The organism is Pantoea allii (assembly GCF_046529425.1).
In the GTDB taxonomy this organism is placed as follows: Bacteria; Pseudomonadota; Gammaproteobacteria; order Enterobacterales; family Enterobacteriaceae; genus Pantoea; species Pantoea allii.
The window spans coordinates 2,987,461-3,101,654 of the sequence record NZ_CP125958.1 but is presented as its reverse complement, the minus strand read 5'-3'; the positions used below and the strand labels follow the sequence as shown (position 1 = coordinate 3,101,654).

The 114,194-nt window shown below is 52.4% G+C and carries 113 protein-coding genes, 5 tRNA genes and 1 pseudogene (2 of these 119 only partly in view); 69 read left to right on the top strand and 50 right to left on the bottom strand.

What is annotated here, in order from left to right; all coding sequences use genetic code 11:
• From mukB to QNH99_RS14690, 4 genes are all read left to right on the top strand, one after another.
• Positions 1-142, top strand: the 3' end of a protein-coding gene (gene mukB / locus QNH99_RS14705; protein WP_410516854.1) for a chromosome partition protein MukB. Its footprint begins 4,325 nt before the window's first position; 142 of the gene's 4,467 nt are visible here — the last part of the coding sequence; the start codon falls outside the window, past its left edge; the stop codon is at positions 140-142.
• Between the two features lie 169 nt (positions 143-311).
• On the top strand, positions 312-2,129 hold the full coding sequence (ldtD, locus tag QNH99_RS14700; protein ID WP_241536813.1) for a L,D-transpeptidase: 1,818 nt from the start codon (positions 312-314) through the stop codon (positions 2,127-2,129).
• Positions 2,130-2,315: 186 nt separating this feature from the next.
• Positions 2,316-2,864: a YcbK family protein gene (locus tag QNH99_RS14695; protein WP_013025254.1), complete on the top strand. Its 549-nt coding sequence runs from the start codon at positions 2,316-2,318 to the stop codon at positions 2,862-2,864.
• 39 nt (positions 2,865-2,903) lie between these two features.
• The gene (locus QNH99_RS14690; protein ID WP_241536812.1) at positions 2,904-3,533 is read left to right on the top strand and encodes an MBL fold metallo-hydrolase; all 630 of its coding nucleotides are present in this window, start codon (positions 2,904-2,906) and stop codon (positions 3,531-3,533) included.
• 40 nt (positions 3,534-3,573) lie between these two features.
• On the opposite strand, the gene QNH99_RS14685 is transcribed toward QNH99_RS14690, so the two are convergent.
• The 4 genes from QNH99_RS14685 to pncB all read right to left on the bottom strand — a co-directional run bounded on the left by QNH99_RS14685 (position 3,574) and on the right by pncB (position 9,172).
• Positions 3,574-4,764, bottom strand: a complete 1,191-nt coding sequence (locus QNH99_RS14685; RefSeq protein WP_241536811.1) for an amino acid aminotransferase — start codon at positions 4,762-4,764, stop codon at positions 3,574-3,576.
• 210 nt (positions 4,765-4,974) lie between these two features.
• Positions 4,975-6,108, bottom strand: coding sequence for a porin OmpF (gene ompF, locus QNH99_RS14680; RefSeq protein WP_063878961.1), 1,134 nt, complete (start codon positions 6,106-6,108; stop codon positions 4,975-4,977).
• 300 nt (positions 6,109-6,408) lie between these two features.
• The gene (gene asnS / locus QNH99_RS14675) at positions 6,409-7,809 is read right to left on the bottom strand and encodes an asparagine--tRNA ligase (RefSeq protein ID WP_241536810.1); all 1,401 of its coding nucleotides are present in this window, start codon (positions 7,807-7,809) and stop codon (positions 6,409-6,411) included.
• Positions 7,810-7,966: 157 nt separating this feature from the next.
• Positions 7,967-9,172 (bottom strand): nicotinate phosphoribosyltransferase, encoded by a 1,206-nt coding sequence (gene pncB, locus QNH99_RS14670; protein WP_218995196.1) that lies wholly within the window; start codon positions 9,170-9,172, stop codon positions 7,967-7,969.
• A gap of 290 nt (positions 9,173-9,462) precedes the next feature.
• Between pncB and pepN the strand changes: the two genes are divergently transcribed.
• Positions 9,463-12,078 carry an aminopeptidase N gene (gene pepN / locus QNH99_RS14665; protein WP_063878963.1) on the top strand — a complete coding sequence of 872 codons (2,616 nt, stop codon included), beginning with the start codon at positions 9,463-9,465 and terminating at the stop codon, positions 12,076-12,078.
• Positions 12,079-12,111: 33 nt separating this feature from the next.
• Here pepN and ssuB read toward each other — a convergent pair whose 3' ends face one another.
• The 5 genes from ssuB to ssuE are packed head-to-tail and all read right to left on the bottom strand — an operon-like array spanning position 12,112 to position 16,373.
• On the bottom strand, positions 12,112-12,900 hold the full coding sequence (ssuB, locus tag QNH99_RS14660) for an aliphatic sulfonates ABC transporter ATP-binding protein (RefSeq protein WP_063878964.1): 789 nt from the start codon (positions 12,898-12,900) through the stop codon (positions 12,112-12,114).
• Positions 12,897-13,688: an aliphatic sulfonate ABC transporter permease SsuC gene (gene ssuC / locus QNH99_RS14655; protein WP_063878965.1), complete on the bottom strand. Its 792-nt coding sequence runs from the start codon at positions 13,686-13,688 to the stop codon at positions 12,897-12,899. The genes ssuB and ssuC overlap by 4 nt, the downstream gene beginning before the upstream one ends.
• Before the next feature lie 10 nt (positions 13,689-13,698).
• The gene (gene ssuD, locus QNH99_RS14650; protein ID WP_063878966.1) at positions 13,699-14,847 is read right to left on the bottom strand and encodes an FMNH2-dependent alkanesulfonate monooxygenase; all 1,149 of its coding nucleotides are present in this window, start codon (positions 14,845-14,847) and stop codon (positions 13,699-13,701) included.
• Between the two features lie 10 nt (positions 14,848-14,857).
• Positions 14,858-15,811, bottom strand: coding sequence for a sulfonate ABC transporter substrate-binding protein (locus tag QNH99_RS14645; protein ID WP_241536808.1), 954 nt, complete (start codon positions 15,809-15,811; stop codon positions 14,858-14,860).
• Between the two features lie 10 nt (positions 15,812-15,821).
• Positions 15,822-16,373, bottom strand: coding sequence for an NADPH-dependent FMN reductase (gene ssuE / locus QNH99_RS14640; protein WP_063878968.1), 552 nt, complete (start codon positions 16,371-16,373; stop codon positions 15,822-15,824).
• Between the two features lie 754 nt (positions 16,374-17,127).
• Here ssuE and QNH99_RS14635 point away from each other — a divergent pair.
• The 4 genes from QNH99_RS14635 (at position 17,128) to QNH99_RS14620 (ending at position 21,323) form a co-directional block, all read left to right on the top strand.
• Positions 17,128-18,108 (top strand): glycosyltransferase, encoded by a 981-nt coding sequence (locus tag QNH99_RS14635; RefSeq protein WP_063881146.1) that lies wholly within the window; start codon positions 17,128-17,130, stop codon positions 18,106-18,108.
• An 83-nt stretch (positions 18,109-18,191) separates the two neighbouring features.
• Positions 18,192-19,493, top strand: coding sequence for a flippase (locus QNH99_RS14630; protein WP_063878969.1), 1,302 nt, complete (start codon positions 18,192-18,194; stop codon positions 19,491-19,493).
• A 134-nt stretch (positions 19,494-19,627) separates the two neighbouring features.
• Positions 19,628-20,638 (top strand): quinone-dependent dihydroorotate dehydrogenase, encoded by a 1,011-nt coding sequence (pyrD, locus tag QNH99_RS14625; RefSeq protein WP_063878970.1) that lies wholly within the window; start codon positions 19,628-19,630, stop codon positions 20,636-20,638.
• A 142-nt stretch (positions 20,639-20,780) separates the two neighbouring features.
• Entirely contained in the window at positions 20,781-21,323 is a 543-nt protein-coding gene (locus tag QNH99_RS14620) for a cell division protein ZapC (protein ID WP_063878971.1), read from the top strand.
• Position 21,324: 1 nt separating this feature from the next.
• On the opposite strand, the gene QNH99_RS14615 is transcribed toward QNH99_RS14620, so the two are convergent.
• Positions 21,325-22,434 (bottom strand): YcbX family protein, encoded by a 1,110-nt coding sequence (locus QNH99_RS14615; protein ID WP_410516853.1) that lies wholly within the window; start codon positions 22,432-22,434, stop codon positions 21,325-21,327.
• Between the two features lie 109 nt (positions 22,435-22,543).
• Between QNH99_RS14615 and rlmKL the strand changes: the two genes are divergently transcribed.
• The 6 genes from rlmKL (at position 22,544) to rmf (ending at position 30,504) form a co-directional block, all read left to right on the top strand.
• Positions 22,544-24,658 carry a bifunctional 23S rRNA (guanine(2069)-N(7))-methyltransferase RlmK/23S rRNA (guanine(2445)-N(2))-methyltransferase RlmL gene (gene rlmKL, locus QNH99_RS14610; protein WP_410516852.1) on the top strand — a complete coding sequence of 705 codons (2,115 nt, stop codon included), beginning with the start codon at positions 22,544-22,546 and terminating at the stop codon, positions 24,656-24,658.
• Between the two features lie 5 nt (positions 24,659-24,663).
• Positions 24,664-26,583, top strand: a complete 1,920-nt coding sequence (locus tag QNH99_RS14605) for an ABC transporter ATP-binding protein (RefSeq protein ID WP_096012243.1) — start codon at positions 24,664-24,666, stop codon at positions 26,581-26,583.
• A gap of 15 nt (positions 26,584-26,598) precedes the next feature.
• Entirely contained in the window at positions 26,599-27,867 is a 1,269-nt protein-coding gene (pqiA, locus tag QNH99_RS14600) for a membrane integrity-associated transporter subunit PqiA (protein WP_410516851.1), read from the top strand.
• Complete coding sequence (gene pqiB / locus QNH99_RS14595; protein WP_063878977.1) at positions 27,854-29,497, top strand: intermembrane transport protein PqiB; 1,644 nt, start codon at positions 27,854-27,856, stop codon at positions 29,495-29,497. Before pqiA ends, pqiB begins: the two co-directional genes overlap by 14 nt.
• Positions 29,494-30,078: a membrane integrity-associated transporter subunit PqiC gene (pqiC, locus tag QNH99_RS14590; protein ID WP_096012245.1), complete on the top strand. Its 585-nt coding sequence runs from the start codon at positions 29,494-29,496 to the stop codon at positions 30,076-30,078. The genes pqiB and pqiC overlap by 4 nt, the downstream gene beginning before the upstream one ends.
• Before the next feature lie 258 nt (positions 30,079-30,336).
• Complete coding sequence (rmf, locus tag QNH99_RS14585) at positions 30,337-30,504, top strand: ribosome modulation factor (RefSeq protein ID WP_006118662.1); 168 nt, start codon at positions 30,337-30,339, stop codon at positions 30,502-30,504.
• Between the two features lie 68 nt (positions 30,505-30,572).
• Here rmf and fabA read toward each other — a convergent pair whose 3' ends face one another.
• Complete coding sequence (fabA, locus tag QNH99_RS14580; RefSeq protein ID WP_008925876.1) at positions 30,573-31,091, bottom strand: bifunctional 3-hydroxydecanoyl-ACP dehydratase/trans-2-decenoyl-ACP isomerase; 519 nt, start codon at positions 31,089-31,091, stop codon at positions 30,573-30,575.
• Positions 31,092-31,159: 68 nt separating this feature from the next.
• On the bottom strand, positions 31,160-32,986 hold the full coding sequence (locus QNH99_RS14575; protein WP_109717253.1) for an AAA family ATPase: 1,827 nt from the start codon (positions 32,984-32,986) through the stop codon (positions 31,160-31,162).
• A gap of 95 nt (positions 32,987-33,081) precedes the next feature.
• On the opposite strand from QNH99_RS14575, the gene matP reads away from it, so the two are divergent.
• Positions 33,082-33,549: a macrodomain Ter protein MatP gene (matP, locus tag QNH99_RS14570; RefSeq protein ID WP_141248571.1), complete on the top strand. Its 468-nt coding sequence runs from the start codon at positions 33,082-33,084 to the stop codon at positions 33,547-33,549.
• Between the two features lie 106 nt (positions 33,550-33,655).
• Here matP and ompA read toward each other — a convergent pair whose 3' ends face one another.
• Positions 33,656-34,729, bottom strand: a complete 1,074-nt coding sequence (ompA, locus tag QNH99_RS14565) for a porin OmpA (protein WP_063878983.1) — start codon at positions 34,727-34,729, stop codon at positions 33,656-33,658.
• Between the two features lie 351 nt (positions 34,730-35,080).
• Positions 35,081-35,572 carry an SOS-induced cell division inhibitor SulA gene (gene sulA, locus QNH99_RS14560; RefSeq protein WP_063878984.1) on the bottom strand — a complete coding sequence of 164 codons (492 nt, stop codon included), beginning with the start codon at positions 35,570-35,572 and terminating at the stop codon, positions 35,081-35,083.
• Between the two features lie 210 nt (positions 35,573-35,782).
• Between sulA and QNH99_RS14555 the strand changes: the two genes are divergently transcribed.
• Complete coding sequence (locus QNH99_RS14555) at positions 35,783-36,409, top strand: TfoX/Sxy family DNA transformation protein (RefSeq protein WP_063878985.1); 627 nt, start codon at positions 35,783-35,785, stop codon at positions 36,407-36,409.
• Here the strand turns inward: QNH99_RS14555 and yccS are convergent.
• The gene (gene yccS / locus QNH99_RS14550) at positions 36,406-38,553 is read right to left on the bottom strand and encodes a YccS family putative transporter (protein WP_063878986.1); all 2,148 of its coding nucleotides are present in this window, start codon (positions 38,551-38,553) and stop codon (positions 36,406-36,408) included. The two genes, QNH99_RS14555 and yccS, sit on opposite strands and share 4 nt — an antisense overlap.
• Entirely contained in the window at positions 38,534-38,977 is a 444-nt protein-coding gene (locus tag QNH99_RS14545; RefSeq protein ID WP_063878987.1) for a YccF domain-containing protein, read from the bottom strand. Before QNH99_RS14545 ends, yccS begins: the two co-directional genes overlap by 20 nt.
• Positions 38,978-39,098: 121 nt before the next feature.
• On the opposite strand from QNH99_RS14545, the gene helD reads away from it, so the two are divergent.
• Entirely contained in the window at positions 39,099-41,153 is a 2,055-nt protein-coding gene (gene helD, locus QNH99_RS14540) for a DNA helicase IV (RefSeq protein ID WP_410516850.1), read from the top strand.
• Between the two features lies 1 nt (position 41,154).
• Here helD and mgsA read toward each other — a convergent pair whose 3' ends face one another.
• On the bottom strand, positions 41,155-41,613 hold the full coding sequence (mgsA, locus tag QNH99_RS14535) for a methylglyoxal synthase (RefSeq protein WP_063878989.1): 459 nt from the start codon (positions 41,611-41,613) through the stop codon (positions 41,155-41,157).
• A gap of 67 nt (positions 41,614-41,680) precedes the next feature.
• Positions 41,681-42,319: a DUF2057 family protein gene (locus QNH99_RS14530; protein WP_063878990.1), complete on the bottom strand. Its 639-nt coding sequence runs from the start codon at positions 42,317-42,319 to the stop codon at positions 41,681-41,683.
• Between the two features lie 167 nt (positions 42,320-42,486).
• On the opposite strand from QNH99_RS14530, the gene QNH99_RS14525 reads away from it, so the two are divergent.
• Positions 42,487-42,900 carry a CoA-binding protein gene (locus tag QNH99_RS14525; protein WP_063878991.1) on the top strand — a complete coding sequence of 138 codons (414 nt, stop codon included), beginning with the start codon at positions 42,487-42,489 and terminating at the stop codon, positions 42,898-42,900.
• A 33-nt stretch (positions 42,901-42,933) separates the two neighbouring features.
• On the opposite strand, the gene hspQ is transcribed toward QNH99_RS14525, so the two are convergent.
• Both hspQ and rlmI read right to left on the bottom strand, forming a co-directional pair.
• Positions 42,934-43,251, bottom strand: coding sequence for a heat shock protein HspQ (gene hspQ, locus QNH99_RS14520; protein WP_410516849.1), 318 nt, complete (start codon positions 43,249-43,251; stop codon positions 42,934-42,936).
• Positions 43,252-43,311: 60 nt separating this feature from the next.
• Positions 43,312-44,502, bottom strand: coding sequence for a 23S rRNA (cytosine(1962)-C(5))-methyltransferase RlmI (gene rlmI, locus QNH99_RS14515; RefSeq protein ID WP_063878993.1), 1,191 nt, complete (start codon positions 44,500-44,502; stop codon positions 43,312-43,314).
• An 82-nt stretch (positions 44,503-44,584) separates the two neighbouring features.
• On the opposite strand from rlmI, the gene yccX reads away from it, so the two are divergent.
• Positions 44,585-44,863, top strand: coding sequence for an acylphosphatase (gene yccX, locus QNH99_RS14510; protein ID WP_241536804.1), 279 nt, complete (start codon positions 44,585-44,587; stop codon positions 44,861-44,863).
• Here yccX and QNH99_RS14505 read toward each other — a convergent pair whose 3' ends face one another.
• Together QNH99_RS14505 and yccA are read right to left on the bottom strand one after the other, a co-directional pair.
• Positions 44,864-45,190, bottom strand: a complete 327-nt coding sequence (locus QNH99_RS14505; protein ID WP_063878995.1) for a TusE/DsrC/DsvC family sulfur relay protein — start codon at positions 45,188-45,190, stop codon at positions 44,864-44,866.
• Positions 45,191-45,293: 103 nt separating this feature from the next.
• A complete protein-coding gene (gene yccA / locus QNH99_RS14500; protein WP_109717257.1) occupies positions 45,294-45,950 on the bottom strand; it encodes an FtsH protease modulator YccA in 657 nt (218 codons plus the stop codon).
• A 221-nt stretch (positions 45,951-46,171) separates the two neighbouring features.
• On the opposite strand from yccA, the gene QNH99_RS14495 reads away from it, so the two are divergent.
• From QNH99_RS14495 to agp, 3 genes are all read left to right on the top strand, one after another.
• Positions 46,172-46,259 (top strand) — tRNA-Ser (locus QNH99_RS14495).
• A gap of 74 nt (positions 46,260-46,333) precedes the next feature.
• Positions 46,334-46,421 (top strand) — tRNA-Ser (locus QNH99_RS14490).
• Between the two features lie 263 nt (positions 46,422-46,684).
• The gene (agp, locus tag QNH99_RS14485) at positions 46,685-48,343 is read left to right on the top strand and encodes a bifunctional glucose-1-phosphatase/inositol phosphatase (RefSeq protein WP_186440846.1); all 1,659 of its coding nucleotides are present in this window, start codon (positions 46,685-46,687) and stop codon (positions 48,341-48,343) included.
• 65 nt (positions 48,344-48,408) lie between these two features.
• Here agp and QNH99_RS14480 read toward each other — a convergent pair whose 3' ends face one another.
• From QNH99_RS14480 to QNH99_RS14465, 4 genes are all read right to left on the bottom strand, one after another.
• Positions 48,409-49,782 carry an NAD-dependent succinate-semialdehyde dehydrogenase gene (locus QNH99_RS14480; RefSeq protein ID WP_109717259.1) on the bottom strand — a complete coding sequence of 458 codons (1,374 nt, stop codon included), beginning with the start codon at positions 49,780-49,782 and terminating at the stop codon, positions 48,409-48,411.
• A 56-nt stretch (positions 49,783-49,838) separates the two neighbouring features.
• Positions 49,839-50,069 (bottom strand): YccJ family protein, encoded by a 231-nt coding sequence (locus tag QNH99_RS14475; RefSeq protein ID WP_063878999.1) that lies wholly within the window; start codon positions 50,067-50,069, stop codon positions 49,839-49,841.
• An 11-nt stretch (positions 50,070-50,080) separates the two neighbouring features.
• Complete coding sequence (gene wrbA / locus QNH99_RS14470; RefSeq protein ID WP_063879000.1) at positions 50,081-50,689, bottom strand: NAD(P)H:quinone oxidoreductase; 609 nt, start codon at positions 50,687-50,689, stop codon at positions 50,081-50,083.
• 263 nt (positions 50,690-50,952) lie between these two features.
• The gene (locus QNH99_RS14465) at positions 50,953-51,138 is read right to left on the bottom strand and encodes a hypothetical protein (RefSeq protein WP_109717260.1); all 186 of its coding nucleotides are present in this window, start codon (positions 51,136-51,138) and stop codon (positions 50,953-50,955) included.
• 77 nt (positions 51,139-51,215) lie between these two features.
• On the opposite strand from QNH99_RS14465, the gene QNH99_RS14460 reads away from it, so the two are divergent.
• From QNH99_RS14460 to QNH99_RS14450, 3 genes are all read left to right on the top strand, one after another.
• On the top strand, positions 51,216-52,130 hold the full coding sequence (locus tag QNH99_RS14460) for a DMT family transporter (protein ID WP_410515523.1): 915 nt from the start codon (positions 51,216-51,218) through the stop codon (positions 52,128-52,130).
• 199 nt (positions 52,131-52,329) lie between these two features.
• Positions 52,330-52,965, top strand: coding sequence for an HTH-type transcriptional regulator RutR (gene rutR, locus QNH99_RS14455; RefSeq protein ID WP_096012254.1), 636 nt, complete (start codon positions 52,330-52,332; stop codon positions 52,963-52,965).
• Positions 52,966-53,012: 47 nt separating this feature from the next.
• On the top strand, positions 53,013-53,987 hold the full coding sequence (locus QNH99_RS14450) for a metal-dependent hydrolase (RefSeq protein ID WP_410516848.1): 975 nt from the start codon (positions 53,013-53,015) through the stop codon (positions 53,985-53,987).
• Positions 53,988-54,030: 43 nt separating this feature from the next.
• On the opposite strand, the gene cycA is transcribed toward QNH99_RS14450, so the two are convergent.
• A complete protein-coding gene (cycA, locus tag QNH99_RS14445; RefSeq protein ID WP_096012256.1) occupies positions 54,031-55,422 on the bottom strand; it encodes a D-serine/D-alanine/glycine transporter in 1,392 nt (463 codons plus the stop codon).
• A 281-nt stretch (positions 55,423-55,703) separates the two neighbouring features.
• Between cycA and QNH99_RS14440 the strand changes: the two genes are divergently transcribed.
• The 3 genes from QNH99_RS14440 (at position 55,704) to QNH99_RS14430 (ending at position 58,778) form a co-directional block, all read left to right on the top strand.
• A complete protein-coding gene (locus QNH99_RS14440; RefSeq protein ID WP_410516847.1) occupies positions 55,704-56,399 on the top strand; it encodes an extensin family protein in 696 nt (231 codons plus the stop codon).
• Between the two features lie 922 nt (positions 56,400-57,321).
• Positions 57,322-58,044, top strand: coding sequence for a transcriptional regulator SdiA (gene sdiA, locus QNH99_RS14435; protein ID WP_109717264.1), 723 nt, complete (start codon positions 57,322-57,324; stop codon positions 58,042-58,044).
• A gap of 122 nt (positions 58,045-58,166) precedes the next feature.
• The gene (locus QNH99_RS14430; RefSeq protein WP_063879007.1) at positions 58,167-58,778 is read left to right on the top strand and encodes an acyl-homoserine-lactone synthase; all 612 of its coding nucleotides are present in this window, start codon (positions 58,167-58,169) and stop codon (positions 58,776-58,778) included.
• 33 nt (positions 58,779-58,811) lie between these two features.
• Here QNH99_RS14430 and QNH99_RS14425 read toward each other — a convergent pair whose 3' ends face one another.
• Positions 58,812-59,036 (bottom strand): DUF2594 family protein, encoded by a 225-nt coding sequence (locus QNH99_RS14425; RefSeq protein ID WP_013025302.1) that lies wholly within the window; start codon positions 59,034-59,036, stop codon positions 58,812-58,814.
• A gap of 429 nt (positions 59,037-59,465) precedes the next feature.
• On the opposite strand from QNH99_RS14425, the gene uvrY reads away from it, so the two are divergent.
• From uvrY to QNH99_RS14385, 8 genes are all read left to right on the top strand, one after another.
• The gene (uvrY, locus tag QNH99_RS14420; protein ID WP_063879008.1) at positions 59,466-60,125 is read left to right on the top strand and encodes a UvrY/SirA/GacA family response regulator transcription factor; all 660 of its coding nucleotides are present in this window, start codon (positions 59,466-59,468) and stop codon (positions 60,123-60,125) included.
• Complete coding sequence (uvrC, locus tag QNH99_RS14415) at positions 60,118-61,950, top strand: excinuclease ABC subunit UvrC (protein WP_410516846.1); 1,833 nt, start codon at positions 60,118-60,120, stop codon at positions 61,948-61,950. Before uvrY ends, uvrC begins: the two co-directional genes overlap by 8 nt.
• Before the next feature lie 68 nt (positions 61,951-62,018).
• On the top strand, positions 62,019-62,567 hold the full coding sequence (pgsA, locus tag QNH99_RS14410) for a CDP-diacylglycerol--glycerol-3-phosphate 3-phosphatidyltransferase (protein WP_063879010.1): 549 nt from the start codon (positions 62,019-62,021) through the stop codon (positions 62,565-62,567).
• 191 nt (positions 62,568-62,758) lie between these two features.
• Positions 62,759-62,834 (top strand) — tRNA-Gly (locus QNH99_RS14405).
• A gap of 40 nt (positions 62,835-62,874) precedes the next feature.
• Positions 62,875-62,948: transfer RNA gene (locus tag QNH99_RS14400), tRNA-Cys, on the top strand.
• A gap of 10 nt (positions 62,949-62,958) precedes the next feature.
• Positions 62,959-63,045, top strand: a tRNA-Leu gene (locus QNH99_RS14395).
• A 640-nt stretch (positions 63,046-63,685) separates the two neighbouring features.
• Positions 63,686-64,300 carry a hypothetical protein gene (locus QNH99_RS14390; RefSeq protein ID WP_410516845.1) on the top strand — a complete coding sequence of 205 codons (615 nt, stop codon included), beginning with the start codon at positions 63,686-63,688 and terminating at the stop codon, positions 64,298-64,300.
• Positions 64,297-64,518, top strand: a complete 222-nt coding sequence (locus QNH99_RS14385; protein WP_145394807.1) for a hypothetical protein — start codon at positions 64,297-64,299, stop codon at positions 64,516-64,518. The genes QNH99_RS14390 and QNH99_RS14385 overlap by 4 nt, the downstream gene beginning before the upstream one ends.
• Positions 64,519-64,614: 96 nt before the next feature.
• Here QNH99_RS14385 and QNH99_RS14380 read toward each other — a convergent pair.
• A protein-coding gene (locus tag QNH99_RS14380) for an IS3 family transposase (RefSeq protein WP_410516844.1) occupies positions 64,615-65,735 on the bottom strand; the annotation gives its coding sequence in 2 pieces (ribosomal slippage) (positions 64,615-65,477 and positions 65,477-65,735; 1,122 coding nt in all).
• Positions 65,736-66,314: 579 nt separating this feature from the next.
• Between QNH99_RS14380 and QNH99_RS14375 the strand changes: the two genes are divergently transcribed.
• From QNH99_RS14375 to QNH99_RS14350, 6 genes and pseudogenes are all read left to right on the top strand, one after another.
• On the top strand, positions 66,315-66,623 hold the full coding sequence (locus QNH99_RS14375; RefSeq protein WP_096012310.1) for a hypothetical protein: 309 nt from the start codon (positions 66,315-66,317) through the stop codon (positions 66,621-66,623).
• Positions 66,624-66,687: 64 nt separating this feature from the next.
• A pseudogene (locus QNH99_RS14370) lies at positions 66,688-66,831 on the top strand (IS3 family transposase); the annotation flags it as partial.
• 201 nt (positions 66,832-67,032) lie between these two features.
• Positions 67,033-67,239, top strand: a complete 207-nt coding sequence (locus QNH99_RS14365) for a hypothetical protein (protein ID WP_410516843.1) — start codon at positions 67,033-67,035, stop codon at positions 67,237-67,239.
• 863 nt (positions 67,240-68,102) lie between these two features.
• Positions 68,103-68,372 carry a YrhK family protein gene (locus QNH99_RS14360; protein ID WP_145394806.1) on the top strand — a complete coding sequence of 90 codons (270 nt, stop codon included), beginning with the start codon at positions 68,103-68,105 and terminating at the stop codon, positions 68,370-68,372.
• A 183-nt stretch (positions 68,373-68,555) separates the two neighbouring features.
• Positions 68,556-68,699 (top strand): hypothetical protein, encoded by a 144-nt coding sequence (locus QNH99_RS14355; protein WP_410515522.1) that lies wholly within the window; start codon positions 68,556-68,558, stop codon positions 68,697-68,699.
• Between the two features lie 241 nt (positions 68,700-68,940).
• Positions 68,941-69,138 (top strand): DUF6404 family protein, encoded by a 198-nt coding sequence (locus QNH99_RS14350; protein ID WP_063879018.1) that lies wholly within the window; start codon positions 68,941-68,943, stop codon positions 69,136-69,138.
• Positions 69,139-69,175: 37 nt separating this feature from the next.
• Here the strand turns inward: QNH99_RS14350 and QNH99_RS14345 are convergent, their stop codons facing one another.
• The 4 genes from QNH99_RS14345 to QNH99_RS14330 form a co-directional block, all read right to left on the bottom strand.
• Positions 69,176-70,681: a SulP family inorganic anion transporter gene (locus QNH99_RS14345; RefSeq protein WP_241536799.1), complete on the bottom strand. Its 1,506-nt coding sequence runs from the start codon at positions 70,679-70,681 to the stop codon at positions 69,176-69,178.
• A 134-nt stretch (positions 70,682-70,815) separates the two neighbouring features.
• The gene (locus QNH99_RS14340) at positions 70,816-71,076 is read right to left on the bottom strand and encodes a biofilm/acid-resistance regulator YmgB/AriR (RefSeq protein ID WP_063879020.1); all 261 of its coding nucleotides are present in this window, start codon (positions 71,074-71,076) and stop codon (positions 70,816-70,818) included.
• Positions 71,077-71,446: 370 nt separating this feature from the next.
• Positions 71,447-71,854 (bottom strand): DUF2000 family protein, encoded by a 408-nt coding sequence (locus tag QNH99_RS14335; RefSeq protein WP_410516842.1) that lies wholly within the window; start codon positions 71,852-71,854, stop codon positions 71,447-71,449.
• Positions 71,855-71,896: 42 nt separating this feature from the next.
• The gene (locus tag QNH99_RS14330) at positions 71,897-72,742 is read right to left on the bottom strand and encodes an AraC family transcriptional regulator (RefSeq protein WP_410516841.1); all 846 of its coding nucleotides are present in this window, start codon (positions 72,740-72,742) and stop codon (positions 71,897-71,899) included.
• A gap of 154 nt (positions 72,743-72,896) precedes the next feature.
• Here QNH99_RS14330 and QNH99_RS14325 point away from each other — a divergent pair, with 154 nt between their 5' ends.
• The 6 genes from QNH99_RS14325 to QNH99_RS14300 all read left to right on the top strand — a co-directional run bounded on the left by QNH99_RS14325 (position 72,897) and on the right by QNH99_RS14300 (position 77,988).
• Positions 72,897-73,325 (top strand): MarR family winged helix-turn-helix transcriptional regulator, encoded by a 429-nt coding sequence (locus QNH99_RS14325; protein ID WP_410516840.1) that lies wholly within the window; start codon positions 72,897-72,899, stop codon positions 73,323-73,325.
• A gap of 2 nt (positions 73,326-73,327) precedes the next feature.
• The gene (locus tag QNH99_RS14320) at positions 73,328-75,010 is read left to right on the top strand and encodes an MFS transporter (protein WP_410516839.1); all 1,683 of its coding nucleotides are present in this window, start codon (positions 73,328-73,330) and stop codon (positions 75,008-75,010) included.
• Positions 75,010-76,104 (top strand): HlyD family secretion protein, encoded by a 1,095-nt coding sequence (locus QNH99_RS14315; protein WP_109716062.1) that lies wholly within the window; start codon positions 75,010-75,012, stop codon positions 76,102-76,104. The genes QNH99_RS14320 and QNH99_RS14315 overlap by 1 nt, the downstream gene beginning before the upstream one ends.
• Positions 76,101-77,507, top strand: coding sequence for an efflux transporter outer membrane subunit (locus tag QNH99_RS14310; protein WP_241536797.1), 1,407 nt, complete (start codon positions 76,101-76,103; stop codon positions 77,505-77,507). Before QNH99_RS14315 ends, QNH99_RS14310 begins: the two co-directional genes overlap by 4 nt.
• A gap of 131 nt (positions 77,508-77,638) precedes the next feature.
• Entirely contained in the window at positions 77,639-77,782 is a 144-nt protein-coding gene (locus QNH99_RS14305; RefSeq protein ID WP_014606152.1) for a hypothetical protein, read from the top strand.
• Positions 77,783-77,814: 32 nt separating this feature from the next.
• Positions 77,815-77,988 (top strand): hypothetical protein, encoded by a 174-nt coding sequence (locus QNH99_RS14300; RefSeq protein ID WP_164484302.1) that lies wholly within the window; start codon positions 77,815-77,817, stop codon positions 77,986-77,988.
• On the opposite strand, the gene QNH99_RS14295 is transcribed toward QNH99_RS14300, so the two are convergent.
• The gene (locus QNH99_RS14295; RefSeq protein ID WP_410516838.1) at positions 77,979-79,139 is read right to left on the bottom strand and encodes a beta-glucosidase; all 1,161 of its coding nucleotides are present in this window, start codon (positions 79,137-79,139) and stop codon (positions 77,979-77,981) included. The genes QNH99_RS14300 and QNH99_RS14295 overlap by 10 nt on opposite strands.
• A gap of 156 nt (positions 79,140-79,295) precedes the next feature.
• Here QNH99_RS14295 and QNH99_RS14290 point away from each other — a divergent pair, with 156 nt between their 5' ends.
• Positions 79,296-80,756, top strand: a complete 1,461-nt coding sequence (locus QNH99_RS14290; RefSeq protein WP_410515518.1) for a phospholipase D family protein — start codon at positions 79,296-79,298, stop codon at positions 80,754-80,756.
• A gap of 33 nt (positions 80,757-80,789) precedes the next feature.
• Here the strand turns inward: QNH99_RS14290 and mdoC are convergent, their stop codons facing one another.
• Complete coding sequence (mdoC, locus tag QNH99_RS14285; RefSeq protein ID WP_410515517.1) at positions 80,790-81,914, bottom strand: glucans biosynthesis protein MdoC; 1,125 nt, start codon at positions 81,912-81,914, stop codon at positions 80,790-80,792.
• 280 nt (positions 81,915-82,194) lie between these two features.
• Between mdoC and QNH99_RS14280 the strand changes: the two genes are divergently transcribed.
• The 3 genes from QNH99_RS14280 (at position 82,195) to QNH99_RS14270 (ending at position 86,665) form a co-directional block, all read left to right on the top strand.
• Positions 82,195-83,733: a glucan biosynthesis protein G gene (locus tag QNH99_RS14280; protein ID WP_172823920.1), complete on the top strand. Its 1,539-nt coding sequence runs from the start codon at positions 82,195-82,197 to the stop codon at positions 83,731-83,733.
• A complete protein-coding gene (mdoH, locus tag QNH99_RS14275) occupies positions 83,726-86,278 on the top strand; it encodes a glucans biosynthesis glucosyltransferase MdoH (RefSeq protein ID WP_063879030.1) in 2,553 nt (850 codons plus the stop codon). Before QNH99_RS14280 ends, mdoH begins: the two co-directional genes overlap by 8 nt.
• A gap of 147 nt (positions 86,279-86,425) precedes the next feature.
• Positions 86,426-86,665: a YceK/YidQ family lipoprotein gene (locus tag QNH99_RS14270; protein ID WP_063879031.1), complete on the top strand. Its 240-nt coding sequence runs from the start codon at positions 86,426-86,428 to the stop codon at positions 86,663-86,665.
• On the opposite strand, the gene QNH99_RS14265 is transcribed toward QNH99_RS14270, so the two are convergent.
• The 3 genes from QNH99_RS14265 to QNH99_RS14255 all read right to left on the bottom strand — a co-directional run bounded on the left by QNH99_RS14265 (position 86,656) and on the right by QNH99_RS14255 (position 88,748).
• Complete coding sequence (locus tag QNH99_RS14265; RefSeq protein ID WP_063879032.1) at positions 86,656-87,057, bottom strand: MysB family protein; 402 nt, start codon at positions 87,055-87,057, stop codon at positions 86,656-86,658. The genes QNH99_RS14270 and QNH99_RS14265 overlap by 10 nt on opposite strands.
• Positions 87,058-87,242: 185 nt before the next feature.
• The gene (locus QNH99_RS14260; RefSeq protein WP_109716064.1) at positions 87,243-87,593 is read right to left on the bottom strand and encodes a DUF3147 family protein; all 351 of its coding nucleotides are present in this window, start codon (positions 87,591-87,593) and stop codon (positions 87,243-87,245) included.
• 231 nt (positions 87,594-87,824) lie between these two features.
• Positions 87,825-88,748, bottom strand: a complete 924-nt coding sequence (locus QNH99_RS14255; protein ID WP_283379086.1) for a Kdo(2)-lipid IV(A) acyltransferase — start codon at positions 88,746-88,748, stop codon at positions 87,825-87,827.
• A 263-nt stretch (positions 88,749-89,011) separates the two neighbouring features.
• On the opposite strand from QNH99_RS14255, the gene QNH99_RS14250 reads away from it, so the two are divergent.
• A complete protein-coding gene (locus tag QNH99_RS14250) occupies positions 89,012-90,061 on the top strand; it encodes a rhodanese-related sulfurtransferase (RefSeq protein WP_063879035.1) in 1,050 nt (349 codons plus the stop codon).
• 38 nt (positions 90,062-90,099) lie between these two features.
• Here QNH99_RS14250 and QNH99_RS14245 read toward each other — a convergent pair whose 3' ends face one another.
• The 8 genes from QNH99_RS14245 to QNH99_RS14210 all read right to left on the bottom strand — a co-directional run bounded on the left by QNH99_RS14245 (position 90,100) and on the right by QNH99_RS14210 (position 95,751).
• The gene (locus QNH99_RS14245; RefSeq protein ID WP_063879036.1) at positions 90,100-90,675 is read right to left on the bottom strand and encodes a YceI family protein; all 576 of its coding nucleotides are present in this window, start codon (positions 90,673-90,675) and stop codon (positions 90,100-90,102) included.
• 1 nt (position 90,676) lies between these two features.
• The gene (locus tag QNH99_RS14240; protein WP_410516837.1) at positions 90,677-91,252 is read right to left on the bottom strand and encodes a cytochrome b; all 576 of its coding nucleotides are present in this window, start codon (positions 91,250-91,252) and stop codon (positions 90,677-90,679) included.
• Positions 91,253-91,546: 294 nt separating this feature from the next.
• Positions 91,547-92,662 carry an N-methyl-L-tryptophan oxidase gene (gene solA, locus QNH99_RS14235; RefSeq protein WP_096012323.1) on the bottom strand — a complete coding sequence of 372 codons (1,116 nt, stop codon included), beginning with the start codon at positions 92,660-92,662 and terminating at the stop codon, positions 91,547-91,549.
• Between the two features lie 96 nt (positions 92,663-92,758).
• Positions 92,759-93,013, bottom strand: a complete 255-nt coding sequence (gene bssS, locus QNH99_RS14230) for a biofilm formation regulator BssS (RefSeq protein WP_063879039.1) — start codon at positions 93,011-93,013, stop codon at positions 92,759-92,761.
• A gap of 247 nt (positions 93,014-93,260) precedes the next feature.
• Positions 93,261-93,533, bottom strand: a complete 273-nt coding sequence (locus QNH99_RS14225; protein WP_063879040.1) for a hypothetical protein — start codon at positions 93,531-93,533, stop codon at positions 93,261-93,263.
• A gap of 145 nt (positions 93,534-93,678) precedes the next feature.
• Positions 93,679-93,924: a DNA damage-inducible protein I gene (dinI, locus tag QNH99_RS14220; RefSeq protein ID WP_096012324.1), complete on the bottom strand. Its 246-nt coding sequence runs from the start codon at positions 93,922-93,924 to the stop codon at positions 93,679-93,681.
• A 62-nt stretch (positions 93,925-93,986) separates the two neighbouring features.
• Positions 93,987-95,030: a dihydroorotase gene (gene pyrC, locus QNH99_RS14215; RefSeq protein ID WP_410516836.1), complete on the bottom strand. Its 1,044-nt coding sequence runs from the start codon at positions 95,028-95,030 to the stop codon at positions 93,987-93,989.
• A 157-nt stretch (positions 95,031-95,187) separates the two neighbouring features.
• Positions 95,188-95,751, bottom strand: a complete 564-nt coding sequence (locus tag QNH99_RS14210) for a lipoprotein (protein WP_096012325.1) — start codon at positions 95,749-95,751, stop codon at positions 95,188-95,190.
• Positions 95,752-96,192: 441 nt separating this feature from the next.
• Between QNH99_RS14210 and rimJ the strand changes: the two genes are divergently transcribed.
• From rimJ to murJ, 4 genes are all read left to right on the top strand, one after another.
• Complete coding sequence (gene rimJ / locus QNH99_RS14205) at positions 96,193-96,783, top strand: ribosomal protein S5-alanine N-acetyltransferase (RefSeq protein ID WP_063879045.1); 591 nt, start codon at positions 96,193-96,195, stop codon at positions 96,781-96,783.
• Between the two features lie 15 nt (positions 96,784-96,798).
• Entirely contained in the window at positions 96,799-97,440 is a 642-nt protein-coding gene (locus QNH99_RS14200; RefSeq protein ID WP_410516835.1) for a DUF480 domain-containing protein, read from the top strand.
• Positions 97,441-98,361, top strand: coding sequence for a Gfo/Idh/MocA family protein (locus QNH99_RS14195; protein WP_410516834.1), 921 nt, complete (start codon positions 97,441-97,443; stop codon positions 98,359-98,361).
• Between the two features lie 121 nt (positions 98,362-98,482).
• Positions 98,483-100,021 (top strand): murein biosynthesis integral membrane protein MurJ, encoded by a 1,539-nt coding sequence (gene murJ / locus QNH99_RS14190; protein ID WP_145394797.1) that lies wholly within the window; start codon positions 98,483-98,485, stop codon positions 100,019-100,021.
• 500 nt (positions 100,022-100,521) lie between these two features.
• Here murJ and flgN read toward each other — a convergent pair whose 3' ends face one another.
• The 3 genes from flgN to flgA all read right to left on the bottom strand — a co-directional run bounded on the left by flgN (position 100,522) and on the right by flgA (position 102,024).
• A complete protein-coding gene (gene flgN / locus QNH99_RS14185) occupies positions 100,522-100,953 on the bottom strand; it encodes a flagellar export chaperone FlgN (protein ID WP_063879051.1) in 432 nt (143 codons plus the stop codon).
• 5 nt (positions 100,954-100,958) lie between these two features.
• Positions 100,959-101,261, bottom strand: a complete 303-nt coding sequence (gene flgM / locus QNH99_RS14180; protein WP_063879053.1) for a flagellar biosynthesis anti-sigma factor FlgM — start codon at positions 101,259-101,261, stop codon at positions 100,959-100,961.
• Between the two features lie 103 nt (positions 101,262-101,364).
• Positions 101,365-102,024: a flagellar basal body P-ring formation chaperone FlgA gene (flgA, locus tag QNH99_RS14175; RefSeq protein ID WP_063879055.1), complete on the bottom strand. Its 660-nt coding sequence runs from the start codon at positions 102,022-102,024 to the stop codon at positions 101,365-101,367.
• A gap of 153 nt (positions 102,025-102,177) precedes the next feature.
• Here flgA and flgB point away from each other — a divergent pair, with 153 nt between their 5' ends.
• The 11 genes from flgB (at position 102,178) to flgL (ending at position 112,110) form a co-directional block, all read left to right on the top strand.
• Positions 102,178-102,591 carry a flagellar basal body rod protein FlgB gene (gene flgB / locus QNH99_RS14170; protein ID WP_063879057.1) on the top strand — a complete coding sequence of 138 codons (414 nt, stop codon included), beginning with the start codon at positions 102,178-102,180 and terminating at the stop codon, positions 102,589-102,591.
• A 2-nt stretch (positions 102,592-102,593) separates the two neighbouring features.
• The gene (flgC, locus tag QNH99_RS14165; protein WP_063879059.1) at positions 102,594-102,998 is read left to right on the top strand and encodes a flagellar basal body rod protein FlgC; all 405 of its coding nucleotides are present in this window, start codon (positions 102,594-102,596) and stop codon (positions 102,996-102,998) included.
• A 12-nt stretch (positions 102,999-103,010) separates the two neighbouring features.
• Positions 103,011-103,682, top strand: a complete 672-nt coding sequence (gene flgD, locus QNH99_RS14160; protein ID WP_145394796.1) for a flagellar hook assembly protein FlgD — start codon at positions 103,011-103,013, stop codon at positions 103,680-103,682.
• A gap of 26 nt (positions 103,683-103,708) precedes the next feature.
• Complete coding sequence (flgE, locus tag QNH99_RS14155) at positions 103,709-104,956, top strand: flagellar hook protein FlgE (RefSeq protein ID WP_063879063.1); 1,248 nt, start codon at positions 103,709-103,711, stop codon at positions 104,954-104,956.
• A 20-nt stretch (positions 104,957-104,976) separates the two neighbouring features.
• Positions 104,977-105,735: a flagellar basal body rod protein FlgF gene (locus QNH99_RS14150; RefSeq protein ID WP_063879065.1), complete on the top strand. Its 759-nt coding sequence runs from the start codon at positions 104,977-104,979 to the stop codon at positions 105,733-105,735.
• Between the two features lie 17 nt (positions 105,736-105,752).
• On the top strand, positions 105,753-106,535 hold the full coding sequence (flgG, locus tag QNH99_RS14145) for a flagellar basal-body rod protein FlgG (protein WP_063879066.1): 783 nt from the start codon (positions 105,753-105,755) through the stop codon (positions 106,533-106,535).
• A 65-nt stretch (positions 106,536-106,600) separates the two neighbouring features.
• Positions 106,601-107,305, top strand: coding sequence for a flagellar basal body L-ring protein FlgH (locus tag QNH99_RS14140; RefSeq protein WP_172823921.1), 705 nt, complete (start codon positions 106,601-106,603; stop codon positions 107,303-107,305).
• Between the two features lie 9 nt (positions 107,306-107,314).
• Complete coding sequence (locus tag QNH99_RS14135; RefSeq protein ID WP_096012331.1) at positions 107,315-108,424, top strand: flagellar basal body P-ring protein FlgI; 1,110 nt, start codon at positions 107,315-107,317, stop codon at positions 108,422-108,424.
• Positions 108,424-109,368 carry a flagellar assembly peptidoglycan hydrolase FlgJ gene (gene flgJ / locus QNH99_RS14130; protein WP_063879070.1) on the top strand — a complete coding sequence of 315 codons (945 nt, stop codon included), beginning with the start codon at positions 108,424-108,426 and terminating at the stop codon, positions 109,366-109,368. The genes QNH99_RS14135 and flgJ overlap by 1 nt, the downstream gene beginning before the upstream one ends.
• A 124-nt stretch (positions 109,369-109,492) precedes the next feature.
• On the top strand, positions 109,493-111,133 hold the full coding sequence (gene flgK, locus QNH99_RS14125) for a flagellar hook-associated protein FlgK (RefSeq protein ID WP_410516833.1): 1,641 nt from the start codon (positions 109,493-109,495) through the stop codon (positions 111,131-111,133).
• 14 nt (positions 111,134-111,147) lie between these two features.
• Complete coding sequence (flgL, locus tag QNH99_RS14120; RefSeq protein ID WP_063879072.1) at positions 111,148-112,110, top strand: flagellar hook-associated protein FlgL; 963 nt, start codon at positions 111,148-111,150, stop codon at positions 112,108-112,110.
• A gap of 418 nt (positions 112,111-112,528) precedes the next feature.
• Here flgL and rne read toward each other — a convergent pair whose 3' ends face one another.
• Positions 112,529-114,194 carry the 3' portion of a ribonuclease E gene (gene rne / locus QNH99_RS14115; RefSeq protein ID WP_410516832.1) on the bottom strand. It continues 1,640 nt past the right edge of the window, so 1,666 of the gene's 3,306 nt are visible here — the last part of the coding sequence; the start codon falls outside the window, past its right edge; its stop codon occupies positions 112,529-112,531.

Genomic DNA, 114,194 nt, shown 5'->3' with positions numbered 1-114,194 from the left:
GGGCACCACTTATAAACTGATGCGTAAAGTATTTAATAATACCGAGCACGTTCACGTGGTGGGATTACGCGGATTCGCCGCCGATCCGCTGCCTGCGAAACGCAGTAGCGAAGCCGATCCAGCAAGCGAAACCACGACATAATATTCATGATGCAGAGATAGTCAAAAACAGCGCCATTGGTTAATCTGGTAACGGCATTTGTCACAGGAGGCAAATGCCGTTTTTATTCGTATACTCAATAATATGGGTAACAGCCCGATCGCAGCCGTTTCCTGACATGCTGCGCGGTAGATTAATGAAGGGGGCAGGGATGTTACTGAATAAAAGCTTAAAAATTCATCAGGTTAGTTCGTGGCTTGCGCTGGCACTAACGCTGATTCCTTGTGCCATGGCTCAGGCCGCTATCATCGCTGCCATGCCGGGCACGCAAATGACGCATGCAGCCCTGTCCGTCAGCGAGAGCCAGCAGAAGATCCGACAGGCTTTTTCAGGCGATAACCAACCTTTTTATGGCGCTTCACTGGCTGCCCTTTATGCCGCGCGAAATATGCAGCCAATCTGGCAAGATCCTGACGCCGTGCAAAAGTTTCAGCAGCAGCTGGCGGAGGTTGCGCTTTCCGGTGTCCAGCCGCAGTTTACCCGCTGGGTCGATCGCCTGACCGATCCGACTATTAAAGATTTCGCCCGCGACGTAACGCTGTCCGATGCAATGCTGGGCTATTTGCAGTTTGTGTCAACGGTGCCTGTTCAGGGGGAAACCTGGCTGTACAGCACCGTCCCTTACAAGCTGGCGGTACCGTCGGTGTCCGTGATCAATGCATGGCAGAATGCGGTGAATGCGGGCAGTTCGCTGGCCTTTGTCAATTCACTGGTGCCGCAGCATCCGCAGTATCCCTTGATGCACAAGGCGCTAAAGAGTCTGCTTGAAGATAAACAGCCCTGGCCGCAAATTAAAAATCGTGACACCTTACGACCTGGACAGGTCAGTGACGATGTGCCGGCCTTACGCGAAATATTACGCCGCAGCGGTATGTTAAGCGCTCAGGTTGCCGTACCTGCGCCCAACGAGGACGTCGTTCCCACCGCGCCCGTTCCTGCCAGCCACAGCGAGCAGCCTGTCGCCGTGAGTCCTTCGGCAGTGACGGTTAATGATATACCCGCCACCACGCCCGATGTTTCGGGCAATGTGCAAAATGCCCCCGCGGCACCGGGCGGTGTGAACGTCTATGATGACAACCTGGTGGCGGCGGTAAAACGCTTTCAGCAGTGGCAGGGACTTGACGCCGATGGGGCGATTGGCCTGCGCACACGTGAATGGCTGAATGTCTCACCCCAGCAGCGTGCTGCCTTACTGGCGTTGAACATTCAGCGCCTGCGCCTGCTGCCGGATGATATGCACAACGGCATTATGGTTAACATCCCCAACTACTCGCTGAACTATTACAACAACGGCACAAAAGTTCTGTCCTCCCGGGTTATCGTGGGCCGGCCAGATCGTAAAACGCCGTTGATGCGAAGCGCACTGAATAATGTGGTGTTGAATCCGCCGTGGAATGTGCCGACCAATCTGGTGCGTCAGGACATTATTCCTAAGGTGAAACAGGACCCCACCTATCTGTATAAGCACGGTTATACCCTGCTGTCTGGCTGGAGTGCCGATTCTGAAGTCATCGATCCCAGCATGATTGACTGGAGCATGGTATCCGCGTCTTCTTTCCCTTACCGCATACGTCAGGCACCTGGTCAAACCAACTCGCTGGGTCGCTATAAGTTTAATATGCCAAGCTCGGATGCGATTTATCTGCATGACACGCCGAACCACAACCTGTTCCAGCGCGATATTCGTGCACTAAGCTCGGGCTGCGTGCGCGTCAATAAAGCCTCAGAACTGGCGGGTATTCTGTTGCAGGATGTCGGCTGGAACGATGCCCGTATCTCTGACACGCTTAAGCAGGGTGACACGCGCTATGTGCCTATTCGCCATCGCATCCCGGTTAACCTGTATTATTTAACGGCCTGGGTCGCGGATGACGGTAAAACGCAGTTCCGTACAGATATTTACAATTATGATAATACGGCGCGTTCAGCCAGCCAGGTCTTAAGCCGTGCGCAACAGTTGCTGCTCTAATGGTTGATTTTTAATCGTTAGTCGCACGGCCTCTGCGTGATTCAGTCCTGTCATTAAGGCGGCTTTATCTGGAGCCGCCTTCCAAACTTGCCCATAATGGGTTGACGTGCTAGCGCCAGGAAGTTATGGTTCCGCCAGTACGTTTTTTGCACATATCTTTGACTCTGTTTTCAGGTAAACCGCTCCATGTCTACAATCGATTCTTTACGTCGCAAACTGCTGCTTTGCGGAAGTGCCGCTGCCGGTCTGGCCTTACTGCCAGAGACCGCGATGGCTTCACTCTCCACTTCACGTCCACGGATTTTAACGCTCAATAATCTTCACACTGGTGAAACCCTTAAAACTGAATTTTTTAACGGTAAAAGTTACGACAAAAGTGAATTGTCACGCCTGAACCACTTTTTCCGCGACTACCGTGCCAATAAAACAAAAAGTATCGATCCCCATCTGTTTGACCAGCTCTATCGTCTTCAGGCGCTGTTGGAAACGCGCAAACCCGTTCAGCTCGTCTCCGGTTATCGCTCACTGGCGACGAACAATATGCTGCGGGAATCGGGACCTGGTGTGGCAAAACACAGTTACCACACCAAAGGCCAGGCGATGGATTTTCATATTGAAGGGGTGACGTTGGCGAATGTTCGCAAAGCCGCATTAAAAATGCGAGCCGGTGGTGTAGGATATTACCCCAGCAGCAACTTTGTACATATTGATACCGGTCCCGTCAGGCACTGGTAGTAACGTCGGCAACGCTGCGGGTGCCGACCATGGAGCGTTATGAACTATCACATTATCCCCGTCACCGCCTTTGCGCAGAATTGTTCGGTTATCTGGTGTGAAACCACGCGTGAATCCGCCCTTGTGGACCCCGGTGGCGATGCTGAGACCATCAAGCAAACGCTGGCACAGCTTGCTGTAAAGCCCGCACAGATCCTGCTCACGCATGGTCATCTCGATCACGTTGGGGCGGCGGCGGAACTGGCTGCATTCTGGAAGGTGCCGCTGGTCGGTCCGCAAAAGCAGGATGCATTCTGGCTGGAATCATTACCCACGCAAAGCCAAATGTTTGGTCTTGAGTACTGCGCGCCACTGACGCCGGATCGCTGGCTGGAGGAAGGTGATACTGTTCAGGTCGGCCAGGTCACGCTCGACGTACTGCACTGCCCGGGACATACGCCAGGCCACATTGTATTTTTTGATGCCAAAGGTCGCTTACTGATTTCGGGTGATGTGATTTTTAGCGGTGGTGTAGGGCGCACTGATTTCCCGCAGGGCAATCATCAGCATCTCATCGATGCGATAAATAATAAGCTGCTGCCGCTAGGCGACGATGTCACGTTTTTACCCGGTCACGGTCCTGTGTCAACGCTGGGACGTGAACGTCTGACCAATCCTTTCCTGCAATAAAAAATGGGCCAGAGCGGCCCATTTTTTATGCGGTATCAGCCTAAAGTACGGCGACAATTGCCTCACACAGTGCAGACATATTATCTGGCGTCATACCGGCAACGTTCACGCGGCCCGAATTAACGGCATAAACCCCAAACTCCTCGCGCAGGCGGATGACCTGATCTTTGGTCAGTCCGCTGAATGAGAACATCCCATTCTGCTTGATGATAAAGCTGAAGTCCTGCTGTGCGCCTTTATCCGCCAGCGTGTTAACAAACAGCTGACGCATGCGCTGGATACGCTGACGCATATCAGACAGCTCTTGCTGCCAGATAGTACGCAGCGCGTCATTACCCAGGATGGTGGCAACGACGGCGGCACCGTGTGACGGAGGATTAGAGTAGTTAGCGCGAATGGTGTATTTCACCTGGCTAAACGCGGTCTCGACCGTCGCAGCGTCGCCGGCAACCAATGTAATCGCACCAACACGTTCGTTATACAGGCCAAAGTTCTTGGAATAAGAACTGGCGACAATCAGTTCCTGATGGCTGGCAGCAAAAATGCGCAGCCCTTCCGCATCCTCTTCGAGACCACGGGCAAAGCCCTGGTAGGCGAAGTCGAACAGGGGCAACCAGCCGTTGGCCTGGGAGAGCTGTGCCAGCTGTTGCCACTGCTCTTCTGTTGGATCAATACCGGTCGGGTTATGGCAGCAGCCGTGGAACAGCACCACATCACCAGCTTTCACCTCTTTCAGGGAGGCCAGCATGCCATCAAAGTCCAGCGTATGGTTAGCCGCGTCGTAATACTGGTATTCGCACACCTCAAGCCCGGCAGCATTGAACACATTTTTGTGGTTAGGCCAGCTCGGGTTGCTCACCCACACGCGCTTAACGGCGGTCTGGGTGGACAGGAAATCTGCGGCGACGCGCAGTGCACCCGTACCGCCCGGCGTTTGCGCCGTACGGGCTCTGCCCGACGCGATCAGGGCGTTGCCTTTGCCAAATAACAATTCCTGCGTGCAACGCGCGAAATCCGGCAGACCGTCAATGCTCAGGTAGTTTTTACTGGTTTCGTTTTCAAGCAGGTACTGTTCTGCTTTTTTAACGCTGGTGAGCACCGGCGTTTTCCCGGTTTCATCTTTATAAACACCAATACCAAGATTGATTTTATTTGGGCGGTCGTCGGCACGGTAGAGATCGGCCAGGCCAAGGATAGGATCAGCGGGTGCAGCAGAGATCGATTCAAACATGAGTCGGGTCCAGTAGCGTGAACTTTAGCAAATGAACCATCAGGTTAACGTCAGCACGGCGAAATGCCAACCGTTTGCGATAAAATTCATCGTCTGTGCGCCAGAATTACCCGTTCTTATGTTGTTGGGGGGATATAACCGGGGAGAGGGCAAGAAAACGGCATTAAAAAACGGAGCCGAAGCTCCGTTTTTTGTACTGCATCAACAAACTTAGAACTGGTAAACCACACCAACACCAACTACGTCATCGTTAGGAATGCCGAGTGGGTTGTTTTTGTCCAGCTGGTTGATTTTGTAATCAACGTAGGTGGCCATGTTTTTGTTGAAGTAGTAAGTTGCGCCCACATCGAAGTATTTGTAGATATCAGCATCGCCGATACCTTCGATGTCTTTGCCTTTAGACTGAACGTAGGCCAGTGAAGGACGCAGACCGAAGTCGAACTGATACTGAGCTACCAGCTCAATTTCTTGAGTTTTGTTAGCGAATGCATTACCGCTAAATGTCGTACCGTTAACATTAAACACACCTTTAATTGGTGTTGAGTTACGGGTTTCACCGTACATTGCTGCCAGGTATACGTTGTTAGCGTCATATTTCAGTGCTGTTGCCCAGTTTTCTGCACGCTTACCAGCACCAACGCCAGCACCTTGAGAGGTTACAACGTTGTTATTACTGACTGAACCGTCAGCCTGGCTATTAGTACGATCGCTGCTGCTGTAAGCACCTACGATACCGACTCCGATCGGAGAGGTGTACGAGGTTGAAATACCGTAGCCATCACCATTCGCACGGCGAGGATCGGTACGATCATTTTTACCCTGGTACTGAAGCGCAAAGTTCCAGCCATCTACCAGACCAAAGAAGTTGGTGTTGCGGTAGGTCAGCAGACCACCACTACGGCCGTTCATATAGTTGTCTGAGTAACCTGAGTCACCACCAAATACTGGCAGCATATCGGTCCAGCCGATTGCGTCATAAACCACACCGTAGTTACGGCCGTAGTCGATTGAACCTGCATCACCAAATTTCAGACCCGCAAAGCCCAGACGGGTTTTGTTGTCAGTCTGCGCGTCAGAACCTTCAGAGTTATTACCCTGAATGTTGTATTCCCACTGACCGTAACCGGTCATCTGGTCATTAATCTTGGTTTCGCCTTTGAAGCCGAAGCGAATATAAGTCTGATCGCCGTCATCACCTGCGTTATCAGAGAACTGGTGACGCGCATCCACTTTACCGTACAGGTCCAGCTTGTTGCCGTCTTTGTTATAAACTTCTGCTGCGTTAGCTGCGCCGGCGGCGAGCAGAGCAGGGATAACCACTGCCAGAATGTTGCGCTTCATCATTATTTATTACCCTCATTGGAGTTATTTGGACACCTGCCACTGCCGTCAAGAAAACTTTACGTGAACCTTGAAAGAAGTTTGGTGTCTCCTGTGTCTGCACGCATCTTTCCATCCCCCACCGGGTAATTCTACTGCGAAAATGCTACAAAAGTCGTAATCTTGTTTCAAATATAAAATATGTATTACAAAATGTAAAAATAACGGAACTTTGTGAGACATATCAAAATTTACAAAAATAAAAAAAGGCCGGCGATGCCGACCTCTTTATATATATGAATTTCTTATATTTAATGCTGAAAATCAGAAGCTCGCGTTGCGAGGCGTGCGTGGGAAGGGGATAACATCTCTTACATTTTGTACGCCGGTGATATAGGCGATTAAACGTTCGAAACCTAATCCAAAACCTGAATGTGGCACGGTGCCATAGCGACGCAGATCACGATACCACCAGTAATCTTCTTTTTTCAGACCCATCTCTTCCAGACGCGCATCCAGCACATCCAGACGCTCTTCACGCTGAGAACCCCCGATGATTTCACCGATGCCCGGCGCTAACACATCCATCGCGGCCACGGTTTTACCGTCGTCGTTCAGGCGCATATAGAACGCCTTGATATCTTTCGGATAGTTTTTAACCACCACCGGCGCTTTGAAATGCTTCTCGGCAAGATAACGTTCATGTTCAGAGGACAGATCGATGCCCCATGACACAGGGTTCTCAAAGGTCTGACCGCAGTTCATCAGGATATCGACGGCATCGGTATAATCGACCTGGGCGAAATCGGTAGTAACAAAACGCTCCAGGCGATTAATCGCATCCTTGTCTACGCGTTCGGCAAAAAACGCCATATCGTCCGCACGCTCATTCAGAACGGCCTGGAAGACATACTTCAGCATGGCTTCCGCCAGGGCTGCCGCATCGTCTAATGAGGCGAAAGCGATTTCCGGTTCCAGCATCCAGAATTCTGCCAGATGGCGGCTGGTGTTGGAGTTTTCCGCGCGGAAAGTCGGGCCGAAGGTGTAGATTTTCGACAGGGCACTGGCGTAGGTTTCACCGTTTAACTGACCGGACACCGTCAGGAAGGCTTCTTTACCGAAGAAATCCTCGGAGTAGTCGACTTTACCCTGATCGTTGCGCGGTAAGTTTTCCATGTCCAGGGTTGAGACGCGGAACATCTCACCGGCTCCTTCGGTATCGGAGGCGGTAATAAGCGGCGTGGAGACCCAGAAGTAACCGTTCTCATGGAAGAAGCGATGCAGCGCCTGTGCCAGCGTGTGACGCACCCGGGCTACAGCGCCAATCAGGTTGGTACGCGGACGCAGGTGCGCGACTTCACGCAGGTATTCAATACTGTGGCGTTTTGCCGCCATCGGGTAGCTGTCGGGATCTTCTACCCAGCCCACCACTTCCAGTTTTGTCGCCTGGATTTCGAATGCCTGACCCTGACCCGGCGACGCAACCACCTTACCGGTGACAATGACGGAACAGCCAGTGGTCAGGTGCAGCACTTCGTCCTGATAATTATTCAGAGAATTATTGACGACAGCCTGAACGGGATTAAAGCAGGAGCCGTCATAGACAGCGATAAAGGAAAGACCGGCTTTGGAATCTCTTCGGGTACGCACCCAACCACGTACGGTGACGTCACTGTCAACCGCGACGCGACCGTGCAGTACATCCGCTACAGGCACTACGCTCATAAATATCTCTCTATATAGAAGAAGTGTGTGAATGAATTCCCCAGACTGGGGTGTAGCTATGTTACTTGTGAGTCAACAGGAAACAAGCAAAATTCAGGGGAATATCAGATTTAATGCCAGGAAGGCGGGGCGCGTTAACGCCCCGATAACAAAGAGGCTAGCTGGCTTTTTTAACCAGCGGCAGGTCAAAGGCTTTTCGCAGGGCTTTAACGAACGCTTTGTCCTGACAGATCGTTTTACCTGGGCTGTCAGAGAGCTTAGCGACCGGCTTGCCATTACATTGCACCAGCTTGATCACGATATTGAGTGGCGTAACACCGGGAATGTCGCAGGTCAGGCGCGTGCCGATGCCGAATACAACGTTGGTACGCTGGCCAAAGTGACGATAGAGCGCCAGCGATTTCTCCAGGTTGAGATTATCCGAAAACACGAGCGTTTTCGTGAGCGGATCGATACCCAACTGCTGATAGTGCGCCAGGGCTTTCTCGCCCCACTCAACCGGGTCACCTGAGTCGTGGCGCAGTCCCTGATAACGCCGGGCGAAGACCGGACCGAAATCGCGCAGGAAGGCATCCATGGCAATACAGTCGGTCAGGGCAATGCCCAGCTTGTCATCATATTCATCCAGCCAGGCCTGTAAGGCCGCGCGCTGGCTGTTCGCCAGCACCGGGCTGATTTGCTGAAAAGCCTGAAACCACTCGTGAGCCTGAGTACCTACTGGCGTAAGTTCAAGGCGGCGCGCCAGATCATAGTTACTGGTGCCCATCAGCCACGGAAAATCCTGTTTCAGGGTGCTGACAATCGATTCCTGCACGTCCTGTGAATAACGGCGTCGGGTGCCAAAATCCATCAATCGGAAACGTGACATATCGGTGTCAGCCACCTGGGTTTGAAACCTGTCCAGTTTCTGATGTAGAAATTCCACGGCCTGCTGGCTGCTGATGGCGGGTGTGCGGTGACGGTGAACCACTTCGCTGATCAGCGCCAGCAGTGGGACTTCCCACAGGATGACTTCCCGCCAGGGGCCCTGGATGCGGATAGCCAGCTTGCCATGGTGATTCTGGACTTCGACCTGTCGTGGGTCGTAGCGAAAGTTTCGCAGCCAGCTAAGGTAGTCATCAGCAAAAAAGGGCAGGTCAGATAACCAGGCATATTCAGCCTCGGTAAGTGCCAGCGCCTGCATGGCATCTATTGCCGCACGGATCTCGTCAGCATAAAAACCCAGCAGCTCGTCGCTACGGCAGCGGAACTCCGCGGCCACCGTGACATCATGGTAACGGTGGAATACGGCTTGCTGCATATGAAGCTTATAAGCATCCGTATCCAGCAGCGAAGTCAGTATCGGGGAAGCATGTCCTGTCATGGCGCGTTTCAGCATCCTGTTCGGTGGCGCAGAGCCCGGTGTGTTTAACGTCGTAAAAGACGCAAAAGTATAAATCACTAACAGAGAGCGATCACAGCATATTTGAGGATAGCGAGTCGAGGACGAAATGTGTCATTGTTAACAAATTGTAGCCATTTTATCTGATACATGCATTGTGCATGCTAAGCTCGGCGCATCATGCTTAGACGTTTGACGAGTAATGCTTATACTTTTACTTTAGCGACGAATGCGAAGACTTTGACGAATAACTACTACATGCGAGACGGAATATGACGCAGCAGCCACAAATAAAATATCGACACGATTATCGTGCGCCGGACTACACCATCACCGATATCGATTTAACCTTTGAACTGGATGAAACGACGACGCGGGTGACGGCGGTGAGTCAGGTTAAACGTCAGGGAGACCACCAGGCTGAACTGCGTCTGGATGGCGAAGATCTGACGCTGGTGTCGCTGGAAGTCAATGGCCAGGCCTGGACAGCCTGGCATGAAGACGCGGGTTCGCTGGTATTAAGTCAGTTACCGGACAGCTTCACGCTTAAAATCGTCAATGATATCCATCCTGACCGTAACAGCGCCCTTGAAGGGCTCTACAAATCCGGTGAGGCGCTCTGCACACAATGTGAAGCCGAAGGTTTCCGGCATATTACCTGGTATCTGGATCGCCCCGACGTGCTGGCGCGCTTTACCACTACCATTATCGCTGACGGCAGCCGTTATCCCTACCTGCTGTCAAACGGCAACCGCATTGACAGTGGTAAAGATGACCAGGGCCGTAACTGGGTAAAGTGGCAGGATCCTTTCCCTAAACCTTGCTATCTGTTTGCGCTGGTGGCAGGTGACTTTGATGTGCTGCGTGACAGCTTTACCACGCGTTCTGGTCGCAATGTTGCGCTGGAGATCTTTGTCGATCGCGGCAATCTGGATCGTGCCGACTGGGCGATGACCTCCCTGAAGAACAGCATGAAGTGGGATGAGGAGCGCTTTGGCCTGGAGTATGACCTCGACATCTTTATGATTGTTGCCGTGGACTTCTTCAATATGGGCGCGATGGAGAATAAAGGCCTGAACGTTTTCAACTCCAAATACGTGCTGGCAAAAGCCGAAACCGCCACCGATAAAGATTATCTGGGGATTGAAGCGGTCATTGGTCATGAGTATTTCCATAACTGGACCGGCAACCGCGTAACCTGTCGCGACTGGTTCCAACTGAGCCTGAAAGAGGGACTGACCGTCTTTCGCGATCAGGAGTTCAGCTCCGACCTCGGATCGCGCGCGGTTAACCGCATAGATAACGTGCGCATCATGCGCGGCGCGCAGTTTGCCGAGGACGCCAGCCCAATGGCGCATCCGATCCGCCCGGATCAGGTGATCGAAATGAACAATTTCTACACCTTAACGGTGTATGAAAAAGGCTCTGAAGTGATCCGCATGCTGCACACCTTGCTGGGTGAAGAGAATTTCCAGAAAGGGATGCAGCTGTATTTCGAACGCCACGATGGCAGCGCAGCCACCTGCGATGATTTTGTTCAGGCTATGGAAGACGCTTCTAATATCGATCTCTCTCAGTTCCGTCGCTGGTACAGTCAGTCGGGCACGCCAACGCTGTCGGTGCGCGATGACTACAACCCGGAACTGGAACAGTACACGCTTCATGTTACCCAGCACACGCCGCCGACGGCCGAGCAGAAAGAGAAGTTGCCACTGCATATCCCGCTGGATATCGAACTCTATGACGGGCAGGGTAAGGTGATTCCGCTTCAGCGTGACGGCCATCCGGTGCATAACGTGTTGAACGTAACGGAAGAGTTCCAGACCTTTGTTTTCGATAATGTCTATTTCCAGCCAGTGCCGTCACTGCTGCGTGAGTTTTCCGCGCCGGTGAAGCTCGATTATAAGTGGAGCGATGCGCAACTGACTTTCCTGATGCGCCATGCACGCAACGACTTTTCACGCTGGGATGCCGCACAAAGCCTGTTAGCCACTTACCTGCGCCTCAACGTGGCGCGTCATCAGCAAGGCCAGCATCTGTCATTGCCACTGCATGTCGCAGATGCCTTCCGCACGGTGTTGCTGGATGCCGACAGCGATCCGGCGCTCACCGCCCTGATTTTATCGCTGCCAAGTGAAAACGAAATCGCCGAGCTGTTTGAAATTATCGATCCGCAGGCCATTGCGCTGGTGCGTGAGGCGCTGGTGCGTACGCTGGCCCGTGAGCTGGCCGATGAGTTCTTTGCCGTCTACCATGCGAATCAGCAGGCTGAATACCATGTTGATCATGCAGACATTGGTAAACGTTCGCTGAAGAATATCTGTCTTTACTATCTGGCCTTCGGGGACATGGATCTGGCGAATAAACTGGTGCAGGCGCAATACCAGCATGCCAATAACATGACGGACTCCCTGGCCGCACTCACTGCTGCGGTGGCGGCACAGTTACCGTGCCGTGATGCGTTGTTAGCGGACTATGATGAGCGCTGGCACAAGGATGGCCTGGTGATGGACAAATGGTTTGTCTTACAGGCTACCAGCCCGGCGCAAAATGCGTTACTCAACGTGCGTCGTTTACTGTCGCACCGTTCCTTCAGTATGGGTAACCCCAACCGTATTCGCTCGTTGATTGGTGCGTTTGCTTCAGGTAATCCCTCGGCGTTCCATGCCGAAGATGGCAGTGGTTATCGCTTCCTGGTGGAGATGTTGACGGATCTTAATACCCGCAATCCGCAGGTGGCCTCGCGTATGATTGAGCCATTGATTCGTCTGAAACGTTATGACGCTAACCGCCAGGCGCTGATGCGTCAGGCGCTGGAGCAGTTGCAAGGTCTGGATAAACTGTCTGGCGATCTGTACGAGAAAATTACCAAGGCACTGAACGCCTGATAAAAAACGGCGGGTTAACAGCCCGCCGTTTGATTAACGCTGTTGCGCATAGCGTGGCGGTTTGTCTGTTGCGCCGCGGCGCATAACCCGATCCAGCACTTCCGCTTCCAGCTCTGCCAGACGCGCTGAACCCCGTCGTCGGGGGCGGGGCAGATCGACCAGCAAATCCAGTCCTATCTGACCTTCCTCTATCAGTAACACCCGATCAGCCATCGCGACCGCTTCACTGACATCATGGGTAACCAACAGAACCGTAAAGTGGTACTGCTGCCAGAGCGATTCGATCAGCTCCTGCATCTCGATTCGCGTTAAGGCATCCAGCGCCCCCAGCGGCTCATCCAGTAGCAGCAGGCCGGGACGGTGAATCAGCGCCCGAGCCAGCGCCACACGCTGTTTCTGACCACCGGAGAGCGCGGCAGGCCACTCGTGTGCTCTGTCAGCCAGTCCGACAGCCTCCAGCGCGTCACGTGCGGCCTCACGCCATGCGTTGCCACGCAGACCCAGCGAGACATTATCAATGACTTTTTTCCACGGCAGCAGTCGGGCATCCTGAAACATCAACCGGGTTTCGTCGCGCGCAGTCTGCAGCGGCGCATTACCTGCCAGCAGTTGGCCCTGGGTGCTGTTTTCCAGCCCGGCCAACAGGCGCAGCAGGGTGCTTTTACCACAGCCGCTGCGGCCCACCACGGCAACAAACTGGCCGGAAGGAATATGCAGGTCGATGTGATTCAGAATGGTGCGCTCGCCGTACTTTTTACTGACGCCCTTTACACCGACGGGCGTACCCGCGTTGAGACGCGCCGGGATAGCGGAGTTAATCATGCGGTTTGCTCCTTACGTTGATAAGCCGGATGCCAGCGTAACCAGACACGCTCCAGCAGTAATGCGCTGACATCAGCCAGTTTTCCCAGCAGGGCATAAAGAATGATGGCAACCATCACCACATCCGTTTGCAGAAATTCACGGGCGTTCATTGCCAGATAGCCAATACCGGCGTTAGCCGAAATCGTCTCGGCCACAATCAGCGTTAGCCACATTAATCCCAGTCCAAAGCGCACGCCTACCATAATGCTCGGTAACGCGCCGGGTAAGATCACCTGAACAAACAGGCTCCAGCCGGATAAACCGTAACTGCGCGCCATTTCAACCAGGCCTGGGTCCACGTTGCGAATACCGTGGTAGGTATTCAGGTAAATAGGGAACAGCGTGCCCAGCGCCACCAGAAAAATTTTGGCGGATTCATCGATGCCAAACCACAAGATAACCAGTGGGATTAGCGCCAGATGGGGCACGTTGCGTAACATTTGTAGTGAGGTATCCAGCAGGCGCTCACCCAGCCGCGAGGTGCCGGTGATCAATCCCAGCAGCAGACCGAGGGAACCGCCAATGCTGAAGCCGAGCAATGCCCGCCAACTGCTGATGGCGAGATGCTGCCAGAGCTCGCCACTGGCGGCCAACTGCCAGAAGGTGGTCACAATCTTTTCCGGTGCTGGCAGAATACGCGTAGACAGCCAGCCGGTCTGTGATGCAATTTGCCAGACCACCACCAGTAACACCGGCAGCAGCCAGGGCACCAGCGCCGCTGAGAATGATTTACGTAGTCTGGTCATCGTTATCTCCTCAGGCCCGGGCGGCTTTTTTCTCAGGCGTAAAATCATTCGCAACGGCTTCACCGTGGGCCTGAATCACCCGCGGTTGCGGGACCTGAGGAATATTCAGATCCAGATGAGGAAACAGCAGCTCACCGACGCGATAAGCTTCCTCCAGATGCGGATATCCCGACAGGATAAAGGTTTCAATGCCCAGGGCTTCATACTCTTTCATCCGTGCCGCCACGGTAGGCGCATCGCCAACGAGCGCCGTGCCTGCGCCACTGCGCACCAGCCCGACGCCGGCCCAGAGGTTAGGGCTGATCTCCAGCTTATCGCGGCGTCCGCCGTGCAGAGCAGCCATGCGCTGTTGACCCACCGAGTCGGTGCGTTGGAAGGCGCTTTGTGCTTTGGCGATGGTGGCATCATCCACGTTGGCGATCAGCTTGTCGGCTGCCTGCCAGGCTTCCTCATTGGTTTCACGCACGATCACGTGAAGGCGAATACCAAACCGAACCTGCCGACCCTGTGCTGCGGCTTTCGTCCGCACTTGCTCAATTTTCTCTTTAACCAGGGCAGGTGGTTCACCCCAGGTGAGATAAACATCAACCTGTTCGGCGGCAAGATCCTGAGCGGGCTCTGAAGAACCCCCGAACCACAGCGGCGGACGAGGCTGCTGTACCGGCTTAAACATCAGACGAGCGCCTCGCACATGAACGTGCTTGCCTTCGTAATCCACCGTTTCGCCTTCCAGCACGCGCCGCCAGACGCGGGTAAACTCGGCCGATTCTGCATAGCGCTCGCGGTGATCGAGAAATACGCCATCACCAGCCAGCTCCTCGGGATCGCCCCCGGTCACCAGGTTGAACAGCGCACGTCCGTTGGAAAGGCGATCGAGCGTTGCGGCCTGACGCGCAGCCTGGGTGGGCGAAATGACACCGGGACGCAGGGCCACCAGAAAACGCAGACGCTGAGTCACAGGGATTAACGATGCCGCCACCAGCCAGGCATCTTCACAGGAGCGTCCCGTCGGGATCAGAACGCCACCAAAGCCCAGCCGGTCGGCAGCCTGTGCCACCTGTTGTAAATAAGCATGGTCAACCGGGCGAGCGCCTTCAGCTGTGCCAAGGTAATGTCCGTCACCATGGGTTGGCAGGAACCAAAATACGGAAACACTCATTTTTCTCTCCTTATTGCGTCACGGCATGGGGATGCCAGATGCGCTCGGCAATCGATACTTTCACGGGAATCAGATGATTGGCATAAAACAGATCGGCGGTTTTCTGCTGCAAAGCGACCGTTTGCGCACTCACCGGGCTGACCGGGCTGGGCGGGCGATGGTCCAGGTTGCTGGCAATGACCGCCTCAGGCAGACCGATCGATGTAGAAAGCAGATGAATACTCTGATCGCGTTCGCTACGCGTCAGCGCTTCTGCGTCACTGAAGGCTTTTAACGTCGCTAAGACGAAGTCATTGTGGTCCTGTGCAAAACTGCGTGTCGCAAGGTAGAACGGCCCGGTTTGATTCAGCGTGGTGCCGTCTTTCAATACGCGGACATTACCCTGCAGCAGGACGGCGGAATAATAGGGGTCCCATATCGCCCAGGCGTCAACGTTACCCTGCTGGAAGGCTGCTCGGGCATCAGCAGGCGTCAGATAAACCGGCTGAATATCCTTGAAACTCAGACCCGCTTCTTCCAGCGCGCGCAATAGCAAGTTATGGGAACTGGAGCCTTTCTGAAAGGCCACCTTTTTGCCTTTCAAATCGGCAACGGATTTTAACGGGCTGTTTTGGCTGACCAGAATAACCTCAGCTTTGGGCTTCGGCGGTTCGGAGCCGATATACAGTAAGTCTGCTCCTGCGGCCTGTGCGAAGATCGGCGGGATATCGCCGGTACTGCCAATATCGATGCTGTCCACGTTCAGCGCTTCCAGCATTTGCGGTCCGGCCGGAAATTCAATCCACTGAATTGTCGTGTGGGGGAAACGCGTCTCCAGCAGGCGATGTTCTTTTGCCAACACCATACTGACCGACCCCTTTTGATAGCCGATGCGAACCTGAGCGGGCGGCGCTTCTGCGGCGTGAACCTGTGCCCCTGCTACAAACATCCCTGCCATTAACCACGCGCTGACTATTCGTTTCATCTCTGTATCCTTACACGGCCAGGGCAACGGGCTGATGACGTCGTGACAACGCCAGCCAGAACGATTGCACCGCTTCGTCCAGACGGCTTGCCAGCACCGGGTCCAGTTCTGGCTGGCGGTCGTAATGTTTGATTTGATTATCTTCGGCGTAAACCCCGTGAAGCACTTCTTCGGCTTTAAGGGCATTTAAAACTGGCTTAAGTGCGTAATCCAGGGCCAGCATATGACCGGCGCTTCCACCACTGGCCAACGGGAGCACCACTTTATGAGCCAGCGCGCGTTCAGGTAACAGGTCGAGAACGGTTTTTAGCGCCCCCGAAAAAGAAGCTTTATAGACAGGCGTGGCAATGACCAGGCCATCAGCCTGAGCCAGGTCTTCGCTCAGGGCTAAAAGCGCCGGGGAGTCAAAGCGTGCATTGATCAGATCGTCAGGTTGAAAGTTATGGATGTTCCACGGAATGACCTCAACGCCGGATGCTTCCAGTTTGCGCTGGCATAGCGCTAACAACGACGTGGACCGTGAAGGAAACCGCGGACTACCTGCCAGGGTAAGCACTCTCATTTACGACTCCTTATAACTGAAAGTTATTGATTATCTTTTGTTGAGAACTGAGGCTTTCATCCTGGCAGAGGCAACGGCAGGGCTTAAATGATTTTTCTGACAATCTAAAGGTAAAAATTGCAAAAGGATTTCAGATAAAAACGTCAGGACTGAGAGATAAAACCGATACGACAAATCTTAAAAACGGCAGGGACGGTGCATTGATACATTAATCCGGGTGAATAAACGCCATGAAATCCCCGGAATCCGTACATTTGGTTACTTGAATATCAAAATAATGAAACAAAAGAATGAAACGAAAAACGGTGTTGTTGTTTTTTACGCGATACAAAAAAAGAAAGGGTAAAAAATGTCGATGATTCAACGTGATTTCGTTTGGCTCCCGGCGAAGTATTAGGATTAGTTGCATCAAAGGGGTTGGCTTTACGGCCTTTTTACATGAATTTTTTAACGGTAATTCATGTTTGGTTACAGATGGCGCAGCCAAAACGTCCTGATGAGATAATGATTTCTAAATGATTTCTAAACAGGGATGTGATTATCTGTCAGTTATTCTTTAGAACCGCTAACGATGTTTTTTTTGATCGCCTTTTCTTGCCGACATTGAGACAGGCATTTTATTGATTCAGGCAGTAAAATGTCTCTGCTCAATGTAAGCGCCTGTTATTTTAAAAATTACTATTCGCCCTTGGTCAGTGCCTGTCTCAGGCTGGTGGATTTTATTTGTCATTTTCTAACAGCAGAGAAATCTCGTATGTCTGACATCCTGTTATCGGTCATTATTCCCACTTACAATGTGGAAAAATATATTGTCGAATGCGTTGATTCATTATTACGGCAAATTAGCGCGCCAAACGAAATTATCATTGTTAACGACAGCTCTACCGATGGAACGGTAGCCTTAGTTGAACAGCACTATGGTCATCTTCCGCAGGTGAAAATGATCACAATAGCCAACGGCGGTGCAGGCAATGCGCGCGATAAAGGCGTAGAAGTGGCGCAAGGGCAGTTCGTTTTCTTTTGCGATCCTGATGATGTGGTGGCGGACGGATTAGTGAGTGAGCTTACTCAGGTCGTCGAAAATTATCCGGATACCGATTTATTTTGTTTTAATTCCAGCGCGTACCGGGAAGATAAACCGCACATCACCTGGCCTAAAGTCAGGCACAGCCTGTCTGGCATTCAGCGGCCACAGGATGTGCTGTTAGCATTGCTTCATAACGGCTCCTATACCTCTGCAGCCTGGAATTACGTGCTGAGAAAAACCGTTATCCAGCAGCATCATTTGCGCTTTGTCGATCGCGTGCATGAAGATCATAATTTTACCTTATCGGTATTTATGAAATGCAAACAGGCATGGGTAACCCAGCAGACGTATTACAAACAGCGCATTCGTAGTGGGTCGCTGACCAACAGCAGTAAAAGTCCTACCTTTTTCTTTCAGCGCTACAATGCTTTTATTGCCACTTTCAACACCTTATGCAGTTCACGGGCAGAAAGTGAATTAAAGAAGGCGTTGGAAAAAGCCTACCTTATTCACTCTTTTCGTTTAATGATCTATCTGTCGCTCTACAACCAAACGCCGGTACCGGAATATGTGCTGAATGCGATTCGTTATCTGGGCCGCCGAATTAAAGCCAGCAGCCTTAAAGAATGGCTGCTGTTAAACAGTCCGGAAACCTTCATTTTATTGCAAAGCCATAAAGTGAAAAAAGAACTCAAACGCGTTCCGTAATTCCTAAAAGTGGACCCTGATGTTGTTTGCACCTGAACGAAATGAGAAGGTGAGACATGCAATGTGTATAAGGTTGTTGTGACATGGCAAAAGTGCTCGACAAAAGTTTAGTAGTCAATATCTTATCTTTACTGGCCTACCGGGGAGCCTCCTTCCTGTTTCCGTTGGCGACCTTACCCTATCTGGCGCGTGTGCTTGGGGTGGATCATATGGGGATTCTGGCGCTGGCGATTGCCTGCGTCCTTTACTGCAGTACCATCTCTGACTGGGGATTCAATGTTTTTACCACCAAGGACATTGCCCATCACCGGGACGATAAAACACGTGTTACCCAGCTTTTCTGGTCGACCTTCAACGCCAAGCTGATGCTGCTGCTGGTGACCAGCGGCACGTTACTCACGGCGACCTGGTTTAATCCGTCCTGGCATTCTCTGTTCTTCATTATCCTGGCTAACTGCACCACCTTAATCGGCTCTCTGTTTTCATTCGGCTGGTTAATGCAGGGGTTCGAAAAGCTGGGCAAAACGGCTGTCATCGCGACCTTTGGTAATTTTTGTGCCATTCCACTAACGTTTTTACTGGTGAAAACGCCAGAGGATACCTGGCTGGCTGCCCTGATACCGGGTGCGGTGTCGATTATCAACGCCATCATCACGCTTAAATTTGTGTTGGAAATGAAGGTGATTGGCGCGTATCGCTTTGAGCCACGCGAAATCAAACAGCGCATCACCGACAGTGCCGATGTGTTTATTGCTATCGCGGGCGCCAATCTGTTTAACAGTGTTAACGTTGTGATTCTGGCTTCTTTTACCTCCCATTACATGGTGGGGATCTACAACGGTGCGGATCGGTTACGCAAGGCCGCGAACTCGGTGCCAGAGCAGATTGGTAGCGCGTTTTTCCCCCGCGTCAGTCACCTGTTTGGCCGCGACAAAGCGGCGGCGGTCGCAGCAACACGGAAAAGCCTGATGCTGTCGTTTGCGCTGAGCCTGGCTATCGTGATCTTTACCTGGCTGTTTGCCGATCAGGTTGTCGCGTTGCTGTTAGGTAAAGACTTCCTGCCCTCAGCCGATGTGCTGCGCGTCTTTGTACTCTGCTTCCTGTTTGGCAATATCGCGTATCCGGCGGGCCTGCAGATTTTGATCCCCCATGGGCTGGCACGGCAACGCATGATGGTGATGATGGTCGCGGGCGTGATTAACGTCCCGGTTTGCTGCCTGCTGGCGTGGAAATTTGGTGCCGTCGGCGCGGCCTGGTCGATGGTGCTGGCCGAAGTATTGGTCTGCATCGGTATTTTCGGCATCATGGTGCGGCACAAAATCTGGCGTGACTATGCGTTCCCCGACAGGTTGAATTCACGTACAGCAAACGATTCCGTTGTGTAAGATCAAAACTGCTTTAAACAGTCCCCTGGCTTAACGCCCCGCGATTTACTTTTGCGCCAGAGCACCTTACCATTCTGGCGCACAATTTCCTGTGCACTGATTTTCACCATCGCTTCCGTCTTCCAGGAGAGTGCATGTTTTACTCAATTGTCCGACCGGCATTGTTCAGGCTCGATCCTGAACGTGCGCACCATCTCACCTTTCAGCAACTGCGCTTTATGAGCGGTACGCCGCTGGAAATGTTCATTCGCCAGAATTTACCCTCGCGTCCGGTTAGCTGTATGGGGCTGACGTTCGACAATGCCCTTGGCCTTGCCGCGGGCCTGGATAAGAATGCCGAGTGTATCGATGCATTTGGTGCCATGGGATTCGGCTTTGTTGAAGTGGGAACGGTTACGCCACGCGCTCAGGCGGGCAACGACAAGCCGCGCATGTTTCGCTTAGTCGAAGCAGAAGGGATTATTAACCGCATGGGGTTCAATAACCTCGGTGTCGATAATCTGGTGGAAAACGTGAAAAAATCCCGTTTTAAAGGTGTACTGGGGATCAATATTGGCAAAAATAAAGATACGCCGGTAGAGCAGGGCAAAGATGATTACCTGATCTGCATGGAGAAGGTGTATGCCCATGCGGGTTATATCGCTATCAATATTTCGTCTCCTAATACGCCAGGTTTACGCTCGCTGCAATATGGTGAGGCACTGGACGATCTGCTCTTTTCCATTAAAGCGAAACAAAAAGAGCTGGAAAAACGGCATCTCAAATATGTGCCGGTGGCGGTAAAGATCGCGCCGGATCTTTCTGAGGAAGAATTGATCCAGGTGGCTGACAGTTTAATACGGCACCAGATCGATGGCGTTATTGCGACAAATACCACGCTCGATCGGTCGCTGGTAAATGGTCTGAAATATGGCGAAGAAATCGGTGGCTTAAGTGGTCGTCCGGTACAGTCTCGCAGCACCGCCGTCATTCAGCGGCTGTCACAAGAATTACAGGGACGATTGCCAATTATTGGCGTGGGCGGCATTGATTCGCTTACCGCGGCGCGTGAAAAAATAGCGGCAGGCGCCACGCTGGTTCAAATTTATTCTGGTTTTATTTATAAAGGGCCGGGCTTAATTAAAGATATCGTGAGCCATATCTAAGACATTCGTCATAATAATGCGCTGGGGGGTTTATTTATCCCTCCGGCTCGTTTATATTTTGTCCTGTTGCACGATTTTTCAGCATTCATTTTTATTTGATGGATTTTTTGCTTTTAGCGTAGCGGTAAATACAGGGCACATGATGAAAATTAAACCCGATGACAAATGGCGTTGGTATTACGACGCAGAGCACGACCGAATGATGCTCGATCTGGCTGACGGTATGCTTTTTCGTTCCCGCTATGCACGTAAAATGCTGACGCCGGATGCTTTCACCGAATCCGGATTTTGTGTTGATGATGCTGCACTCTATTTCACGTTTGAAGAGAAATGTCGTCAAAGCCCGCTCAACAGCGATCAACGCGCTGAACTGGTATTAAATGCGCTGGTTGCTGCGCGTTTTCTGAAACCCCTGATGCCAAAAAGCTGGCATTTCTCGGCGCACCGTCAGTCAATGCAGCCAGCTGTGGGCGAAATGGTCGAGGTCACGCTGGCTGAAAATGGCGAACAGGCGCGTCTGTTGGTGGTCGAAAATGGCGACAACGCCGCGCTCTGCTTGCTGGCACAGCCCGCACTGACGCTGGCGGGCAAGGGAATGGTTCTTGGCGATGCGATTAAAGTGATGAACGATCGGCTGCAACCCCACAAGCAGGAAAAAGCCACGCGCTATGCGCGCGCGGTCTAACTCATACCACGTCGATATCACCCGCCGGAATACAGCTGCAACTCAATATAGTGCCATCATCACGGATGGCGCTCTGCTTTAAGGCTTTTACCTTTCCCGCAACCAGCGTTATTTTACAACTGCCGCACAAGCCAGCCCGACACGAATAAGGAATGCGGAAGCCCTGCGCTTCGAGCTGCTCAAGTACAACCTGCTGATTGTCGCCGCTGAAGCGCTGGCCCTGCCAGGTAATCGTGACCTGCTGGGGCGCTTGCCGTTGCGGCTTAAGCGTTTCGACCACCTCTCCCGGTCCGTACGCGCGCGGCGGCTGGCGTTTGGTTATCCTGACCTCGTCTCCGGCACGAATAATACCGCTGTTGAGCGCAATCAGATTCAGGCCAAAATCAATGTCCCCACTGCCATCCTGCGCCGTTCGAAATCCCTGGAGCGTGGCCAAAGGTTGGCCATCCGGATGTTTCTGGCCGCTTTCAACACCAACCGTGGTAAAAACACAGCGACTGCAAGGCTTAGGAACGGAGAAGTTTACCTGACCGATAGCTATTTCAGCCCAGTTGTCTTCATCCCAGGCGGGTGCACCACTCACCACCAGGTTTGGGCGAAACTGCTCGATCCGCACGCTGGCTGGACAACGCTGCTGTAAATCCTGCCACGACGCGTTGTTCACTAACAGGTAGGGATATCCATCGGCAAAACTCAGTGGCACCTCTGTAAAGCGCTTCACGCGACGTGAGGGCTGCGGCCCGACCCAGCGCAACTGTACCGCTCGTGGAAAAAAACCACTCAGCCACTGGTTAATATTGTCTGGCGCGATGCGTGAGGTAAAGGTGTTGCCCCAGACCTCTGTCGGCTGCTCATCCTGAGTGAAGTCTACGAAACGGATAAGCGACTGGCTGCCGTCAGGCGCTTGTAAAAACAAGCCCTCTGGCGTAATGGCCGGCGTAAACTGCACCATCTCTGGGAACTGACGCGCAGTAATAAAGGTACCGTCAGGTTCGGTCACCATAAAGATACGGTCATAGGTTAACCCGCTGTTGGCAGCCCAGGCATGTGATACCTGCAACCCGCGCATGGATTTGACAGGATGGATAAACAGGCGGGAAAGCGAAATCATGAAGGTCTCCAGGAGCAGGCGCGCAAGACAAAAGAAGCTAACTTTATGACATAGGTCTGCGATTCGCTATAATGCGCAACAATTTTCTCAAGAGTAAAAAAGTGACGATATGAATTCTCTGTTTGCCAGCACGGCGCGTGGGCTCGAAGAGCTGTTAAAAAATGAGCTGGACGCGCTGGGCGCGCTGGATTTGCAAGTGGTACAGGGAGGCGTTCACTTCAAAGCCGATGACCGCGTTATGTACCAAAGCCTGATGTGGAGTCGTCTGGCTTCGCGTATTTTGCTGCCCTTGTCTGAGGTTGGCGTTTACAGCGATCTCGATCTCTACCTTGGGGTGCAGGGCATCGACTGGCCAGCCATGTTCGGCAGCGATAAAACCTTTGTCGTGCATTTTAACGGCACCAACGATGAGATTCGCAACAGCCAGTTTGGCGCACTGCGCGTGAAAGATGCGATTGTCGACAGCTTTACCCGCCGTAATCTGGCACGCCCGGACGTCGATCGCGAACAGGCTGATATCCGCATCAACGTGTGGCTTGACGACGATCGCGCCAGCATTGCGCTGGACTTAAGCGGCAGTGCCTTACATCAGCGCGGTTATCGTCAGCAAACCGGACAGGCGCCGCTGAAAGAGAACCTGGCCGCAGCGATTGTGATGCGTTCAGGCTGGCAGCCCACCACGCCGCTTATCGATCCAATGTGTGGTTCCGGGACCTTGCTGATTGAGGCCGCGCTGATAGCCTGCGACCGCGCACCGGGTTTACTGCGTACTCAGTGGGGCTTCACCGCCTGGTCTGGTTTTAACGAAAGCCTGTGGCAAGAGGTTAAGAGCGACGCGCAGGCGCGGGCGCGTGTCGGCACCGCAGCGTGTCAGGCGCGTTTTTTTGGTTATGACAATAATGGCCGGGTGCTGGAGTGGGCAAAATCGAACGCGCGCCGCGCCGGTGTCTTTGAACACTTCACCTTTGCACAACAGGACCTGCTGAAGCTGCAGAATCCCGTTAATTCAGAAACGCTGGGCACGGTACTCAGTAACCCACCTTACGGTGAGCGTCTGGAAAGCGAGCCTGCGCTTATTGCCCTGCACAGTCAGCTTGGTCGGTTGATGAAGCAGCATTTTGCTGGCTGGAATTTGTCGCTGTTTAGCGCGTCTCCCGAGCTGCTGAGTTGCCTGCAACTGCGTGCCGACCGTCAGTTCAAAGCCAAAAACGGCCCGCTGGACTGTGTACAGAAAAACTATCAGCTGTCGGCGAACAGCGCTGAGCGCGGTAATCAGATTGCTGAAGATTACGCTAACCGTCTGCGCAAAAACCTCAAGAAGCTGGATAAGTGGGCACGCCAGGAAGGCATCGAGTGCTACCGCATTTATGACGCCGATCTGCCGGACTATAATGTGGCCGTGGATCGCTATGCGGACTGGGTGGTCGTGCAGGAATATGCACCACCCAAAACCATCGACGCGAACAAAGCCCGTCAGCGTTTGTTTGATGTGATTAGCGCTACGCTGAGCGTGCTTGAATTGCCATCAAACCGCTTAATTCTTAAGACCCGCGAACGTCAAAAGGGCAAAGCGCAGTATCAAAAGCTGAGCGAGAAGGGCGACTATTTTGAAGTGCAGGAGTTTAACGCCCGTTTCCTGGTGAACCTGACCGACTATCTGGATACCGGATTGTTCCTCGATCACCGCATTGCCCGCAAGATGCTGGGCCAGATGAGCCAGGGCAAAGATTTTCTGAATCTGTTTGCGTACACCGGTTCTGCCAGCGTACATGCGGGTCTGGGCGGCGCGCGCTCCACCACCACCGTGGATATGTCGCGCACGTATCTGGAATGGGCCGAGCGTAACCTGCGGCTCAACGGCCTGACCGGCCGTCAACATCGCCTGCTTCATGCCGACTGCCTGAGCTGGCTGAACGAGAGCGATGAGAATTTCGACCTGATCTTTATCGATCCGCCTACATTTTCCAACTCAAAACGTATGGAAGAGAGTTTCGATGTGCAGCGCGATCATATGATGCTGATGCGTAACCTGAAACGCCTGTTGCGTAAAGGCGGTACCATCATGTTCTCGAATAACAAACGTGGTTTCAAAATGGATCTGGATGGCCTTAAGGCATTGGGGCTCCAGGCTCAGGACATCACTCAGAAAACCCTGTCACAGGATTTTGCGCGTAACCGCCAAATTCATAACTGCTGGCTGATTACTCATGCTGGTAAGGAATAAGTTACATGTCATTAATTAGTATCCACGGCGCTTATCTGTCCTTTAGCGATGCGCCGCTGTTAGACAATACCGAACTGCACATCGAAGAAAATGAGCGCGTGTGTCTGGTGGGCCGTAACGGTGCCGGAAAATCCACATTGATGAAAATCATTAATGGCGAGCAGCCGCTGGATGACGGTCGCATTATTTATGAAACCGATTTGGTCGTGGCACGGCTTCAGCAGGACCCACCGCGTAATATCAGTGGTTCGGTGTATGATTTTGTGGCCGAAGGCGTAGAAGAGCAGGCGGAGCATCTTAAAGCCTACCATGCGATTTCGCATCAGGTGATGGACGATCCGAGTGATAAAAATCTCAACGAGATGGCGCGCCTGCAGGGGATTCTGGATCATCACAATTTGTGGCAGTTGGAAAGCCGTATCATGGACGTGCTGCAGCAGATTGGTCTGTCGCCGGACACCGAACTGTCCTCTTTATCCGGCGGCTGGTTGCGTAAAGCCGCGCTGGGACGTGCGCTGGTCAGTAATCCCCGCGTGCTGATGCTGGATGAGCCAACTAACCACCTTGATATTGAAACGATCGACTGGCTGGAAACTTTCCTGAAAACCTTCAGCGGCAGCATTGTCTTTATCTCTCACGACCGATCTTTTATCCGCAATATGGCCACCCGTATTGTGGATTTGGACCGTGGCAAGCTGGTGTCATGGCCGGGTAACTACGACACCTACCTGGAAGGCAAAGAAGAAGCCTTGCGCGTTGAAGAGATGCAAAACGCCGAGTTTGACCGCAAGCTGGCGCAGGAAGAAGTGTGGATTCGTCAAGGCATCAAGGCGCGCCGTACGCGTAATGAAGGCCGCGTGCGGGCGTTAAAAGCGTTGCGCCGCGAGCGCTCAGAGCGCCGTGAAGTCATGGGCAAAGCCAATATGCAGGTCGGTGAAGCATCACGTTCTGGTAAAATTGTCTTTGAACTGGAAAATGTGGATTACGCCGTGGACGGCAAGCAACTGGTAAAAGATTTCTCTGCCCAGGTGCAGCGCGGCGACAAGATTGCCCTGATTGGGCCGAACGGTTGTGGGAAAACCACCTTACTGCGTCTTATGCTGCAACAGTTGAAGGCCGATCACGGTCGTGTGCATTCGGGTACCAAGCTTGAGGTCGCCTATTTCGATCAGCACCGTGCCGAACTCGATCCCGATCGGACAGTGATGGACAACCTGGCGGAAGGCAAGCAAGAAGTGTTGGTCAATGGTAAACCGCGCCACGTGCTGGGCTACCTGCAGGACTTCCTGTTCCATCCAAAACGCGCGATGACTCCCGTCAGGGCGCTGTCGGGTGGAGAACGTAACCGCCTGCTGCTGGCGCGTCTGTTCCTGCGCCCCAGTAACCTGATGATTCTTGATGAACCGACCAACGACCTTGATGTGGAAACGCTGGAACTGCTGGAAGAGCTCATCGATGGCTACCAGGGCACCGTGCTGCTGGTCAGCCACGATCGTCAGTTCGTTGACAATACCGTCACCGAGTGCTGGATTTTTGAAGGCAACGGTGAGATAGGGACCTTTGTCGGCGGCTACCACGACGCGCAGCAGCAGCGTGCGGCTTATAAACAGCAAAAGGGGCAGGGCGCAGTAAAAGGGGCAAATAGTGCCCTTAAGCCAGCCGATGCTAAAAATGACGCTGCCAAACGTAACGCGAACAAACTAAGCTATAACCTCACGCGTGAACTGGAACAGTTGCCACAAAAACTGGAACAGTTAGAGGCGCGTATTGGCGAGCTGCAGGCCAGGATGAGTCATCCGGATTTTTTCAGTCAGCCACACGATAAAACGCAGCCGGTGTTAGATGAACTGGCTGACGTCGAACAGCAGTTGGAAACCGCTTTTGCGCGTTGGGAAGAGCTGGAATCTATGAGAAACGGCGCATAGCTTAAGGGTTCGGGAATGTGTTCTGCAGAGAAAACGAACGCGTGGATGCTTTGTCCACAGTGCGACTTGATGGTAAAACTGCCGGACATTCCCGTTGGCAGCCGTGCGTCATGTCCGCGCTGCCATACTTCCCTGACCGTGAACTGGTCGGAGCCGCGTAAACGTCCGACCGGGTATGCGCTGGCCGCGCTGTTTATGTTGGTGCTCGCCAATCTGTTTCCGTTTATCACCATGAAAGTCGCCGGGCTGTCCAGCCAGATTAGCCTGATACAAATCCCCAGGGTGATGGTGGCCGATGATTACGCCAGCCTGGCCACGTTGTTCCTGCTGTTTGTCCAGGGCATTCCCGCCTTTTGCATGATCACGATTGTCCTGTTGGTCAATCAGGTCAGGATGCCTGTCAGCCTTAAACTGGGGCTGGCACGAAGTCTTTTCCATATGCGCAACTGGGGCATGGCAGAAATCTTTATGGCTGGCGTGCTGGTCAGTTTCGTGAAGTTAATGGCTTATGGTGAAATCGGTCTCGAAACCAGCTTCTGGCCGTGGTGCCTGTTTTGTCTCTTACAGCTACGGGCGTTTCAGTGTCTGGATCGCCGTTGGCTGTGGCAGCACATTGAACCCATGCCGCCTTTGCCTCATGCCCCACAAGCCGGTGTCAGTGGATTAAAACAGGGCCTGCGCTCCTGCCCGTGCTGTACTGCGGTGTTGCCGGTGGCGCAGCGGGAATGTCCGCGCTGTGGCGTGGTTGCCGATGCGCGCCGCAAGCACAGCCTGCAGTGGACGCTGGCCCTGCTGATCACCTCCGTTATGCTTTACATCCCCGCCAATTTGCTGCCGATAATGATTACCGAAACGCTGGGGTCGGCGATGCCATCCAATATTATGGCCGGGGTGATTTTACTCTGGGGTGATGGTTCCTATCCGGTGGCGTTAGTTATTTTTATCGCCAGTATTATGGTCCCGTCCCTGAAAATGCTGGCGATTGGCTGGCTGTGTTGGGATGCCAGCGGGCGCGGGCAGCGTGACAGCCATAAAATGCACCTGATCTATGAGGTGGTTGAATTTGTTGGACGTTGGTCAATGATTGACGTCTTTGTGATTGCAGTGCTCTCCGCGCTGGTGCGTATGGGGCAGTTAATGAAAGTTTACCCGGCATGGGGAGCCGTATTGTTTGCGCTGGTGGTGATTCTGACCATGATTGCAGCAATGACGTTTGACCCGCGCTTAACCTGGGATCGTGCTGGTGAAAAAAACATGAAGGAGCCGCATCTTGACGGAAAATAATCACGGTCATGCCAAAGTGGATCAGATCAAGCGTTGGTCTCCGGTATGGATCGTCCCTATTGTTACGCTGTTAATTGGCGGCTGGATTCTTTTTTATCACTTTAGCCATCAGGGGCCGGAAGTCACGTTGATTACCGAGAGCGCCGAGGGCATTGAAGCGGGTAAAACCACCATAAAAAGCCGCAGTGTTAACGTGGGTGTGGTTGAAAGTGCGGTACTGACTGACGATCTTCACCATGTTGAGATTAAAGCCCGACTGAATGCCGGTATGGAAAAGCTGCTACACAGCGACAGCGCGTTTTGGGTGGTCAAACCCCAGGTCGGTCGTGAAGGCATTACCGGTTTAGGCACGCTGCTGTCCGGGGCATATATAGAGCTCCAGCCGGGTACCAAAAAAGAACCCCTGGATCAGTACACCTTGCTGGATGCGCCACCTTTAGCGCCGCCTGATGCGAAGGGCATCCGTATTATCCTCGACAGTAAAAAAGCGGGGCAGCTTAACGCGGGTGATCCGGTGCTGTTCCGGGGCTATCGTGTTGGCACCGTTGAAACCAGCAGTTTTGATACCGATAAACGCATGATGACCTATCAGCTGTTTATCGCCGCCCCTTACGACCGCCTGGTGACCACCAATGTGCGCTTCTGGAAAGACAGCGGCATTGCCGTTGATATGTCGGCGTCAGGTATGCGGGTTGAAATGGGATCGCTGACCACGCTGTTCAGCGGCGGGGTCAGCTTTGATGTGCCAGATGGCTGGGATTTAGGCAAAGCGGCCCAGAATCATGCGGATTATCATCTGTTTGACGATCAACGCAGTATTCAGGACTCTCTGTATACCACGCATATCGACTACTTATTGTTCTTCTCGGATTCCATTCGCGGGCTGCAGGTCGGTGCGCCGGTGGAATTCCGCGGCATTCGTCTGGGTACGGTCTCAGAAGTGCCGTTTATGAATGCAGGCACTGCGCAGGCGCTGAATAACGACTATCGCGTGCCGGTGTTGATTCGCATTGAACCTGACCGTTTCATTAGCCGTCTGGGTGAAAACTTCGACATTGAACAGCATCTCCAGGATGGTAAGAAACACGGCCTGCGCGCCACGTTGAAAACCGGCAACCTGCTATCTGGCGCGCTGTTTGTCGATATCGACTTCTATGACAATGCACCGGTGTATAAAGGCCCGGATAAAGTGGCGGGTTATGAAGTGATCCCGACGGTGAGCGGCGGCTTGAGCCAGATTCAGCAGAAACTGATGGCTGCGCTGGATAAAATTAACGGTTTACCGCTAAACAATATGGTGTCGGAAGCAACCGGAACGCTGAAGGAGAGCCAGAAAACCCTGCGCGATCTGCAACGTACCATTGATAACATCAACGTCGTTACCAGTAGTCCGGCGATGAAAACGCTGCCTGAAGAGACCCAGCAGACGCTACGTGAGCTTAACCGCAGTATGAAAGGATTGCAGCCAGGTTCACCTGCCTACAGCAAGCTGGTGGGCGATATGCAACGGCTTGATCAGGTGCTGCGTGAACTGCAGCCAGTGCTGAAGACGCTAAATGCCAAAAGTAATGCGTTAGTGTTTGAAGCAAAACCGGGACAGGATCCCCAGCCGAAGAGGGCGAAACAATGAAAAAAGGACTCGTTTTTTTGGCCGCTCTCGCACTGAGTGCCTGTAGCAGCACGGTGAATACCACTTACTATCAGCTGCCCTCAGGGGCAGCCTCGATGCAGGTGATCAGCAGTGAGGCAAACGCACAGCCGACATTGTGGGTGCAGCAGGTGGTCGTGCCGGATTATCTGGCGGGTAACGGCCTGGTTTATCAAACCAGCGACGTGAAATACGTTATAGCCGCCAATAATTTGTGGGCCAGTCCGCTTGATCAGCAGCTTCAGCAAACGTTAATTACCAATCTCACCAAAGCCTTGCCGGGTCGTCTGGTCACTCAGACGTTAATCGGGCAAGAACACGATACGCTGAACGTGACGGTAAACGACTTCCAGGGCAGGTATGACGGCAAGGTGGTGATTAGCGGGCAGTGGACGCTGGAACATCAGGGACGCTTCACTAAGCAAGCGTTCAGTCTGGTACTGCCACAGCGAGAAGATGGCTATGATGCGTTAGTCAAAACGCTTGCCCAGGGCTGGCAGCAGATAGCTCAACAGATTGCGCGTAACGCTGCCACTGCCCATTCAGCGGGGACGGGCTTTTAGTTAACTTATTGTTTCGAATCGTATAAGTTTTTTGACGTTATCGAAGGTTTCTATATAAATCATACGGATAAAGCAATAGGCTTACATCACGAAACAGAAAATTTATGTCCGGTTCAGGTCACATTTGTGACATTGGCGTGAAGATTGCGCATTGATCTTTTCATACAGAGCGAGTAAAACAAAAGGGTGGCTGAACATTTATTAGCCATCTTTTTCTTTCCACCAGATTCCACATACCTTACATGAGGGACACGGAGTATGAAGAGACAGAAACGAGACCGCCTTGAGCGCGCCCATTCACGTGGTTATCAAGCTGGCATTACAGGACGCTCTAAAGAGATGTGTCCGTATCAAATGATAGACGCTAAGTCTCACTGGTTGGGAGGTTGGCGACAAGCCATGGAGGACAGGTCGGCTGCTGCGTAGCCGGATGTCACTGAAAAGGGATATAACCTCCGCATCAAGCGGAGGTTTTCATTTCTGAGGGGAACGTATCAGAATGCTGCGGTATCTTTGAACAGACCCACTTTCAAATCGCTGGCGGTATAAATGAGATTACCATCAACCAGCACTTCACCATCGGCAACGCCCATCACCAGCTTACGGTTAATGACACGTTTGAAGTGAATGCGATACGTCACTTTTTTAGCTTCTGGCAGAACCTGGCCGGTGAATTTTACTTCGCCTACACCCAGCGCACGACCTTTGCCTTCGCCACCCAGCCAGCCGAGATAAAAGCCCACCAGCTGCCACATTGCATCAAGACCCAGGCAACCAGGCATAACCGGATCGCCAATAAAGTGGCAACCAAAGAACCACAGGTCCGGATTGATATCCAGCTCAGCTTCCACGAAGCCTTTATCGTACTTACCACCGTCTTCCGTCATTTTTACCACGCGGTCCATCATCAGCATATTGCCGGATGGAAGCGGCGGACCATTTTCGCCGAACAGTTCACCGCGACCAGACAGGATCAGGTCTTCTTTGGTATAGGATTCGCGTTTATCTACCATGTTCTCAATAAGCCTTCTTTTAGTGAATCTCGAATATTAGCGAACAGTTGTATGCTGAGCAAATGGGATTAGCGGTGGTTAAACCAGTTAAGCCATCGCAGCGGCCAGAATCGTGGTGAAGGCTCTGGTTGATTCATCTGACTGATGCGTTCCTGAATCGTACGCAGCAGACATTCGCCTTCGCCATCTTCCGTATTCCATATTTTACCTGTCAGCAGAGGCAGCGCTTCATCAGCACGATCGATTGCCCAGATATGAAAACGTCCCTCTTCGACCGCGCTGACCACCTGCTGGTTCAGACTGAGGTGACGAACGTTACAGGCAGGAATAATGACGCCCTGCTGTCCGGTCAGTTCACGCTGATGGCAGATATCGAAAAACCCTTCGATCTTTTCATTCAGTCCGCCAACCGGTTGCACATTACCAAACTGATCGACCGAGCCGGTGACCGCAACCTGCTGATTCAATGGCTCGCTGGCAAGGGCGCTAATCAAGGCGCACAGTTCTGCCAGCGACGCGCTGTCGCCATCCACCTCGGAATAGGATTGTTCAAACACCAGTGACGCTGAAAACGGCAGTTGCTGATCCAGCTCCAGTTCAGCAATCAGGTAGGCCTGCATAATCATCATGCCTTTAGCATGAATATTGCCACCTAGCTCTGCTTTGCGTTCGACATCGGTAAATTCACCGTCACCGGGATGCACCACGCAGGTAATACGGCAGGGATCGCCCCAGGCTCGCGGATGACCGGGATATTCCACCACTGACAGGCCGTTTATCTGACCAACGACTTCACCTTCTGTTTCGACCAAAATTTGGCGCTGCAGAATCTCATCACGCAAACGTTCGTTGAGGTAGTTCTCACGCCACAGCCGTGCTTCCAGCGCGTCACGCAGTGCTTCGGCGCTGAGCGTGTCACCCATCAGGGTGGTTTCACGCAGCTGGCGCAGCAGCCAGCGTGGGCAGAGCGGAAGGGTTTCCTGATCGCCGCTATAACGGACACCTTCTTTGATCAGTTCTGGCCAGAAGTCTTCATCGGGGATGGCGATATCCGCCTGGCTGGCAAGATCGACCGTCCAGCGACACCATGCGAGCATGTCGTCTTCATCCAGGATCTGAATATTTTCTTCAAATTCAGTGTAAATCGCCATTTCGTGAGCTTCAGCATCCAGCTCCTGAAAATCAGCCAGCGTGTCACGTTCACCGCAGAGCACAAGATTAAGCTGAAGCGGAAGCGGGGGAACGGAAACCGGCAGGGGACGACGTTCGTCCTGCGACAACCACTCAATGTAGCCTTGTTCAATAGACTTTTTCAGCCGTAGCCACAGCAGCGGCTGAGTGAGCAATGCGCGCAGTGAAAGTACCAGTGTTCCGCCGTTGGCACGATGAATAAGGCCCGGCTCAAGCTGAATACGATCTTTGTGCATTCGAACACAGCCAAACAGCGCTTCCTGCTCGATCCAGTCAGCATAGTGAATGCCACCCTGACTGGTAAACGGGCGCTGGCTGTCGGTTGGCGGCTGCAAGGTAACGTTGTCGGCCATGATGTGGTAGTCACCACCTGACAGTGCTGACGAATGGCCCATAACGCGTTGTGCTGCATCAGCTATCAACGCAAGATAGTCACGGTTTTCCTGGCTGCGAACCAGCAACAGTGGGAAACCCTGACTTTGATGATGTAAATGGGCCAGCGCGTTCAGCAGTCGGGGCTGTACCGTTGCTAAGGCATCGGTCTCTTCGTCAGCAATTCGGGAGAAAACGGATTGATATTGCGTACTATCCGGCTGTAAGGTTTGCCACGTAAGTTGAGTGCTGGTCAAAATAATCGCATTTGTCTGTTTTGAGAAAAGCGAGATTATACAGGATTCACCTTGCTTAAGCACTGCAGAGTTCAATCAGATGTTGTGACGCTGGCAGCATGTTTTTCGTTGCTGCATCCGGTAAAAAAGCTGTTATTCTTAGTTCGTTACGTGATCACGATGAGATTCCGATGAAATACCAGCAGCTCGAAAATCTTGAAAGTGGATGGAAGTGGAAATACCTGGTGAAAAAACATCGGGAAGGTGAGCTGATCACGCGTCACCTGGAACTCAGTGCTGCGCAGGCCGCGGTCGATAAGCTGTTGGTGATGGAAAATAATCCGGTAGAAATTAACGACTGGATCAACCAGCATATTCATCCCGATCTGGACAACCGACTTAAGCAAACTATCCGTGCCCGGCGAAAGCGCCATTTCAATGCTGAGCATCAGCACACACGTAAAAAATCAATCGATCTGGAATATCTGGTCTGGCAACGGCTGGCGGGATTAGCGCAGCGCCGTAACAGTACGCTGTCCGAAACCATCGTGCAGCTCATCGAAGATGCCGAACGCAAAGAGAAGTACGCCAGCCAAATGTCGACGCTGAAGCAGGATCTGCAGGCGATATTAGGCAACTCGGGTTCTGAAAAAGAGTAGTGGGCGTACCATCTGGACAGCCGCTTCAGAGCAAAAACCCCATGAGCCATCTCATATTCAGGACAAAAAAAACCCCGCATTAGCGGGGTTTTTTATCACGTATAACTTAAGCCTGTGGCTGAGTTACAACGTCTTTGATGCCTTTAACATCGATTTCTACACGACGGTCTGGCGCCAGGCAGTCGATCAGGGCCTTACGACCTTTCACGCTGTCACAGGTGTTGCCAGTAACTGGGTTAGATTCACCCATGCCGCGAGCAGAGATCTTGTTAGTAGGGATACCTTTAGATACCAGGTAATCTACTACTGACTGAGCACGTTTCTCAGACAGTTTCTGGTTGTACTGCTCTGAACCGATGCGATCGGTAAAGCCCAGAACAACTACTGAACCGTCTTTAGGATCCATTGAGCTCAGCTGGCTGTACAGCTGATCCAGAGCCTGCTGACCTTCTGGCTTCAGAGTCGACTTGTTGAACGTGAACAGGACGTCTGATTTCAGAGTGAAGCGCTTGGTCTGAACCACTGGCGCTGGAGCTGGTGCTGGAGCCGGAGCTGGTGCAGCAACATCATCCTGACCGAAGCGGTAAGAAACACCCAGGCTCAGCATGCCGTTGTCTGGACGAGCACCAACGGTCTGTGCATCACCGATGTTGTTAACCCACTGGTAATCCAGACGGGTTGCCCAGTTTTTGGTCAGCGCATATTCAACACCAACAGCTGCCAGTGGAGAAACACCGGTGTCGTGGTCGCTGATGCGAGTGCCAGTAGCTACGTTCTGCTGAGTAGAGTCTGCACGCCATACCATGCCACCCAGGCGGGTATAGATGTCCAGATCGTCTGCGATTGGGTAGCTCAGTTTGGCAGCCAGCTGGATGCCCTGTGCTTTAAATGCGCCATTCACCTGGTTGCCTTTATTAGGCATACGACCTAACCAGTCATAACCCAGTTCAAAACCCAGGTATGGGTTAGCCTGGTAACCACCGAACGCACCCGCGCCCAGTTGGCTTTCATGAGTTGGGCCGTCGTTGTTTTGGTAACCGTGACCGTAGTAACCAGTGTCGTGATACTGAGACCAGCCCAGTTTAGCACCGGTGTACCAGGTGTTATCTTTTGGGGCGGCCTGCGCTACGGTAGCGAAGCCAGCCAGTGCCACTGCAATTGCGATAGCTGTCTTTTTCATTTTGCGCCTCGTTATCATCCAAATAGGCAATGAGCATAAAGGTTGCTCTTGGTTTAATCCTTCGCCGGGTCAAAACGCTCGCTTATGACTCTACCGCAAAAAACGGAGGTTATTGAGCACCCTGGCGAGATAAAGTCTACAACGAGATTGGAAACTTACAAGTGTGATGTGAGGCACTTATGTAAAAAAACAGTGTTTTATACATAATTTCTAACAATTTAGCCTGAACTTCTGTGGGGTGCTTACCCCACAAAAAGGGGGCTAAGCCGTTGTCATTACTGGGGGGAGCAGAATCAGTGTCTTAGCCTTTAGTCAGATAAAAAACCTGTTGAGATAAATCTCATTTTTTACTTAATGAAACAAATCAGACTGAATTTTTAGCGAACTTTCTGGTCTTACTGCCGTTTTGGGAGTTTCACCCGACCGCAAAATGAGCCCCAGGGCTTTCCCTTCCGCCGCCGCAAGTTCCAGTTCACGACGTTCATCTTCATCCAGTTCGTAGGGAATCCAGGCCAAAACAACACTGTAATTTCCTGTGCGTAACGCTTTAATCATGGCCTCTACAGCATTGTAACGTTCAGCATCGGCGATATGCATACTTTTCTCAAGTGGCAAACCCGATTCCTGCATCCAGGCCCGGCTCAACTTATGGGCAGGCGTTAACCACAGTTGCCAGCGAGATTGTTGACTCAATTGCTGTAGCAGCGGTAACAACAGCATCTGCATCATGCCAGGCTGTTCGCTGTAACGTAATTCAGTGATCCAGCCTCCGTGCGTTGCCGGAACAGAGGACAAGGCGTAACGGTGAGCAGAGCATACATTACTGGTATGTTGGGTGCGCATAAATTAATCACTCAGCAGTTGACTGTATGGATATACAGTAATGACATCCTGGATAAAGATCAACCTGAATTTCTGAAAATGCCTCGCAAAATTTGCACAAGGTTGTGTTTAAACGGATTTATTCATTGAACCTGTTACTGAATTTACTTATCTTCTAACCGTCTGAATAGTAACGTTTTTAACAGGTTTTTGTTACAAGGAGGTGATGATATGAAGAAACAGCAGCGGGTCATCCTGCGCTCAATACAGCAGTTGGCCCCGTTGGGTCATGTTCAATCCCGTACCCAGTTTGGTGGCTATGCCCTGGCGGTTGAACGGGTCGTTTTTGCACTGATAAAGGAAGATCAGCTCTATTTACGCGCCAGTGAAGAATTACGGGAATATGTGGCAGAACAGCCGCTGGAACCGCTTACGTTTCGCAAACGCGGGATAGCGGTCAGCCTGAATTATTATAAGGTCGATGACAACCTGTGGGCTCACCCAGAGCATCTGGTCGCGCTGTCTGCCGCTTCACTGGAAACCGCCCGGCGTGAACAAGATGACCGCCAGGGCAAGGTGCGTTTAAAAGACCTGCCGAATGTCAGTCTGCGACTGGAAATGATGCTGCATGAGATAGGTATCTGTACCGTAAAACACTTGCATGAAGCAGGGGCCAAACAGTGTTGGTTAAAACTGAGACGCAACAACCATCATCTTGGCCTCAAAACGCTGTTAGCGCTTGAAGGGGCGATTTCCGGTCATCATCAGGCGGCGCTGCCGCAAACCATTAAAACCGAGTTAGGCGAGTGGTATCAGGCCGCACTGATGATGTCGGAGGGGAAAGAAAAAGGCCGTTAGCGTTTGCCCAGTGTGCGTCGAAGGCGTGCAATGTCGGGCATCAGCGCGACCAGTAAACCCAGTTGCTGTAGCACCAGCGGCGCACGTGGGTCCGGCTCGGTAGTGAGCTGCGCGATGCGCTGCACCAGTTCAATACGCATTTTCTCTGCCCGGCTGTCACTGACCACATCCGTCTGCAGCACATCCTCGACATAACATACCGTATCGTCGAGCAGCGCCAGCAGGGCAGGCTGCGTCACTTTGTCTCGGTGCGCGCCCAGCGCAGAGATATAGCTCAGGAAGGAGTGATTCAGGCACAGTAACTGAAACGCCGACTCCCGAAGTTTAAGGCTGGTGCGGGTCTCACTGCTCATATTGGATACTACCGATGCCAGCTCGGCATCAGCGTTGTGCGCGTCACGACGGGCAATACGATAAGCAAGACGATTGTCTTTACCCTGATGATATTGCTCCATAATGGCATCAAGATAGCGACAGTTAGCATTCAACGTTCGGGTGGCGACGGCCGGAAGTTGGCGGAAGCGCCAGTCAGGCCAGATAAAGGTGACCGCCAGCCAGGCCAGCGCGCAGCCCAGCAGCGTATCAACGACCCGGGGTAATGCCACTTCAAAACCCTCACCCAGCAGGTTAAAACAAAGCAGAACCAGCAGGGTAATAAACAGGGTTGCCTGGGCGTATTGTACCTGGCGAAACGCAAAGAACAGGACACCGGTCACGACAATCAAAAACAGCTGGCCTTCCACAGAGGGCACCAGCCACAGTAAAGGCAAGCCAATAGCAATGCCTGCCAGCGTTCCCCCGATGCGCAGTGCCAGTCTGCGCTGGGTCGCACTGTAGTTGGGCTGGCAAACAAACAGGCTGGTCAACAGGATCCAGTAGCCGCGCTCCAGACCGGTAATCTGAATAAATCCATATCCGACGCACATCACCACTGACATCCTGACAGCATGACGAAACAGCGCAGAGGCGGGCGTCAGGTGGCGGCTCAGGCGCAGCTTAATGTCGCTCCAGCCACTGAGCTCCTCGCGCGACAGCATATTGTCGCTGTGCTGCGGATCGTCCGCCAGTGCCTGCTCAGACTCAATAGAGGCCAGTTGCGCATCAATCGCTTGCAGGTTACGTAATAACCAAAACAGCGCGCCGGTATGGGCTGCATCCGGATGGCTCTGTTCAAGACGTTGAATAGCGTTGTGTAAACGCTCAAAAACGCGCTCAAAACGACTGTCATGTTCCCAACGTTCACGCAGTAAAAGCGCGCGGGCCAGTTGTCGGCATGCCTGAGCCTGCATGTTAAGCAAGCGCTGAAAGCGAAACAGAATTTCGTTATAACGCCAGTTGCCGCGCAGTAAATGGTACTGAAGATGAGACGAGCTGGCGCGTTCGTGGATGTCCTGGGCGACAAAATAGTAGTGCAGGCTCCGTCGGGTGCCACGCGAACCCCTGTCGCCACGTAAACGGCTCTGCAAGGTTGTTTTGGTCAGATTGAGCTGGGCGACAAGCTGGCTGTTCACCATGGCCGCCTCAACAAAAGTCGCATCGTCCTGGTCATCGGCATCAGGATCAAACAGGTTGGCTTTGGCATCAAGATAGTGCGCTAACTGAGAAAAACTGGCTGCCAGTTGTTCCTGAACCGGGCGAACGGGAAACATCATGTGGCCCAACAGCGTCAGCAGGTTATACCAGAGCGCGCCGACCAGCAGCAGCATGGGCTGCAGATACCACTGTGAAAAAAGTCCGATGCCCAGCATGGTGTAAACGGCAATCAACAATGCGCCGAAAGCAATGGTGGCATAGCGCTGCCCCAGCGCGCCCAGCAGAATGAAACCCCAGGTGGAGATGGCCAGGCCGACAATAAAGGCCAGCGGGTGAGGGAATAACAGCTCTACTGAAACCGAAGCAATACAAAAGCACAACAGGGTGATTAACAGATTTTTTAAACGCCCAGCCAGTCGATCATCCAGATCGGCCAGCGCGGCGGCGACCACGCCAAGGGTCAAGGGAATGGTCCAGTCAATCTGCTGCAGTAACCAGGGAACCGCTGCGCATCCGCTCAAGGCGAACAGGATACGCAGCAGGTAACGCCAGGTGCTGTTAAAAAAATACTTGCGCCATCCCGACAGAATATTAATAGCGGCGACGGGCATTGGCATCACGCGCGGCACGCGCCTCTTCGACAGAGACAACCCGACGACCTACCGGCCAGAGTGCAATGGCGGCAATCTTGAAGTTTGCGATACCTACTGGAATGCCAATGATGCTGATGCACTGCACAATACCGACTGAAATGTGGGACAGGCACAGCCACCAGCCGAAAAAAATCAGCCAGAAGATATTCAGGAAGGTTCCCCCCGTATTCATGATGTGACTTTTACTGTCGGGGCGCAGGACGTCCACATGCACCGCTTCATTGCCAAACGGCAGAAACGAGAGCCTGGTGATTTCCCAGCAGGAGCGCGTCAACGGCAGGGTAAAAACCAGTACAACGCTGATAAGCGTTGCGAACAACCAACTGAGCGTGGTGAAGAATCCACCTAAAACAAAATTGAGAATATTTAAAACAGTGCGCATAACCCGCTTTTCCTTTTGCACTCCGCAAGATATGTCGCAGTTTACCGTGTTTTAAGGCTGGAGCGTCAAGAGTCTGACAGGTAAACTCCGATTACTCTTTATATCGGTCGTTGGTGTCGGCGTGGAACTTAAAGCAACATCCATGGGCAAACGGCTTGCCCAGCATCCCTACAATCGGGTTCGCCTGTTGGCCGCTGGCGTTGAAGTCAGCGGCGATAAACACGAATATCTGCTCCCCTTTAACCAACTGTCCGACATTACCTGTAAGCGTGGCATGGTCTGGGGAGAGCTGGAGTTTTTGCTGGCGGACGGTAAAGTTGTGCGTTTGCATGGCACCGAATGGCAGGAGACCCAACGTTTCTACCACTACCTTATGCAGTCATGGCAGGCATGGAGCCATGAAATGAGTGAGGTATGCGCGGCAGTATTACAGGATCTGCGTGAGGAAATTCAAGGTTTCAGCGAGCAGGACCGTTGGTTAAAGCGCAGTGAACTGCAGGCCGTTAAGAACCAGATACTTAAGCAGTTCGATGCCTTACCCTTGCCGCTATCCCGCATCGAGAGTTTTGATTCCTGCCGTGAAAACTGGGCATTTTGCCAACACTGGTTACAGCAGGGTGACGCGGCAATCGGCCAGCGCAACCGCGACTGGACGGCCGCGATGTTAACCCGCTATCAGGATTTCTTCGCCACGGTTGAGTCCACACCACTTAATACCTCACAAGCCGAAGCCGTGGTCAATGGTGAAGATGCGGTGCTGGTGCTTGCCGGTGCGGGCAGCGGTAAAACGTCCGTGCTGGTTGCCCGCGCGGGCTGGTTATTAGCGCGCAGGCTCGCCTCCGCCGATCAAATTCTGCTGTTGGCGTTTGGCCGTCACGCGGCTGAAGAAATGAATGACCGCATTCAACGTCGGCTAGATGTGGCCGATATGCAGGCGCGTACTTTTCATTCCCTGGCCTTGCATATCATTCGCGAAGGCAGCAATAAACAGCCTGTTATCAGTAAACTGGAAAGCGACGCCGGCGCACGCCGGGCGTTGCTGGTCGAGCACTGGCGGCAACAGTGTAACGAAAAGAAGGCTCAGGCCAATGGCTGGCGGCAATGGCTGCGTGATGAACTGGCGTGGGAGATCAGCGAAGGTGCATTCTGGCAAGATGATCGATTAGCTGAGCGCCTGGCTCCCCGCCTTGAACGCTGGCTGAGTCTGATGCGCATGCACGGCGGCGCGCAGGCCGCCATGATTGAGGATGTCCCTGACGCGCTACGCGACCTGTTCAGTAAACGGATCAAACTGATGGCACCGCTGCTCAAAGCCTGGAAGAGTGCACTTAAGGATGAGGGCGCCGTCGATTTTTCAGGGCTGATTCACCAGGCTGTCGCGATTCTGGAAAAGGGCCGTTTTATCAGCCCGTGGAAGCATATTCTGGTGGATGAGTTCCAGGACATTTCTCCGCAACGCGCGGCCTTACTGAGCGCGCTACGCCAGCAAAACAAGCGTACCACGCTGTTTGCTGTGGGGGATGACTGGCAGGCGATTTATCGCTTCAGTGGGGCTGAAATGAGCCTGACAACGGCGTTTCATCACTATTTCGGTGAGGGCGACCGCTGCGTGCTGGACACCACTTACCGCTTCAACGATCGTATTGGCGAGATTGCCAACCGCTTTATTCAGCAAAATCCGCATCAGTTGCGTAAGCCCTTAAACAGCCTGATTAAAGGCAATAAAAAGTCTATCGCGCTGTTGCCCCAGGATCAGCTGGAGGCGCTGCTGAATAAACTGAGTGGTTCTGCAAAACCCGATGAGCGAGTGCTGCTACTGGCACGCTATCACTATTTGCGCCCGGATTTACTGGATAAAGCCAAAACCCGCTGGCCAAAATTAAACATCGACTTTCTGACTATTCATGCCAGCAAAGGCCAGCAGGCCGATTACGTGATTCTGCTGGGGCTTCAACAAGGCAAAGAGGGCTTTCCCGCGGCTCAGCGCGAGTCAATTATTGAGCAAGGCTTGCTGCCTCAGCCTGAAGCCTTTCCCGATGCAGAAGAGCGCCGACTGGCTTACGTCGCGCTCACGCGCGCGCGACAGCAGGTCTGGTTGCTCTTCGATAAGCAGCAACCGTCGGTCTTTGTCGAGGCATTTCGTGAACTGGACGTGCCGGTGCTGCGCAAAGCCTGAGTTATTTCAGACGTTCAGCCAGGTAGCGTTCATAGTCTGGAATGCGTATATCGACGGACTGAGCAAACAGCGGCGACTGAATAATAAAATCGGCAGTTGCCCGATTGGTTGCAACCGGAATATTCCAAACCGTGGCCAGACGCAGCAGGGCTTTGACGTCAGGATCGTGAGGAACCGCATTTAACGGATCCCAAAAAAACATCAGTGCGTCAATTTTACCCTCGGCAATCAATGCGCCAACCTGCTGATCTCCGCCCATTGGGCCACTCAGCATCGCATTGACGTTCAGGCCGGTGTGACGGTTTATCAGATTACCCGTTGTGCCTGTCGCATAGAGAATATGGGGTTCGAGCGCTGGCTGATTACGTGTGACCCAGTCCAGCAGAGAGGCTTTGCAGTGGTCATGGGCGACCAGCGCGATATGTTTTTGTTTTCCAAGGGTACGTAGGGTGTATTCCATAACAGCATCCTGATGCAAAGGAGCAAATCGCCCGTTGCAGCAGTTTACCTCGTGCTATTTCAGACTATCAACTTGCACGCAACATTTTGACCAGATTTATAAACTGCTGACGCGTGGCCTCATCGAAACGCTGAAACCAGTGCTGAAGTGACGGAGTTGTGGTGTCAACAGACCAGGCAAGGTCGGCGGTGAGTTGTGCAGACGGGGATGGCGAGGTGAGATTGGCGAATTGCGGTACAGAAGCCGCTAATCCCATACGATTGTAATCGACCATCGCTTTTTCAACATCCGCACCGGCTGTAACAGGCAGACGGTCACGCACGCTAAAAACCTCTTTGCCTTTTTCATCCACCAGCCTGAAGGCCAGTGAACGGTCAAAATTATGACGTTCCCGTGGATTGTTGAGCTGCGGCAGGCGGATGGCAATGGTTTTTGCTTGAGCTGAGAAGGTCACAATCATCGGGACAGACTGATAGCGTTGCGCAACGGTTTTATTGTCACCCGGCTGTTGTTCCACCCGAAATAAAAACTGATGTTGACCACGCTCCAGTTCTAAACTGTCAGCCCCTTTCAGCAGTGAACCAGAAATCTTCCGACCATCTAAAACCATCAAGGTGATCTGGGGATCAAGTTTCAGGGTAATTGCAGAGCAGGATGCCGAAACGAGGAGAGCAATGAACCCCGTTACAGCCATTGACAGCTTCATTTCGACTCCGGTTGACAGTGGATGGATGTAGCAAATTCTTACATTATGGCATTAAGTTTACAATTATACATATTTATTCTAACGAAGCGGCACAATATGTCTTTGCAACTCACGTCATGAGTATCAAGGCTCATCTACAATGAAGAGCAGACTCAAAGGAGAAGCGCATGAATGATCAGACTATTCGCGACGTATTGACCCGGACAAAGCGTATTGCCTTAGTCGGTGCCAGCGATCGCCCGGAACGTCCCAGTTATGGCGTAATGAAGTATTTGCTCGACCAGGGTTATGAGGTGATTCCGGTAAGTCCTAAGCTGGCAGGCCAAACGCTGTTAGGACAAACCGCCTATGGTTCACTGGCGGAAGTCCCTGGAAAAATTGATATGGTGGATGTGTTCCGCAATTCAGAAGCGGCCTGGGGCGTGGCGCAGGATGCCATTGCAGTGGGAGCAGATACGCTCTGGTTACAGCTGGGTGTGATCAATGAGCAGGCTGCGGTGCTGGCCCAGGATGCGGGGATGACGGTTATTATGGATCGCTGCCCCAAAATTGAGATCCCACGGCTGGGTTTGGGGCATTAAATGCAGCGGCGGCAAACAGATTGCCGCCTGCTGTTAGTGACGCAAATGCGGCGCCTGAAGCTGCTGACGCACAGATGCAGCCAGTTCATCCATCGACGGCTGCTCGGGATGTTCCGGGCTGGTTTCTCCAGCAAGCTGAATTTCGGCAACGTAGGTATGTACCTGACTGCCTTGCTCATCTTCCATCACGACATGGTACCAGGGCGCGCTACGTATGGTATCGACTGCTCCGATCTCATCCAACTGTGGCTCATCTAACGCGTATTCAGGATCGACATCGACAATCACACCCAGCACGCCGGATAACCGATGACGAACCTGCTGACCAATACCAAATTTACTGGCAATCATGATGACCTCCGAAAAATACTGTCCTGCATCATAGATGGGGGCGAGGACAGTCTTTTCAAGTCACATGACGCGGCAGGCGAAACCTTTCAGGTAAAGGCCTTCCGGATAGGTGGCAATCACTGGGTGATCCGCAGCCTGACGGAATTGCTCGACAAACTGTACGTCACGGCCTGCATCCAGTGCGGCATCGGCGATGATTTTCTGGAACAGATCAGTAGCCATTAAGCCCGAGCAGGAGAACGTGAGTAACATTCCGCCGGGATTCAGCAACTGAATCGCCAGCATGTTGATGTCTTTATAGCCACGGCAGGCGCCCATAAGCTGACTTTTATTTTCAACAAACTTTGGCGGGTCCATGATGATGAGATCGAATTTCTCACCATTATCACGATAGCGGCGCAGCAGTTTAAAGACGTCATCGCGCTGGAACTGAGCACGGGAAACATCTAATCCGTTCAGCTCAACGTTTTGACGTGCCACATCCAGCGCATCCTGTGATGTATCAACGCTAATCACTTCTCTACAACCGCCCATTAACGCCGAGACGGCAAAACCACCGGTATACGAAAAGCAGTTCAGCACGCGAGCGTCTTTTGCATAGCGTCGTGTTGCATAGCGGCTGTCGCGCTGATCCAGGTAATAGCCCGTTTTATGGCCGCCCTGGATATCCACCAGCAGCTTCATATCGTGTTCCGTAATCGGCAACAGCGCGGGAGGTTGTTCACCGGTTACGGTTCCCTGCGTCAGCTCCAGCCCTTCTTTTTTACGAACCGCGACGTCGGAGCGATCGTAGATAGCGCAATCCGGAAAACACTGCTGCAACGCTGAAATAATGGCAGGGCGCTGATACTCGGCCCCGGCAGACAGCAACTGAAGCACCAAAAAGTGGCCAAAGCGATCGATGGTTACGCCCGGCAGGCCGTCGGACTCGCCGGCAATCAGGCGATAGCTGTCCAGTCCGTCGCGTGCCGCCAGCCAGTCGCGCCAGATTTGTGCTTGCTGAAAACGGCGGACAAAGAAAGCGATATCGATAGATTCGTCCTGCTGCCAGCTCCAGACGCGAGCGCGAATTTGTGACTGAGGTGAATAAGCGGCACGCGCCAGCCATTTACCATTACTGTCACAAACATCAATGGTTTCCCCCTGCTGGGCTTTACCTTCAAGACGGGCGACCGCCCCAGAGAAAACCCAGGGATGACGACGGAGCAGGGACTTTTCACGTCCCTTGGCGAGAATCAATCGAACTGTCATAGTTTGCTATGCTTACCTGAAAAAATGAGGCGCTATTGTCCAGTGGATAACGGCAAATTGCAACGAACAGCAGGAGAGAACCATGGCGATGGTGTGTTACAAAGCCTGGGTACAGGGCACCGTGCAGGGCGTGGGTTTCCGCTACAGCACGCAGGCGAAAGCCAATGCGCTCGGCGTAAAGGGTTATGCGCGTAATCTCGATGATGGCCGCGTTGAAGTGCTGGCCAGTGGTGAAGCAGAGCAGGTGGAGGCTTTAGTGGCCTGGTTAAAGGCCGGAGGGCCGCGCACGGCACAGGTGGAGAACGTGTGGGTGGAGCCGCATCAGCCCACCGACATCCCACAGCGTTTTACCACTGGCTGATTAAAGACATTTTGCGGGCTTGGGCAGGCCGGCAATTTTTGTCGCCTGTTTAGCTGGGCCCTCCGGGAACAGGCGAAACAGATAGCGGCTGTTCCCTTTCTCTTCGCCATACTTTTTCGCCATGGCTTTTACCAGCATACGTACGGCGGGCGAGGTATTAAATTCCAGATAAAAGTCACGCACAAAGTGCACCACTTCCCAGTGGGCATCAGTCATCACGATAGCCTCACTTTCCGCAATCTGCCGGGCCAGCCCTTCACTCCAGTCATGGTGGTTTTTCAAATAGCCTTCGGCATCGACAGCGATTTCGTCACCGTTGTAGTTCATCGTGCTTCCTCATCGTCATTTGGGCTGCAGTTTACCAAACTGACAGCGCAGAAAAAGCAAAAACCCCGCCGGGGCGGGGTTTTCATCGCTTCAACTGCGGCGATTAATTGCTGCGGGAAAAACCTAATATGCTTAACAGACTAACAAAGATGTTATAAAGGGAAACATAGAGGCTTACTGTGGCACGAATATAGTTGGTTTCGCCACCATGAATAATGTTGCTGGTTTCCCACAAAATCGCACCGGCAGAGAACAGGATAAACAGCGCACTGATCGCCAGGTGCAGCGCCGGAAGTTGCAGGAACAGGTTAGCCACAACGGCAACCAGTAACACCACGAAGCCCGCCATCATCATGCCGCCCAGGAAGGACATGTCACGACCTGTTGTCAGCACGTAGGCTGAACAGCAGAAGAACACCAGCGCCGTTCCCCCTAACGCCAGCGCGATCACGTCACCCATTCCCGCGGCGAGGTAGGAACTTAAGATGGGCCCCAGGCAGTAACCCAGGAAGCCCGTAAAGGCAAACGCGGCTAAAATGCCCATAGGGCTGTCAGCCAGGCGATAGGTCAGGAACATCAGACCATAGAAGCCCACCAGCATCAGAATCAAGCCGGGAGCCGGTAATGCCAGTAGCGTACTGGCGGTAGCCGTTAGCGCAGAGAAGGCAAGCGTAAGGCCCAGCAGAAAATAGGTGTTACGTAGCACTTTATGTGTGCTGAGTAATGACTGTCGCGATGATGAAGAAACTATTCTGTCCATGTTGCGCTCCTGTAAGGCAGAACACCAAATATGTGCTGAGAATACGCAGCACTATAGAGAGGGAAAAGCCGTTTTACCCTTCTTTACGCGTTAACGCGTTAATTCTTTGAGCAGAATGGCGATTTAGCCAACGAATAACGTGAATTTGGCTGTTTTTCAGGCGAACGGATTATCACAGGCTTTACATCTCCATAGGGGATGTTTATAGTGCGCGTCATTGCGGAGGGGTGGCCGAGCGGCTTAAGGCAGCGGTCTTGAAAACCGCCGATGGGAAACCATCCGAGAGTTCGAATCTCTCCTCCTCCGCCACTTCATTGACCAGTCAGGCATGAAGCGGCAAGACAGAGTAATAGCATCTTGCCTTTGCAGTAGTGTTACAATCCGGAGGGATGGCCGAGCGGCTTAAGGCAGCGGTCTTGAAAACCGCCGATGGGAAACCATCCGAGAGTTCGAATCTCTCTTCCTCCGCCACATTTTACAGGCCAGCACAGCGTGCTGGCCTGTTTCGTTTTATTCCTTCCTCCCCACCTGTCATTAATTATCTCTTCGTTTTCAGCAAACTGTACGGTTTTGAACGGCGTCCAGCATCTCTGCTATAGTCCATTAATTGTTTTTACTGTTGCCTGGCGCTTTTCGGGGGCAAGCTGAGTTACACTATTCGCCACGTCGCTCTGATGCGTGCTAATCGGTTGATAGCCAGAGTGTTTTTTTACTGAATGAATGGAATAGGCACAATGATCAAGAAACTGAGTCTTTGCGCATTGTCGGTACTTGCTGCATTACCGATTGGGACGCTGGCACACGCCGCTGACAACGATATGCAGTTACAACAGGTGCTGATGTTCAGCCGCCATAACCTGCGTGCACCGCTTGCGGATAACGGCAGCGTGCTGGCACAGTCCACGAAAAAAAATTGGCCGGAATGGGATGTTCCGGGTGGACAACTGACCACGAAAGGCGGTGTGCTGGAAGTGTATATGGGTAATTATACGCGTCAGTGGCTTGCGCAGCAGGGACTGGTTAAGAACGGCGTCTGCCCGGACAGCAACAGCGTCTTTGTTTATGCAAACAGTCTGCAGCGCACCGTGGCGACGGCGCAGTTCTTTGTGAATGGTGCTTTCCCAGGTTGTGATATTGCTGTTACCCATCAGGATGAAATGGGTAGCATGGACCCGGTATTTAATCCGGTTATCACTGAGGGTAATGAAGAATTCATCAAAAAAGCGCTGGCGGGCATGACCGCAGCCAATGAAAAACTGTCACTGAAACCCGCATTCCAGCGTCTTGAGAAGATTGTTGATTACAAATCGTCTCCCGCCTGTAACAACAAAAAGCAGTGCGATTTGAGTACGGGTCAGAACACATTTATCGCGGAAAACGGCAAAGAGCCTGGCGTCAACGGGCCACTTAAAGTGGGCAATTCACTCATGGATGCCTTTACGCTGCAATATTACGAAGGCTTCCCACTGGATCAGGTTGCCTGGGGACAAATCAAAACGCCTGAACAGTGGCAGGCGCTTTCAGCCATTAAAAATGGCTATCAGGACGTGCTGTTCACCACGCCTGATGTGGCACGCGATGTCGCTGCGCCGCTGGTGGACTACATTCGCAGCCAGCTTATCGATCAGGAAAAGTCAGACTCGCCAAAAGTCACGCTGATGGTTGGGCATGATTCCAACATTGCATCACTGCTGAGTGCGTTACAGGTTAAGCCTTATGAATTACCTGATACCTACGAAAAAACGCCGATCGGCGGGCAGGTGGTGTTTGAGCGTTGGCACGATGCGAAAAACAACAAAGATTTGCTGAAAATCGAATACGTTTATCAAACAGCCGATCAACTGCGCGATGCAGAAGTACTGAGCCTGAAGAAGCCACCTAAGCGCGTGACGCTGCAACTGGCAGGTTGCCAGACAGACGCTAACGGCTACTGCAGTTGGGATCAGTTTGCCCAAGTATTAAACAGTTCGCTTCAGGGCACAGCACTGCAGCCTGCGGCGCCGGAACAGCCCGCTGCAGCGGCGAAACCTGACGATGCAAAAGCGGCAACCGATAGTGCCGCAGCGCAAAAGGCGGAGGCTGACAAGGCCGCTGCCGATAAAGCGGCTGATGAAAAGGCCAAAGCGGATAAAGCCGCTGCTGACAAAGCCACTGCTCAAAAAGCAGCCGATGATAAGGCTAATGCTGACAAGGCGGCGGCAGAGAAGGCCGCTGCTCAGAAGGCGGCTGACGAAAAAGCCAGAGCAGATAAGGCGGCAGCGCAGAAAGCGGCTGATGATAAGGCTAAGGCTGACAGTGCTGCACCACAGGCGGGAAGCAATAATGCCACCGCCAATACTGCGCCAGCCAAAACTGAAAATGGTGATGCGAAGCAACCTGCGGCAGCGAACTGATCCTGTTCAGCACCTGAAAATAAAAAACCCCGTCAAGACGGGGTTTTTTTATGGCAACGCTATGCTCAGCCTGCAACCACAACCAGCTTTTGGTTAGCAAACTCTTTAATGCCAAGGTCGGAAAGTTCGCGCCCATAACCGGAACGTTTTACTCCGCCGAACGGAAGCTCAGCGGACGTGTCGCTTTGCGAATTAATAAACACCATGCCTGTTTCAATGGCAGAGGCCAGCTTACGACCGCGGGCAATATCCTGGGTCCACACCGAACCGCCTAAGCCGTAATGTGAATCGTTGGCTAGCGCGACCGCTTCAGCATCGTTAGCCACCACGTACATTTGCGCGACGGGGCCAAAAAATTCCTCGAAGTACGCCGGGTTATCGCGCGTAATGTTAGTCAATACAGTCGGCTGGTAGAAACAACCTACACCCGCCACGGCTTTGCCGCCGGTAATCAGCCGCGCGCCATTCGCCACCGCTTCATCAACCTGTTTTACCAGACGATCGCGTGCATCCGCGGAGGAAAGGGGGCCGAGGGTCGTTTTCTCATCCAGTGGATCGCCCAGGGTTGCTGCATTCAGCGCCGCGCTGAACTTATCAATAAAGGTGTCCGCAATTTTCTCATTGAGGATAAAGCGTTTAGCGGCAGTACAAACCTGACCGCAGTTGCTCAGTCGCGCCTGTACGCCCTGACGCACCGCCTCATCAAGATCGGCATCTTCGGTCACAACGAAAACATCATTGCCACCCAGCTCAAGCGTCGATTTTTTCAGATGTTTGCCTGCCTGCTCTGCAACAGCACTCCCGGCACGTTCGGAACCCGTAAGCGCCACGCCCTGAACACGGTCATCGGCAATGAGTTCTGCTACCTGATCGGTTGAGATAAACAGATTAGTCCAGGCCCCTTCGGGCGCACCTGCTTCCCTGACCAGTTTTTCAAACACGTCAGCACAATGCGGAACAATATTGGCATGCTTAGCCAGGACAGGGTTTCCCAGCGCCAGGTTAGGTGCCAGTACGCGCATTAACTGATAATACGGGAAGTTCCAGGGTTCAACGGCCACCAGAACACCGATAGGGTGATATTCAACCCAGGCTTCCCCGAGTTCACTGTTATAAGGTTGTGGCTTAAGAATGCGTTCAGCATTCTCGGCATAGTAACGGGCAATCTGAGAACAAATTTGTACTTCACCGCGGCTCTGGCCAATCAGTTTGCCCATTTCTTTACTGGCGATGCTTGCCAGTTCTTCCGCTCGGTCATCAATCAGGTCAGCCAGTTTTTTCAGCACCTGGAGGCGTGGCTGAATATCGCCTTTGCTCCAGTCTGAGTGGTACAGGTGATCGGCCGTTTCCAGCGCATGGCTAACTGCCGCGCTGTCGTGGGAAGGCCAGCTTTTCATTAACTGGTTGTTAGCAGGGTTGATGCTTTGATAGGAAGACATGCAGCTCTCCTTGGTCAGCGAGTAAAAAAAGCATGGCGGGATAACCCGCCACACTGTCAGACGTTTTTGCGTTCTACGGGTTTGTCGTCCCAGGTAAGGACATCCGCATCGGTTTTTTCAAATGCGCGGATTAAAACATCGTCACTGCCTTGTTGACGCCAGATTTCTTCAGCAAGGCGCTCGTCATAGTTTGCGACTTCAAAAATGGCCTCGGCAATTTCTGGCGAGGTGTGGCGCAAGCTGGCCCATTCGCCAACATGATGTGCTTTTGCCTGACTATTCGACATAGCGATCTCCTTTAGGAAGATGAGTCCTTAAGTTTTGTTGCCAGCCCGGCAACGTGTTCGCCCTGAAAACGAGCAATGATCAATTCTTCTTCCGAAGGCTGACGCGAACCATCTCCGCCCGCCAGCGTGGTGGCACCATAAGGTGTTCCGCCACGGACTTGCGAAATATCGAACATCTCTTTGGTGCCATAACCGATGGGAACGATGACCATGCCGTGATGGGCGAGGGTGGTCCAGACAGAGGTAATGGTTTGTTCCTGTCCGCCGCCTGTACCAGTGGAGGCAAATACGCTGGCGATTTTGCCGTAGAGCGCCCCGGATGCCCACAGGCCACCGGTGCGGTCCCAGAAGGTGCGCATCTGACCAGACATGTTACCGAAGCGGGTAGGCGTACCGACAATAATGGCGTCGTATTGCGGCAGTATCTCTGGCGTGGCCTCAGGCGCAGATTGCTGCGTTTTGCCGCCGACCTCTGCAAAGCGCTCGGCGTCCATGGTTTCGGGAATGCGCATAAGGTCTACCTGCGCACCCGGTACCTTGCGGGCACCTTCGGCCACGGCGTTAGCCATGGTTTCAACGTGTCCATACATTGAATAGTAAAGCACCAGAATCTTAGCCATTGATCTCTCCGGGGGGTTATTCAACACACCCAAAAGTATAGAAGAGCTTTGAGCAACTGCTGGAGAGCCGCAAGCGTAACGGTTTAAAAAACGCTGAAAATGGGCTTTTGGTGGGGTTATTGTTCTATTTCCAGGGCGATTCTTAGTGATAACTCTGTTTCTAAATGTAACTTCCCGGCTAAAAAATCACTATTTTGGTTGTTATTTAGCCATTTTGACGCTTGTGGTATACGTTTTATGACGCTATCTGTGGGTAACACTCATTAGTCAGGTATCTGACAGCCCTGGCGAACCCGGCTACGTAACAGCGCATGCTGAGCGAGCGACAGCAGCCGGATGCTGGCCCGCAATGGCATGTTGAAATCCATCACCGCGCTCGCCCCGCAGGAATAAAGCCTGTCACGACCTAATGCAACAGGTTGATTAGCCGTTTGCTGGCCTTCATTCATAGCCCGATGGCGGATGAGATTGCATTACCCGGCATCACTTACCACAATAGCGCCTGAATCAACCAGGCAGGTGAACTATGTCGGATACGACGCGCAGACTGACTCTGCGCATAACGCGTCAGGAATGGGTACTTATTTTCATAACTGTTATCTGGGGCGGGACTTTTTTAGTGGTGCATCGGGCGATGCAGCATTCCGGCCCTTTTTTCTTTGTCGGGTTGCGTTTTGCCACGGCAGCGGTATTACTGGCGCTCTTTTTTCGCCGTCATCTCACCGCCATGAGTGGAAGCGAAATCAAGGCGGGGACGCTTATCGGCCTGACCATCGCCGGTGGTTACGGTTTACAGACCTGGGGAATGCAGACCATTTCCAGCAGCCAGTCAGCCTTTCTTACCGCGTTGTACGTTCCGGTTGTGCCGCTCCTGCAGTGGTTGTTTCTGCGTCGACCACCCCGGTTAATGGCGTGGTTAGGTATTTTACTGGCATTTTGCGGTTTAATACTGGTCGCGGGACCGCAGGATGGACGCGTTGCGCTGAATCAGGGCGAGATTGCCACGCTGCTCAGTACGCTGGCGATCGCGGGCGAAATTATCCTTATCAGCCGCTTTGCCGGGCATGTTGATGTTCGTCGTGTGACCTTTGTTCAACTCACGGTCGCTTCACTGTGTGCCTTCTGCTTTATGCTTCCCAATGGAGAAACGTTGCCTGCACTGTCGACACCGTTATTACTCAGTGCAATCGGCCTGGGCGCGGCCAGTGCACTGATACAGGTGACGATGAACTGGGCACAACGTAGCGTGTCGCCCACGCGGGCGACGGTGATTTATGCCGGAGAACCGGTATGGGCGGGCGTCGTTGGGCGCATCGCGGGAGAACGTTTACCCGCCACAGCGATACTCGGTGCGGCCTTTATCGTATGCGGCGTAATAATGAGTGAACTGCGTTTAAAACGCCGCAAAGCGTTTCCCCCTTCCTCCGCGCGGGATGATTGAAGGCGACGAAGGGAAGTGCGTAAACCGCCTGAACCAATGCACCTTCTGCTACAAGAGCCGCAGAGGCCGGGATTCGCTCGGCGCTCGCTCTCTGAGCGTTACCGCCCCTGTGCTAATGCTCAGGGAAGTGTACCGCCACAAGTGGCGTAAAATCAGTGCGTTGCTATGATGCGTACAGTTAACGTGAAGGGAAAAGCCTATGAAAAAGGAAACATCAGTACCCACGCGCCGCGCAGTGGCTGTTGCAGCCAAACGGGCGGCTATTTTGGATGCCGCACTGAGCTTTTTTTCCCAGTTTGGCATTCATGGTACGCGGCTGGAAAAAGTGGCTGAACATGCCGGCGTCTCCAAAACGAATCTGCTGTATTACTATCCCTCGAAAGAAGCGCTCTATATCGCCGTGTTAAAAGAGATCCTGGATGTCTGGCTGGCACCTCTGCGCGCACTCAGTCACGATCAGGAACCTTTAAGAGCCATTCGTCATTATATTCGTCTGAAACTGGAAGTGTCCCGCGATCATCCCCAGGCATCAAGGCTGTTTTGCCTCGAAATGCTTCAGGGCGCACCCTTGCTAAAAGGTGAGCTGGCAGGGGATTTAAAAAAGCTGATGGACGATAAAACAGCGATCATACAGCGCTGGATAGCCGAAGGCCGGCTGGCGGGTATTCAGCCTCAACACCTGATTTTTATGCTGTGGGCAACCACACAGCACTATGCTGATTTTGCCAGCCAGGTCGAAGCCATCACGGGAAGCAAGCTCAGCAATCCCCTGTTTTTCGAAGAGACGGTGGAGAACGTTCAGCGCATTATTATTGAAGGTATTCGGGTGCGCTAAGAGAACGCGGCCATACTGAATACAGGAACAAACAACGGAGTGGCCTGATGGATTCTGTTTCACAATGCGTACTGGGCGCATCAGTCACCATGGCGGTGATGGGACGCCGCGTTCCGGCCTGGCAGGCAGCCCTTGTTGGAGCGATAGCGGGAACATTGCCCGATCTGGATGTCTTTATCGATCACGGTGATGCCATCAGCAATATGACGCTGCACCGCACTGAAAGTCACGCGCTGCTTTATCTGACGCTGATTTCCCCGTTACTGGCCTGGCTGGTCGCGCGGCTTTGCCGTATAGGAGCGACATGGATAACCTGGTGGCCTGCTGTCTGGCTGGCGCTTATTACCCATCCTCTTCTCGACCTGATGACGGTATACGGCACCCAGCTTGGACTGCTGCTTACCGATCATCCTTACGCCATTGGCAGCATCTATATCGTCGATCCGCTGTATACCTTACCGCTGATCGTGGGGTTATGTGTGGCGTTATGGCGGCGAAGCGATCGGGGATTACGCTGGAACTGCGCAGGTCTGGCGCTCAGTTCGGCCTATCTGGTCTGGAGTGTTGTGATTCAGCAGGTCGCAGACGGCCAAATCAAACAGTCGCTTCAACAGCAGGGCATTGCGACGAATAAGGTGCTGGTAACGCCAACGGCCTTAAATACGGTTGTCTGGCGTAGCGTGATTATCACGCCGGACCGTTATGGCGAGGCTTACTGGTCTTTGCTGTCGCCCGGTCGCCCTGTAAAGGTCACATGGCGGCCACGTCATCCTGCGTTATTTTCATCATTTAAAGGTAACGCGTTTGCAGAACGTATCGCCTGGTTTAGTCACGGCTTTTATGCCATGGGCGAGCATGATGGGCAGGTTACTATCGCCGATTTGCGGATGGGTGAAGATAACCGCTACACCTTCACGTTCGGTTTGGGCACGGCACAACAACCGGATGCTCATCCGCAACGCCTGCCGACCACTGAACGCGCGTTAAAACGCAGTTTCAGTCATATCGCTGACCAGCTATAAAAAAAGCCCGACACGTGTCGGGCTTTTGCGTTTTTAACGGCGCTTAACGGTGTTTGCGTCGGCGCAGTTGCCAGCCCACGGCCAGCAAGATAAACCACAATGGCGTCACCATTAATGCCTGGCGAGTATCGTCCTGTAGCGTCAGCAAGACCAGGATGAACACGAAGAAAGCCATGCAAACCCAGCACATGAATTTACCTAACGGCATTTTAAAGTTCGAGGCCGCATGGCGTTCCGGGAATTTTTTGCGATAGGCCAGATAGCTGCACAGGATAATGGTCCAGACGAACATAAACAGAATGGCGGAAACCGTTGTGACCAGGGTAAATACCGTCATCACATTGGGGATCAGATAAATCAGCGCCACGCCGCACAGCAAACAGAAGCAGGAAAAGAACAGGCCCGTCGTGGGGACGGCGCGTGCAGATAAACGTCCAAAAGCACGGCTGGCCACGCCCTGTTGTGACAGGCCGTACAGCATGCGGCTGGTTGAGAAAATCCCGCTGTTGGCGGATGAGGCAGCGGATGTTAATACCACAAAGTTAACGATGCTGGCGGCAGCGGGCAGACCAATCAGGACAAACATTTCCACAAAGGGACTGCGATCGGCCATCACCTCTGTCCATGGCGTGACCGACATAATCACCATCAGGGCCAGAACATAGAACATGATGACGCGTAGCGGGATGGCGTTAATCGCACGCGGTAAAACCTTGTGCGGGTCGTGTGTTTCAGCCGCAGCCGTACCGACCAGTTCAATGCCGACAAAGGCAAAAACCGCAATCTGGAAACCGGCAAAGAATCCGCTGAGTCCTTTAGGGAACATACCACCATGATCCCAGATATTACTCAGGGATGCAGTGCCGCCACCTGGCGAAGGGTAGTGCATGGAAACCAATACGATCCCGGTAATAATCAACGCGACGATGGCCACAATTTTGATAATGGCGAACCAGAATTCCATCTCACCAAACATTTTCACCGTGGCAATGTTCAACGCCAGGAAGACAAACACGCACAGCAGCGCACTCATCCAGATTGAAAAGCCGGGGAACCAGAGCTGGAAATAAGCACTGATCGCCACCACATCGGCTATTCCGGTGACTACCCAGCAGAACCAGTATGTCCAGCCGGTAAAGTATCCCGCCCACGGCCCAAGTAGGTCAGCTGCAAAGTCGCTGAAAGATTTGTATTCCAGATTCGACAGCAGTAATTCGCCCATCGCGCGCATGACAAAAAACAGCATAAAGCCAATGATCATATAGACGAAGATGATCGAAGGTCCGGCCAGGCTAATGGTTTTACCCGAGCCCATAAACAGACCCGTTCCGATAGCGCCACCGATAGCAATGAGCTGGATATGCCGGTTATGCAGATTACGCCGCAAGGTGTCTGAGCCTTGTGGGCTCTGCGTGTGATTAGATTGATCAACCATGAAATTGTCTTTCCTGTCTTGATGTTGTGTCAGCTCTGATGGCTGTTGAGGATGACTGCCTGAAATAATTTGGCATAAGATAGAGGAAGTAGGAATGAAAACGGTAATGATTTTTTAACAATATCAGACAACATTCTCATCAAAGCGGCATTTTTGTCTTATGCAGGCGTTTTTTACGTCAGATTAGGTAATCTTTCATCACCTTGTGTCATCGGCAGGGCAGACAAGGCAGCGCGCTTCTACACTTGCTCATTATTCTTGGTTTCGCCATCAGAGGCACTATGCGCACGCTTGTCCTGCTTTTCGTATTAATCGGGCTAGGGTGGATGAGTCTGCCCTGGTTGAAAGAGCATTTACCCGCACAGTTTAATCCGTTTACGCCCCTTTCGGTGACCGACGCACCTGGCTGGATGACGCGCCTGAAATTAAAGCGGCTGCAAAATGATCCCGCAGCCTGTCTGGACGTGATGCGTCGCGCAGAGCAGTCGGGATTCGTTAACTTTCGTCAACCTCCGCCCATTACAGGCCGGTGCCCGCTTGAGCATCCGCTCCGGGTGCAAAAATTTGGCACCGTTTCTCTCAACAGCAGTTTTCTGGCCAGTTGTCCGATGGCCGTTGCAGCGACTATGTATGTCGTTCACAGCAGTCAGCAGATTCTGCAGCAATCGGGCAGCAAGCTGGCGGGTATTGAGCATGTTGGCAGCTATGCGTGTCGCAATGTCTATCATCGTACTCAGGGAAGATTAAGTGAACATGCCAGCGCTGATGCCTGGGATATCACTGCCTATCGACTGACCAATGGTCAACGGCTGGTGGTGAGTAAAAACTGGCAGCAACCCGCAGATAAAGCCTTATTGCTTCATGGATTATGGCGGTCTGGTTGTGACTTTTTTGGCAATGCGCTTGGGCCAGATTATAATACGGCTCATGCCACACACTTTCATTTAGGCATGCGCGGAGCGGGTTTCTGCAGATAGTGTGCTGACGAATGCCGATGCTAATTGCTGATTTTTTATTTTTAATAAAATGCATTATCTCTTTTTTCGGATGAAATCGTTAATGATTATATTGATTTCTTTTTCTTATATTTAAAAATATACTTTCCGTCGCAGCTTTTTTGTGTGTTACGGTCGTGCTGTGATATTGATGAAGATGAAAAAGCGTCACAGTGGTGACTTGTTAGTTGTGATTAACAATTACAGCTTTTCCTGATGATTGATATCTTCTTTTTTCTTTAAAATAATCGCTGCCGGCGTGGGTTTCATATGACAATAATAACAGGCTATTATTTCAATAAAATATCCTTTCTGTTAAAGCTGCACGTTAGGTTATAAACACAATGAGAGTCTGACAGGCTTATTAATGTTATCGGGCATTCTGCCTTCCCCTAATGTAAGGCTTCCCACTAAAACCCTGACCCGTAGCATCGCCAGCAGGTTTTTTTGCGCGCTGGTGAATAGTTTTTAGCCAGCCTCTTCTTGTCTCAGTACAGTAAAAAACAGCGCTCTGGGTTTGGCTGTTATTAGGGGCAATACCACGTTTTGGGCTTGAGTGAAAACTGTCCTCAGTCAGGCTGATGCGGAAAATGTGTACATGCATTTGCGCCGATGTCATAGCGCCCTCAGGACGGATAATAAGTTGCGGATCGTAACTTATTGAGTATTATTTCTTAACAGGTGCCGTGTTAAAAGATTGAAAAAATATAAGAAAAATCTTATTATTTGGTCTGTTGCGAGCCACTCAAATCGCCTGAGGCATTCCTCTACACTCTGTTTTCACCCTTTTGCCTGTAAAATGACCTAAAGAGTGTATGAAAATAAAGCTTTTTATGATGCCATGACACAGGGTAAATTATTTTTGATGAAAAAATATCAAGCATGCAGTGGGATTTGAGGCAATATGACAAGTGAAGATTATTTTTCCTGGCGGGCTGAAACTGAAAATAAATTTCAGGCATTAGCCACGACCCAAGAATTAAAGGGGCTTTTGCAGGATTATATCCAGTCACTGGGTTTTGATTTTTTCGCTTTTTTCATCCAGCACCGCGTCCCCTTTACCCGGCCACGCGTTTATTTGCACGATACTTATCCTAAATTATGGATTAAACGTTATAAAGAACAGAATTATTATGCCATCGATCCCGTGCTACAGCTTTGTCAGCGCTCAGGAAGAGGGGTCGAATGGACGGCGGAACTGTTTAGTTGCGCAAAAGAAATGTGGCAGGACGCATGTAATTTTGGGCTACTGAGCGGATTTTCGTGTTCTGCAATGGCATCAAATCGAGCCGTTGGTATATTATCTATAGGATCAAAGCGTCCCTTTATTACTGACTGTCGGCGAGTTGAGCTCGAGGCCAGGCTGCATTTTTTGGCTGAACAAAGCTTATACTTGCTCGAACGCCTGAATGATGAAGCGCTGATGGTTCAGGGAAATGATTTTAGTCAGCGTGAGCTGGAAATTTTGAAATGGACTGCTGAAGGAAAAACCTCACAAGAAATTTCACTTATTTTGTCGATCTCTGAGCACACCGTAAATTTTTACCAAAAAAATATGAAAAAACGTTTTAATGTTTCTAATAAAACTCAAATTGCCTGCTACGCCGCAGCAATTGGACTGATTTAAATGAAAAGCAACTGCCAACTTTAGTAGTTCCCTCGTTGAGGTCACTTGTCTACCCTGCGCTGATGCGTTCTTGGGCAGACGCAAAGAAATCATTGCAAACATGGGGATGTCAGAGGCGCATGATGAAAATAGTTCAAACGCAATTAAAGGATATGCCATCCTCCTTGCTTGCCGAGCTTGGCAGTTACCGTTACAGCGTGTTTGCACGGGGTGAAGGTTGGTCGATTCCACCGCGTCTGAGCACGCCTGGTCAAGAGTATGATCGTTTTGATCGCTCTGATGTAACCTGGTTGATTGCATGGAGTGTGCGCAGTGGCATCAGTGGCTGTGCGCGGTTGATGCCCTGGACTGAACCCGAGCAAACCGAGGGTATCGTATTACCCTTTAATCATGAAAAGGTATGGGAGATGTCGCGTTTCTCGGCGCGGCTGGAAGTGGACCCTGAGTTGCCGCTTAATATTCTCTGGCATGCCGTTCAGCTTGCAGAGCTTAACGGTATTGAATTTATTATCAGTTCGGCCACGCCAATGCTGGAAAAAATGTTCGAACAGCATCAGGTCGTGTATCAGCCATTAACGCCGGGTCTGATTCAGTCTGAGGACAACCTTTTTGCCATTCGTATTCCGGTCACCCAGCCGGCACTGGCAGAAAAATATCGCGGTACACGACGATTCAGCCCGGAAGAGGTGCTTCCTTCTCTCGGCGTATCGGTTAACTGGCATCCGCATGGTTAGATGTGTGCCCCCGGATACGGGGGCAGCTTAGCGTTACTGGCGATAGGCGGCTTTGATCTGTTTGATGGTGTTGCTAAACACTTCTGCCTGCGGCATGTCACCTAAGGTTTTAACGTAGCGTTCCATATTTATAATCACTTTACCGGCATCTGCCTGGCCCATTCCTTTTAGAATCAATGTGATCATCATCTTCAGGCAAGCCACTTCATCGGATAATTTTTGCGTTTCCTGCGAGGTAGCGAAATCTTCATCGCTCATGAATGTCTCCTTGGTGGTTAACGTCGTCTTTTCAATCTGTACGCATAGCAATCCGAGAGTATATCACAGGGGATACAGCTTGCTGAGCGCATCACAAAACCAAGGATGCCGCCTCCATTTGTTCAGGTAAATTAATAAATAACGGACGGGAATAGTTGAGGGTGATGGCGCTGAGTTTTGTGAAAAAAAGTGCTATTTGAATCAATTAGATATTATTTAACTTATTGAAAATGAATATTTTTTAAATTTTTAATCTTGTCAGCCATTTTCTCATCGCTGTGAGCCGATCACCCGCCATATGAGTTGATATAAATCATTGAATACTTTCCTTACATCACCTTGTATATGGGCTTTTAATGCAAAAACGGGTATGATTGCCGCTTGCAATCGTTAAATGCTACCTCTTAATTAGCTGCGGAGTGCTTCGCGTTGATCACTGTCCTTCTTGTCGATGACCATGAACTGGTACGTGCCGGTATCCGCCGTATTTTGGAAGATATTAAAGGTCTGGTGATTGCTGGAGAAGCCTGTTGTGGCGAAGATGCCGTTAAATGGTGTCGTGCCAACCAGGTCGATGTCATTTTAATGGATATGAATATGCCCGGTATCGGTGGGCTGGAAGCCACGCGTAAAATCGTGCGCTACAATCCCGATATCAAAATTATCATGCTCACCATCCATACTGAAAATCCGCTGCCTGCGAAAGTGATGCAGGCGGGTGCTGCGGGCTATCTGAGTAAAGGCGCCGCTCCGCAGGAAGTGGTGAACGCAATTCGCTCGGTCAAAGCAGGCCAGCGCTATATTGCATCGGACATTGCTCAACAAATGGCACTTAGCCAGATTGAGCCGCAAAAAGCCGAATCTCCCTTTAGCTGTTTGTCGGAAAGGGAATTGCAGATTATGCTGATGATCACCAAGGGACAAAAGGTGACGGAAATTTCCGAGCAGCTTAATCTCAGTCCTAAAACCGTTAACAGTTACCGTTACCGGATGTTCAGTAAACTGAATATCAGTGGCGATGTAGAGTTAACGCATCTGGCCATCAGACATGGCCTGTATAATGCGGAGCCGTTAATCAGTAGTGAGTGACCTCTTTAATCCTAAAATTTTTCTGAGTACGGTCACCAGCGAGCCAGGTGTCTACCGGATGTATGATGCCTCCGGAACGGTTATCTATGTCGGCAAAGCCAAAGATCTGAAAAAGCGGCTTACGAGCTACTTTCGTACGAACGTAGGCAGCCGAAAAACCGAAGCGCTGGTGAGTAACATTCATCACATTGATGTCACCGTAACCCACACTGAAACCGAAGCGTTGTTGCTTGAGCACAATTACATCAAGCTCTATCAACCACGCTATAACGTTCTGTTGCGTGACGATAAATCCTATCCCTATATTTTTCTCAGCAGCGATGCCCATCCCCGTCTGGCTATGCACCGGGGCGCGAAACACGCAAAAGGGGAGTACTTCGGTCCTTTTCCCAATGGCTATGCCGTGCGTGAAACGCTGGCATTACTGCAAAAAGTCTTTCCGATTCGCCAATGCGAGAACAGCGTCTACCGCAACCGTACACGTCCCTGTCTGCAATACCAAATTGGTCGCTGCCTTGGGCCTTGTGTAGCCGGGCTGGTCAGCGAGGAAGAGTACGCACAGCAGACGGATTACGTGCGGCTGTTTCTGGCAGGCAAAGACGATCAGGTGCTGAATTTACTGGTCAACCGCATGGAAGATGCCAGCAACGACCTACGGTTTGAAGAAGCGGCCCGTCTGCGCGACCAGATTCAGGCCGTCAGGCGCGTCACCGAGAAGCAGTTTGTGTCTAACCAGGGCGACGATCTGGATGTGATTGGCGTGGCTTATGACGCCGGGATGGCCTGTTTGCACGTGTTGTTTATCCGTCAGGGTAAAGTGCTGGGTAGCCGAAGCTATTTTCCCAAGGTCCCTGCCGATACCGATCTGGCGGAAGTCGTGCAAACCTTTGTCGGGCAGTTTTATTTGCAGGGCAGTGAGATGCGCTCGTTGCCCAGCGAGATTTTGCTTGATTTCACCTTACCTGAGCGCGAACTGCTGTCCGAGTCACTGACGGAATTAGCCGGGCGTAGAGTGAATATTCAAAGTAAGCCTCGCGGTGACCGTGCACGCTATCTCAAGCTGGCACGAACCAATGCCGGTTCGGCATTAAAAACGCGGCTGTCCCAGCACTCGACGATTCATCAGCGTCTGACGGCGTTAGCCGAGTTTCTGGAGCTGGATAAGATTAGCCGGATGGAGTGTTTTGATATCAGTCATACCATGGGAGAGCAGACCATTGCGTCCTGTGTCGTGTTTGATCAAAACGGCCCCCTGCGCGCCGACTACCGCCGCTACAACATTAACGGCATTACGCCCGGGGATGACTATGCCGCGATGAATCAGGTGCTGCGTCGTCGTTATGGAAAAGCTATCGAGGAGGACAAGATTCCCGATGTGATTCTCATTGACGGCGGAAAAGGTCAACTGGCGCAGGCAAAGCAGGTGTTTGCCGAACTGGACGTTTCCTGGGACAAAACACGTCCGATTTTACTGGGCGTGGCAAAAGGCAGCGATCGTAAAGCCGGACTTGAAACGTTATTTTTTGAGGCAGAAGGTGAGGGCGTTTCGCTGTCGCCCGACGCACCAGCCCTGCACGTGATCCAGCATATTCGTGATGATGCTCACAATCATGCAATTTCGGGCCACCGCAAAAAGCGGGCTAAAGTCAAAAACACCAGTGCGCTGGAAAGCATTGAAGGTGTGGGTCCAAAACGACGTCAGCAGCTGCTCAAGTACATGGGCGGCCTGCAACCACTGATGAATGCATCGGTGGAGGAGATCGCGAATGTACCGGGCATATCGCATGCTCTGGCAGAAAAAATCTACTACTCGTTGAAACACTAGCATTGAAACAGGGGGGGCAATGTAGGAACATATGCCAAACACCACCCAATCCAGACAGCTACCAGCATATGCAATTTAACATTCCGACCTGTCTTACCCTTTTTCGCGTCGTTCTTATTCCGTTCTTTGTGCTGGCTTTCTATCTGCCGTTCCACTGGGCGCCATTGGTTACCGCGTTAATCTTTATTGTCGCAGCCGTAACTGACTGGTTCGACGGCTTTCTGGCGCGCCGCTGGAAGCAGACCACGCGCTTTGGTGCGTTTCTCGATCCTGTTGCCGATAAAGTTATGGTAGCCATTGCTCTGGTGCTGGTCGCGGAGTACTTTCACGCCTGGTGGATTACCCTGCCGGCTGCAACGATGATTGCGCGAGAGATCATTATCTCTGCGCTGCGCGAGTGGATGGCGGAAATTGGTAAACGCAGCAGCGTCGCCGTATCCTGGATTGGTAAAGTGAAAACAACGGCCCAGATGTTCTCACTTTTTGCCTTGCTGTGGCGTCCGGACAGCATGGTCGTCGGCGTAGGTGTTGTTGCGTTATACATTGCTGCAGTGCTGACTTTCTGGTCAATGTTCCAGTATTTGAGTGCCGCGCGTGGGGATTTGCTCGAACCGTGATCGATACGATTTAAAAAGCAGCAAACGGACGCAATGTGGGGATAATTTTATTGACTCATCGCGTCATCTCAGTAGAATGCATCGCATCGAACGGCAGCACTGCTGCAGAAGCTAAGAAAAATCAGTAAGTTCGATGAAACGTAGTAAAAATCGACCCCTTCAGCAGGCAGCAAACTGAATGGTGAGATAATGCGGGAATAGCTCAGTTGGTAGAGCACGACCTTGCCAAGGTCGGGGTCGCGAGTTCGAGTCTCGTTTCCCGCTCCAAATTAGCAGGTCAGGACAACCTGGCAGCATATCAGTTTTAGGCGCGTTGGCAGAGTGGCTATGCAGCGGATTGCAAATCCGTGTACCTCGGTTCGACTCCGGGACGCGCCTCCAGTTATACCTCGCCCGGGTGGTGAAATCGGTAGACACAAGGGATTTAAAATCCCTCGATCGCAAGGTCGTGCGGGTTCAAGTCCCGCCCCGGGCACCATATTGAAACACCAATAAAATCAAGTAGTAGCAATGTCGTTTAAGCCGCCTCTTTGGGCGGTTTTTTTGTGCCTGAAATTCGGCAGTGGCAGCAAAATGGCGATGACTTGGCGATGGCATTTTTATAATCTGTCTTTAGACGGTTAGACAGTTTTACAAGCGTTTGCAAAAGTCAGCGTCCGAGCGTCAGTAAACTGAGCAGATAAACTTATGATGTAAAAATGATCTAAATGATTACCGTAAGGATCTGACTGACGTAGGCGGCTTTATAATTTACAGATGTTTGTGTCTCCGGCCCAAAAGCGGGAGGCTAGGGTGCATAAGAAAGATGATAAGAACATTGCAATCTTTTGCACAATACGGATCGAGGTGGTTGTAATTTTACAGCGCACGTATTTGATTCGAGCTAACAAACCTCGAATGAGCCATGCTAGCCAAACGCAGATGTATTCAAAGGAAAAATAATTTATATTTCATTAGGTTATGCTTAACAAGCAGCGTTGATAGTTTTAATGATTTTATAGTCAGCGTAAGTGTGAAAACTATTAATAAAAAAGTTAAGATAATCTTCTTTGAAGATAGTCATTTATGTCGGAAACATGGAGGTAACGATGATAAGTGCGCGAAAGCTGGCTGATCAAATGGCAGAAGCTATTCACTTGGACAGCAACATGTTTCGGGGGGTTATACAGGGATTTATGAGCTTGCCCGTCGATTTTTATTACCTGGGCAATGATTTCTTCCATACTGATGATCGATATGTAAATTCTCTTGATAAAGAAAGACTTATACGATTAGTAAAGCATGGGATGGCGTCCAGGCATAATCTTGAAAAAGTTATTAAAATTTTTATGGATAATTTTTTTCAACACGTTGATTTCACTAAGATGAAAGAGATTTCCGCTAAGGGAGGCGGGAATTTTGTTGGCCGCATGACATTCAACCAATTGGCTGCTGCCAACATGGGTTATGTTTTCTCTTCACGTTTAATTCCTCGTATTGCCTCCGGGCTAACTATCGGCAGTATCATGTCTCTAGGGGCCGCAATGTCGCGTGCGATTTACGTATCGAGAGATTTACAACGAAGAAACCCTTCAATCTATGACACCTTAAGGCGCATGGGTGATATGGATCTCCTTTATTTTTTAGTGGCTGATAAGACCAGACCCTTTGAAGACGCTGCACAGCTTTGGTTAACAGATAGAGAAAAATTTCACCAAACGTGCTGCTTTTTTTTTGAGAAAGTAAATATATGAAAAATTTTCTGCTTGCTGCTATATCTCGCATTGTTCAAGGCATCGGTATCGGCATATGTGGTCTATCGCTCATCTATGCGGGTTGGTATTTGTTTTTTTCTGATAACGTATACAAATATTACCTTGCCGTGGCGAGTTTAGCGGGACTGGTTATTGGGTACTATATCTTTAAGTTTGCCGTGCGAAAAATATACGATGAAAGCCCTGGCGACTGGTGATTTTCGTGGCGGTAAAAACAAATTATGTAGCAGTAATGCGCTGGCATAGTTACGTTGAAAGTCACTATGACCTGCCCCCAGTATTAGATACAACCATCAGTTAGTAATGTCGGTTTGTTTACCTTCACATTTTCCATTCCGCCACCGTGCTGCAAACTCTGATGGCGTCTGATAATTCAGTGCTGAATGCGGACGATACTCGTTATAATCCTGGCGCCAATCTTTAATGACTTTCCTGGCGTGAACGATATCGCTGAACCAGTGCTCATTCAGACATTCATCGCGAAATCGTCCGTTAAAGCTCTCGATAAATCCGTTCTGCGTTGGCTTGCCCGGCTGGATTAAGCGCAACTCAACACCATGCTCAAAAGCCCATTGATCCAGTGCGCGGCAGGTGAACTCCGGCCCCTGGTCAGTTCTTATCGCCGCCGGATAGCCTCGAAACAGCGCAATGCTGTCCAGAATGTGTGTCACCTGCACGCCTGAAATCCCAAAGGCAACAGTGACCGTCAGGCATTCCTTCGTGAAGTCGTCCACACAGGTCAGGCACTTGATCCTGCGACCGGTGGCGAGCGCGTCCATGACAAAATCCATCGACCAAGTCAGGTTGGGCGCCGCCGGGCGGAGCAGCGGCAGACGTTCTGTTGCCAGCCCTTTACGACGACGTCTGCGTTTAACGCCCAGCCCGTTCAGATGATAAAGGCGGTACACGCGCTTGTGATTAACCAGAAGCCCTTCACGGCGCAGTAACTGCCATATGCGGCGGTAGCCAAAACGCCTGCGCTCCAGTGCCAGTTCAGTAATGCGCCCTGATAAATGGGCATCATCCGCCGGACGCTGAGCGTCATAGCGGCAGGTCGACAGGGACAAACCTGTGAGTCTGCAGGCACGACGTTGCGACAGACCGGTCGCACCACACATAAACTCAACGGCTTCCCGCTTCTGGTCTGTCGTCAGTACTTTCGCCCCAGAGCCACCTGGAGTGCCTCCTTATCCAGCATGGCTTCGGCAAGCAGCTTCTTGAGTCTGGCGTTCTCTTCTTCAAGCGACTTCAGGCGCTTAACCTCGGGCACCTCCATACCACCATACTTCTTACGCCAGGTGTAAAAGGTAGCGTCTGAAATAGCATGCTTACGGTAGAGTTCCCGGGCTGAAACCCCGGCTTCAGCTTCGCGGAGGATACTGATGATCTGTTGGTCGGAAAAACGCTTCTTCATGGGAATGTCCTCATGTGGCTTATGAAGACATTACTAACATCGCGGTGTATTAATCAACGGGGAGCAGGTCAGTCCCGCCCCGGCACCATATTGAAACACTAATAAAATCAAGTAGTAGCAATGTCGTTTAAGCCGCCTCTTTGGGCGGTTTTTTGTTTTAAAAGCCCCACTTCATAATATGTCTTCATAATATATCAATCCTGTTTCTGACCTCCGACAACCAGCACAAACACGTTCTTCCTGTTGTAACGTGCGGTTTGTTTCACGTTCTTATGCCCTGAAATTTCCTGTTTGGTATAAATGTTGCCCTCGAGATGCGATATCCCTTTTGCTTGTAAGTCACGAAAAGTGAAACTGAAATCTGGTTCAGGAAAAGCAGCTTTTGCTTCTTGCCTGGCTTTAAGCCAGATCTGTTAAAACCATCAGATAGCGCTACAGAAACGATATTGGCTATGAACTGATACACATTAGTGATTTTTCACATTTTTTATAAAAAAAAGTTCAAAAGATAGGTTCAAGGCTCACCCTGTCATGGATGTTGAGCTAATCTATTAATTTATTTTATGAAATGAGGCGCTCATGACTTGTTTATCTGTTGCTAAAACCATCTACATCAACAATGTGGACGATAAATACTTCAAGTACGAAATCATTCAGGACGAAGCTGGTGAGATTGTGTTTGCTGTCGCGTTTATCGAGGCCATTATTGAGCATGATGGGTTAAGCCTGCCGATGTGGACGAAGCTGGAAAACATTACCGTTGATCACCTGGTGCCCCCTAAAGATGCTGGGTTTCAGACTGAAGTAAGAGATCATCCTTATCCTGGGAAGTCTATGGGGACAGTGATCGACGTATGCAAAGAACATCGAAAAAGATACAAAAATTAAACCAGGGTTTAGACGTGAACTGCACCCCAACAGTTTGAAACGCGACTTAGTAAGGTGCAGTTTTATGAACAAGTATGTTCTCAGCGTTAAGGTTCAGGTCGTACAGCATTATCTTTCCGGGGTGGGAGGGCATAAGGTTACGGCAACGCGCTTTGGTATCGATCACAGAGCCGTTCGTAAATGGTCTGCTGCATGGAAATGTCGCGGTGGAAGGCTTAGTCAGGCAGTGCCGGAGCGGAAACGGAAGACACTGGTGCGAGGCGTTAAGGATAAAGCCAGATGCATAAACGACAACGTTTAGCGTCAGCAGGAGTGAACCAGAAAAGCACCGCAGCCGTGATGCCAGGAATAAAATTAATTGTTCATTTAATGTGCTATGATGCACATCCGTTTCACAACTTAGGCACACATGGACGACTATGATGAACGGCCCTATGTCATCTTCACCGCTATCGGTAAAGCCGTACTAGAACTGCTTGATGTGCAAGATAATTTTTTTGATTTGGAACTTGCTGAAATACTTGAAGAGTGGATGGAAAAGGAAACTAATCCGCTTCAGGCTGAGGTCTACAGAATGGCAGCTGAATTTGTCAGAGCAGGCAAGGTAATAAATTAAAAAGGCCTGCGTTACACAGGCAGAAACTGTTACAAGGGAAAATCCAGCAGTCAGTCTCGACTGACTGTGCAAGCATACAGTGATCCTGTCTTTTAGATATAACTGAATGACTTTTGATCAGTAAAAGGCACGATGTGCATGCGGCAGGCATAAAAAAGCCCACTCGGATGTGGGCATAGCGAAACGGGCTATAAATATAAGGTACTATCAATTACATTTTGATTATCGGCAGCAACGTTGAAAGCTTAAGCCGCAGACCATAATAAAACGCGAGATGACGATAATTTTTACTATTTTTATTTATTTTTCAACGGCCTGTAAAATGAAATACTGCACTTAAGCTATTATTCTGCCTCCAACATTCCCAACATTCCCAACATTCCCAACATTCCCAACATTCCCAACATTCCCAACATTCCCAACATTCCCAACATTCCCCAGCGACATTAGCGCTCTTACTGCCTGCAGCTATCTTATTCTGCTGGTCGTCTCTGTCTTTTTTTACTGCCACATGAGGTCGCGGTGAGCAGAAGTCCCTCCACAAGCCCTGTTTCCTGTGAGCGCAGGTCCTTGCATGCATTGCTAAAGCATCGCAAATATCTTGTTGAAATAGGAAGGAAAAAAATCGGCGAGGTGAGGGGGATAATCAGCTTTTTTATTTTCTGTCACTAACTTCCGCCTCTGAAGTAATGCGTTCGACAGAATAAACAGATTACTCTTTTTACCGTAAAGCCTGATAGCATGGTTAAGCGCACGATAATTTCGCATCTCAATCCTGCCCACTCTAAAAAGACAGGCACAAATCCTTTCCCGTGCACTACCCTTGTCATTCGATACGTTGATCAAACCGATAAGGACAGGCCGTGCCCGGACATCAAGCAGAAATCGATTTCGGTTCAGACCACATCATAATAGAACGTCGCTACCGCGCCCTTGGCGCACTCAACGATCTTTTTATCGCCATCTGGTTTCTGACAGGGAGCATCCTTTTTTTCTTCGATTCGCTGATGACCGGCGGCACCTGGTTATTTGTGGTCGGCAGTCTTCAGTTGCTGTTACGTCCGGCGATAACCCTGGCGGAACTCGTCCACGTCAGGCGCGTTTATCGCTCACAGTCAGTAAATCAGGGATGATTTAAGGCCGTTTTCCTCAGCCTGATCACTTCTCTTCAGGCAAATCAGCCTGACCGTATGGTTTTACGCTGCGGTCAGGCTATGCGTGATTTAGAGATAAATTGTGTGATGGTTTGCTGCCGGATTACCAGGTGCGCGCTGGTGGTGGCGGCGTCTGTTGACCCGTGGTAGGCGGTGGTGGTGGTGGCGCTTCAGCTTGTCCGGGCGGCGGCGGCGCGAATGCCTGTCCTGGCGGTGCAGGAGGCGGTGGCGGAGGACGACGATCGTGCGGTGGTGGTGGCGGTGCAGCACAACCCGGACCTGGCGGCGGTGGCGCGCAGGCGGTGAGCGTGGATGTTACAAAAACAGCAGCGAAAAAGGTCAGACGACGATTCATGCTATTTCCCTTATGAAATTAACAGTAAGCTAATTGTAGACGACCGTTATTAAAATAGGGTGGCGGAGGATAAAAGCGAAGCGACGAAGCCCATTTGTTTGTTTTTTGAGATACTTCTCATCTCGCGACAGTGATCCGGTTTTTTACCACAACTCCCGCTAAGGTAGCGCATCAATAAAGAGGAGTGATGTTATGAATGGCATTTTGAAATTCGTCCGAGGCTGGCTGATTTTTTCGGTTCTGTGGGGCGTCTTCATGTGGTTTATGTCATGGCAGCAGCAGGGTAAAGAGATTGGACTGGCGATTTTAATGAGTCTTTATGCCGGGCTGCTTTATCAGGCGCTGATCACCATGGTTGCGCGCTACAGAGCACGGCGGCAGCAAGCCTGACCGTCGGCCTGCTGCCCGGAAGCAGCAGGCCAGGCACTTAGCCCAGATTGCCGGTTAAGCGCCGATGAAAGTCGCTGCTACGCATATCAAGGCCTTCAATTGTGACCTGGGTGCCATAGCGCTGGTAACGGTATTCGATACCGTCCAGTGCCGCCACGGTTGATGCATCCCAGATTTGTGCATGGGTTAAATCGATGGTGACAGATTGCGGGTCGTGCGCGTAATCAAAGTGCTCAAACAGGTCGTTGCTGCTGGCAAAAAACAGCGGTCCGCGCACGCAGTAGCGCACTGATTGGCCATCTTCGCTTAGCTGTCTTTCGGCATGGATTACATGCGCCACGCGGCGTGCAAATAACAGCATCGCAACGATAACGCCGGCCAGTACCCCGAGAGCCAAATTACCCGTCAACACCGTTATGCCGACCGTCAACACCATCACCAGGGTTTCCGACCAGGGCATCCGTTTCAGCGTCGCAGGTTGTAGGCTATGCCAGTTGACGGTTTTCACGGCGACGACCATCATGATTCCGGCCAGCACCACCATGGGAATTTTAGCCATAACATGGCTCAGACCGGTGACCAGAAGTAACAGGACCAGGCCTGCAGCCACCGTCGAAACCCGGCTGCGCGCTTTGCCTAATTCCACGTTAACGATCGTCTGCCCGATCATCGCACATCCCGCGATTCCGCCGTAAAAGCCAGCAAGAATATTACCTATGCCCAGTCCCCATGATTCCCGGCGTTTGCTGGAAGGCGTGTCTGTGAGGTCATCAACTAACTTGGCCGTTAGCAGCGATTCCATCAGACCGACAAACGCAATACTCAGGGCGGTGGGCCAGATGATCTGCAGCGTGTGTAGATTGAGCGGTACGGCTAAGGTCGTGAAATCGGGCAGCCCGGCACTCATCGGGCCTTCATCTCCCACATCAGGTACGCGATAGCCCATCAACAGCGCCACGCCAGTCACGACAACAATGGCGACCAGAGGAGAAGGAACACTTTTAAGCACGCGCGGCAGTAGCAGCACAATCGCCAGAGTGACGGCGAAGAGCGCCCATACCAAGGGTGACTGGCCCCAGACATGAGGCACCTGGGCAAAGAAAATCAAAACCCCAAGGGCATTAACAAAACCTATCATCACGGAACGTGGAATGTAGCGCATCGCCCGGGACATGCCTGTCACACCAAACAGAATCTGAATCAGTCCGGCCATCACCACCGCAGGCAGGATATAGGCCACGCCATGTACATGTACCATCGGGCCAATCACCAGCGCCACCGATCCCGCTGCCGCGGTCACCATGGCAGGGCGGCCGCCAAGAATGGACAGCGTCAGGCAAAGCACCACCGAGGCGAACAGGCTGACTTTAGGATCGACACCCGCGATAACAGAAAACGAGATGACTTCCGGGATCAATGCCAGGGCGGTAATCACGCCAGCCAGACATTCTCGGGTAAGCAGTGCAGGCGAACGCAATACGCGCCTCACACTGATATCGTTTTCCACAACCGCAGCGGTGGCGACATCATTTTGTTGAATCATAATGTTGTGCAGGCTCTTTTATTTTCATCTTGCGCGAAAGGCAAGGCAGACTGGATATGATGAGGGGCAGATGTTACCGATCGATAAACGAAGAAGCCAGAGAAAGAGAAATGACTCCATCCATGGAGCAGGGATTATACCGTTAAGTCGTCAGGTGTTTTGTAGACCACCAGCTCCAGCAGGTGACGATAAACATCGAGTGAAACTTCGTCACGTTCCAGTTCAAGACGATGAATCAGTTTAGAAATAATCGCTTTGTTATTAACGGCCATCCCTGACTGCAGAATTTCTGCGACCACCATTCCAAGAATTTCCATATCACTGTCAGGCTTATGTGCCGCAACGGTAAAATATTCAGCAATCTCTTTATCAGTTTGGGGCAGTGTGTTTTGCATGTGTTAGCCTTTCAAATAGCCAGCTACCCGGGCGGACAGCAGGACAAACAGACATAAAAGCCATCGCATAAAATACAATGGAACCCAACGCCGTAAACAGGTCCAGATGGTCAAAAAAGAAACCTCTGAGGGTGGAAATCCATTACACCTTCAGAGGCGACGCAGATGCATCATTCGTTACAGAGTCGTGATCACAACTCGTTGGCTGTAAAGTTATACAATGAAACTTTAATTGTACAAGTAAATTATTAGACAAAAAATGCTAACGCCTATTAATTAATAGGTTAGATAATTTTTTTGCAGGCAATGTGTACAACAAAATGTGTACAAACTAACAATTTCTTCACGAAAACAGCATTCCCCGACAGCGTTAACCAAACAGATTGAGTTTTGCCGTCAGCTTACGCACCTTTTTCTTGTCACCGACTACCGCAATACCCAGTAAACGCCATTCTGCCGCCGGCAGTGTCTTCATTGCGGCCGTGAACGCGCCGTAATCCGTGGTCGACTGGCCTTCTTCCGGGAATACCACAATGTCGCATTCCGTCTCTTCAGCCTGATGCCATAAGGCACTGAGCTGGTGTACATCTGCAGCCAGCACGGGAATACCTACGGGAATCAGACCGGGAAAGCGCCGCGTGGCGGCATCCTCAAGGGCTTCACCTGTCAGAGAAGGATGACGCTGGCCCACCGTCAGAGCGATGACGGCTGCGGCATTTGCCGCTTTGCCTGTGGGTAGCGCGCTGTTCAATATCATTACACATCGTGATTCTGTCATGTTCTTCTCCTGAGACAAAAAGCCATTGTGGCAAGGCTCTTTTCAGGCGTCTGGAAGATTTGTGCACAGCTGCTGGTAACGGGCGGGAGTCAGTTGGCAGGCACGCTTAAACCAGCGGCCCAGATGACTTTGGTCGGCAAAACCCAGTTCGGCTGCAACCTGTGCAGGCGATTCACCGATAGCCAGCCGACGTCGTGCCTGGCTGAGCCGCCACTGTACTAACCAGGCGTGCGGCGGTAAGCCCCATTGCTGCTGAAACAGCCGGGAAAGACGAAAGCGATCAACGTTGAGGGCCTGTGCCAGCTGTGCAATCCCGGGATTGTCCGCGTGATAAGCGATCAACCAGTCGCGAGCCTGATGCGCCAGCGACAGAGCCGCATCCGTTTTCGCACCATGCCAGACAGGATAGTGACGAAGTTGCCGGAATAAACGGTCCAGCGCCGCATCTTTAATGAGTTGGGGATGATCGTGCCACAGCGCTTCAAACGCATGCCAGACTGCCCAGGAAAGTTGACCATCATCCTGCAGCGTGGTGGCAAAACGCAGTTCTCCGCAAGGCGGGCCATCAAGACTGGCGGGCGCAAGATGCTGATGCAGATGATGAGGTGACAGATACAGCATACGGTAGGTAAAGCCCTGCGCATCAATCGCATCGCCATCGTGAAGCTCTTCAGGTTCCAACATAAAGACAGTGCCGGCGAGACTTTGGTGACGTTGACGTCGTGAATGGAACTGCTGTACGCCTTGTTCCGTCACGCCAATTAAATAGCTGTCATGCCAGTGAGGATCGTAGGCATGGCCGGTAAAATGCGCCCGTATGGATTCAATGCCGCTGTTCGGGTCGCGACGTAAATCAACCCAGCTGTCTGATGAATCTTTCACACGCATTTTACTCCAGAGGACTTTTACGAGAGTATCAACCTGTACATTCTGCCGCGATTATCCATTATTTAACAGATTAGGCACTTTTCATTCGCAATTTGCTTTGCGTATAATAACTTATTCAACTAATTAGAACTCTAATCATTAGGTTGCTACTTAAATGTCATCTAACCGTACCTTTACGCATTTACTGCATCTTACCGCCCATGCCTGGCGCCTGGCCGTTGATCGTCACTTAAAAGACAGCGGATTAAGCACCAGCAGCTGGATGGCGATAGGATTGATCGCCAGCGAGCCTCAGCGGCTTACGCAAACTGAGCTGGCGCAGCGGATGGGGCTGGAGGATGCCAGCATGGTGCCGCTAATAGACCGCCTGGTGAAACAGGATCTGCTGATGCGCGTACAGCCCGTTGAAGATCGTCGCAAACGCCATCTGGTTCTGACTGAAAAGGGCAACGAAGCCTTTATGAATGTCAAAACGCACGCCGATGCATTGCGTACTGAATTGCTGGCTGAGATCGATCCTCAGGAGCTGGTGATTGTTGAGCGCGTGTTAGAGACGCTTCTGACCCGAATGGGAACGATGTAATTATGGCCCGGCGCAATCCCTACGCTGCGCGTGAATGGTTGCCACATGAAAAACCCATGCTGCCGGGGTCACCTTCCACCCCGCTGCATTCAACGCCTAAACGCCTGGCATTTGGCTTAATCGGCCTGTTGATCTCCCTGACAGGTGCCTTAAGCAATGCGCTGGTCAGCGCCAATCTGACGAATCTGCAGGGCACCTTTGCGGCTTATTCGAATGAAATTGCCTGGCTACCGGCAGTGTATGTGATGGGGAATATCTCCATTAACCTGCTGCTGGTAAAATTTCGCCAGCAGTTCGGACTGCGGGTGTTTACCGAAGCTTTTCTGGTGCTTTATGTGCTCGTCGCCTTTTTCCATCTTTTTGCCAACGATCTCAGCTCGGCGATTATTGTGCGCACGGCACATGGCATGGTGGGGGCCGCTTTGAGTTCGCTGGGCATCTATTATCAGGTCCAGGCGTGGCCGGCGAAACATCGCCTGAAAGCGCTGGTCATCGGCCTGACCGTTTCTCAGTTAGCGATTCCGCTGGCCCGGCTCTTTTCCAGCGAATTGCTCCAGCTTGACGAGTGGCGCGGGCTTTACCTGTTTGAGCTGGGCTTAGCCCTGATTGCCCTGGGCGCAGTGCTGGTGGTTAAGTTGCCGCCGGGCGATCGCATCAAGGCGTTCGAAAAGATGGATTTCGTCACCTTTATGCTGCTGGCTCCGGGCATGGCGCTGTTGTGCGGCGTGTTGTCGCTTGGCCGCATTGAATGGTGGTTTAGCACACCGTGGCTGGGGATATGCGCTGCGCTGGCATTAGTGCTGATCGTCTCCGCATTTGTGATTGAGCATAACCGCCGCAATCCCCTGATCAACACGCGCTGGCTCAGCAACGGGTCGATCGTGCGTTTAGGCATTGTGATGATCATGATTCGTATCGTGCTGGCGGAGCAGAATACCGGTGCGATAGGTTTTTTACAGCAGATGGGTCTACAGAATGATCAGATGCACGGCCTGGCCTTTGCCATCATCGCCGGTGTCATTGCCGGGATTGCAGCCAGTGCGCTGACCATTAAACCTACCCATCTCAACTGGCCGATTGTGGTGTCGCTCATCGTGATGATCAGCGCCTCTCTGATGGATGCGCAGTCCAGTCCGGTCACTCGTGCCAATAACATGTACTTGAGTCAGTTTTTACTGGGATTTGGTAGCGCCTTTTTTATGGCCCCGGCGATGTTGATGGGGATCGGCAGCGTAGTGACCCAGCCTAAAAACCTGGTCAGTTTTGTGGTGCTGTTCGGCATGAGCCAAAACCTGGGCGGCTTAATCGGCTCGGCTATTCTGGGGACCTTTCAGACGTGGCGTGAAAAATATCACTCCAGCCTGCTCGGCGATCAATTATCGTTACTGGACCCCAATGTCAGCGAACGGCTTAATCAATATGGTGCCTTGTTTAACAGTCAAATCAGCGACAGTGCGCTGCTGAGTGCGCAAAGCATCAGCCAGCTTCAGTCAGTCGCAACCTTACAGGCCAACGTCCTGGCCTATAACGACACCTATCTGCTGACGGCCGCGCTGGCGCTGATCACCCTGATGTGGGTGCTGTGGCGCTTAACCCGCCGGCGCTATCTCGACTGGCGACAGGCCACATTCAATCTGGCAGAGCAGCGTCAGCTTGCCGCCGCACAAGAACGAACGGAGCAATAATGAGTCAGCAGGATGAACTTCAGGCAGCAGAGCGCGACCGGGCAAATCGCCGTCGTATTCTCTCCATTGCCTTAGGCAGCGGTATTGTGGTGATTGGCGTGCTGGTGATTCTGTATGCCTGGCAGCTCTGGCCCTTCACCAGTTCCGTGCAGAGCACGGAAAACGCCTATGTCCGAGGGCAGGTCACGTTTATCAGCCCGCAGGTCAGCGGTTATCTGACGGCCGTGAAGGTGGTTGACCTGCAGCCGGTAAAAAAAGGCCAGTTACTGATGACGATTGACGACCGTATTTATCGTCAGCGCCTGCACCAGGCCCAGGCCCAACTGGCAATGAAGCAGGCGGCGCTGAGTAATAATCAGCAGCAGCGTCTCAGCGCGCAGGCAACCATTCAAAGTAATAAAGCGGCGCTGGAAAACGCCAAAGCACAGGCGGTGAAAAGCGGCCTGGACCTTAAACGTGTCGAAAATCTGGCTGCTGACGGTTCGCTCTCGGTTCGCGAGCGCGATGCGGCGCGGGCGGCAAATGCACAGGGCCTGGCGCAGTTGCATCAGGCCGAAGCACAGGTTGCCGTCGCCCAGCAGAACTTACAAACGGTCATTGTTAACCGCGCCTCGCTGGAGGCGGATGTGGCCAGTGCAAACGCGGCGCTGGAACTGGCAGAGATCGATCTGGCTAACACGCGCATTACGTCACCTGATGAAGGACAGCTGGGGCAGTTATCGGTGCGTAAAGGTGCCTACGTGACGGCCGGGACGCGCCTGACGTCGGTGGTGCCGAACCATAAATGGATTATCGCCAATTACAAAGAAACCCAACTGGCCCATATTCGTGCCGGATTGCCGGTGACGATTCGTGTTGATGCGCTGGACGGTAAGACATTCCACGGTCACGTCGAATATCTCTCACCCGCAGCGGGATCAGAATTTAGCGCCATCTCGCCGGACAATGCGACCGGTAACTTCGTCAAAATCGCGCAGCGTATTCCGGTACGTATTGATGTCGCGCCGGAGGTTCAGCAGCAGCTTCGTCCCGGCATGTCGGTTGAAGTCAGTATTGATACGGCTGCAAGCGCAGACGGAGAAAAAACGCCATGATGGGCTATCGCGTAGCCGCAGGCCTGCTGGCGATCGTCCTTGCGGGATGCAGTACCCAGGTCGACAAAGCCCCGGCATCTTTGCCGATTCCGCCACAATGGCGTGAGCAGGTTGGGCCTTCTGCGCCGCCGGAAGCGGCATGGTGGCAAGCATTTGGCGATCCGGACCTCAATCGGTTAGTGAGCCAGGCATTACGCAATAATCCAGACATATTGATTGCCCGCTCGCGGGTTGATCAATACCGGGCCCAGTTGCGTGCAGCCCAGGGGGACGACTTCCCGACGCTGAGCGGGGGCGTGGCTGCAACGCGTCAGCGTGCGCTGTCCGCGGCAACCGGTCAGCCTAATGACACCTCCGTTTTTCAGGGACAGCTGCAGGCCAGCTACAATGTGGATTTGTGGGGCGCACGCAGCCGTTCGATCGATGCGGCACAGGCGACGCTGGAAGCACAACAGGCCGCCGCCTCGGCAGCCGAACTGACCATCGCCAGTTCCGTTGCATCGGGTTATATGACGCTGTGCGCGCTTGATGAGCAGCTGCGCGTTACCGAGGACACACTGGCAACGCGGAGTCACTCGCTCAGGCTGGCGCAACGCCAGTTCGAAACGGGCTACACGTCACGGCTTGAGTGGATGCAGGCGTCATCAGAATATGAATCTGCCAAAGCCCAGGTGCCGCAGCTCCAGCACCAAATTGCGCAACAGGAAAATGCGCTCAGCATCCTGGTGGGCATGAACCCACGAGAAATCGCTCGCCAGCGCGAATTCACTGCCATTATGCCGCAGGTCATGCCGGGCGTGCTGCCTTCTGCCTTGCTAAATCGCCGTCCTGATATTGTGCAGGCGCAGCGTCAGCTACTGGCCGCCGATGCCACGCTGGCTTCTTCCAAAGCGAAGCTGCTGCCGGGGATTAACCTGACCGCATCCGGCACGCTGCAGAGTTCCGTGTTGCACCAGCTGGTGGACGATCCCTTCCGCCTGTGGAGTGTAGGGGGCAGTATTCTGGCGCCGTTACTGAATCGTGAAGCCTTGACCGCTCAGGTCGATGTTTCCATGGCCTCGCGGAATCAGGCCCTGTACAGCTATGAGAAAGTGGTGCGTAACGCGTTTTCCGAGGTGAATAATGCACTGGATGCGATCCGTCAGGGGGAAGCTCAGCAGGCGGCGCTGCAGAAGCAGGAACAGTTTGTTGCCGAGGCGCTGCGCATTGCGACCAACCGTTACCAAAACGGTTATGCCTCTTATCTGGATGAACTGGATGCACAACGTACCCTGTTTGCAACCCAGTTGAATCTGGTCACGGTCAAAAATAATCTGTTGCAGGCGCAAATTGAGCTGTATCGCGCATTGGGCGGCGGCTGGTCTGCCGAAAACGCGTCTTCGCGCGAGCCGGTGAAGCAGTGATTAGCGGTCAACGTTTTTTGGCCGTATCGTCTCCTCTGCGTAGGTTTGTAAAAGAACGGATTACTGAATAAGATTGCTCTACACTGTAACCCGCAAATGTAGCCTTGCGTCACGCGTTAACCAGGAAGAGCATGTTGTTACCCAGCCCACCAGAAGAGCACGATGAACCCGTGGTTCAGCCGCTTGCCGATGCTCACTTTGCGATTGTGGTGCTTGCGGTGACGTCAGTAACGCTGATCATTTTTGTTCTGATCGTCACGCTCTGGATGAGCTAGTGTTTATCAACCGGACCTGAAAGGAGTGAGGGATGGAATCGAGAGATGATAAACTGATTGCAATTATTGGCTTGCTGACGGCTTGCCTGATCGGTGTCACTTTCTTGTTTGTGGTGACGTGGCTAAACGACAGCCATCAGGCCCCACCGCTGGAAGGCGTTGACACGCAGACCTGCTATCCCAAACCCCCGTCGCGTCAGGTCTGATCGCGCTTACTGAATTTTATCTGCTGGCTCCGCAGCACCAGTGCCAGGTTCTCATGCACGGTGCGGTTGCCATTGGGATCGGCCAGGCCCAACAGTGAACCCGGCGAACGCCTGTCATCTGCCCATGACGGGTATTCCACCACCGGGTAAAGCGAAATCCCTTCCATAGCAATGCCCTGGTCCAGCGCGACGGCAACGTTTTCACTGACTTCCTGTAACCAGCTCGCGCGGGCTTCGCCTTCGGCACCGGTTTCGGCTATCAGCATCGGGCGTTGGTAACGTTGCCAGTACTGGGCCAGGAGAAGATGAAGCGGGGCGCGTACGGGATCGTCTTTATCCATCGGCTGATCGGGGAAGAACCAGTGGTTATCAGGATAGTAATTCAGCCCCAGAATATCCAGGCAATCTTCGCGCCCACCCAGTTCCTTATCAAGCCGACCGGCTAACATATCCCAGGCTTCAAACTGCGCCTGGTGCTGTGCATCAGCCCCGGGTTTGCTGTCTGGATTGTCAGGATGATGGGCAATTTGTACCAGTGGATCGGTAAGCACAAAACGGGCATCAGGGATCACTTCGCGAATAGCCTGCATGGCGGCCAGGGACGCGCGAACCAGTTGCCGCTTCAGCTCTTTACCGCGCTGGCTGGCATGCGGATTAAACCAGGCAACGTCTGCGCCTGCCCATGACCAGAATGAGATCTGGTTTATGGGGGTGAAAAAAGGCTGCTGGATGCCCTGATCGAGAATCACCCTTGCCATTTCCCGGGCATAACGTTCGAAGTGGTCGACAAAGCCCGCTTTCCAGATATTAATGTGGTCGGGATAGCCAAAGTGGGCCAGTTCCCAGATAACCTGTAACTGATTATCCCGAGCCGCTTCGACCATGGGCAGAAAGCTACTCCAGTCATACTGGTTGGGTGTTTTTTCAATCAGGTGCCAGCGTGCGCCGTCCCGCGCGGTTAACACACGCAGGTCGACCAGCGCGGCATAGTCTTTCCTGAGCAGCATATCGTGCCCACTGCTGATCACCATATCCAGCCGTTTGCCCGGTGTACGGCAGGCGGTGGAACAGGGGAAGCTGCCCTGAAAAAAACTCTGGAACAGGCGGGGATGATGGCGTAATCGGTCGTCAGTTAAGGGCGGGTTACTCATATTCCTCTCCTGCCAGACAAATCTCAGTCACAGATCGTTCGACTAAGTCTAGACTAAAAAACGCTGCCATCAGCATGTCTGATGTGCAACCGACGCTGGCATACGCTGTCGCGCGGAGGAATAATAATAAATGACAGGATGATTTAGGGAATATCCATGACCGAAGCGTTTGAACTGCCCCAGAGCCCATCACAGCAGAGCTGGCTTGAACAACGGCTTGTTCCACTTTGTCAGCAGCATCCGGGGTTGAGCGGTATTCATCCGCTCAGCGACGGACTCGATGCTTTTGCCGCCCGTTTCCTGCTGATGGAGAAAGCCGCGAAGACGCTGGATATACAATACTATATCTGGCAAAACGATATGTCAGGCAGGCTGCTGTTTAGCGCCATGCTGGATGCCGCGAATCGCGGTGTCACCGTGCGGTTGTTGCTGGACGATAACAATACGCCGGGGCTGGACGATACCCTGGCCCAGCTTAATCATCATCCCAATATTACCGTCCGGCTGTTCAATCCGTTCTCCTTTCGTACCTTACGTGCCCTGGGTTATCTCACTGACTTTGCTCGCCTTAACCGGCGTATGCATAACAAAAGCTTCACAGCAGATGGCGTCACCACGGTCGTGGGAGGACGCAATATTGGCGACGAATATTTTGGTACAGGTAATGAGCCGCTTTTTGCCGATCTCGACGTGCTGGCTATCGGTTCAGTGGTTAACGAGGTGGCAGACGACTTTGAACGGTACTGGAACAGTAAACCGGTTTCGCCGCTGAACGAGGTACTGGAACAGCAGGCAACAGAGCATCCTGACGTGGTGCTGCCACCGGAATGGCGAGACAGCGAGGCAGTACAGCATTATCTTGACCGGCTGGATCACTCTTCGCTGATTAACCAACTGACGCAGGACACCTTACCCTTTGTCTGGGCAAAGACGCGATTGTTAAGCGATGATCCACGCAAAGGACTAGGGAAAGCCCGCCGTAGGTCACTCCTGCCACAGCGTATGCTGGAAGTGATTGGCACGCCCCAGCGTCAGTTTGACATTATTTCCGCCTACTTTGTGCCAACCCGCGCCGGCGTTGCCCAGTTGCTGGCCTTAAAGCGCAAAGGTGTGAAGATTGCTATTTTAACCAACTCGCTGGCGGCAAACGACGTATCCATTGTGCATGCGGGCTATGCGAAATGGCGGAAAAAGCTGCTGCGGCACGGTATCTCACTGTTCGAGTTAAAACCTCAGGCCGGGCTGAACGACGCGCCGCACGATCGCGGCTTAACCGGTAACTCCGGTTCAAGCCTGCATGCGAAGACGTTCTCGGTAGATGAAAAGATACTGTTTATCGGGTCGTTTAACTTCGATCCGCGCTCCGCAGTGCTCAATACCGAAATGGGGCTGGTGATCGAAAGTGAAAAGCTGGCCGCCGACACGCACCAGCGGTTTAGCGACTCGATGCGCGATCGCGCCTGGACCTTACAACTGGATAAGTGGGGCAGGGTGAACTGGCTGGAGTACCCAGGCGAGGCGCAGCAGGTGATTCACAAGCATGAACCGGGCTGCTCATGGTGGCAGCGTTTACAAGTTCGACTCGTGTGGCGCTTACCTATCGAGTGGCTGCTCTAAAATAAGGCGATCGTCAGCGATCGCCTTATTTTGTTATCGCTGCTGTGGTTTACCGGAAAACAGAAAGCGCAGTACAGGAACACGCAGGTGCAACTCATACAACGTAAATGAGACACCAAACACCATGACCAGGCCCAGCAGAAAGCCCAGCGTATTATTATGCAGCACTGGCGTAACGTAGATCCCGTATAACAGCGTCAGGGGATGGTGCACCAGGTAAATAAACAGCGAGGCGTTCACCAGGTACATGATGCGTGGAGAATGCGAGTTAAGCAGTTTATGCCCCAGGCTGTAACAGACGTTCAGCATACACAGGCCCATCATGCTGCTGATTAACGCGTCCAGCTCATACAACCAGCCCTCACCGCTGCTCGTCCGCTGGTTGACGATATAAGCCACCAGCAGCAGCACAGCGCCGATAAACAGCACCGGATTCACTCGCACAAACAGCTGTTTTAATGCCTGATGTTTCCAACTGAGCGCACCCAACATGAAAAAGGGCAGGTAAAACAGGGTCTGCATCACGACAAAATTAAACAGTGCGTCGCTTAACAGCGCAGGGTGAGTGTAAAACACAATACGACGAAAGCCGCCCCAGAGAAGACACCAGACCACCAGGCCGAGCGCCAGCTTACTCCAGCCCACATGCTGATAATCGATGTTACGCTTCTGATCGCGCAGCCAGCGGAAGGTTATCATCCCCAATGTGGTAAGAATCAACAGCACCAGTAAAAACCACAGGTGCGAGATCAGCTCCCACATCAGGTTGTTGAATTTGTCGTACAGGGGAAGCGTGCCCCAGTCCGCGTACTTTGTTGTCCATGCCTTAAGCATAAAAAACTGCGGAAGCGTGATGAGTGGCACTGCTGTCAGCATCGGGATGCCAACCCGCTCTAAACGCACTTTCAGAAAGCGCTGAGGCTGATAGCGCAGATAGAGCATGTAAGAAAAGTAGCCGGAGATGACAAAAAAGACCTGCATGCGGAACGCATGAATAAAATCATTGAGGGTGGTGAGCCAGAGCGAGGCTTCGCTGCTGTTGACGGCCCACTTCTGTGACGAATAGATCAGGGAAACGTGAAACGGCACGCCCAATAACATCAAACAGGCCCGAATGGAGTCGAGAAAATATTCACGCTCAGTTTTTATTGTACTCATAAAGTTCCAGTTCGTTAGTACGTTTTAGCCGGTTTCGCCCTGAAACCGTATTATGTCGGAAGGAAATTCTAGCTGCAGATAACAGAGTTTACTATCAGTTGAATCTCAGTTGAGCCCGTAACGTTTAATTGTCCTAAAATCACCCCCTGAGTAGCGGATTATCGGGAACATTGTTGCGCATAAGCTGTCGGAAAGCCGAATTATCCATTAAGATAAGCGGGTTTGTATTAAGCACACGAAAGGGGGGGATGTGCTGACTAAAGTAAAAAATAATGTTGGGCTGACGAAAATGCGCTGGATTGGCGCGGCAGTCCTGCTGGCTTTGTATGCCAACAACAGTTGGGCGTTTAACTTTGATGATGTGGCTAAACAAGCCAAAGATCTGTCTGGAAAAAGCTTCGAAGCGCCAAAAAGTAATTTACCCTCTCAATTTCGTGATATGAAATTTGCTGACTACCAGCAGATTCAGTTCAACCACGATAAAGCGTATTGGGGCAAACTGCGTACGCCGTTCAAACTCGAATTCTATCATCAGGGGATGTACTTCGATCTGCCGGTGAAAATTAACGAGATCACCGCCAATACGGTACGTGAAATCAAATACAGTCCTGATTATTTCAACTTCGGCAATGTGAAACACGATGCCGATGCGGTTAAAAACCTTGGCTTTGCCGGTTTCAAAGTCCTGTATCCGTTGAACAGTAAGAACAAGAAAGATGACGAAATCGCCAGCTTCCTCGGCGCCAGCTATTTCCGCGTGATTGGTGCAGGCCAGGTCTATGGTCTGTCTGCTCGTGGTCTGGCAATCGATACTGCGCTGCCCTCAGGCGAAGAGTTCCCGCGTTTTAAAGAGTTCTGGATTGAGCGTCCAAAACCGCAGGACAAGCAGCTGGTAATCTATGCGCTGCTGGATTCGCCACGCGCAACCGGTGCTTACCGCTTTACGATTCACCCGGGCCAGGAGTCCACGGTGGATGTGCAGACCAAAGTCTATTTACGTGACAGCGTCGGTAAACTGGGCATTGCACCGTTAACCAGTATGTTCCTGTTTGGCCGCAACCAGCCATCGCCAGTGTCTAATTTCCGCCCTGAACTGCATGATTCAGACGGTCTGTCGATTCACAGCGGCAACGGTGAGTGGATCTGGCGTCCGCTGAATAACCCACGCCATCTGGCCGTGAGCACCTATACGATTGAAAATCCTAAAGGCTTCGGGCTGTTACAGCGCGGCCGTGATTTCAATAACTATCAGGATCTGGATGACCGTTACGACCTGCGCCCGAGCGGCTGGGTTGAGCCACTCGGTGACTGGGGCAAAGGGCGCGTTGAGCTGGTGGAGATTCCAACCGCCGATGAGACGAACGATAACATCGTGGCTTTCTGGACACCGGAAAACCTGCCAGAACCGGGCAAAGCGATGGATTTCAACTATCGTCTGCACTTTGGCCGTAATGAAAACAAACTGCATTCTGACGATGTTGCCTGGGTGAAAGATACTCTGCGTTCAGCTGGCGACGTGAAGCAGTCAAATTTAGTCCGTCAACCGGATGGCACCGTGGCCTTCACCATCGATTTCGTTGGGAAAGACATGAGTGAAATGCCTGCCGACAGCCAGGTTGCACCGCAGGTCAGCGTAGGTAAAAACGGTGAAGTGGTGGAACAAAGCGTTCGCTACAATCCGGTGACCAAAGGCTGGCGTCTGGTACTGCGTCTGCGTGTTAAAGATAACAAGCAGGCCACGGAGATGCGCGCAGCGCTGGTGAGCGGTGACAAAACATTGACGGAAACCTGGAGCTATCAGTTACCTGCCAATGAATAATCTGACTTTTACACCTCAACGTTATGTAGAAGCCCTGCCGCTGGATGCGGCAGGAAAAATGCGTCTGGCTGCGTCATTACAAAACGCGCAGACGTTTCACCAGTTACACGAATCGCTGGGCCGGGATGTGGCTGCCAGCGATCGTCCTGACGATGCACCCTTAAAATCGGTATCGTCACGCGTGGAAATGGCCTGGTCCGATTCCCTCGCTGACGGCCAGCAGTTGGGCAAGGATTATCTTGATCGCACCACGCTGAAGGCGATGCCGAAAGTGAAGCGTTCATTGATGTTCCCCGAAGCCTGGCGAACAAACCCGCTGGCACGTGCCTGGGACTCATTACGTGGCCATAAGTCTGTGCCCCGTTATGCGACGGTCGAAGAGCAGCGCGCCGAAGAAAAGTGGCGTCACGTTGGCTCCATTCGCCGCTATATCCTGTTGATCCTCACCATCATGCAGACCGTGGTCGCCACCTGGTATATGAAAACCATTTTGCCTTACCAGGGCTGGACGTTGCTGGACCCCATGGACATGATCAACCAGAACTGGCAGCAGTCTGTCATGCAGATCCTGCCTTATGTGTTGCAGACCGGGATTTTGTTCCTGTTTGCGATTCTGTTCTGTTGGGTTTCGGCGGGCTTCTGGACGGCATTGATGGGCTTTCTGCAACTGCTCATTGGCCGGGATAAATACAGTATTTCTTACTCTACCGTCGGGGATGAACCGCTTAATCCTGAGCACCGTACCGCACTGATCATGCCGATCTGTAACGAAGACGTGGGACGCGTTTTCGCCGGTTTACGGGCGACCTGGGAATCCGTGGTACGCACGGGTAATGCTGAGCACTTTGATGTTTACATCCTGAGCGACAGCTATGATGCCGACATCGCCATTGCTGAGCAGAAAGCCTGGATGGAACTGGTCCGTGATGTTGGTGGCGCAGGCAAGATTTTCTACCGTCGTCGTCGTCGTCGTGTGAAACGTAAAAGCGGCAACATTGATGACTTCTGCCGCCGCTGGGGCAGCAACTACAGCTATATGGTGGTGCTGGATGCCGATAGCGTCATGAGCGGGGAATGTCTGACGGGGCTGGTGCGCATGATGGATGCGAATCCTAATGCCGGTATCATTCAGTCATCGCCAAAAGCGTCGGGCATGGACACGCTGTATGCGCGTTGCCAGCAGTTTGCTACCCGGGTTTATGGGCCGTTATTTACCGCCGGTCTGCACTTCTGGCAGTTGGGTGAGTCGCACTACTGGGGCCATAACGCCATCATCCGTGTGAAACCCTTTATCGAGCACTGCGCGCTGGCACCGTTGCCTGGCGAAGGTTCGTTTGCCGGTTCCATCCTGTCGCATGACTTCGTTGAAGCGGCCTTGATGCGCCGTGCCGGTTGGGGCGTCTGGATCGCCTATGATTTGCCGGGCTCCTATGAGGAGCTTCCGCCAAACCTGCTGGACGAGCTTAAACGTGACCGCCGCTGGTGTCATGGTAACCTGATGAACTTCCGCCTGTTCCTGGTGAAAGGAATGCATCCGGTTCACCGTGCCGTCTTCCTGACGGGCGTGATGTCCTATCTGTCAGCACCGTTGTGGTTTCTGTTCCTGGCACTGTCCACCGCGCTTCAGGTGGTACATACGCTGATGGAGCCGACCTACTTCCTGCAGCCAAGACAGCTGTTCCCGGTGTGGCCGCAGTGGCGTCCTGAACTGGCGATAGCCCTGTTCTCAACCACGCTGGTACTGTTGTTCCTGCCGAAACTGCTGAGCGTCGTGCTGATCTGGTGCAAAGGGGCGAAACCTTACGGTGGTGCACTGCGTCTGTTCGTGTCTCTGCTGCTGGAAATGCTGTTCTCGGTACTGCTGGCGCCGGTACGTATGCTGTTCCACACCGTCTTTGTGGTCAGCGCGTTCCTGGGCTGGGAAGTGGTGTGGAACTCGCCACAGCGTGACGATGATGCAACGCCATGGAGCGAAGCCTTTAAGCGCCACGGTTCACAAATGGCATTAGGTATCGTCTGGGCCGCCGGCATGGGCTGGCTGGATCTCAACTTCCTGTGGTGGCTGGCACCTATCGTGTTCTCGCTTATTCTGTCACCTTTTGTATCGGTGATGTCGAGCCGCTCAGGCCTTGGCATTAAGAGTAAGAACGCGAAGCTGTTCCTGATACCGGAGGAGTACGATCCGCCGAAGGAGCTGTTAGACACAGACCGCTATGTGGAGCTGAACCGTCAACGTGCGCTGAAAAATGGCTTTATGCATGCGCTGTTCCATCCGGCGTTTAACGCCCTGGCGACGGCACTGGCCACCTCACGTCATAAGCAGAGTCAGTTGCTGGATTATGCGCGCGATCGCCGGGTTGATCAGGCATTGAGTGATGCACCTGAAAAACTGAGTCGGGAGCAGCGTCTGCAGCTGATCAGCGATCCGGTGGTGCTGGCTCGTGTGCATACTCGCTTGTGGGAAAACGGTGAGAAGTATCATCAGTGGGTAGAGAGTTATCAAAAACTCCCTCTCAACCCCGATGCGCTACCGCATCAGGCGTAATACTTAAAAAGCGGCAGAGATGCCGCTTTTTTTATGCCTGTCGTCAGGTTACAGACAGCAACATTATTTTGCACTTTTACCGAAATGGGATGGCAACCCAGCCTCACTCGTGATTAAAATAGCGGCTGTTTAATCTGGGTCACAACTGTGAATAAATTCGCTAAATTAACCGCGTTATCCCTGGCTGTTGTCACCCTGAGCGGCTGCGGCAGTATTATCAGCCGTACCGTGCCCGGACAGGGACACGGTAATCAGTTTTATTCTGGCGTAAAGTGGGATATCCGGGATGGCGCATGGCGGGTGATCACGATTCTCGACCTGCCGCTGTCGCTGGTGGTCGATACTTTACTGATACCGGTGGATGCCAGCCACGGACCTTATGAGTAACTGCGGTCAGAGTCGCTGTTGTCGTCTTCCCATTCCTGTGCAGCGGCTTTACCTTCCTCGCTGTCCAGCGGGGGCTCAAGCTGGAACTCACCGTCATCCCATTCATGCAGCGTATTCTCCGCTAACCACTCCTGACGCAGTTCAATTTCATCGAAATCGCCGTCGAAAATAGCCTGAGCGGCTTCACCGCTGCGCACCGGTAAACACTCGCCTGAATCCCCTTCATCTTCAAAAAACTCTGCCTGCCACATGATGTCGCCATCCTGCATCACATATTTTTGCAGGCCAAACTGGTTGATTGAGGCATCGTCTTGCTCAATATCCGGATGACTGACGAGAAATTCTTCACGTGCAGCCTCAATCGCTTCTTCCAGTGTAGTGAACATACTCATGCTTCTCTCCTTGCCTGATTAACGTGATTTCAGTGAAGAATAGACCAAAATTTCAGGAGGGAAAGTCAGGACGCTGCGCAGGTCAGAAATTCGGGCCATAAACTGCACCATCAGAGGCGTTTACTGGCTGAATAACGGCTCTGTATGCAAGCCTGCTGGGTTGAGTAGCAGATGGGAATGACGTGCTAAAGCAGGTCGATACCAAACCTTTTCAGGCATAACGCCCACAGCACGAACAGGGTGAGGGTGATCAGGCAACTGAGTCCCAGCGTGAGCCAGAAGCCGGTGCGTTGGTACAGAAAAGGAAACAGGATAAACATCGGCAGGGTCGGAACCACATACCAAAACGTATACCAGGCATGAGCGGCAATTTTCGCCTGGGTCTGTCCTTCAATTTTCATCCAGATCAGCACAAGGATAGTGACAAGCGGCAGCGCCGCCAGCAGTCCACCCAGGCGATCGCTGCGCCTGGCCGCTTCAGAAATGATCACCACCATCAGGGCGGTGATCGCATATTTCGAGATAAGCCAGAGCATGAGTTTTTCCGTAATGAATCAGTTAAGCGGCAGCGCTCGCGGTGGTATCAGCGCGGTTTCCGGTGGAACACCATGCTTAAGGATGCTAACACGATCTCTACTGCTGAATCAGAGCGCACACACCCCTTGGGGCTGATGTCACTCTTATGTCACTGTCGTTTATCATTATCATCATCATCGACCGCGCCATCGCGGTCCGCTACAGGCACGGACCGCGACGCCGCAGTGGACTCAATAGCGGGAGGGTTCACCCTCTGGACGGGTTTTAAAACGACGGTGCAGCCACATGTACTGCTCAGGTGCCAGTAGCACACCGTCTTCCACCACCTTATTCATGCGCAGTGCGGTGTCTTCATCGCTGGTCAGCGGAAAGTCAGCGCTCACGTCAGGCAAAATAATCAACTCGTAGCCGCGCCCTTCAGGCAGACGACGCGGTACAAAGGGAATAACCGCCGGTTTACCGGTACGAATGAGCATATGCGTACCCACGGTGGTTGCCGCCTTTTCGACGCCAAAGAAGGGCACAAATACGCTGCTGCGCGGGCCATAATCATGATCGGGTGCGTACCAGATAATATCGCCACGCTTCAACGCCCGAATCATGCCTTTAAGATCCTTGCGATCTAACATCCCTTTGTTTGATCGCATGCGGCCTCGCGTCTGCAGCCAGTCGATGAGTTTGTTGTCGTTGGGCCGATAAACGCCGATGCCGGGATTGTGGATGCCAAACATCCGTGCGCCGATCTCCAGCGTTAAAAAATGCATGCCAATTAACAACACGCCACGCTGGGTGTCATGCGCCTGCTGTATGTGTTCCAGACCAGAAGGTTTGTGCCATTTGTGAATCCGCCAGTCGGGCCAGAACCAGGCCATGCCGGTTTCAATCAGTCCCATGCCCACCGATTCAAAGTTATGCTTGATCATGGCTTCGCGATCGACATCGGGCATATCCGGGAAGCTGAGTTCAAGATTACGGCGAGCAATGGCAACGCGTCGTTTCATAAATCGTCTGGCAAGGCGACCAATGCCGCTACCCAGCGCATAGAGCAGCGGATAGGGCAGCAATACCAGGATATACAGTAAAACGACACCCAGCCAGGTAAACCAATAGCGGGGATGAAGAAGCGCACGTGAAAATTGAGGCAATTGGGTCATCTTAAATATTATTATCCTGCGTCGTGCACCAGCGGTGCTGTTTTTCGTCAGTTGCGGTTATTGTGCCATTTTTTTTCCCACTGCTGAAATGTTACAACATTTCGCAGATTGTTGCCGGGAGTGAAAAAAGAGAGATATAAGTACTCGGGCCAACGAAAATGTACAGGTTTAACTATCAATTTTTCTTATACGCTTCGCATTTTTATCAATTCAGGTATCATGTGCGCGCTAAATTTCTTCTATTGATAACAGGAACGAACACCATGCCAGTGTTACATAACCTTGTTTCCAATAAAGAGCTGAAGGCGCGTATGTTGGCTGAAACCGAGCCGCGCACCACAGTCTCTTTTTACAAGTATTTCACTATTGCCGATCCAAAAGCGTTTCGTGACGAACTGTACCTCGGTTTAACCGCGTTAAAGGTGTTTGGCCGTATTTACGTCGCGCACGAAGGTATCAATGCACAGCTCAGCGTTCCCGCCAGCCAGTACGAGGCGATGAGAGCTTTTCTGTACGGCTTTGATCCGGCGTTGAATAACCTGCGAATGAATATTGCGCTCGACGACGATGGCAAATCATTCTGGGTACTGCGGTTGAAAGTGCGTGACCGCATTGTTGCCGATGGCATCGATGACGAGACCTTTGATGCCAGCGATGTTGGCAACTATTTGAAGGCGGCAGACGTGAATGCCATGCTCGACGATCCTGACGCGGTCTTCGTCGATATGCGAAATCACTACGAGTATGAAGTGGGGCGTTTTGACAATGCGCTTGAGGTGCCCGCCGATACGTTCCGCGAGCAACTGCCCATGGCTGTGGACATGCTCAAGGACAAGAAAGATAAAAAAATCGTGATGTACTGCACGGGGGGAATTCGCTGTGAAAAAGCCAGCGCCTGGATGCGGCATAACGGTTTTGAGGATGTCTACCATGTCGAGGGCGGCATTATTGAATATGCCCGCCGTGCACGTGAACAAAATTTACCGGTACGCTTCAAAGGTAAAAACTTTGTTTTTGATGAACGTATGGGTGAGCGCATTTCAGATGATGTGTTATCTAACTGCCATCAGTGCGGTACGCCTTGTGACACCCACGTAAACTGCGTCAATGACGGTTGCCACCTGTTGTTCATCCAGTGTGAAAGTTGTGCGGAAAAGTACGAGCACTGCTGTAGCCCGCTGTGCCAGGAGGAAGCGCGCCTGTCACCTGAAGAACAACGTGCCCGCCGCGCCGGACGTGAGAACGGGAATAAAATCTTCAATAAGTCGCGTGGTTTGTTGAATATGACTATTCCAGCGCCAACCCGCAAATAGTCGCCGCCGCCTGAAGCCTGGCTTCAGGCGGCTTGTTATTACTTACGCACGCCTTCCACTGAGATGATTAACTCAACCTTCTGAGAAGCAGGGCCCAAATCCTGGGTAATGTTAAAGTCTTTCAGCGCTATCTCGCCTTCGGCTTCAAAGCCGGCACGATAGCCGCCCCATGGGTCCTTACCTTCGCCCATCATTTTGGCTTCCAGCGTCACCGGTTTTGTCACGCCGTTCAGCGTTAAATCACCCGTTACGGCCAGCTTGTCGCCCTCTTTTTTCACTGCCGTGGACTTAAATGTCGCCGTCGGATGTTTTGCGACATTCAGGAATTCCGGGCCACGAATGTGTTTGTCACGCTCGGCATGGTTGGTGTCCACGCTGTTGGTGTTAATGGTGACATCCACTTTATCCGCCGAGGGGTTATTGGCATCAAAGCTGAATGAGCCATCAAAGTCTTTAAAGGTGCCGTACAGCCAGCTGTAGCCTAAATGCTGAATACGGAACTGAACAAAGGCGTGCTGGCCTTCTTTATCAATTTTGTAATCCGCCGCGTTGGCGGTCAGTGAACCCAGCAGTAAACCGGCGCTTGTGATGGCCAGAAGCGTTTTCTTAAACATATTACTTTTCCTTTTCAGAGGTTGATCGGATGCGCAGACCCAGCATCCTTTTCAGGGTGATATCGCGATCGATAAAGTGGTGTTTTAACGCGGCCAGGCCATGTAAGCCCGAAAGGATCACAATGCTCCATGCCAGCCATAAATGAATATCTCCCGCTAAATCTGCCTGTTCGCCCGCGCCGGTCAGTAGAGCAGGCAGGGGAAACCACCCGAATACGGAAATGGGTTTGCCGTCGGCGGTAGAGATTAAATAACCGCTGAACAAAATGGCGATAAGCAGGCTGTAAAGTAACCAATGCGCGACGACCGCGCTGATACGCACGGCGGTAGAGTAGCTGCTCAGGGGTTTGGGCGGCGGGGAAATCACGCGCCACAGGAGACGAATAATCAGGGCCAGCATCAGCATGACACCAATGCTTTTATGGATCTCTGGCGCATTGTGATACCAGGTATCGTAATAGCTCAGACCGACCATCCATAAACCCAGTGCGAACATGGCATAAATGACCAATGCCATTGACCAGTGTAAGAAAACAGAGAGCAATCCATAATGGCTGGATGAATTATTTAGCGACATTTTGCAGCGGCATCTTAAGAATAAGTGGAAATAAGAATCTACAGAATGAAACACAAAAGCAATAATGCTTACTTTTCTATAAATATCTTGTGTACTGATGAAATCGACTCGCGAAGTGAATCGGGTAAGCACAATATTATTGAATGAGAAAATTCCAGAATGGATGAAAAAGGCAAAAAGGGGACAAAACAGGCCGGTAACGGAGAGATAACAAGGGAATAAAACGCAAAAAAACCGCTGACTGTAAATTTATGTCAGCGCGGCGCCAGGTTAATCCCGTTCGCCGCACCGTTTTTAATGAAAACGTGACAGCCTGAACGGCGAAAGATCAAATTCAAAAGGCTGGTTCTGAGCAAACTGACTGGCGAGCTCACCTAACACGCTGGCAAATTTAAATCCGTGGCCGCTTAAGCCGGTTATCACCAGACGATTGGGTTCGCCCGGCAAGGTATCGATAATAAAATCTTCATCGGGACTGAAATCATAGCTACAGGCTTCGCCGTGCAGACATACGCCCACGCCGGGCAAGAACTGGCGTAAAAAGCGAAATGTTTCACTGCCATCGGCGGCAAGGCTGCCGAAAGGTTTGCGATCTTCCGGTTGGGTCATCAGCTGACCACCGTCATGGCGGCCTACCTTCAGGGCGTTGTTATCGGCGGGGAAGCCGTAATACTGGCTGCCATCGGCCATTTCACAGGTGAACCCCGGAAACGCATTGTTTTCACTGTAGCGCCCATCCGCCTGATACCAGGCAAAGACTTTACGTGTTGGTGATACCGGCAGGTCAGGTATCAGTTTGCTCACCCATGTGCCTGCGCTCACCAGCATCTTGCGACCGCGATAAATGCCGTCAAGAGTGGTGACCTGCTGTAAATCGCCTTCGCGGCTGATTTGCGTCACCGGGCAGTTAAACAGCTGCGCGCAGCCCTGTTTTTCGGCCAGCTGAATCCAGCTTCGTACGGCCTGTTCGCTTTTTAAAAAGCCGGACTGAGGTTCAAAGACACCCAGATAACCATCGGGAACGGTAAACTGTGGCCAGCGTTTTCGGACTTCCTCGGCCTGTAATACCTCGACAGCAAGCTGCCAGGTTTTTGCGCTATTGATGACGTTTTGGATAAATTCGGAATGCGCGGGCGCGATATTTAAGACGCCGCAACGGTGCATGATGCGTTCGCCAGCCTGCTGTTCCAGCGCATCCCATAATGCTTGTGCCCGCAAAACCAAAGGGACATAGCGTTCGCCTTCTCCGTAAGCATGACGGATGAGGCGGCTTTCGCCGTGGTGAGCGCCTTGAGTATGGGGCGGATGTGCGCTGTCAATCATCAGCACGGAGAGGCCCGCTTGTGTGGCGTAATAGCCTGCGGCTGCGCCAACGGAACCGCTACCGACCACAATAAGATCGTAAATCATGAAAATGGAACTCCTGAAAGGGTTACATAATCAACAGCATACCAGAAAGGCCAATAAAAAAGGCACCCTGGAGGGTGCCTTGCTGATGCAGCAGTATTAATGCTTCTTTAGTAGTCGTTCTATCTGCTCGGCAGATTCAATCTTAGCGATACCCGCTTCAAGAATGGAGATGAACTGCTTTGCTACATCAGTCGTCAGCCAGTAGGTAGGGCCAACGTCTGCGTCTTCTTCAGTTTGATCTTGCGACGAAAGGGAGTGCAGACGGATCATCATCGCATCATAGCTGTCAACAGTACTAATATCCCAGCCCACCAGTGGATGGGTCTGAATTACATCTTTGCGACTGTCCATTATAACCTCCTTATTACTCGTTAAACGAAGTGCATGATGAGGTTCAATGCGGCTTTTTAATTTCCACTGCGAAACAATTATAACAGCAAAATAGCGATTTACTGATTAAACGTATCACGGAACGCCTGAAAGCAGAATATTTGTTTCTAAAACGGTAAGGCTGAGAAGATATAATACCTGAATGCTGGGGCAGTAATCGCCCTAATTGAACAATAAAAATGGCTTATTATCCCTCGTTGACACCACGTCAGATAAGCGAGGTTTCAGCGCCTGTCGTGCCGCTGCGCTTTTGTAACGTCTCTGCCAGGCGGGCAAACTGCTGCTGCAGCTGCTCATCATGGTTTTGATTTTGCGCTTCAAGAGAAAGATTATGCACCAGTAACTGACTGGCCCGGTCATCAAGACAGAAAATCAGGCTGGAGAATGCATTTTCCAGCACCGTTAAACGACGCTGCTGTTCACCGATAAGCGTTAACAGCTCGCCAAAGGTCATCGCTTCTTCTGGTTTGTCTGTAGTCATGGGATGCAACTCCTTTTATGCATGATCAGCGCCAGCATAGGGCATTGATCATTCGGAGTCCAGATGGGGCGAGCGGTTAGTCAGACTTTAAATGAAGATAAAAAAACCGGGTGGCGAAACCCGGCAAAAAACAGCACAGTAGCGGTTAATCGGTAATAAACCAGTCGTCAGCGCTTTCCCATGTTTGTTGCAGGATTTCGCTGATTTGATCACGCGTATCTTTATCACCACCCAGAACGCTTAACTGGTTAGCCGTGGCGTAACGCACCTTGACGTGGTTCGTGAATTGCGGAAAGTGTTCATCAATGCGGCGCGACAGCTCCTGGCTCAGGGCTTCCATCGCGCCAGCGGGAAGAGGTTGGGTCTTGGCAACGGTAATTTCAACACGCATAAAAGCCTCCGTATAAGATACTGTATATAACTACAGTATTATTAATCGGGAGGCAAGTGAAATTATTTTACGCGCCAGTTCAGCGTTTCACCGGCAAGGAAAGGCACCAGCTGATGTGAATCCATCTCAATGGTTTCTGCCACTGTCCACGGCTCACGCACCAGCGTGATCTGGTCCTGATTAAGCGGCAGGCCATAGAAGCGTGGACCATTCTCAGAACAGAACGCTTCAAAATGCTGCAGGGCATCGAGCTCTTCAAATACCGTCGCATAAGCGGGCAGGGAGGTTGGCGCATTAAAGACGCCTGCACAGCCGCAACTGCTCTCTTTCAGATGACTTAAGTGCGGTGCCGTGTCGGTCCCCAGGAAGACGCGTGGATGACCGCTGGCTACCACCTTACGCAGAGCCTGCTGATGTGTATTGCGCTTCAGGATCGGCAGGCAGTAAAGATGAGGACGAATCCCGCCGACCAGCATATGGTTACGATTGAACATCAGGTGCTGAGGGGTAATGGTGGCGGCCAGATTTTCATTGGCGCTTTCCACATATTCCGCCGCGTCTTTAGTGGTAATGTGCTCCATCACGACTTTCAGCGCAGGAAATTGCTGACGCAGCGGCTCCATTACCGTTTCAATAAAGCGGGCTTCGCGATCAAAGATATCAATATGCGCGTCGGTGACTTCACCGTGCACCAACAGCGGCATGCCCAGCGTTTGCATCCGCTCCAGCACCGAGGTAATTGACTGAATATTGGTGACGCCATGACTGGAATTGGTGGTCGCATGAGCAGGATAGAGCTTGGCTGCAGTGAACAACCCGGAACGGAAGCCGCGTGTCAGTTCTTCAGGATCTAACGAGTCAGTAATATAGCAGGTCATCAGCGGCGTAAAAGCATGACCATCAGGCAAAGCGGCCAGAATGCGATCGCGATAAGCTTCGCCCGCTGCGACGCTTATCACCGGCGGAACCAGGTTAGGCATGACGATGGCACGACCATTGACCGCGCTGGTATAAGGCAGCACGGTTTTAAGCATATCGTCATCACGAAGATGGATATGCCAGTCATCTGGGCGGCGGATAGTAAGTTGCTGAGGTTGTGCGGTCATTAATACGGCTCCGGCATGAAGGATAAACGAATGGCGTGTTTGGGCCGGGTTATAAGCATAAGGACTCAGGCAACCGTTTGCACCTGTTTTTGCATCTCAAAAAAAATCCGCGCCGAAAAGCGCGGAATTGAAGCGGGATAACGACATCGATAAAGCATTAATCGGTGAACGGAATCACCAGTTCGCCAGGTTTAACTTCCAGACCTTTAGCAAATTTTTTCGCCAGCGATTCAGCTTTACTGCGGTCGGCGCTCAGCACATACGCAGGCTGCTGGTCAAAATAGCTTTTTAGCGACTGATTCAGGTAGGGCGTCAGCGTTTTCATGATAGAAGCCATCTTGTCTGGCTGAACCTGCGCATCCACGATTTCCATATCACGCAGGTAGACGGCACCTTGCTGTTGATCGAACACAGGTTGGGCGCGCATCTTGAGTTGCATATCGGCCTGCTGTGGGCCAAACAGCGAGGACACATTGATCTTGGCATTACCCGATAACGTGACCTTACCCGGCTCCTCACGACCAATCTGACTGGTGAGGTTATTCAGCACGATATGGGCATTAACCAGTCCCGACACACCAATGTCTTTTTCGAAGTTATTGTGTTTTTGCAGTGCCTGATTCACTTCCTGTTCGCTGATGGTGTATTGGGTTAACTGATTACAGCCGCTCAGCAATACCGCTAAAAACAGGGCAATCAGCCCGTAAAAAGCCTTCTTCATATTTCCCTCATTTAAATGAAAAAGTAGATCACGCCATAGCCTGCCTGAATGCAGGCAGTCTGTCATCAGGAATGGGCTGAGATGGCGTTGCCGTATGTGCCTTTCAGCCAGGGCGCTGGAGGTCCCACAGGCATAAATGCACGGCCTGAGCTTGTCCGGTAAATGCGCCTTCTGGCGCAAGTCAGGCGGCTTTGTCAGGGGCTGATGCTGTCAAGGCGAAGCAAGGAAGGGATGAAAACCACGGCGACATCAGACGCGGCCTTTATCATACCGGTCAGCGTAAAACCATTCCGATCACCTACTCGGTCAGCGTGTCGGATGATAAACAAACAGCCCGGCGGCCATTGTGTGTGTAACGTTTTACCGCAGACCTGGCGACGGTTATAGTGAATGTTATCAAAGACTGGCATTTCCTTCCCGCCATGGATTTCAGGAGAGATGATGTTTGGCTATCGTTCTGCCGCGCTGAGGGTGCGACTCACAACCGAGCGGCTGGTGGTAAGACTGGTTCACGAACGCGATGCGTGGCGATTAGCGGACTACTATGCTGAAAATCGCGATTTTCTCAGGCCCTGGGAACCGGTACGTGATGACAGCCACTGCTATCCGTCTGGCTGGCAGGCCCGGCTGGGCCTGATTGCAGAGATGCACAAACAGGGTTCAGCTTTCTACTTTGTTTTGATGGACAGCAACGAAACGGAAGTCCGCGGCGTGGCGAACTTTAGCAATGTCCTGCGTGGGGCGTTTCATGCCTGCTATCTCGGCTATTCTCTCGGTGAGAAGTGGCAGGGGCAGGGCATGATGTTTGAGGCACTGCAGTCGGCGATCCCGTACATGCAGCGGCAACAATATATTCATCGCATCATGGCTAACTATATGCCGCACAACCAGCGCAGTGGTGATCTGCTGGCGCGCCTGGGCTTTGAAAAAGAGGGATATGCTAAAAATTATTTAATGATTAACGGCCAGTGGCAGGATCATGTCCTCACGGCGTTAACCTGCAAAGAATGGACACCTAATCGTCGTGGGTAAGAAGAGGAATGCTGAATGAAGATGGCCTTATCAGCGCAGGCCCTGCGCGTTCTGGGTTGCCTGCTGGAAAAGCAAATCACTACACCGGAACAGTATCCGCTCTCATTAAACGGCGTAGTGACCGCCTGTAATCAGAAATCAAACCGCGAACCGGTTATGGCGCTGAGCGAAAGCGACGTGCAGGCTGAACTCGATCTTCTGGTAAAAAAACACCTGGTCACGTCTAACAGCGGCTTCGGTCAACGGGTCGTTAAATACGAACAGCGTTTCTGCAATTCAGCTTTTGGTCATTTGCAACTGAGTCGTGCAGAAGTCGCCGTGCTCACATTACTGTTCCTGCGCGGGGCGCAAACCCCGGGCGAACTGCGCACGCGAAGTGGTCGCCTGCATGAGTTTGCAGATGTCACCGAGGTTGAACAGACCCTGGAAGTGCTGGCATCGCGCGAGGACGGTGCAATGGTGGTGCGCCTGGCCCGCGAACCCGGCAAACGTGAAAGCCGTTTTATGCACCTGTTTGCCGGCGACGTGGAGCAAATACCCTCTCAGGCTGATGCCGTCCCGGATGATGCTGCGCTACTGGAACGCGTGACGTTGCTGGAGCAGTCTGTTGCAGACTTACAGGCGCAACTGGCGCTTTTACTGGAAAGAGAACAATAGATGACGATTCGCATTGGTGTAGTCGGGTTGGGTGGTATTGCACAAAAGGCCTGGCTGCCTGTTCTGTCTCAGGCTCAATCCTGGCAGTTGGTCGGTGCCTTTTCCCCTAATCAGGCAAAAGCGCAGGTCGTCTGTGAACGTTATCGTATTCCGTGTTTCGGTTCGTTGAATGATCTTGCTGCCGCCTGTGATGCCGTGTTTGTTCATACCAGTACCGCCAGCCACTACGAAGTGGTGCATGCGCTGCTGCTGGCAGGAAAGGATGTGTGTGTGGATAAACCGCTGGCGGAAACCCTTAACCAGGCTGAAATGCTGGTGACGCTGGCCGAAAAGAAACAGCGCCGGTTGATGGTGGCCTTTAACCGCCGTTTTGCGCCCCGCTATCAGCAGCTCAAGGCAGAGATGGACGCCGTTGCCTCACTGCGCATTGAGAAGCACCGCGGCGACAGCGTAGGGCCATATGATCTGCGCTTCACCTTACTGGATGATTACCTTCATGTTGTTGACACCGCGCTGTGGCTGGCCGGAGGACGCACGCTTCCCCGGCAGGGACATATCGCCACCAATGAACAGGGACAAATGCTCTATGCTGAGCACCATTTCAATGCCGGCCAGGTGCAGGTGACCACCAGCATGCATCGTCGCGCAGGAAGCCAGCGTGAACGCATCAGCGCGGTAGGGGATGGCAAGTGCATTGATATTCTGGATATGCGCGACTGGCAGGAGGAGCGAGGAGCGGGCGTGATCATGACACCGCCTGCGCCATGGCAGAGCCATCTTGCCCAACGCGGTTTTGTCGGGGCGGCAGAACATTTTATTCAATGTGTCGAAAATCAGACAAAGCCGGAGACCAGCGGCGAGCAGGCCCTGCTGGCGCAACGCGTGGTCGAATCGATGTGGCGCGATGCCGAACGGGAATAATGCCTTGTAACACTCAGCGCTGGTCATTTCGTACGATGGCAGTAGACTATCGCCCGAGCTGTGACCTAACCCGTGCTAAGTCACGCATTTAGCCGATTCTTTTCAGGATGCCCCATCAATTATGAATTTGTTGAAATCGCTGGCAGCGGTCAGTTCTATGACTCTGTTTTCCCGCGTGCTGGGCTTCGCCCGTGATGCCATTGTGGCGCGCGTATTCGGTGCCGGCATGGCCACTGACGCCTTCTTTGTGGCGTTTAAACTGCCCAATTTGCTGCGACGTATTTTTGCTGAAGGCGCGTTCTCGCAGGCTTTTGTCCCCATTCTGGCGGAATACAAAAGTAAGCAGGGAGAAGAAGCCACCCGGTTGTTTGTGGCCTACGTATCGGGGCTGCTTACCCTGGCACTGGCCCTGGTGACCGTGGCAGGAATGGTTGCCGCGCCCTGGGTTATTCTGGTGACCGCGCCGGGGTTTGCGGACACCGCAGATAAATTCGCCCTCACCAGCGCGCTGTTGCGCGTAACCTTTCCGTATATTCTGCTGATCTCCCTGGCGTCCCTGGCCGGGGCGATACTGAACACCTGGAACCGTTTCTCCGTTCCCGCATTTGCGCCAACCTTGCTGAATGTCAGCATGATTGGTTTTGCCCTTTTTGCCGCACCGCACTTTCATCCGCCGGTTATGGCACTGGCGTGGGCCGTAGTGGTGGGCGGCGTGTTACAACTGGGCTACCAGTTACCCCATCTCAAAAAACTGGGGATGCTGGTCCTGCCGCGTCTCAACCTGCGTGATGCCGGTGTATGGCGCGTTATGCGTCAAATGGGGCCCGCGATTCTGGGCGTGTCGGTCAGTCAAATCTCGCTCATCATCAACACCATTTTTGCTTCTTTTTTGGTGTCTGGTTCCGTTTCCTGGATGTATTATGCCGACCGCCTGATGGAGTTTCCTTCTGGCGTACTGGGCGTTGCGCTGGGAACCATTTTGTTGCCGTCACTGGCGAAAAGTTTCTCCAGTGGCAATCATGATGAATATTCGCGCTTAATGGACTGGGGCCTGCGCTTATGCTTTTTGCTGGCGTTACCCAGTGCGGTGGCGTTAGGCATGTTGTCCGGGCCTCTGACTATCGCGTTGTTCCAGTATGGCAAGTTTACCGCTTTTGATGCGGCGATGACTCAGCGCGCCCTGATCGCCTATTCGGTCGGTCTGATGGGCCTGATTGTGGTGAAAGTTCTGGCACCGGGATTCTATTCACGTCAGGACATTAAAACCCCGGTCAAGATTGCTATTGTAACGCTGATTGTGACTCAGCTTATGAACCTGGCCTTTATCGGCCCTCTTAAGCATGCCGGGCTGGCGCTCTCAATTGGTTTGGGTGCCTGTCTGAATGCCGCGCTGCTTTACTGGCAACTGCGTAAAAAGAAAATCTTCCAGCCGCAACCGGGATGGGTAGGTTTTTTACTGCGTTTATTCGTGGCTGTCGTGATAATGGCTGCCGCGCTGTTTGCGATGCTCTACTGGATGCCTGTCTGGGAGCAGGGCAACATGCTGTGGCGTTTGCTGCGGCTGGCGTTGGTCTGTGCCGTTGGCGGTGGCGCTTACTTCCTGGCGCTTGGGCTGATGGGCTTTCGCCTGCGCGATTATGCGCGACGCACGACCGTCTGAATGTAACAATGCCTTGAGCGTAGCGTGATGTGTTAACCCTTTATGCAAGCCGCAACGGATCACGTTGCGGCTTTTTACTGCCCAAGCGCAGAGCAAGGTGAGGTACGGCGTTCCCTCGGCCTCACTCAATGACAGCCATGATGCAACGCTCCTGGTTGCGCTATTAAGCGCAGGTGATACCGGCTCATGTTATGGCAAGGGTTGATGAATAAAGCCTTGTGATGAAGGTACAACCTGTGATGTAGCGAAAAAAAAGCGTTTCACGGAGTCTTGCAACGTCTCAGGCAAGCCTGATATCAGTCTGCTATTTCATAAATGGCGAGGCGCACGCGCCGAAAGAATCGATATGGCAGCGCGCAGGCGCGTTCAGACCCGGGCGTTGGGATATAAAAAAACCGTCATCCCTGTGAGATGACGGTTTTTTCAAGACGGATGACTTAAGGTTTGTCATAACCCAGCAGAGACAACAGGTTGTCTCTGGGGAGTGACAGCAACACCGGTCAGCCTTTACGGCTTAGCGTTGCCTGCCCTTGTCCTTTCCCGTCCGGGCCATAAAACGCCTGCGTCTGGTGAGGTTTCAGAACGTCTAGAGCGTCATGGGTAAAGGTAATTTGATGCTGCAACAAAATACCGTTATGAGTATTTGCATTGTGTAACCGGCGTGTGTGCTGCTGGATACCTTCCCAGCGGCGCGCCATGTCACTCTGACCACGATAAGGGGCAGATGTACCCAGACTTTTCTCGTTACTACGACGCATCTCGTCTAAATAATTCAACGTACTCAGTAGCGCACTTTTATCTTCTGTAATGCGCTGCAAGTTGTTGCTGTTGATCATTCCAGACGACAGCTGTTGTTGCTCTTCATCCAGCACGGTGGCCAGAGACACCAGCACTTCCTGCATCTTATCTAACGTGGTCAGCAAATTACTCATGGGGATTATTTACCCTCTAAATACGCCTTAGTGTCGGCAATTAGCGCATCGGCGATTTTGCCAGTATCCATCTTCAACTCGCCATTACGAATGGCGGTTTTCAATTGTTCTACGCGCTGGACATTAATGTCCTGGCTGCTGGGCTGCATAAGCTGTGCTTGTGCACTGCTCAGGTTAACCTGGGCGGCTGCAGGCGTGGTTGCAGTAGTACTGCTGCTCTGACGCACTCGGGCAGTTTGTTGCTCGCTGCTGTCACGTGTTTGCACGGTGCTTGCGGGCTTAGACGGTTGTGTTCTGTCGATGCTCATATTCGGGCTCCTGTGAGGTCAGGGGAGTCTGCCACCTGAATCATAATAGCGTAATCGCTTAGCTGATTCTTCTATCGGCAGATAAACAGGCTTCTTTAATGTTTTATAGTGTTATAAGAATTTTCCCATCATCGCTCACACGACCACTCACAACCTGACCATTTCCCATACGCACCCGAACCCACTGCGATATCGTGCCATTGTTCAACGCTTTGCCCTCACCGCTAGCGTCAAACCCGTCTCCGCTGGCCACGACCATCACATCCTGGCCTGCTTTAACGCGCCATGGCTGGCGCAACATAGACTGACTTACAGGTTGCCCCGGTTGGATATCACGCAAGACCACCGCATCCGCTACTGACTCATCGTTGAGCAACGTGCGCGGAGGCAACGTATCCAGACGTCCGTTTTCAATGCGGAAATCATCTTTGCTAACGGTATTGCCACGGGGAATGGCGTTTTTAGCGACCAGATACGCCCCAGTGACCTGTACCTGCACCTGAATATAACGGCGATTCTCACCGCAGTTAGCCGCCACACTCATGTTGCCCCATGCCCGGCTGTTGCCCGGCAGCGTAAATTGTGGTGCGTCACACGCTGGCCACTGCGTCTGCGGCGTGCGGATAACCACATTCATGCCTGCCGCGTGTTGGGGATCACGCGCCTTAAAAAACTGGTTCAGTTGGGCACTGAAATCGCCTGCCATAACGGGTAAGGCAAACAGGGCCAGCAGGCCGGCTAACAGGGCTGGATATCCACGCATGTGCTTTTCCTCACTGATGATGTCAACGAGTGTACGCGCTTAAAAAAAAACTCAAGAGCAAAAATAGCGACGATTTGAGGCGTTATTCAGACGATGACTCTTGCTTTTTCCCGATTAAGCTGCCAACTCGAAATTCTCATTTGCGGAGGAAGCATGCTCGACAAACTCGATGCGGCGCTACATTTCGGTACCGAAGCCCTTAACCTGCGAGCTCAACGTCAGGAGATTCTGGCATCTAACATTGCCAACGCCGACACCCCGGGCTATCAGGCCAGGGATATCGACTTTGCCAGCGAGCTGAATCGGGCAATGGCGAATGGACGTGCTGAAGGCAGTAGCCTGGCGCTCAAAGTCACTTCGTCGCGTCACATTGAAGCGCAGACGAACTCGGCACCGTCAATGAATATGCTGTATCGCATTCCGGATCAGCCATCTGCCGACGGTAACACCGTGGATATGGACCGCGAACGTACGCAGTTCGCGGATAACAGCCTGAAATATCAAACCGACCTCACGCTTATCAGTAGCCAAATCAAAGGCATGATGAGCGTGTTACAAGGGCAATAATTATGGCCTTGCTTAATATTTTTGACATTGCCGGCTCAGCAATGACCGCGCAATCACAGCGATTAAACGTCAGCGCCAGTAACCTGGCTAACGCCGACAGCGTGACCGGCCCGGACGGACAGCCGTATGTGGCAAAACAGGTCGTTTTTCAGACCGATGCTGCTCCCGGTGCTGCGACAGGTGGTGTGAAAGTGGCGCAGGTCGTGGACGATCCTACGCCGGCAAAACTGGTCTACGACCCAGGTAACCCAATGGCAGACAACAAAGGTTACGTGAAAATGCCTAACGTGGATGTGGTAGCCGAAACGGTGAACACCATGTCGGCGTCACGCAGCTACCAGGCTAACGTCGAGGTACTGAACACCGTGAAGTCGATGATGATGAAAACGCTGACCCTGGGTCAGTAACGGAGAAACATAATGGCTATCTCGGTAGGCGTTAATGAAAAGCTGGACCCCACGGTACTGAGTTCGTCCAGCACCGGCACGGGGAACAGTTCTCAGGACCTGCAAAACCAGTTCCTGACCATGCTGGTCACACAGTTACAAAACCAGGACCCGACAAATCCAATGGATAACAGTCAGCTGACGACGCAGCTGGCACAGATCAACACCCTGAGCGGTATTGAAAAACTGAATACCACGCTGGGATCGATTTCCGGCCAGATCAGCACCAGCCAGTCTCTGCAGAGCTCCACGCTGATTGGACATGGGGTGATGGTCAATGGCGCCCAGATCCTGGTAGGCAAAGGCACCACGACACCGTTTGGCGTTGAGCTGACTAACGCAGCGACCACCGCCACGGCGACGATCAGTGACGCACAAGGCAATGTGGTCAGTACCCAGGACCTGGGTTCACTCACTGCGGGCGTTCACACCTTTTCGTGGGACGGAAAATTACCTGATGGCAGTGTTGCGCCAGACGGTAAATACAAAGTTGCGATTGCTGCCAGTAACAGCAGCGGTCAACAGGTAGCACAGCCACTTAATTATGCCTACGTCAATGGCGTAAGCACGGCGGGTAATACCGCAACACTGGATCTCGGCACCATGGGCTCCGCCACCCTTGACGACGTACGTCAGATTCTCTGATTCACCTGTAGACAGGAGAGGTTTAAATGTCATTTTCACAAGCGGTCAGCGGTCTCGGCGCTGCCTCAAGTAACCTGGACGTTATCGGTAACAACATCGCTAACTCCGCCACAGCGGGCTTCAAATCCAGTACCATCGCGTTTGCCGACATGTTCGCCGGCTCTAACGTAGGTCTGGGTACAAAAGTTGCCGCCGTTATCCAGAACTTTAACGATGGTTCAACCACCACCACCAGCCGTGGACTGGATGTTGCGCTGAGCGGAAACGGTTTTTTCCGTTTGACCAACTCTGCGGGCGCGGTTTCCTATTCACGTAACGGTCAGTTCACACTTGATCAGAACCGTAACCTGGTGAATACCCAGGGTCTGAATGTAACCGGTTATCCGGCATCAGGCGTGCCGCCAACGATTCAAAGCGGTGCTAACCCGGTTGCGATTAAAATCCCAACCACGCAGATGTCTGCGAACGCGACCACCACGGCTAACCAGGTGGCAAAGCTGAACTCAACGTCTGCAACGCTGGATGACACCAAGTTTTCAGCCACCGACCCGACGACGTACAGTGCTAAAAACACGATTACCATGTACGACACGCAGGGTAACGCCCACTCGCTTGACATGTATTTTGTTAAGACGGCAAACAACACCTGGAAGATTCATGGCATTGACTCAACCGCGGGTTCCGCTGTGGGTAACTACCAGATGTCCTACGATGCCAACGGTCAAATGACCGGTGTGTCCAGCCTGGATGCGACAGGCGCCGTTGTCGCGGGTTCAACCACGCCAAGCACAGCCAGTATCACCATTCCTGGTGTCAATGGCGCAAATGGCACGACCGTGGCCTTGAACTTTGTGGGCAGCCTGCAGCAAAACACCGGTGCGACCACCTTTGGTAACGCCACGCAAAACGGTTATGCCCCAGGCGACCTGACCAGCTACGCCATTAATAACGACGGCACCATCACCGGCAGTTATTCCAACCAACGTACTCAGTTGCTGGGACAAATCGTTCTGGCGAGCTTCTCTAACCCGGAAGGCCTGAAATCTCAGGGTGACAACGTCTGGTCGGAAACGAATGCGTCTGGACAGGCTGCAGTTGGCCTGGCTAACACCGGAACATTTGGTTCACTGACCGCCGGTGCGCTGGAGTCCTCGAACGTTGATATGAGTAAAGAGCTGGTCAACATGATCGTCGCGCAACGCAACTACCAGGCGAACGCGCAGACCATCAAAACGCAGGACCAGATCCTTAACACCCTGGTCAACTTACGTTAATTCGCTAACGGGATTGCTCTATGGATCACGCGATATATACCGCGATGGGCGCGGCCAGTCAGACACTGGATCAGCAGGCGGTTACCGCCAGCAACCTCGCCAACGCATCAACGCCCGGTTTCCGGGCGCAGTTGAACGCGTTGCGTGCTGTACCGGTTACTGGCTGGTCGCTGCCAACGCGTACGCTGGTAACGGCGTCCACGCCGGGCGCCGATATGAGTCAGGGTGCAATGGACTACACCGAACGTCCGTTGGATGTGGCGATGCAGCAGGACGGCTGGCTTGCACTACGAACGGCAGACGGCAGCGAAGCCTATACCCGCAACGGTAATATGCAAATCCGTTCGGACGGCACGCTGACGGTGCAGGGCAATCCCGTCATGGGCGACGGTGGTCCGATTGTGATCCCACAAGGCACAGAGGTCACCATTGCGGCTGACGGTTCTATTACCGGACTTAACGCAGGCGACTCACCGAATGCCACGGTGCAGTTGGGTCGTCTGAAGCTGGTTCAGGCAACAGGTAAAGAGTTACAGCGCGGGGATGATGGCATGTTCCGTCCAACCGCCGCGACGCAGGCTACACGCGGCGCCGCGCTGCAGGCCGATCCCACCATGCAGGTGATGCCTGGCGTTCTGGAAGGCAGTAACGTTAAACCGGTCGAGACCATGGTCGATATGATCGCCAATGCCCGACGTTTTGAGATGCAGATGAAGGTCATTTCTAACGTCAACGAAAACGAACAAAAAGCCAATCAGTTGCTGAGCATCGGCAGCTAAGGCACGAGGATAAATACATGATTCGTTCTTTATGGATCGCGAAAACCGGTCTTGATGCACAGCAGATGAACATGGACGTTATCGCCAACAACCTGGCAAACGTCAGTACTAATGGCTTTAAGCGTTCACGTGCGGTATTTGAAGATCTGATGTACCAGACAATGCGTCAACCGGGTACCCAGTCATCAGAACAAACCACGCTGCCATCAGGTTTGCAAATTGGTACCGGTGTGCGTCCGGTGACGACTGAGCGTTTGCATACACAGGGCAACCTGTCGCAGACCAACAACTCGAAAGATATTGCCATTAACGGGCAGGGTTTTTTCCAAATCCAGATGCCAGATGGTACGTCTGCTTATACCCGTGATGGTTCGTTCCAGGTGGATCAGAATGGTCAGTTAGTGACCAACTCCGGTTTCCCGGTACAGCCAGGCATTACGATTCCAGCCAACGCCACCAGCATTACCGTGTCGCGTGATGGTGTCGTCAGTGTCACGCAGCAGGGGCAAACTCAGGCCGCGCAGGTCGGGCAGTTAACCCTGAGCACCTTTATCAACAACGCCGGTCTCGATAGCGTAGGTGAAAACCTTTACAAAGAAACCCAGGCATCCGGTGCACCGACTGACAGCACGCCTGGCCAGAACGGCGCAGGTCTGCTGTATCAGGGCTATGCCGAAACCTCCAACGTTAACGTTGCTGAAGAACTGGTCACCATGATCCAGACGCAGCGCGCCTATGAAATTAACAGCAAAGCGATCAGCACCTCCGATCAGATGCTGGCGAAGTTAACTCAGCTGTAATGCGAACAGGGCCGGCTCAGGCTGGCCTGAAGAATAGTCATTTATAAGGTCGTGACTCCGTGGCGATGCAACATATTCTCAAGCCTGGACATTGGTTAGTAGCAAGCCTGCTACTCACTCTTAACGGTTGTGCACTGGTACCGCGCACGCCGTTGGTGCAAGGGGCGACCACGGCTCAGCCGTTGCCATCTGCACCACCGGTGGTGAACGGTTCAATTTTTCAGGGCGTCGCGCCGCTCAACTACGGTTATCAGCCGCTGTTTGAGGATCGTCGCCCACGTAATATCGGCGATACGCTGACCATCACGCTGCAAGAAAACGTCAGCGCCAGCAAAAGTTCGTCCTCTAACGCCAGCCGAAACGGCAGCGGTAGCCTGGGCATTACCGCCGTACCTACGGGCCTTGCCGGTCTGGCAGGCGCTGCAGGTGAAAAAGCCAACTTTGCGGCAGGTGGCAAAAATGATTTCGCAGGTAAAGGCGGCGCGTCTGCCAACAACACCTTTACCGGCACCATCACCGTGACCGTGGATCAGGTTCTGTCGAACGGCAACCTGCACGTGGTCGGTGAAAAACAGATTGCCATTAATCAGGGCACCGAGTTTATCCGCTTCTCGGGCGTGGTTAACCCACGCACCATTAGCGCCAGTAACGCGGTGTTGTCAACGGCCGTCGCCGATGCACGTATTGAGTACATCGGAAATGGTTATATCAATGAAGCGCAAACCATGGGTTGGCTGCAGCGTTTCTTCCTGAACATCTCGCCGTTCTAAGAGGTTTCAATGAAAAAGTTAGCATTATGGCGTGTCGGTCTGGGGTTACTGTTAGGCGTAAGTCTGATGGCTCACGCCGATCTGATCCGCGATTTAACCACCGTACAAGGTGTGCGCGACAACCAACTGCTGGGCTATGGGCTGGTGGTGGGTCTGGATGGTACGGGTGACCAGACCACTCAGACACCCTTTACGACGCAGACTGTCAGCAACATGTTGTCCCAGTTGGGCATCACCGTGCCGCCCGGCACTAACATGCAGCTCAAAAACGTAGCGGCTGTAATGGTCACGGCTAAATTGCCCTCGTTTGCCCGTCAGGGACAGACGCTGGATGTGGTTGTCTCATCCATGGGTAATGCCAAAAGCCTGCGCGGCGGGACGTTATTAATGACGCCGATGAAAGGCGTGGATAACCAGGTTTATGCCCTGGCTCAGGGGAATATCCTGGTCGGTGGTGCGGGTGCTTCTGCCGGGGGAAGTAGTGTTCAGGTTAACCAACTGAACGGCGGACGTATTACCGAAGGCGCGACGGTTGAGCGTGAATTGCAGAGCAACTTTGGCTCGCAAAACACCATTAACCTGCAGCTCAACACCGCCGATTTCTCTATGGCGCAACGTATTGCGGATGCGATCAATGGACGTGGCGGCTACGGCTCTGCGCAGCCGCTGGATGCCCGCACCGTTCAGGTACGCGTATCACCTAACAACGGTGCACAGGTTCGCTTGCTGGCCGAGATTCAGAACATCGATGTGTCTGTCCCGGTTGAAGATGCCAAAGTCATTATCAACTCGCGTACCGGCTCTGTCGTTATGAATCGTGAAGTGAAACTGAACACCTGTGCAGTGGCGCAGGGCAACTTGTCTGTGACGGTTAATCAGCAGCAGAACGTCAGCCAGCCTGATACACCGCTGGCGGGTGGACAAACCGTGGCAACCACCAATACACAGATCGACCTGCGTCAGAGCGGCGGTGCCCTGCAACGGGTGAATTCCAGCGCCAACCTGAACAGCGTAGTACGTGCACTGAATGCCCTGGGCGCATCGCCTATCGAGCTGATGTCTATTTTGCAGTCAATGCAGAGCGCGGGTTGCCTGCGCGCTAAACTGGAAATTATCTGATGAATGATGCGCAATCGCTGATGAATGCGGCTTTTGACAGCCGCTCACTGAACGACCTTAAACGCCAGGTCACCGCCGATCCGAAAGGAAAAGCGCTGCAGGTGGCACAGCAGGTCGAAGGGATGTTTGTTCAGATGATGCTAAAGAGTATGCGCGATGCGTTACCGCAGGACGGCGTACTCAGCAATGAACAGACCAAACTTTTTACTTCAATGTACGATCAGCAGATTGCGCAAGACATCGGAAAACGTGGCCTGGGCCTGGCGGATATCATCGTGAAACAGATGGAACCCGCCAAAGCCCCGGATGAGACCGCCGGCACCGTTCCGATGAAACTGGATAACAGTTTCATTATGAGCAATATCGGGGCAACGCCACTGGAGCAGATGGTGCGCAAAGCCATGCCGCGTCTGCCGCCAGCCTCGCCAACGGGACTGCCCGGCGACAGCCGCGATTTTATTGCCCAACTGACGCAGCCTGCTCAGGCGGCCAGCCAGCAGAGCGGGATTCCGCACCACCTGATTCTGGCGCAGGCTGCGCTGGAGTCCGGCTGGGGGCAACGTCAAATCCTGACCCGTGATGGTAAGCCGAGTTACAACGTCTTCGGCATTAAAGCCAGCGCCAACTGGAAGGGTGAAACAACCGATATCATGACCACGGAATACGAGCATGGCGAAGCAAAAAAAGTGCGCGCCAGCTTCCGCGTTTACGGATCGTATTTCGAAGCGTTGAATGACTACGTCAAACTGATTTCAAACAATCCACGTTATGCGGCCGTAACAAATGCGCAGAGCGCGGAGCAGGGCGCACAGGCATTGCAGGCTGCCGGTTATGCGACCGATCCAAAATATGCACAGAAACTGGTTGGAATGATTCAGCAATTCAAGAGCATGGGTGAAAAAGTGGTTAAAGCGTATAGCCAGGATTTAAGCACCCTGTTCTGATTATTCGGCCTCAAGTTTCACTTAAGCATGCCGATAATAACAGCAAGAGCCAGGCGCGCCAGCGTACGTTGGCGACCACACTGATGACAGCCACCCGTCCAACGGGGGAATGTAAGGAACCGAGATGTCCAGCATAATTAACTCCGCAATGAGCGGGCTCAGTGCCGCACAGGCCGCCTTAAGCACGACCAGTAACAATATCAGTAATTACACTGTCGCGGGCTACTCGCGTCAGACCACCATTCTGGCCGAAGCAAACAGTACCCTGCAGGGGAAAAGCTATTACGGCAATGGTGTTAACGTCACCGGTGTTCAGCGTGAATATGACGGTTTTATCGCCGCTCAGCTGCGCGGATCGTCGGCCAACTATAATGCGGCGAATACCCAGTATTCGCAGGTATCTAATATTGATGATCTGATGTCGACGTCGACCACTAACCTGTCAACGGCGATTCAGGGCTTCTTCAGCAACATGCAAAACGTGGTCAGTAACGCCAACGATCCGGCGGCGCGCCAGTCGATGCTCAGCAACTCGCAGGGGCTGGTTAACCAGTTCCAGACCCAGGCGCAGTACCTGACCAACATGCAAAACAGCGTGAACACCAATATTGCCTCTAACGTCGATCAGATTAATACCTTCACCACGCAGATCTCGAATCTTAACCAGCAAATTGCCAAACTGAGCACGGCTAACGGTGCAACACCGAATGATTTGCTTGATCAGCGCGATCAGTTAGTGAACGGCCTGAATAATATCGTTGGTGTGACAGTGTCACAGCAAGACGGCAGCTATACGGTTTCGATGGCGAACGGCACGTCACTGGTGAATGGTTTTCAGTCCACCAAGCTGGTGGCCATGCCGTCCAGCAGTGACCTGACGCGCACCACAGTAGGTTATGTCGACCCTCAGGCTGGCAACGTGGAGATTCCGGAATCGTCTCTGACCACGGGTTCGCTGGGCGGTATGCTGAGCTTCCGTTCGCAGGATCTGGACATGGCACAAAACCAACTGGGCCAGTTAGCGGCTGCCTTTACGACCAGTTTTAACACCGTGCACAAGCAAGGCTTCGACAGCAACGGTAATCAGGGCGTCGACTTCTTTAATATCGGCAGTCCTACGGTGCAGGGGAACAGCAAAAATACCTCTTCTGCCACCCTGACGGCAGCGTGGACTAACACCAGTGCCCTGCAGGCATCAAACTATACCATCAGCTATGACGGGACAAACTGGTCAGCGACACGTTTGTCAGATAACACCAAAACCACGCTCACACCCACTACCTCGGGCGGCGCTACGACGCTTAACCTGGATGGGATGAGCCTGACGGTCAACGGCACGCCAAACGCTAAAGACAGTTTCCTGGTGAAACCGGTTCAGAACGTGGTTAACGGCATGTCGGTTGCTATTACCAGCGGATCACAAATCGCCGCGGCGGCGGCGACCGGCGGTGAGAGTGATAACCGCAATGCACAAAAGCTGCTGGCATTGCAGGATGCCAAAGTCGTTAACGGCAACGCGACGATTTCCCAGGCTTACGGCGCGATGGTGAGTACCATCGGCAACAAAACCCAGGCACTCAAAACCGCCAGCACGACGCAGCAAAACGTGGTGACGCAGCTAACCAACCGTCAGCAGTCTGTTTCTGGCGTGAACCTGGATGAAGAGTACGCGAACCTGACGAAATACCAACAATATTACATGGCGAATGCGCAGGTTTTAAAAACGGCCAGCACCGTTTTTGACGCCCTGCTTAGCATCAACTAAAAGCAGAGGACATCATGCGACTCAGTACAAATATGATTTTTGACCAGCAGGTTCGCGGCGTTAGCGATGCGCAGTCCTCTTGGTTAAATGCGGGAAAACAGCTTTCCACCGGACTCAGAGTGTCTAATCCTTCAGACGACCCGATTGCCGCGTCTCGTGCGGTCGTGCTGTCGCAAACGCAGGCGCAGGCAAGCCAGTATTCTGTCGCGCGTACCTTTGCCGACCAGGGATTATCGCTGGAAGAAAACACCCTTAATGGCGTCACGAACAGCATCATGAGCGCGCAGTCGATGATTGTGGCCTCCGCTAATGGTTCCTTAAGCGACGACGACCGTGCCTCTTATGCCACGCAGCTGGAAGGGGTTCGTGCGCAGTTACTTAATCAGGTAAACAGCAAAGATGCCAACGGACGTTATATCTTTGCAGGTTACAAAACGGATAGCCCACCGTTTGTGGATGGTGCGGGTGGCGTTACTTATCAGGGCGGAACCGATGCGATTACCCAGAAAGTGGACACTGACCGTACGATGACCATCGGTCATACCGGCAACAGCATCGTGATGTCGATTACCAGCAATGCGGTGAAAGAGCCTAACGGCGGTACCAGTGAAACGAACGTGTTTAACATGCTGGACAGCGCCATCAGTGCGCTGAAAGTGCCGCAAAACGGCGCGGACGATGCGACGAAAGCCACGTTTTCTGCGGCAATGGATAAAACCAGCCGTGGCCTGAGCAACTCGCTGAACAACGTGCTCAGCGTCCGTTCCGAGATCGGTACCCAGTTGAAAGAGTTAGATACGTTGAATGCGCAGGGGGACGATCGCAAGGTAATTTATGATTCCCAGATGAGCAGCCTGGTGGACGTTGATTACACCCAGGCGATCTCCAGCTACACCATGCAACAGCAGGCGCTGCAGGCTTCTTACAAGACCTTTACCGATATGTCTCAGATGTCACTGTTTCAGTTGAATTCATAAAACGAAATTTGGGCGTACTTTAACCGGGTGCGCTTAGTTTTTCCCACCTTCCCGATAAGGGATGGTGGGATTTTTTTTGCCTGAATATTCTCCCTTTCACGGAGGTCGGTATTGATGCGTCCGGCGGCGCATCAGTCAGGGCTGAAGCTAAATCCTCTGCCCGGTATAACGACACACTGGTGCTGGGATAAGGGGGAAAGCGGGCTCGCCGACGATGAAGAGGTAAGGCTGCTAGCAGGGGGCAGGCAATGGACGGCTACGAAGGCTGGCAGAGGGTTACTGACTGTCTGGCGACAAAGCCCGGGGTTTCCACATGCAGTCGCCAGGGCACAAAAGTGGCTTTCTCTTCGCAATACAGCAGACAACAGGCAATAAAAAACCCGGCCGGAGCCGGGTTTGTCGATACCGTTACCTGGCCTTACGGCTTGGTAGCAGGTGCAGTGGCCTGATGGGTGGCGCTATGGCCGCCCGCCGATCCTCTGCCATCAAACTGGAAAGAAGGACGCTGCCAGTCACTCTGAGGCGCAGGCTCGGGTTGCCATGCAGGTGCAGGTGCCTTAGTCATCGGCGCAGAGGCAAAATGCTTCCAGCGCGTTTCGACATTGGCGTTAACCGCCTCTACAGGGACATCGCGTGCGGCAACCGGCGCATGAGGTTCGCTAACCGGAGTGAGGGTTTCCTCAGCGGCGACAGGCGCGTTTAAGACCTCTTCCACCTGGGCTTCGGTCGCTGCGCTCACGTCGGTGCCGGCATGTTCTGCCGTTGCAGATTGCGCCGTTTCTACTGCGGCTGATGCTACTGCGGTTGGTGCGTTAACCTCAGGTTCTTCGGCAACGTCAGCAGGCTGTGCCTGTTGCGCAATCTCTTCAGCACCGGCTTCAACGGCCGCTGGAATTACCGCGGGTTCATGATTCACCGGCGCATCAATCGCGTGGGTATCATCAGTATTCACCAGAGTAACCGGAGTTTCAGCCTGCGGTTCAGCAATTTGCACCGGTGCAGCCTGGGAAGCAGGGGCTTCATCAGTCACGACAGGCAGTGCAATGGCTGGTGCCGTTTCTTCGCGGTGGTAATCTGGCGTCGTTTTCGCTGTGTCCTGAAGGGTTTGCTCTTCATTCGTTTGCGCGACCGGATAACGAACCCAGACTTTGCCCGAGGCCATTTCAGGAGAAGCCGAGGCGGCTTCTAACGGCATGGCGGACTGCGTCGGGTAACGCTCATCACGGTAACGACGGCGACGCTGACCACTGACACGCAGATGACGAGGCGAACGGCGTGAACGGCGCGGCATATTGGCATTATCGCGACCGTCATGTTCCTCCGTCTCCTCAACCTGAGAGGTTTCAACAACAGGCTGAACCTGACGAGCTTCAGCAGGTTCTGCTGACTCAATAGCCGCCACCTGAGGCTGATCAGTGTTTTCGCCAACGCGGATTTTCTGCGTCAGTTGACGTGGTTTACGGCGTGGCATCACCTGCACGCGTTCATCTTCCTGCGCATCCACAGCGACCGGGGCTACAACCTCAACGGCTTCTTCAACCGTGGTGCTGACATCCTGCTGGGCGCGTTTCTCTTCCTGACGGCGACGCTGACGTTCAGCACGCTGTTCGCGGCGCTGTTGCTGCTGCTCATCACGTTGCTGACGGGCTTCGTCGCTCAGTACCGGACGATCGTCACGCGCTTCATTCGGCTGTGCCTGACGCTTGTTGCGGCGATTGTCTTCACGCGGTTCGCGGTTGTCGCGAGGCTCGCGGTTATCACGAGCGTCACGGTTGTCACGAGATTCGCGGTTATCACGGGATTCACGCTGCTGCGTGCTGTCGCCATTACGTGGCGTACGCTCGCGGCGATTGTTGTTGCGGCGGTTGTTACGACGATCGCCACGCTGATTGCCATTTTCCTCTTCGCTAGCTTTCTGCGGTTCAGAAACCTCAGCAACAGGCTCGGCAGCAGCTGGGGCAGGTTCGCCAGCAAACAGTTTTTTCAATCCACCTAACAAACGGCTTACCAGGCCCGCACTGGCAGGTGCTGCTGTAGCAGCAGGGGCGGTCTCAGTAACCGACGCTGGAGCAGCGGTAACCACA

Bases quoted from the DNA above. Each gene is read 5' to 3' on its own strand.
- QNH99_RS14440 (WP_410516847.1), top strand. From the start codon at position 55,704: ATGCGCACGCTTGTCCTGCTTTTCGTATTAATCGGGCTAGGGTGGATG.
- QNH99_RS14480 (WP_109717259.1), bottom strand. From the start codon at position 49,782: ATGTCTTCCTATCAAAGCATCAACCCTGCTAACAACCAGTTAATGAAA.
- rutR (WP_096012254.1), top strand. From the start codon at position 52,330: ATGAAAAAGGAAACATCAGTACCCACGCGCCGCGCAGTGGCTGTTGCA.
- rmf (WP_006118662.1), top strand. From the start codon at position 30,337: ATGAAGAGACAGAAACGAGACCGCCTTGAGCGCGCCCATTCACGTGGT.
- QNH99_RS14605 (WP_096012243.1), top strand. From the start codon at position 24,664: ATGTCATTAATTAGTATCCACGGCGCTTATCTGTCCTTTAGCGATGCG.
- bssS (WP_063879039.1), bottom strand. From the start codon at position 93,013: ATGGACAGTCGCAAAGATGTAATTCAGACCCATCCACTGGTGGGCTGG.
- QNH99_RS14340 (WP_063879020.1), bottom strand. From the start codon at position 71,076: ATGCAAAACACACTGCCCCAAACTGATAAAGAGATTGCTGAATATTTT.
- QNH99_RS14460 (WP_410515523.1), top strand. From the start codon at position 51,216: ATGTCGGATACGACGCGCAGACTGACTCTGCGCATAACGCGTCAGGAA.
- QNH99_RS14210 (WP_096012325.1), bottom strand. From the start codon at position 95,751: ATGAAGAAGGCTTTTTACGGGCTGATTGCCCTGTTTTTAGCGGTATTG.
- flgC (WP_063879059.1), top strand. From the start codon at position 102,594: ATGGCCTTGCTTAATATTTTTGACATTGCCGGCTCAGCAATGACCGCG.
- wrbA (WP_063879000.1), bottom strand. From the start codon at position 50,689: ATGGCTAAGATTCTGGTGCTTTACTATTCAATGTATGGACACGTTGAA.
- QNH99_RS14290 (WP_410515518.1), top strand. From the start codon at position 79,296: ATGACCGAAGCGTTTGAACTGCCCCAGAGCCCATCACAGCAGAGCTGG.
- QNH99_RS14555 (WP_063878985.1), top strand. From the start codon at position 35,783: ATGAAGAAACAGCAGCGGGTCATCCTGCGCTCAATACAGCAGTTGGCC.
- matP (WP_141248571.1), top strand. From the start codon at position 33,082: ATGAAATACCAGCAGCTCGAAAATCTTGAAAGTGGATGGAAGTGGAAA.
- pyrD (WP_063878970.1), top strand. From the start codon at position 19,628: ATGTTTTACTCAATTGTCCGACCGGCATTGTTCAGGCTCGATCCTGAA.
- flgK (WP_410516833.1), top strand. From the start codon at position 109,493: ATGTCCAGCATAATTAACTCCGCAATGAGCGGGCTCAGTGCCGCACAG.
- QNH99_RS14240 (WP_410516837.1), bottom strand. From the start codon at position 91,252: ATGTCGCTAAATAATTCATCCAGCCATTATGGATTGCTCTCTGTTTTC.
- rlmKL (WP_410516852.1), top strand. From the start codon at position 22,544: ATGAATTCTCTGTTTGCCAGCACGGCGCGTGGGCTCGAAGAGCTGTTA.
- solA (WP_096012323.1), bottom strand. From the start codon at position 92,662: ATGATTTACGATCTTATTGTGGTCGGTAGCGGTTCCGTTGGCGCAGCC.
- QNH99_RS14375 (WP_096012310.1), top strand. From the start codon at position 66,315: ATGACTTGTTTATCTGTTGCTAAAACCATCTACATCAACAATGTGGAC.
- mdoC (WP_410515517.1), bottom strand. From the start codon at position 81,914: ATGAGTACAATAAAAACTGAGCGTGAATATTTTCTCGACTCCATTCGG.
- QNH99_RS14365 (WP_410516843.1), top strand. From the start codon at position 67,033: ATGGACGACTATGATGAACGGCCCTATGTCATCTTCACCGCTATCGGT.
- QNH99_RS14300 (WP_164484302.1), top strand. From the start codon at position 77,815: ATGGAATCGAGAGATGATAAACTGATTGCAATTATTGGCTTGCTGACG.
- QNH99_RS14325 (WP_410516840.1), top strand. From the start codon at position 72,897: ATGTCATCTAACCGTACCTTTACGCATTTACTGCATCTTACCGCCCAT.
- flgL (WP_063879072.1), top strand. From the start codon at position 111,148: ATGCGACTCAGTACAAATATGATTTTTGACCAGCAGGTTCGCGGCGTT.
- QNH99_RS14250 (WP_063879035.1), top strand. From the start codon at position 89,012: ATGCCAGTGTTACATAACCTTGTTTCCAATAAAGAGCTGAAGGCGCGT.
- QNH99_RS14350 (WP_063879018.1), top strand. From the start codon at position 68,941: ATGAATGGCATTTTGAAATTCGTCCGAGGCTGGCTGATTTTTTCGGTT.
- sdiA (WP_109717264.1), top strand. From the start codon at position 57,322: ATGACAAGTGAAGATTATTTTTCCTGGCGGGCTGAAACTGAAAATAAA.
- QNH99_RS14150 (WP_063879065.1), top strand. From the start codon at position 104,977: ATGGATCACGCGATATATACCGCGATGGGCGCGGCCAGTCAGACACTG.
- ompF (WP_063878961.1), bottom strand. From the start codon at position 6,108: ATGATGAAGCGCAACATTCTGGCAGTGGTTATCCCTGCTCTGCTCGCC.
- yccS (WP_063878986.1), bottom strand. From the start codon at position 38,553: ATGCCCGTCGCCGCTATTAATATTCTGTCGGGATGGCGCAAGTATTTT.
- yccX (WP_241536804.1), top strand. From the start codon at position 44,585: ATGGCGATGGTGTGTTACAAAGCCTGGGTACAGGGCACCGTGCAGGGC.
- rlmI (WP_063878993.1), bottom strand. From the start codon at position 44,502: ATGACAGTTCGATTGATTCTCGCCAAGGGACGTGAAAAGTCCCTGCTC.
- QNH99_RS14335 (WP_410516842.1), bottom strand. From the start codon at position 71,854: ATGACAGAATCACGATGTGTAATGATATTGAACAGCGCGCTACCCACA.
- flgE (WP_063879063.1), top strand. From the start codon at position 103,709: ATGTCATTTTCACAAGCGGTCAGCGGTCTCGGCGCTGCCTCAAGTAAC.
- QNH99_RS14615 (WP_410516853.1), bottom strand. From the start codon at position 22,434: ATGATTTCGCTTTCCCGCCTGTTTATCCATCCTGTCAAATCCATGCGC.
- pqiA (WP_410516851.1), top strand. From the start codon at position 26,599: ATGTGTTCTGCAGAGAAAACGAACGCGTGGATGCTTTGTCCACAGTGC.
- flgJ (WP_063879070.1), top strand. From the start codon at position 108,424: ATGAATGATGCGCAATCGCTGATGAATGCGGCTTTTGACAGCCGCTCA.
- QNH99_RS14450 (WP_410516848.1), top strand. From the start codon at position 53,013: ATGGATTCTGTTTCACAATGCGTACTGGGCGCATCAGTCACCATGGCG.
- ssuB (WP_063878964.1), bottom strand. From the start codon at position 12,900: ATGATTAACTCCGCTATCCCGGCGCGTCTCAACGCGGGTACGCCCGTC.
- QNH99_RS14630 (WP_063878969.1), top strand. From the start codon at position 18,192: ATGGCAAAAGTGCTCGACAAAAGTTTAGTAGTCAATATCTTATCTTTA.
- QNH99_RS14465 (WP_109717260.1), bottom strand. From the start codon at position 51,138: ATGAATGAAGGCCAGCAAACGGCTAATCAACCTGTTGCATTAGGTCGT.
- asnS (WP_241536810.1), bottom strand. From the start codon at position 7,809: ATGAGCGTAGTGCCTGTAGCGGATGTACTGCACGGTCGCGTCGCGGTT.
- pqiC (WP_096012245.1), top strand. From the start codon at position 29,494: ATGAAAAAAGGACTCGTTTTTTTGGCCGCTCTCGCACTGAGTGCCTGT.
- ssuE (WP_063878968.1), bottom strand. From the start codon at position 16,373: ATGAGAGTGCTTACCCTGGCAGGTAGTCCGCGGTTTCCTTCACGGTCC.
- QNH99_RS14385 (WP_145394807.1), top strand. From the start codon at position 64,297: ATGAAAAATTTTCTGCTTGCTGCTATATCTCGCATTGTTCAAGGCATC.
- ssuC (WP_063878965.1), bottom strand. From the start codon at position 13,688: ATGACCAGACTACGTAAATCATTCTCAGCGGCGCTGGTGCCCTGGCTG.
- mdoH (WP_063879030.1), top strand. From the start codon at position 83,726: ATGAATAATCTGACTTTTACACCTCAACGTTATGTAGAAGCCCTGCCG.
- mgsA (WP_063878989.1), bottom strand. From the start codon at position 41,613: ATGGAATACACCCTACGTACCCTTGGAAAACAAAAACATATCGCGCTG.
- QNH99_RS14475 (WP_063878999.1), bottom strand. From the start codon at position 50,069: ATGTCGAATAGTCAGGCAAAAGCACATCATGTTGGCGAATGGGCCAGC.
- cycA (WP_096012256.1), bottom strand. From the start codon at position 55,422: ATGGTTGATCAATCTAATCACACGCAGAGCCCACAAGGCTCAGACACC.
- dinI (WP_096012324.1), bottom strand. From the start codon at position 93,924: ATGCGTGTTGAAATTACCGTTGCCAAGACCCAACCTCTTCCCGCTGGC.
- sulA (WP_063878984.1), bottom strand. From the start codon at position 35,572: ATGCGCACCCAACATACCAGTAATGTATGCTCTGCTCACCGTTACGCC.
- flgG (WP_063879066.1), top strand. From the start codon at position 105,753: ATGATTCGTTCTTTATGGATCGCGAAAACCGGTCTTGATGCACAGCAG.
- pepN (WP_063878963.1), top strand. From the start codon at position 9,463: ATGACGCAGCAGCCACAAATAAAATATCGACACGATTATCGTGCGCCG.
- ompA (WP_063878983.1), bottom strand. From the start codon at position 34,729: ATGAAAAAGACAGCTATCGCAATTGCAGTGGCACTGGCTGGCTTCGCT.
- QNH99_RS14135 (WP_096012331.1), top strand. From the start codon at position 107,315: ATGAAAAAGTTAGCATTATGGCGTGTCGGTCTGGGGTTACTGTTAGGC.
- murJ (WP_145394797.1), top strand. From the start codon at position 98,483: ATGAATTTGTTGAAATCGCTGGCAGCGGTCAGTTCTATGACTCTGTTT.
- QNH99_RS14690 (WP_241536812.1), top strand. From the start codon at position 2,904: ATGAACTATCACATTATCCCCGTCACCGCCTTTGCGCAGAATTGTTCG.
- rimJ (WP_063879045.1), top strand. From the start codon at position 96,193: ATGTTTGGCTATCGTTCTGCCGCGCTGAGGGTGCGACTCACAACCGAG.
- QNH99_RS14310 (WP_241536797.1), top strand. From the start codon at position 76,101: ATGATGGGCTATCGCGTAGCCGCAGGCCTGCTGGCGATCGTCCTTGCG.
- QNH99_RS14425 (WP_013025302.1), bottom strand. From the start codon at position 59,036: ATGAGCGATGAAGATTTCGCTACCTCGCAGGAAACGCAAAAATTATCC.
- ldtD (WP_241536813.1), top strand. From the start codon at position 312: ATGTTACTGAATAAAAGCTTAAAAATTCATCAGGTTAGTTCGTGGCTT.
- QNH99_RS14635 (WP_063881146.1), top strand. From the start codon at position 17,128: ATGTCTGACATCCTGTTATCGGTCATTATTCCCACTTACAATGTGGAA.
- QNH99_RS14525 (WP_063878991.1), top strand. From the start codon at position 42,487: ATGAATGATCAGACTATTCGCGACGTATTGACCCGGACAAAGCGTATT.
- flgB (WP_063879057.1), top strand. From the start codon at position 102,178: ATGCTCGACAAACTCGATGCGGCGCTACATTTCGGTACCGAAGCCCTT.
- QNH99_RS14260 (WP_109716064.1), bottom strand. From the start codon at position 87,593: ATGCTCTGGCTTATCTCGAAATATGCGATCACCGCCCTGATGGTGGTG.
- QNH99_RS14695 (WP_013025254.1), top strand. From the start codon at position 2,316: ATGTCTACAATCGATTCTTTACGTCGCAAACTGCTGCTTTGCGGAAGT.
- QNH99_RS14305 (WP_014606152.1), top strand. From the start codon at position 77,639: ATGTTGTTACCCAGCCCACCAGAAGAGCACGATGAACCCGTGGTTCAG.
- QNH99_RS14255 (WP_283379086.1), bottom strand. From the start codon at position 88,748: ATGACCCAATTGCCTCAATTTTCACGTGCGCTTCTTCATCCCCGCTAT.
- QNH99_RS14330 (WP_410516841.1), bottom strand. From the start codon at position 72,742: ATGCGTGTGAAAGATTCATCAGACAGCTGGGTTGATTTACGTCGCGAC.
- hspQ (WP_410516849.1), bottom strand. From the start codon at position 43,251: ATGATTGCCAGTAAATTTGGTATTGGTCAGCAGGTTCGTCATCGGTTA.
- QNH99_RS14320 (WP_410516839.1), top strand. From the start codon at position 73,328: ATGGCCCGGCGCAATCCCTACGCTGCGCGTGAATGGTTGCCACATGAA.
- ssuD (WP_063878966.1), bottom strand. From the start codon at position 14,847: ATGAGTGTTTCCGTATTTTGGTTCCTGCCAACCCATGGTGACGGACAT.
- QNH99_RS14430 (WP_063879007.1), top strand. From the start codon at position 58,167: ATGAAAATAGTTCAAACGCAATTAAAGGATATGCCATCCTCCTTGCTT.
- QNH99_RS14265 (WP_063879032.1), bottom strand. From the start codon at position 87,057: ATGAGTATGTTCACTACACTGGAAGAAGCGATTGAGGCTGCACGTGAA.
- flgM (WP_063879053.1), bottom strand. From the start codon at position 101,261: ATGAGCATCGACAGAACACAACCGTCTAAGCCCGCAAGCACCGTGCAA.
- QNH99_RS14225 (WP_063879040.1), bottom strand. From the start codon at position 93,533: ATGACTACAGACAAACCAGAAGAAGCGATGACCTTTGGCGAGCTGTTA.
- QNH99_RS14345 (WP_241536799.1), bottom strand. From the start codon at position 70,681: ATGATTCAACAAAATGATGTCGCCACCGCTGCGGTTGTGGAAAACGAT.
- pncB (WP_218995196.1), bottom strand. From the start codon at position 9,172: ATGACAGGACATGCTTCCCCGATACTGACTTCGCTGCTGGATACGGAT.
- fabA (WP_008925876.1), bottom strand. From the start codon at position 31,091: ATGGTAGATAAACGCGAATCCTATACCAAAGAAGACCTGATCCTGTCT.
- QNH99_RS14685 (WP_241536811.1), bottom strand. From the start codon at position 4,764: ATGTTTGAATCGATCTCTGCTGCACCCGCTGATCCTATCCTTGGCCTG.
- QNH99_RS14505 (WP_063878995.1), bottom strand. From the start codon at position 45,190: ATGAACTACAACGGTGACGAAATCGCTGTCGATGCCGAAGGCTATTTG.
- agp (WP_186440846.1), top strand. From the start codon at position 46,685: ATGATCAAGAAACTGAGTCTTTGCGCATTGTCGGTACTTGCTGCATTA.
- QNH99_RS14295 (WP_410516838.1), bottom strand. From the start codon at position 79,139: ATGAGTAACCCGCCCTTAACTGACGACCGATTACGCCATCATCCCCGC.
- QNH99_RS14530 (WP_063878990.1), bottom strand. From the start codon at position 42,319: ATGAAGCTGTCAATGGCTGTAACGGGGTTCATTGCTCTCCTCGTTTCG.
- flgD (WP_145394796.1), top strand. From the start codon at position 103,011: ATGGCTATCTCGGTAGGCGTTAATGAAAAGCTGGACCCCACGGTACTG.
- QNH99_RS14390 (WP_410516845.1), top strand. From the start codon at position 63,686: ATGGCAGAAGCTATTCACTTGGACAGCAACATGTTTCGGGGGGTTATA.
- QNH99_RS14195 (WP_410516834.1), top strand. From the start codon at position 97,441: ATGACGATTCGCATTGGTGTAGTCGGGTTGGGTGGTATTGCACAAAAG.
- QNH99_RS14140 (WP_172823921.1), top strand. From the start codon at position 106,601: ATGCAACATATTCTCAAGCCTGGACATTGGTTAGTAGCAAGCCTGCTA.
- QNH99_RS14645 (WP_241536808.1), bottom strand. From the start codon at position 15,811: ATGAAACGAATAGTCAGCGCGTGGTTAATGGCAGGGATGTTTGTAGCA.
- QNH99_RS14200 (WP_410516835.1), top strand. From the start codon at position 96,799: ATGAAGATGGCCTTATCAGCGCAGGCCCTGCGCGTTCTGGGTTGCCTG.
- flgN (WP_063879051.1), bottom strand. From the start codon at position 100,953: ATGAGTAATTTGCTGACCACGTTAGATAAGATGCAGGAAGTGCTGGTG.
- flgA (WP_063879055.1), bottom strand. From the start codon at position 102,024: ATGCGTGGATATCCAGCCCTGTTAGCCGGCCTGCTGGCCCTGTTTGCC.
- QNH99_RS14315 (WP_109716062.1), top strand. From the start codon at position 75,010: ATGAGTCAGCAGGATGAACTTCAGGCAGCAGAGCGCGACCGGGCAAAT.
- pyrC (WP_410516836.1), bottom strand. From the start codon at position 95,030: ATGACCGCACAACCTCAGCAACTTACTATCCGCCGCCCAGATGACTGG.
- QNH99_RS14620 (WP_063878971.1), top strand. From the start codon at position 20,781: ATGAAAATTAAACCCGATGACAAATGGCGTTGGTATTACGACGCAGAG.
- QNH99_RS14545 (WP_063878987.1), bottom strand. From the start codon at position 38,977: ATGCGCACTGTTTTAAATATTCTCAATTTTGTTTTAGGTGGATTCTTC.
- QNH99_RS14245 (WP_063879036.1), bottom strand. From the start codon at position 90,675: ATGTTTAAGAAAACGCTTCTGGCCATCACAAGCGCCGGTTTACTGCTG.
- pgsA (WP_063879010.1), top strand. From the start codon at position 62,019: ATGCAATTTAACATTCCGACCTGTCTTACCCTTTTTCGCGTCGTTCTT.
- yccA (WP_109717257.1), bottom strand. From the start codon at position 45,950: ATGGACAGAATAGTTTCTTCATCATCGCGACAGTCATTACTCAGCACA.